The sequence below is a fragment of the Wolbachia endosymbiont (group B) of Camptogramma bilineatum genome, from assembly GCF_947251825.1.
Lineage (GTDB): Bacteria > Pseudomonadota > Alphaproteobacteria > Rickettsiales > Anaplasmataceae > Wolbachia.
Genome location: NZ_OX366391.1, coordinates 230,023 through 345,365 on the forward strand (window position 1 = coordinate 230,023; position 115,343 = coordinate 345,365).

General features: G+C 34.3%; 102 protein-coding genes, 1 tRNA gene, 1 other RNA gene and 19 pseudogenes (2 of these 123 only partly in view). 67 read left to right on the top strand and 56 right to left on the bottom strand.

The window, feature by feature from the left end:
* Together OPR44_RS01200 and OPR44_RS01205 are read right to left on the bottom strand one after the other, a co-directional pair.
* Window positions 1–237 carry the start of an ATP-binding protein gene (locus tag OPR44_RS01200; RefSeq protein WP_265015086.1) on the bottom strand. 1,743 nt of this gene lie to the left of the window's left edge, so 237 of the gene's 1,980 nt are visible here — the first part of the coding sequence; the start codon lies at window positions 235–237; its stop codon lies beyond the left edge, outside the window.
* Window positions 238–298: 61 nt separating this feature from the next.
* Window positions 299–970, bottom strand: a complete 672-nt coding sequence (locus OPR44_RS01205; RefSeq protein ID WP_265015087.1) for an ankyrin repeat domain-containing protein — start codon at window positions 968–970, stop codon at window positions 299–301.
* Window positions 971–1,121: 151 nt separating this feature from the next.
* Here OPR44_RS01205 and gltX point away from each other — a divergent pair, with 151 nt between their 5' ends.
* Window positions 1,122–2,474 (top strand): glutamate--tRNA ligase, encoded by a 1,353-nt coding sequence (gene gltX, locus OPR44_RS01210; protein ID WP_265015088.1) that lies wholly within the window; start codon window positions 1,122–1,124, stop codon window positions 2,472–2,474.
* 859 nt (window positions 2,475–3,333) lie between these two features.
* Here the strand turns inward: gltX and OPR44_RS01215 are convergent.
* Window positions 3,334–3,789 (bottom strand): Hsp20/alpha crystallin family protein, encoded by a 456-nt coding sequence (locus tag OPR44_RS01215; protein ID WP_017532141.1) that lies wholly within the window; start codon window positions 3,787–3,789, stop codon window positions 3,334–3,336.
* Window positions 3,790–4,160: 371 nt separating this feature from the next.
* Here OPR44_RS01215 and OPR44_RS01220 point away from each other — a divergent pair, with 371 nt between their 5' ends.
* Window positions 4,161–4,868 carry a pyridoxine 5'-phosphate synthase gene (locus tag OPR44_RS01220; protein WP_264375024.1) on the top strand — a complete coding sequence of 236 codons (708 nt, stop codon included), beginning with the start codon at window positions 4,161–4,163 and terminating at the stop codon, window positions 4,866–4,868.
* A 1-nt stretch (window position 4,869) separates the two neighbouring features.
* Here OPR44_RS01220 and OPR44_RS01225 read toward each other — a convergent pair whose 3' ends face one another.
* The 3 genes from OPR44_RS01225 to rplM all read right to left on the bottom strand — a co-directional run bounded on the left by OPR44_RS01225 (window position 4,870) and on the right by rplM (window position 6,225).
* Window positions 4,870–5,172, bottom strand: a complete 303-nt coding sequence (locus OPR44_RS01225) for an HU family DNA-binding protein (protein ID WP_264375023.1) — start codon at window positions 5,170–5,172, stop codon at window positions 4,870–4,872.
* Window positions 5,173–5,317: 145 nt separating this feature from the next.
* Complete coding sequence (gene rpsI / locus OPR44_RS01230) at window positions 5,318–5,719, bottom strand: 30S ribosomal protein S9 (RefSeq protein ID WP_052264863.1); 402 nt, start codon at window positions 5,717–5,719, stop codon at window positions 5,318–5,320.
* 47 nt (window positions 5,720–5,766) lie between these two features.
* Window positions 5,767–6,225, bottom strand: coding sequence for a 50S ribosomal protein L13 (gene rplM, locus OPR44_RS01235; protein WP_265015089.1), 459 nt, complete (start codon window positions 6,223–6,225; stop codon window positions 5,767–5,769).
* Window positions 6,226–6,356: 131 nt separating this feature from the next.
* On the opposite strand from rplM, the gene OPR44_RS01240 reads away from it, so the two are divergent.
* The 5 genes from OPR44_RS01240 to OPR44_RS01260 all read left to right on the top strand — a co-directional run bounded on the left by OPR44_RS01240 (window position 6,357) and on the right by OPR44_RS01260 (window position 10,239).
* Complete coding sequence (locus OPR44_RS01240; RefSeq protein WP_264377423.1) at window positions 6,357–7,592, top strand: TolC family protein; 1,236 nt, start codon at window positions 6,357–6,359, stop codon at window positions 7,590–7,592.
* 10 nt (window positions 7,593–7,602) lie between these two features.
* Entirely contained in the window at window positions 7,603–8,124 is a 522-nt protein-coding gene (locus OPR44_RS01245; RefSeq protein ID WP_264377422.1) for a PopZ family protein, read from the top strand.
* 75 nt (window positions 8,125–8,199) lie between these two features.
* Window positions 8,200–8,778, top strand: coding sequence for an RlmE family RNA methyltransferase (locus OPR44_RS01250; RefSeq protein WP_064085440.1), 579 nt, complete (start codon window positions 8,200–8,202; stop codon window positions 8,776–8,778).
* Between the two features lie 169 nt (window positions 8,779–8,947).
* Window positions 8,948–9,250, top strand: a complete 303-nt coding sequence (locus OPR44_RS01255) for a hypothetical protein (protein WP_265015090.1) — start codon at window positions 8,948–8,950, stop codon at window positions 9,248–9,250.
* 41 nt (window positions 9,251–9,291) lie between these two features.
* Complete coding sequence (locus tag OPR44_RS01260; protein WP_265015091.1) at window positions 9,292–10,239, top strand: SLC41A family transporter; 948 nt, start codon at window positions 9,292–9,294, stop codon at window positions 10,237–10,239.
* Window positions 10,240–10,783: 544 nt separating this feature from the next.
* On the opposite strand, the gene OPR44_RS01265 is transcribed toward OPR44_RS01260, so the two are convergent.
* Window positions 10,784–12,361, bottom strand: a complete 1,578-nt coding sequence (locus tag OPR44_RS01265; protein WP_265015092.1) for a lysine--tRNA ligase — start codon at window positions 12,359–12,361, stop codon at window positions 10,784–10,786.
* 64 nt (window positions 12,362–12,425) lie between these two features.
* Here OPR44_RS01265 and OPR44_RS01270 point away from each other — a divergent pair, with 64 nt between their 5' ends.
* The 9 genes from OPR44_RS01270 to OPR44_RS01310 all read left to right on the top strand — a co-directional run bounded on the left by OPR44_RS01270 (window position 12,426) and on the right by OPR44_RS01310 (window position 28,170).
* A complete protein-coding gene (locus OPR44_RS01270; protein WP_265015093.1) occupies window positions 12,426–12,722 on the top strand; it encodes a type IV secretion system protein VirB3 in 297 nt (98 codons plus the stop codon).
* Between the two features lie 9 nt (window positions 12,723–12,731).
* The gene (locus tag OPR44_RS01275; RefSeq protein ID WP_265015094.1) at window positions 12,732–15,137 is read left to right on the top strand and encodes a VirB4 family type IV secretion/conjugal transfer ATPase; all 2,406 of its coding nucleotides are present in this window, start codon (window positions 12,732–12,734) and stop codon (window positions 15,135–15,137) included.
* A complete protein-coding gene (locus OPR44_RS01280; protein WP_265015095.1) occupies window positions 15,130–17,736 on the top strand; it encodes a TrbL/VirB6 family protein in 2,607 nt (868 codons plus the stop codon). Before OPR44_RS01275 ends, OPR44_RS01280 begins: the two co-directional genes overlap by 8 nt.
* Before the next feature lie 7 nt (window positions 17,737–17,743).
* Entirely contained in the window at window positions 17,744–20,269 is a 2,526-nt protein-coding gene (locus OPR44_RS01285; protein ID WP_265015096.1) for a TrbL/VirB6 family protein, read from the top strand.
* Window positions 20,266–23,190, top strand: coding sequence for a TrbL/VirB6 family protein (locus OPR44_RS01290; protein WP_265015097.1), 2,925 nt, complete (start codon window positions 20,266–20,268; stop codon window positions 23,188–23,190). Before OPR44_RS01285 ends, OPR44_RS01290 begins: the two co-directional genes overlap by 4 nt.
* Before the next feature lie 81 nt (window positions 23,191–23,271).
* Window positions 23,272–26,499 carry a TrbL/VirB6 family protein gene (locus OPR44_RS01295; protein WP_265015098.1) on the top strand — a complete coding sequence of 1,076 codons (3,228 nt, stop codon included), beginning with the start codon at window positions 23,272–23,274 and terminating at the stop codon, window positions 26,497–26,499.
* Window positions 26,483–27,112: a WD_0853 family protein gene (locus OPR44_RS01300; RefSeq protein ID WP_265015099.1), complete on the top strand. Its 630-nt coding sequence runs from the start codon at window positions 26,483–26,485 to the stop codon at window positions 27,110–27,112. The genes OPR44_RS01295 and OPR44_RS01300 overlap by 17 nt, the downstream gene beginning before the upstream one ends.
* Window positions 27,113–27,216: 104 nt before the next feature.
* A complete protein-coding gene (rsmD, locus tag OPR44_RS01305) occupies window positions 27,217–27,765 on the top strand; it encodes a 16S rRNA (guanine(966)-N(2))-methyltransferase RsmD (RefSeq protein ID WP_264375012.1) in 549 nt (182 codons plus the stop codon).
* An 87-nt stretch (window positions 27,766–27,852) separates the two neighbouring features.
* A complete protein-coding gene (locus OPR44_RS01310) occupies window positions 27,853–28,170 on the top strand; it encodes a hypothetical protein (RefSeq protein WP_264377416.1) in 318 nt (105 codons plus the stop codon).
* A 370-nt stretch (window positions 28,171–28,540) separates the two neighbouring features.
* On the opposite strand, the gene OPR44_RS01315 is transcribed toward OPR44_RS01310, so the two are convergent.
* Window positions 28,541–29,101, bottom strand: coding sequence for a hypothetical protein (locus OPR44_RS01315; RefSeq protein WP_265015100.1), 561 nt, complete (start codon window positions 29,099–29,101; stop codon window positions 28,541–28,543).
* Window positions 29,102–29,236: 135 nt separating this feature from the next.
* Here OPR44_RS01315 and OPR44_RS01320 point away from each other — a divergent pair, with 135 nt between their 5' ends.
* Both OPR44_RS01320 and OPR44_RS01325 read left to right on the top strand, forming a co-directional pair.
* Entirely contained in the window at window positions 29,237–29,845 is a 609-nt protein-coding gene (locus OPR44_RS01320; protein WP_264377414.1) for a superoxide dismutase, read from the top strand.
* 1 nt (window position 29,846) lies between these two features.
* Window positions 29,847–31,121: a M16 family metallopeptidase gene (locus OPR44_RS01325; protein ID WP_265015101.1), complete on the top strand. Its 1,275-nt coding sequence runs from the start codon at window positions 29,847–29,849 to the stop codon at window positions 31,119–31,121.
* On the opposite strand, the gene OPR44_RS01330 is transcribed toward OPR44_RS01325, so the two are convergent.
* The 7 genes from OPR44_RS01330 to OPR44_RS01360 form a co-directional block, all read right to left on the bottom strand.
* The gene (locus OPR44_RS01330; protein WP_264336854.1) at window positions 31,118–31,435 is read right to left on the bottom strand and encodes a WD_0736 family protein; all 318 of its coding nucleotides are present in this window, start codon (window positions 31,433–31,435) and stop codon (window positions 31,118–31,120) included. The two genes, OPR44_RS01325 and OPR44_RS01330, sit on opposite strands and share 4 nt — an antisense overlap.
* 104 nt (window positions 31,436–31,539) lie before the next feature.
* Window positions 31,540–32,751 carry a tRNA guanosine(34) transglycosylase Tgt gene (tgt, locus tag OPR44_RS01335; RefSeq protein WP_265015102.1) on the bottom strand — a complete coding sequence of 404 codons (1,212 nt, stop codon included), beginning with the start codon at window positions 32,749–32,751 and terminating at the stop codon, window positions 31,540–31,542.
* Window positions 32,752–33,252, bottom strand: coding sequence for an NADH-quinone oxidoreductase subunit NuoE (gene nuoE, locus OPR44_RS01340; RefSeq protein WP_010402402.1), 501 nt, complete (start codon window positions 33,250–33,252; stop codon window positions 32,752–32,754). It lies immediately after the preceding gene.
* 96 nt (window positions 33,253–33,348) lie between these two features.
* Window positions 33,349–33,660, bottom strand: a complete 312-nt coding sequence (locus OPR44_RS01345; RefSeq protein WP_265015103.1) for a hypothetical protein — start codon at window positions 33,658–33,660, stop codon at window positions 33,349–33,351.
* A 180-nt stretch (window positions 33,661–33,840) separates the two neighbouring features.
* Window positions 33,841–34,575, bottom strand: coding sequence for a hypothetical protein (locus OPR44_RS01350; RefSeq protein WP_265015104.1), 735 nt, complete (start codon window positions 34,573–34,575; stop codon window positions 33,841–33,843).
* A gap of 8 nt (window positions 34,576–34,583) precedes the next feature.
* Window positions 34,584–34,841, bottom strand: a complete 258-nt coding sequence (locus OPR44_RS01355) for an ankyrin repeat domain-containing protein (RefSeq protein WP_265015105.1) — start codon at window positions 34,839–34,841, stop codon at window positions 34,584–34,586.
* On the bottom strand, window positions 34,802–35,410 hold the full coding sequence (locus OPR44_RS01360) for an ankyrin repeat domain-containing protein (RefSeq protein ID WP_265015106.1): 609 nt from the start codon (window positions 35,408–35,410) through the stop codon (window positions 34,802–34,804). Before OPR44_RS01360 ends, OPR44_RS01355 begins: the two co-directional genes overlap by 40 nt.
* 577 nt (window positions 35,411–35,987) lie before the next feature.
* On the opposite strand from OPR44_RS01360, the pseudogene OPR44_RS01370 reads away from it, so the two are divergent.
* Window positions 35,988–38,217: pseudogene (locus tag OPR44_RS01370) on the top strand (hypothetical protein).
* Between the two features lie 157 nt (window positions 38,218–38,374).
* An RNA gene (gene rnpB, locus OPR44_RS01375) (RNase P RNA component class A) lies at window positions 38,375–38,724 on the top strand.
* 355 nt (window positions 38,725–39,079) lie between these two features.
* Here the strand turns inward: rnpB and OPR44_RS01380 are convergent.
* A complete protein-coding gene (locus OPR44_RS01380) occupies window positions 39,080–39,850 on the bottom strand; it encodes a response regulator transcription factor (RefSeq protein ID WP_010406882.1) in 771 nt (256 codons plus the stop codon).
* A 323-nt stretch (window positions 39,851–40,173) separates the two neighbouring features.
* Between OPR44_RS01380 and OPR44_RS01385 the strand changes: the two genes are divergently transcribed.
* The 4 genes from OPR44_RS01385 to OPR44_RS01400 all read left to right on the top strand — a co-directional run bounded on the left by OPR44_RS01385 (window position 40,174) and on the right by OPR44_RS01400 (window position 43,606).
* Window positions 40,174–41,151 carry an NAD(P)H-dependent glycerol-3-phosphate dehydrogenase gene (locus tag OPR44_RS01385; RefSeq protein WP_064085646.1) on the top strand — a complete coding sequence of 326 codons (978 nt, stop codon included), beginning with the start codon at window positions 40,174–40,176 and terminating at the stop codon, window positions 41,149–41,151.
* A gap of 76 nt (window positions 41,152–41,227) precedes the next feature.
* Window positions 41,228–41,653 (top strand): phosphatidylglycerophosphatase A family protein, encoded by a 426-nt coding sequence (locus OPR44_RS01390; protein ID WP_010406878.1) that lies wholly within the window; start codon window positions 41,228–41,230, stop codon window positions 41,651–41,653.
* Window positions 41,643–42,434 carry a GNAT family N-acetyltransferase gene (locus tag OPR44_RS01395; protein ID WP_064085647.1) on the top strand — a complete coding sequence of 264 codons (792 nt, stop codon included), beginning with the start codon at window positions 41,643–41,645 and terminating at the stop codon, window positions 42,432–42,434. Before OPR44_RS01390 ends, OPR44_RS01395 begins: the two co-directional genes overlap by 11 nt.
* Before the next feature lie 35 nt (window positions 42,435–42,469).
* The gene (locus OPR44_RS01400; RefSeq protein WP_007302010.1) at window positions 42,470–43,606 is read left to right on the top strand and encodes a hypothetical protein; all 1,137 of its coding nucleotides are present in this window, start codon (window positions 42,470–42,472) and stop codon (window positions 43,604–43,606) included.
* A 3-nt stretch (window positions 43,607–43,609) separates the two neighbouring features.
* Here OPR44_RS01400 and OPR44_RS01405 read toward each other — a convergent pair whose 3' ends face one another.
* From OPR44_RS01405 to OPR44_RS01445, 9 genes and pseudogenes are all read right to left on the bottom strand, one after another.
* Window positions 43,610–44,398 carry a succinate dehydrogenase iron-sulfur subunit gene (locus tag OPR44_RS01405; protein WP_265015110.1) on the bottom strand — a complete coding sequence of 263 codons (789 nt, stop codon included), beginning with the start codon at window positions 44,396–44,398 and terminating at the stop codon, window positions 43,610–43,612.
* Window positions 44,399–44,452: 54 nt separating this feature from the next.
* Window positions 44,453–44,911 (bottom strand): rRNA maturation RNase YbeY, encoded by a 459-nt coding sequence (gene ybeY, locus OPR44_RS01410; protein ID WP_265015111.1) that lies wholly within the window; start codon window positions 44,909–44,911, stop codon window positions 44,453–44,455.
* A 330-nt stretch (window positions 44,912–45,241) separates the two neighbouring features.
* The gene (locus OPR44_RS01415; RefSeq protein ID WP_265015112.1) at window positions 45,242–45,640 is read right to left on the bottom strand and encodes an EVE domain-containing protein; all 399 of its coding nucleotides are present in this window, start codon (window positions 45,638–45,640) and stop codon (window positions 45,242–45,244) included.
* A complete protein-coding gene (ftsZ, locus tag OPR44_RS01420) occupies window positions 45,640–46,824 on the bottom strand; it encodes a cell division protein FtsZ (RefSeq protein ID WP_012481860.1) in 1,185 nt (394 codons plus the stop codon). The genes OPR44_RS01415 and ftsZ overlap by 1 nt, the downstream gene beginning before the upstream one ends.
* Before the next feature lie 234 nt (window positions 46,825–47,058).
* Window positions 47,059–47,556, bottom strand: a complete 498-nt coding sequence (locus OPR44_RS01425; RefSeq protein ID WP_264378035.1) for a hypothetical protein — start codon at window positions 47,554–47,556, stop codon at window positions 47,059–47,061.
* A 77-nt stretch (window positions 47,557–47,633) separates the two neighbouring features.
* Entirely contained in the window at window positions 47,634–49,100 is a 1,467-nt protein-coding gene (locus tag OPR44_RS01430; RefSeq protein WP_265015113.1) for a YifB family Mg chelatase-like AAA ATPase, read from the bottom strand.
* The gene (locus OPR44_RS01435; RefSeq protein ID WP_265015114.1) at window positions 49,030–49,788 is read right to left on the bottom strand and encodes a recombinase zinc ribbon domain-containing protein; all 759 of its coding nucleotides are present in this window, start codon (window positions 49,786–49,788) and stop codon (window positions 49,030–49,032) included. The genes OPR44_RS01430 and OPR44_RS01435 overlap by 71 nt, the downstream gene beginning before the upstream one ends.
* Before the next feature lie 47 nt (window positions 49,789–49,835).
* Window positions 49,836–50,255: a recombinase family protein gene (locus OPR44_RS01440; RefSeq protein ID WP_320157108.1), complete on the bottom strand. Its 420-nt coding sequence runs from the start codon at window positions 50,253–50,255 to the stop codon at window positions 49,836–49,838.
* A gap of 15 nt (window positions 50,256–50,270) precedes the next feature.
* A pseudogene (locus OPR44_RS01445) lies at window positions 50,271–50,659 on the bottom strand (recombinase family protein); the annotation flags it as partial.
* 341 nt (window positions 50,660–51,000) lie between these two features.
* On the opposite strand from OPR44_RS01445, the gene OPR44_RS01450 reads away from it, so the two are divergent.
* Genes OPR44_RS01450 through OPR44_RS01460 form a run of 3 tightly spaced genes read left to right on the top strand, consistent with a single transcriptional unit; the run spans window position 51,001 to window position 53,271 of the window.
* Window positions 51,001–52,197, top strand: a complete 1,197-nt coding sequence (locus tag OPR44_RS01450) for a hypothetical protein (protein ID WP_264377181.1) — start codon at window positions 51,001–51,003, stop codon at window positions 52,195–52,197.
* Window positions 52,163–53,065 (top strand): hypothetical protein, encoded by a 903-nt coding sequence (locus OPR44_RS01455; protein ID WP_265015115.1) that lies wholly within the window; start codon window positions 52,163–52,165, stop codon window positions 53,063–53,065. Before OPR44_RS01450 ends, OPR44_RS01455 begins: the two co-directional genes overlap by 35 nt.
* Window positions 53,066–53,073: 8 nt before the next feature.
* On the top strand, window positions 53,074–53,271 hold the full coding sequence (locus OPR44_RS01460) for a hypothetical protein (RefSeq protein ID WP_265015116.1): 198 nt from the start codon (window positions 53,074–53,076) through the stop codon (window positions 53,269–53,271).
* Between the two features lie 12 nt (window positions 53,272–53,283).
* Here OPR44_RS01460 and OPR44_RS01465 read toward each other — a convergent pair.
* From OPR44_RS01465 to OPR44_RS01495, 7 genes and pseudogenes are all read right to left on the bottom strand, one after another.
* Window positions 53,284–55,298, bottom strand: a pseudogene (locus tag OPR44_RS01465) (AAA family ATPase).
* 22 nt (window positions 55,299–55,320) lie between these two features.
* Window positions 55,321–55,674 (bottom strand): hypothetical protein, encoded by a 354-nt coding sequence (locus OPR44_RS01470; protein WP_265015117.1) that lies wholly within the window; start codon window positions 55,672–55,674, stop codon window positions 55,321–55,323.
* A gap of 41 nt (window positions 55,675–55,715) precedes the next feature.
* Window positions 55,716–56,105: an AAA family ATPase gene (locus tag OPR44_RS01475; protein ID WP_320157109.1), complete on the bottom strand. Its 390-nt coding sequence runs from the start codon at window positions 56,103–56,105 to the stop codon at window positions 55,716–55,718.
* Entirely contained in the window at window positions 56,051–56,551 is a 501-nt protein-coding gene (locus tag OPR44_RS01480) for a hypothetical protein (protein ID WP_265015118.1), read from the bottom strand. Before OPR44_RS01480 ends, OPR44_RS01475 begins: the two co-directional genes overlap by 55 nt.
* Window positions 56,548–57,036 (bottom strand): hypothetical protein, encoded by a 489-nt coding sequence (locus tag OPR44_RS01485; protein ID WP_265015119.1) that lies wholly within the window; start codon window positions 57,034–57,036, stop codon window positions 56,548–56,550. The genes OPR44_RS01480 and OPR44_RS01485 overlap by 4 nt, the downstream gene beginning before the upstream one ends.
* Window positions 57,037–57,059: 23 nt before the next feature.
* Entirely contained in the window at window positions 57,060–57,857 is a 798-nt protein-coding gene (locus OPR44_RS01490; RefSeq protein ID WP_265015120.1) for an ATP-binding protein, read from the bottom strand.
* Between the two features lie 49 nt (window positions 57,858–57,906).
* The gene (locus tag OPR44_RS01495) at window positions 57,907–58,398 is read right to left on the bottom strand and encodes an RNA polymerase sigma factor (RefSeq protein WP_265015121.1); all 492 of its coding nucleotides are present in this window, start codon (window positions 58,396–58,398) and stop codon (window positions 57,907–57,909) included.
* Window positions 58,399–59,169: 771 nt separating this feature from the next.
* On the opposite strand from OPR44_RS01495, the gene OPR44_RS01500 reads away from it, so the two are divergent.
* The 14 genes and pseudogenes from OPR44_RS01500 to OPR44_RS08830 all read left to right on the top strand — a co-directional run.
* Complete coding sequence (locus OPR44_RS01500; RefSeq protein ID WP_265015122.1) at window positions 59,170–59,640, top strand: RuvC family protein; 471 nt, start codon at window positions 59,170–59,172, stop codon at window positions 59,638–59,640.
* A 131-nt stretch (window positions 59,641–59,771) separates the two neighbouring features.
* Complete coding sequence (locus OPR44_RS01505) at window positions 59,772–60,242, top strand: hypothetical protein (RefSeq protein WP_264376886.1); 471 nt, start codon at window positions 59,772–59,774, stop codon at window positions 60,240–60,242.
* 18 nt (window positions 60,243–60,260) lie between these two features.
* Window positions 60,261–61,658 carry an ankyrin repeat domain-containing protein gene (locus OPR44_RS01510; protein WP_265015123.1) on the top strand — a complete coding sequence of 466 codons (1,398 nt, stop codon included), beginning with the start codon at window positions 60,261–60,263 and terminating at the stop codon, window positions 61,656–61,658.
* A 110-nt stretch (window positions 61,659–61,768) separates the two neighbouring features.
* Window positions 61,769–63,154 (top strand): annotated as a pseudogene (locus tag OPR44_RS01515) (phage terminase large subunit family protein); the annotation flags it as partial.
* A 295-nt stretch (window positions 63,155–63,449) separates the two neighbouring features.
* The gene (locus OPR44_RS01520; RefSeq protein WP_265015124.1) at window positions 63,450–63,884 is read left to right on the top strand and encodes a recombinase family protein; all 435 of its coding nucleotides are present in this window, start codon (window positions 63,450–63,452) and stop codon (window positions 63,882–63,884) included.
* Window positions 63,885–63,974: 90 nt separating this feature from the next.
* On the top strand, window positions 63,975–65,117 hold the full coding sequence (locus tag OPR44_RS01525; RefSeq protein WP_265015432.1) for a recombinase family protein: 1,143 nt from the start codon (window positions 63,975–63,977) through the stop codon (window positions 65,115–65,117).
* Window positions 65,101–65,559, top strand: a pseudogene (locus OPR44_RS01530) (terminase gpA endonuclease subunit); the annotation flags it as partial. The gene OPR44_RS01525 and the pseudogene OPR44_RS01530, both read left to right, overlap by 17 nt.
* A 1-nt stretch (window position 65,560) precedes the next feature.
* Window positions 65,561–65,785, top strand: coding sequence for a hypothetical protein (locus tag OPR44_RS01535; protein ID WP_211908700.1), 225 nt, complete (start codon window positions 65,561–65,563; stop codon window positions 65,783–65,785).
* Window positions 65,785–65,988, top strand: coding sequence for a DUF1016 N-terminal domain-containing protein (locus tag OPR44_RS01540; protein ID WP_265015125.1), 204 nt, complete (start codon window positions 65,785–65,787; stop codon window positions 65,986–65,988). The genes OPR44_RS01535 and OPR44_RS01540 overlap by 1 nt, the downstream gene beginning before the upstream one ends.
* 535 nt (window positions 65,989–66,523) lie before the next feature.
* Complete coding sequence (gene ltrA, locus OPR44_RS01545; RefSeq protein WP_265015126.1) at window positions 66,524–67,768, top strand: group II intron reverse transcriptase/maturase; 1,245 nt, start codon at window positions 66,524–66,526, stop codon at window positions 67,766–67,768.
* A gap of 80 nt (window positions 67,769–67,848) precedes the next feature.
* A pseudogene (locus tag OPR44_RS01550) lies at window positions 67,849–68,511 on the top strand (PDDEXK nuclease domain-containing protein); the annotation flags it as partial.
* 136 nt (window positions 68,512–68,647) lie between these two features.
* Window positions 68,648–68,836 (top strand): hypothetical protein, encoded by a 189-nt coding sequence (locus OPR44_RS01555; RefSeq protein ID WP_038249248.1) that lies wholly within the window; start codon window positions 68,648–68,650, stop codon window positions 68,834–68,836.
* Window positions 68,830–69,684 (top strand): recombinase family protein, encoded by an 855-nt coding sequence (locus tag OPR44_RS01560; protein WP_265015128.1) that lies wholly within the window; start codon window positions 68,830–68,832, stop codon window positions 69,682–69,684. The genes OPR44_RS01555 and OPR44_RS01560 overlap by 7 nt, the downstream gene beginning before the upstream one ends.
* 89 nt (window positions 69,685–69,773) lie before the next feature.
* A pseudogene (locus OPR44_RS08830) lies at window positions 69,774–69,920 on the top strand (hypothetical protein); the annotation flags it as partial.
* Between the two features lie 429 nt (window positions 69,921–70,349).
* Here the strand turns inward: OPR44_RS08830 and OPR44_RS01570 are convergent.
* The 3 genes and pseudogenes from OPR44_RS01570 to OPR44_RS08635 form a co-directional block, all read right to left on the bottom strand.
* On the bottom strand, window positions 70,350–71,177 hold the full coding sequence (locus OPR44_RS01570) for a reverse transcriptase N-terminal domain-containing protein (RefSeq protein ID WP_265015129.1): 828 nt from the start codon (window positions 71,175–71,177) through the stop codon (window positions 70,350–70,352).
* A gap of 8 nt (window positions 71,178–71,185) precedes the next feature.
* Window positions 71,186–71,464 carry a hypothetical protein gene (locus OPR44_RS01575; RefSeq protein WP_265014542.1) on the bottom strand — a complete coding sequence of 93 codons (279 nt, stop codon included), beginning with the start codon at window positions 71,462–71,464 and terminating at the stop codon, window positions 71,186–71,188.
* 330 nt (window positions 71,465–71,794) lie between these two features.
* A pseudogene (locus OPR44_RS08635) lies at window positions 71,795–72,040 on the bottom strand (PD-(D/E)XK nuclease family transposase); the annotation flags it as partial.
* A 362-nt stretch (window positions 72,041–72,402) separates the two neighbouring features.
* On the opposite strand from OPR44_RS08635, the pseudogene wmk (OPR44_RS01585) reads away from it, so the two are divergent.
* From wmk (OPR44_RS01585) to wmk (OPR44_RS01610), 5 genes and pseudogenes are all read left to right on the top strand, one after another.
* Window positions 72,403–73,306 (top strand): annotated as a pseudogene (gene wmk, locus OPR44_RS01585) (WO male-killing family protein Wmk).
* Window positions 73,307–73,478: 172 nt separating this feature from the next.
* Window positions 73,479–74,146: pseudogene (locus tag OPR44_RS01590) on the top strand (JAB domain-containing protein).
* A 170-nt stretch (window positions 74,147–74,316) separates the two neighbouring features.
* Window positions 74,317–75,503: pseudogene (locus OPR44_RS01600) on the top strand (hypothetical protein).
* Window positions 75,504–75,589: 86 nt separating this feature from the next.
* A complete protein-coding gene (gene wmk, locus OPR44_RS01605) occupies window positions 75,590–76,498 on the top strand; it encodes a WO male-killing family protein Wmk (protein ID WP_265015133.1) in 909 nt (302 codons plus the stop codon).
* An 89-nt stretch (window positions 76,499–76,587) separates the two neighbouring features.
* Window positions 76,588–77,523: a WO male-killing family protein Wmk gene (gene wmk / locus OPR44_RS01610; protein ID WP_265015134.1), complete on the top strand. Its 936-nt coding sequence runs from the start codon at window positions 76,588–76,590 to the stop codon at window positions 77,521–77,523.
* Between the two features lie 95 nt (window positions 77,524–77,618).
* Here wmk (OPR44_RS01610) and OPR44_RS01615 read toward each other — a convergent pair.
* The 17 genes and pseudogenes from OPR44_RS01615 to OPR44_RS01695 form a co-directional block, all read right to left on the bottom strand.
* Window positions 77,619–78,532 (bottom strand): annotated as a pseudogene (locus OPR44_RS01615) (patatin-like phospholipase family protein).
* Between the two features lie 8 nt (window positions 78,533–78,540).
* Window positions 78,541–78,762 carry a hypothetical protein gene (locus OPR44_RS01620; RefSeq protein ID WP_265015135.1) on the bottom strand — a complete coding sequence of 74 codons (222 nt, stop codon included), beginning with the start codon at window positions 78,760–78,762 and terminating at the stop codon, window positions 78,541–78,543.
* A 66-nt stretch (window positions 78,763–78,828) separates the two neighbouring features.
* Window positions 78,829–79,359 carry an ankyrin repeat domain-containing protein gene (locus tag OPR44_RS01625; protein WP_265015136.1) on the bottom strand — a complete coding sequence of 177 codons (531 nt, stop codon included), beginning with the start codon at window positions 79,357–79,359 and terminating at the stop codon, window positions 78,829–78,831.
* A gap of 33 nt (window positions 79,360–79,392) precedes the next feature.
* Complete coding sequence (locus OPR44_RS01630) at window positions 79,393–80,343, bottom strand: contractile injection system protein, VgrG/Pvc8 family (protein WP_265015137.1); 951 nt, start codon at window positions 80,341–80,343, stop codon at window positions 79,393–79,395.
* On the bottom strand, window positions 80,344–80,553 hold the full coding sequence (locus OPR44_RS01635; RefSeq protein WP_064085527.1) for a tail protein X: 210 nt from the start codon (window positions 80,551–80,553) through the stop codon (window positions 80,344–80,346).
* Window positions 80,550–80,897, bottom strand: coding sequence for a phage tail protein (locus OPR44_RS01640; protein ID WP_230609191.1), 348 nt, complete (start codon window positions 80,895–80,897; stop codon window positions 80,550–80,552). The genes OPR44_RS01635 and OPR44_RS01640 overlap by 4 nt, the downstream gene beginning before the upstream one ends.
* Window positions 80,898–80,926: 29 nt before the next feature.
* Window positions 80,927–82,527 (bottom strand): annotated as a pseudogene (locus OPR44_RS01645) (phage tail tape measure protein); the annotation flags it as partial.
* Window positions 82,478–82,915, bottom strand: a complete 438-nt coding sequence (locus OPR44_RS01650; protein WP_265015138.1) for a hypothetical protein — start codon at window positions 82,913–82,915, stop codon at window positions 82,478–82,480. The gene OPR44_RS01650 and the pseudogene OPR44_RS01645, both read right to left, overlap by 50 nt.
* Window positions 82,888–83,211, bottom strand: a complete 324-nt coding sequence (locus OPR44_RS01655) for a recombinase zinc ribbon domain-containing protein (RefSeq protein WP_265015139.1) — start codon at window positions 83,209–83,211, stop codon at window positions 82,888–82,890. Before OPR44_RS01655 ends, OPR44_RS01650 begins: the two co-directional genes overlap by 28 nt.
* 148 nt (window positions 83,212–83,359) lie before the next feature.
* The gene (locus OPR44_RS01660; protein WP_265015140.1) at window positions 83,360–84,154 is read right to left on the bottom strand and encodes a recombinase family protein; all 795 of its coding nucleotides are present in this window, start codon (window positions 84,152–84,154) and stop codon (window positions 83,360–83,362) included.
* Window positions 84,148–84,336 (bottom strand): hypothetical protein, encoded by a 189-nt coding sequence (locus OPR44_RS01665; RefSeq protein WP_038249248.1) that lies wholly within the window; start codon window positions 84,334–84,336, stop codon window positions 84,148–84,150. The genes OPR44_RS01660 and OPR44_RS01665 overlap by 7 nt, the downstream gene beginning before the upstream one ends.
* Window positions 84,337–84,433: 97 nt before the next feature.
* The gene (locus OPR44_RS01670) at window positions 84,434–85,303 is read right to left on the bottom strand and encodes a PDDEXK nuclease domain-containing protein (RefSeq protein ID WP_265015433.1); all 870 of its coding nucleotides are present in this window, start codon (window positions 85,301–85,303) and stop codon (window positions 84,434–84,436) included.
* A 26-nt stretch (window positions 85,304–85,329) separates the two neighbouring features.
* The gene (locus OPR44_RS01675; RefSeq protein WP_211908700.1) at window positions 85,330–85,554 is read right to left on the bottom strand and encodes a hypothetical protein; all 225 of its coding nucleotides are present in this window, start codon (window positions 85,552–85,554) and stop codon (window positions 85,330–85,332) included.
* 1 nt (window position 85,555) lies between these two features.
* Window positions 85,556–87,387 (bottom strand): annotated as a pseudogene (locus OPR44_RS01680) (phage terminase large subunit family protein).
* Window positions 87,387–88,892: pseudogene (locus tag OPR44_RS01685) on the bottom strand (ankyrin repeat domain-containing protein). Before OPR44_RS01685 ends, OPR44_RS01680 begins: the two co-directional pseudogenes overlap by 1 nt.
* Window positions 88,893–88,910: 18 nt before the next feature.
* Window positions 88,911–89,381 carry a hypothetical protein gene (locus OPR44_RS01690; RefSeq protein WP_264376886.1) on the bottom strand — a complete coding sequence of 157 codons (471 nt, stop codon included), beginning with the start codon at window positions 89,379–89,381 and terminating at the stop codon, window positions 88,911–88,913.
* Window positions 89,382–89,512: 131 nt separating this feature from the next.
* Entirely contained in the window at window positions 89,513–89,983 is a 471-nt protein-coding gene (locus OPR44_RS01695; protein ID WP_265015122.1) for a RuvC family protein, read from the bottom strand.
* Window positions 89,984–90,754: 771 nt separating this feature from the next.
* On the opposite strand from OPR44_RS01695, the gene OPR44_RS01700 reads away from it, so the two are divergent.
* The 6 genes and pseudogenes from OPR44_RS01700 (at window position 90,755) to OPR44_RS01725 (ending at window position 95,871) form a co-directional block, all read left to right on the top strand.
* Window positions 90,755–91,246 (top strand): RNA polymerase sigma factor, encoded by a 492-nt coding sequence (locus OPR44_RS01700; protein ID WP_265015141.1) that lies wholly within the window; start codon window positions 90,755–90,757, stop codon window positions 91,244–91,246.
* A gap of 49 nt (window positions 91,247–91,295) precedes the next feature.
* Window positions 91,296–92,092 (top strand): annotated as a pseudogene (locus OPR44_RS01705) (ATP-binding protein).
* A gap of 23 nt (window positions 92,093–92,115) precedes the next feature.
* On the top strand, window positions 92,116–92,604 hold the full coding sequence (locus OPR44_RS01710) for a hypothetical protein (protein ID WP_265015142.1): 489 nt from the start codon (window positions 92,116–92,118) through the stop codon (window positions 92,602–92,604).
* Entirely contained in the window at window positions 92,601–93,119 is a 519-nt protein-coding gene (locus tag OPR44_RS01715; protein WP_265015143.1) for a hypothetical protein, read from the top strand. The genes OPR44_RS01710 and OPR44_RS01715 overlap by 4 nt, the downstream gene beginning before the upstream one ends.
* Window positions 93,055–93,834 carry a helicase RepA family protein gene (locus tag OPR44_RS01720; protein WP_265015144.1) on the top strand — a complete coding sequence of 260 codons (780 nt, stop codon included), beginning with the start codon at window positions 93,055–93,057 and terminating at the stop codon, window positions 93,832–93,834. Before OPR44_RS01715 ends, OPR44_RS01720 begins: the two co-directional genes overlap by 65 nt.
* Window positions 93,835–93,856: 22 nt before the next feature.
* Window positions 93,857–95,871 (top strand): annotated as a pseudogene (locus tag OPR44_RS01725) (AAA family ATPase).
* A gap of 12 nt (window positions 95,872–95,883) precedes the next feature.
* Here OPR44_RS01725 and OPR44_RS01730 read toward each other — a convergent pair.
* Together OPR44_RS01730 and OPR44_RS01735 are read right to left on the bottom strand one after the other, a co-directional pair.
* Window positions 95,884–96,993: a hypothetical protein gene (locus OPR44_RS01730; RefSeq protein ID WP_265015145.1), complete on the bottom strand. Its 1,110-nt coding sequence runs from the start codon at window positions 96,991–96,993 to the stop codon at window positions 95,884–95,886.
* Window positions 96,959–98,155, bottom strand: a complete 1,197-nt coding sequence (locus OPR44_RS01735) for a hypothetical protein (RefSeq protein ID WP_264377181.1) — start codon at window positions 98,153–98,155, stop codon at window positions 96,959–96,961. The genes OPR44_RS01730 and OPR44_RS01735 overlap by 35 nt, the downstream gene beginning before the upstream one ends.
* Window positions 98,156–98,496: 341 nt before the next feature.
* Between OPR44_RS01735 and OPR44_RS01740 the strand changes: the two genes are divergently transcribed.
* The 5 genes from OPR44_RS01740 to OPR44_RS01760 all read left to right on the top strand — a co-directional run bounded on the left by OPR44_RS01740 (window position 98,497) and on the right by OPR44_RS01760 (window position 103,230).
* On the top strand, window positions 98,497–100,176 hold the full coding sequence (locus OPR44_RS01740; protein WP_265015146.1) for a recombinase family protein: 1,680 nt from the start codon (window positions 98,497–98,499) through the stop codon (window positions 100,174–100,176).
* Between the two features lie 62 nt (window positions 100,177–100,238).
* Window positions 100,239–100,826: an L-threonylcarbamoyladenylate synthase gene (locus OPR44_RS01745; RefSeq protein WP_265015147.1), complete on the top strand. Its 588-nt coding sequence runs from the start codon at window positions 100,239–100,241 to the stop codon at window positions 100,824–100,826.
* 17 nt (window positions 100,827–100,843) lie between these two features.
* Window positions 100,844–101,695: a DNA polymerase III subunit delta' gene (locus OPR44_RS01750; RefSeq protein WP_265015148.1), complete on the top strand. Its 852-nt coding sequence runs from the start codon at window positions 100,844–100,846 to the stop codon at window positions 101,693–101,695.
* Window positions 101,696–101,731: 36 nt separating this feature from the next.
* Window positions 101,732–102,526, top strand: a complete 795-nt coding sequence (locus OPR44_RS01755) for a hypothetical protein (protein ID WP_264377915.1) — start codon at window positions 101,732–101,734, stop codon at window positions 102,524–102,526.
* A 44-nt stretch (window positions 102,527–102,570) separates the two neighbouring features.
* On the top strand, window positions 102,571–103,230 hold the full coding sequence (locus OPR44_RS01760) for a VirB8/TrbF family protein (protein ID WP_139686506.1): 660 nt from the start codon (window positions 102,571–102,573) through the stop codon (window positions 103,228–103,230).
* 6 nt (window positions 103,231–103,236) lie between these two features.
* On the opposite strand, the gene OPR44_RS01765 is transcribed toward OPR44_RS01760, so the two are convergent.
* Both OPR44_RS01765 and OPR44_RS01770 read right to left on the bottom strand, forming a co-directional pair.
* On the bottom strand, window positions 103,237–104,733 hold the full coding sequence (locus OPR44_RS01765; protein WP_010407433.1) for a proton-conducting transporter transmembrane domain-containing protein: 1,497 nt from the start codon (window positions 104,731–104,733) through the stop codon (window positions 103,237–103,239).
* Between the two features lie 347 nt (window positions 104,734–105,080).
* Window positions 105,081–106,523, bottom strand: a complete 1,443-nt coding sequence (locus OPR44_RS01770) for a replicative DNA helicase (RefSeq protein ID WP_139686507.1) — start codon at window positions 106,521–106,523, stop codon at window positions 105,081–105,083.
* 102 nt (window positions 106,524–106,625) lie between these two features.
* On the opposite strand from OPR44_RS01770, the gene OPR44_RS01775 reads away from it, so the two are divergent.
* The 10 genes and pseudogenes from OPR44_RS01775 to OPR44_RS01820 form a co-directional block, all read left to right on the top strand.
* A tRNA-Leu gene (locus tag OPR44_RS01775) sits at window positions 106,626–106,708 on the top strand.
* A 22-nt stretch (window positions 106,709–106,730) separates the two neighbouring features.
* Complete coding sequence (locus OPR44_RS01780; RefSeq protein WP_264374840.1) at window positions 106,731–107,348, top strand: RDD family protein; 618 nt, start codon at window positions 106,731–106,733, stop codon at window positions 107,346–107,348.
* Between the two features lie 67 nt (window positions 107,349–107,415).
* Window positions 107,416–108,037, top strand: a pseudogene (locus tag OPR44_RS01785) (IS6 family transposase).
* A gap of 183 nt (window positions 108,038–108,220) precedes the next feature.
* On the top strand, window positions 108,221–108,499 hold the full coding sequence (locus OPR44_RS01790; protein WP_265015149.1) for a YggT family protein: 279 nt from the start codon (window positions 108,221–108,223) through the stop codon (window positions 108,497–108,499).
* Window positions 108,500–110,608: an FtsK/SpoIIIE family DNA translocase gene (locus OPR44_RS01795; protein WP_265015150.1), complete on the top strand. Its 2,109-nt coding sequence runs from the start codon at window positions 108,500–108,502 to the stop codon at window positions 110,606–110,608.
* 182 nt (window positions 110,609–110,790) lie between these two features.
* Window positions 110,791–111,348 carry a hypothetical protein gene (locus tag OPR44_RS01800; protein ID WP_007302667.1) on the top strand — a complete coding sequence of 186 codons (558 nt, stop codon included), beginning with the start codon at window positions 110,791–110,793 and terminating at the stop codon, window positions 111,346–111,348.
* A 176-nt stretch (window positions 111,349–111,524) separates the two neighbouring features.
* Window positions 111,525–112,151 carry a TRP75-related protein gene (locus tag OPR44_RS01805; protein ID WP_264330408.1) on the top strand — a complete coding sequence of 209 codons (627 nt, stop codon included), beginning with the start codon at window positions 111,525–111,527 and terminating at the stop codon, window positions 112,149–112,151.
* Between the two features lie 16 nt (window positions 112,152–112,167).
* On the top strand, window positions 112,168–113,448 hold the full coding sequence (ispG, locus tag OPR44_RS01810) for a flavodoxin-dependent (E)-4-hydroxy-3-methylbut-2-enyl-diphosphate synthase (protein WP_265015151.1): 1,281 nt from the start codon (window positions 112,168–112,170) through the stop codon (window positions 113,446–113,448).
* 176 nt (window positions 113,449–113,624) lie between these two features.
* A complete protein-coding gene (locus OPR44_RS01815; protein WP_319606850.1) occupies window positions 113,625–114,899 on the top strand; it encodes an ankyrin repeat domain-containing protein in 1,275 nt (424 codons plus the stop codon).
* A gap of 111 nt (window positions 114,900–115,010) precedes the next feature.
* Window positions 115,011–115,343 (top strand): annotated as a pseudogene (locus tag OPR44_RS01820) (hypothetical protein) (its annotated part continues 15 nt past the right edge of the window); the annotation flags it as partial.

Sequence of the window (115,343 nt, forward strand, 5' to 3'; positions counted from 1 at the left end):
GGCACCTGTTTCAACTGCTACTTCGCATATTTTTTCGATATTTAAGTAACTAAGATAAGCAGGCGAAGGGCCAATGTGCCTTGACTCATCTGCTTGCTTTACATGCACAGAATTTGCATCTGCATCTGAGTACACAGACACACAAGATATGCCCATCTTGTGCGCAGTTTTGATTATCCTGCAGGTAATCTCCCCTCTGTTCGCTACTAAAATCTTACTATACTTCTTTCTTATCATCTTATCAGTATACTTTCTTAAGTTAAGAAAGTAAATTTCTATATTACTACCTGCAAATACTTCACACTGGGGCTAAACCACTATCTAAAAGTTGCATAACATCAGGATCTGTCACTATAGTACTTTCGTTATAGAGGCCATATACTTCATTACATGCCTTAAATAACAGATATGAAGATCCTCCAGAAGCTATTGTTGCTATTGAAGCCAATGCAAGAGATTGAGAAGCCGAAAATAGAAGATACAAAGATACACACATAGCGGTAGCACACACTATAGCTCCTACTGTATATAAGCATATATGAAACTTCTTATTACATATAAAGCCACATTTTATATCTGCAATTTGCTTAACTTCCTTCTGCTCTGAAGGATCCAAGAAGTAAAGAGGTGATACTGCCTTATTATCCTTAATATAGCTTTTATCGAGGAGTGCTTCCTTAATATATTTCTTATTATTCTTAAGTTCCTTTTCTAATCTTTTTACTTCTTCCCAGTCTTTGGCTTCTTTTGCTTTTTCAACCTCAACCCTGGTACTTTTTTCTAAATCCTTTATGATCTTCTGTAACGCAGATAATAGAAACCCTTTACTTGCTGCTATATGAAATGGGTTTCCATTTTCATCAATTCTATGCTTAGCTACACAAGCAACTCTTTTCTTGCAAGCTTCAATAAATTTATTTTCATCCTCTTTTGTTACAACTCGTCTTGCAATTTCAAATAAATTATCCATATATACACCTCACTGCATTCACTAATATTAAATTATACAATGCAGTTTGTTAAAAATAAATGTAAATTGATCTTTCAAATTTACTATAGTTCCACGTTGTTGCAAGTACAAATTTTAGTTATCATCGGTTACGTTATCACAATAGACAAATATGCCAGGTATAGTCACTAGATTCGCTCCATCACCAACAGGATTTTTACATATTGGAGGAGCTCGCACAGCTTTGTTTAATTGGCTCTATGCGCAGCGTCATGGTGGCCAGTTTTTACTAAGGATTGAGGATACCGACAGAAAACGTTCAACACAGGAAGCAATTGATGCAATAATAGATGGGTTAAAATGGCTTGGAATAAACTATGATGGAGAAATAATATACCAATCGAGAAGAATAGCTAGACATATTGAAGTTGCAAATCTTTTAGTTGAAAAGGGTAGGGCGTATCACTGTTACTGCCCTGAAGATGAAGTTGCAGAAAAGAAGGCAAGAGCAAGAGAAGAAGGAAAAATATATAAGCATAAGTGTACTCATTCGACATCAAGCGCAAACCCTGTTGTCCGTTTCAAAGTGCCAGACTCAGAAGATATTGTTGTTGACGATAAAATATACGGCCAAGTTACAATAAGTGGCGATCAGCTTGATGACATAGTAATCTTGCGCTCTGACAATACTCCAACATATATTTTTGCTGTAGTGGTTGATGACCATGATGCCGGAATAACCGATATTATACGTGGCTCTGATCATCTCACTAATACCTTCAAGCAATTACTAATATATCAGGCTCTTGATTTTGATGTCCCACGCTTTGCACATGTACCGCTAATTCATGGAGAAGACGGGAATAAGTTATCTAAAAGACATGGGGCTACAAGTGTTTGCGATTATGAAAAGATGGGAATATTGCCACAGGCAATGCGTAATTACTTGCTAAGACTTGGCTGGAGTCATGGCAACGATGAGATTATTAGCGATGAGCAAGCAATAGAGTGGTTTAATTTAGAAAGCATCGGTCGTTCACCTGCACGGCTCGATTTCAAAAAACTGGAGCATTTAAATAATCATTATATTAGTAATATGAGCAATGAAGATATTCTGACTCTAATGCTTAGAGAAAATACTCTAACTGACAAAAAAAAAGGCTATTTACTGCAGGGACTGACAGAGCTGAAAAAAAGAGCAAACTATCTGACCGAATTATTGGACTTAGCAAAATTTTATATTCAAGTTGATTTTAGTGAAGAAGCTCAGCAAATTGTCAAATCCAACCTCAATGTAATTAAGTTACTTGCATCATTTCTTTCGAGTGTAGGTAGTGAAGATTGGAATAAGAATTTTTTATCTTCTCAGATTAAGGAATTTTCAAAATTACATAATATAAAAATGAGCGATATATACCACTCATTACGCGCCCCAATAACTGGAATAATGGATGCGCCTGGAATCATCGATATCATGGTAATTCTTGGTAAAGATGAGTGTATAAAAAGATTGCGAGCAGTTTAAATAAAAAATTACTTGACAGACTCTGGTGGCTTCATTATAGTGGAGAATGAAGATTTTTTAGGATCCAAAATCTATCTTCACCTGCAGGTTTTTTCACCAAATAATCAAATTTCAGCAAAAAATATATAAGTTTATTTTTGCTAGCTCTTTATTCATATAGGAGGGTTTATGTCTAGAATTCCTGATACTTGACTTTTATTTTTAAGTTAAAAAAACAATTGGCGCCTATGGTTTTCACATTAAATCATTTTAAATTGTTAAAGTTAATACGGGCTTTTTTTGCCTTTTTTTATTGGTATTTTTTTCATATTTTATTATATCATTATACTGTGGTACCATATAGACTTCAGTTTCATGATAAGGGGAGCAGGCTCCGTCTCTCAGCTATGGCATTAAAAAATGACTATGCATAAGATCTAATGGTGTGTCTAATCTATAGATAATTTTTTGTATTGCTAAGTTAATATTTTGCATATCTGTTCAGCAAAGTGGCAAAAAAGACAACTAAATGAGTGTCATGAAAGTAGCTTACACGTAGCTGTAGGAATATTCCTTTTTTAAGGTAAATTACACAGCAAATATTGTCATTCAAGTAGCTGACACTGTAATTCCAGCTTCTATAATGTCATGCCAGTGCTCGACACTGGCATCGAGCAAAATTTATCACAAACAAGACAACATTTTCAATTAAAAAATCAGTGTCTGGGTGCTAAGATGACACCTTCATAAGGGAGCCAGCATCAGCTACTTTCATGACATTCATTTAGTTGTCTTTTCTCGTTTACCTTATTTTGCCACTCTGCTGAACAGATATTAAAATAGCAAGCCTCAAGGTCAGAAGCCTGCTATTACTTACTGGTTACTTTACATCAATTTTCTTGATGTGTTTCTCTGACTTAGGTATGGTTACATGCAATACCCCATCTAAAAAGTTGGCAGATACCTTATCTTGCTCTACATTTGTTGGAAGTTGAATAGATCTATAGAAAGAACCATAGTACCTTTCTTTATGGTAAAACTGCTTATCTTTTGATTCATTATTACATGTTTTTTCACCCTTCACTATTAAGTTATCGCCAGATATACTAATGTCTATGCTTTCTTTAGGAATACCTGGTAACTCTAATGATAGGCAATAGCTTTCCTTTGTTTCATAAAAATCACAAACTGGTAGTAGACTACTGCCTCTTTTGGAAAGCTCTGGGTTCCATCCTGTAAAAAAGCTATCAAATATGTCATCAACGGCTCTTTGTAACCCTCTTACACTAAAATTATCACGATTATTGTTTTTATTTAAATGAACTATATTACTCATGTTGTACCTCCTTTTACTAATACATGCATTACATAATCACTCCACTTATTAATTTCAATCCTAAATCTAAAATTTTTTAGATGCGAAAAATTTTCCCCGTTTACTATAACTTGATTATGAGAAAAAATCTTGTTTGGATTACCACGAGTAGTTCTATAAACTAGATTAACTGTAAAAAAGGGCAAGTGTATGCAAATTTATTACTTCTCTTTCCACTTCCACAATCAAATAATTTTGAATGTTTCTTATTTGACTTGCCAACAATGAGAATTGGTATAACTGCTAGCTCCGTCTTTCAGCTATGGCATTAAACAATGACATGCATAAGATCTAATAATATGTATAATTTAAAATAATTTTTGAGGTAAATTGTGAAATTGGGCGTTAATATTGATCACGTTGCAACCCTTCGCAACGCACGTGGAGCTTCTTATCCAGATCCATTAAAAGCAGCAAAAATAGCTATTGATGCTGGAGCAGATTTTATCACCGTACACTTACGAGAAGACAGAAGGCATATCAGAGATGAGGATGTATTCAATCTAAAACAAAACATTAGCACTGAGTTAAATCTTGAAATCGCAGCTACGGAAGAAATGCTCAAAATAGCAAAAGAAGTAAAACCCTATTCGATTTGTATAGTACCAGAAAAAAGAGAAGAATTAACAACCGAAGGTGGCCTGAATATCGTGAATATGCACAGTAAACTTTCTGGTATAATAGAGGAAATGCATAGCTTTGACATAAAAGTCTCACTATTTATCGATCCAAATATTAATCAACTAAAATATCTTGAGAAGCTAGAAAGAAAGCCTGACATAATAGAAATTCACACAGGGGATTACTGTGATAATCCATCAGAAGAAAAATTAAAACTTATTACTAACTCTGCAGAATACATTAATAAGCTAGGAATAGAATGCCACGGAGGGCATGGCATAAATTATAAACATGCTAAAAGAATAAAAGAGATACCTCACATCTCAGCTCTTAATATAGGCCATTCTTTAATCAGCGAGGCTATATTTCATGGCTTACATAGTGTAACTAAAAAGATGAAAATGACAATATCTAAGTAGCTTATACTTTCTCTTTGGTATTTAAAGTACTTGAAAGAGCTTGACTTGCTTTAAACCTTACTCTTTTCTTTTCAGGAACGGTCATAATCTCACCATTTTGAGGATTACGGCATTGTCTTTCCTTACTTATAGCAGTAGAGAATGTCCCTATTCCATGCAAACGTATTTCACCTTTACGATTTAGATCGTTCTTGATTGTTTCCATAAAAATATCATGAAGCTTACTCAAACTAGCTTTTGTTATATCTATACCTTGACTAGAGCACTCTTGACTCAGTTGGTTTACTATATCTTCTTTACTCATAAATTACCTTAATATTAAAAAATTACATAAACAGCATATTATGCTAATGCCAATAGTCAACTAAATTCGTCATAAAAAGAGAAAATGTCATAAAACCTTGTAAGAACTTGTATAATATTTACAAAAAAATACCATTATGAAACAATTATCTCTTAGAAAACTGACATTTTTTCCGAGCTTTATGTTGACCATATTTCTTACGCTCAACAACACGTGAATCTCTAGTTAGGAATCCACCCTTACGTAATATAGAGTGTAGATCTTGACTTATACTACTTAAAGCTCTGCTTATTCCATGAGCTAAGGCACCTGCTTGGCCAGATAGTCCTCCACCTTTTACAGTTGCAAACACATCATACCTATCTAACATAGAAGTTACTATGAATGGCGCTTTAATCATTTGACACACTGATTCTCTTTTAAAATAAGAAATTAAATCATCTTTTTTATTAACACTAAATTTTCCACTTCCTGGCTTTATCCATACTCTTGCTACAGATTCTTTCCTTCGACCTGTAGCATATGAACGACCAAGTGAGTCAATCATTGCCTTTTTTGGCTGATCATTATTATTTATTTTCACTTTTTACTCCATTATTTCTTATTTTTACGATTTAAAGAGGCAAAATCTATTTTTTCAGGTTGCTGTCCTTGATGCTTATGTTCTGAACCAGAATAAACATACAAATTTTTAAACCGTCTACGTGCCATAGGACCATCATCAAGCATTCTTTTTACTGCCATTTTTATCACACGCTCAGGGAATTTGCCATTTAAAATATTATCTGGAGTAGTTTTCTTTAAACCACCAGAATAACCTGTATGCCTATAGTAGATTTTATCTTTAAGTTTCTTTCCGGTAAAATGTACCTTTTCTGCATTAACAATAATTACATTATCTCCACAATCCATATGAGGTGTGTATTCAGGCTTATGCTTTCCACGCAATAGCGCTGCTACAAACGCTGCAAGCCTTCCTACTACTAATCCTTCTGCATCTATAACAAGCCATTTTTTATCGACTTGTTTCTCTTTTAAGAAAAAAGTTTTCATATATCAATACATAACAGTAGATTATGATACACTGAGTTGCTTGATAGTGTCAACAACATTAGTTACAACATTAGTTATTGATTATTAAAGTAATTTATGCTAATAACTTAAACAACATGCTAGAAAGCAAAATGTTTCGATTGATTATTATACTTATAATTGCTTTTGGTACTATAGGTTGCTATGCAATCGATTTGGAAGAAGCCATAAGCAAAGCTATCAAAAACAGCTCAAAAATAAAGTCTCAGTTTTACCAATATAAGAGTGCTGAAAAACAGCTGAAATCTTCTGGATTGGCTGGATTTTTACCTGACATTAATTTACAATATAATTTCGATAGTAATTTTAATATTATTAACGATCGACAAAACTCTGGAAAGCGTCTAACATTAAGCCAAAGAATAATAGACGGTGGGGGCACTTTTGCTACATTTAGCCGATCAAGTCATCTTCTTAAAGCAGCAAAAATTAGATTTCAGCAGTCAAAGCAAGAAGTTGCACTCAGCGCTGTGAAAGCATATGTTAATGTTTTACAAAAGGCAGAAATATTAAAACTGAGAGAACATAAAGAGCGTGTTTCTTTAGAGCATTTGTCAGCTATGAAAAAACGCTTTTCCCTTGGAGAAGTTACTAATGCTGAAGTTTTGCTAGCAAAAGCAAAATTTTCGTCTTCTATATCCGAAAGAGTTGATGCTGAAGGTAAATTAAAATTGGCAAATATTGCTTATTATCATTTGATTGGCGAAGATGCTGATGAACTTTCTGAAGCTAATGATAAATTACCTTCTGTTCCAGAGCTAAATGAATGTTTACAATTAGCAAAAACTAATAACTTGTCCCTAAAAGCAGCAGTTTATCAAAAAAGAGCAGCCGGAATGGAAGTGATCGCTGAAACTTCCAAGTGGCTTCCTTCTTTGAATCTAAGCGCAAGTAAAAATTTTGGAAAGGACAATATAAAATTGGACACGTTACTAGAAAATGTGAATGTTGTCTTTACTCTTGATATTCCGATCTTTAAAAGAGGAGTTAATGTTTTTGGTGTTAGTAGAGCTAAAATGGATGCAAAACAATACACTTACGATTATTACGAAGCAGTAAAAAATATAGAAGAAGCAGTTGTAAATGCTTGGAATAACGTGCTGACAGCAAAAGCTATTATTAAAGCAAGTCAAGAAGCAGAAAAAGCAGCAGCTTTAGCATTGGAAGGAGTTGAGCAAGAAGTAAACTTAAATTTAAAGAGCACATCTGATCTTTTGGATACTGAAGATGAATTATTTAAAGCACGTTCCGATCTAATTCAGGCAAAAAGCAATTATGTAATTAGTGTTTACAACTTGCTTTTTATGATAAATAGTATAAACCTTTAAATTTAATGGTATGAGCGATAATCAATCTGTAAAAGATATACTAGAAGATATAAAAAAAGCTATATCGGGTAAAAATCCAAGTGGCGATAGAGCAGAAATAATAGATGAAGATGATGACGTATTATGCCTTGAAGAGGAGTATCCAGAAGACATCGAAGAAAAAGAAAATAGTGAAGAAGAGAATAATTGCCAAAGTGAGAAAATGAATAACCAATTTAATAGCCATAGTTACAACTCAGAAGAGAAAAATTTGTATGATAATATCCAAATGAGTAATAACAAAGTGAGCTATCAAGAACAAAGTAACGAGCATTTAGTTTTAAAAGAAAATATGGAGGAAATTAAAACATTGCTTGAAAAGATGCAAAGCGAACTACGGCATAAACAACAAAAAAGAGCGGATCTTACTGTTGAAGAATTAGTTGTATCTCTTTTAAAACCTCAGCTTTCAGAGTGGCTGAATAAGTATCTACATGAATTGGTAAAAGAAGTAGTTGAAAAAGAGCTCAAAGATATAATCAATAATAAGTAGGTTATTAGTATAAAGACCAGAGTAAAAACAGCTAGAGGTAGAAAGTTATCTTCAACAAGATGGCTACATCGCCATTTGAATGATCAGTATGTGCAAAAAACCAATAAGGACGGTTATAGATCGCGCTCGGCATATAAGTTAATAGAAATAGACGATAAATTTAAACTACTCCAACAAGGGCAAAAAATTATTGATCTTGGCGCTTTTCCTGGTGGATGGTCACAAGTTGCATCTAAGAAAGGAGCGAGTGTGATTGCTGTTGACATAAAACCAATAAACGCAATTAGTGGAGTAGAGTGTATACAGTGTGATATTATCAGCGAACTTGAAATTTTAAGAGAAAAATTCAAGGATCACAAATTTGATGTAATTTTATCTGATATGGCACCAGAATCTTGCGGTTTAAAATCGTTAGATCATATCAGAATTATGCTTTTATGCGAAGCAGCGCTCAATTTTGCAAAGCATTTTTTGAATCATGATGGCAAATTTGTAGTAAAAATTTTTCAAGGAGAGTCTGATAAAGATTTCTGCAATGAGCTAAAAAAAATGTTTAAAACAGTAAGATACTTCAAACCAAAATCAAGTAGATCTGAATCTACAGAAATGTATTTGGTCAGCTTAGGCTTTATTGGTAGCAACTCTTCTATATAGAAGATACTTACAGAAACGTTGACGAATCTTATCCTATTAAACTGAAGATTAATAACGCTCGCACAAAAGCCCCTTTTTCTTGCTTGAGTGTTTATGATAGTTAATTAAATTCTTGACTTTATTGCTTAAGTATATAGTAATTAAAGTATATTATATAGGAGAGTTTGATATGACAAAGTATGAAGATTTAACAGCGGAACAAAAGAAATTATATGATCGGTTAAAGGATGCGATAAAAAGTAAACAGGATATTATTCTTACTCTTAAAGTAATTAAAGAAGCAGAGATATTAAAAGAAGTTCTTACTACTGCAAATATAAATGAAGAGTTATCAGATGGTACGAAGTATAATCTAACACCGCTTGCCTATGCTATGCATTTCAGTAATTTTGAGGAAATAATCAAAGTTATTTTAGAAGAAATTGAAGATAAAGAAAAAGTTCTTACTACTGCAAATATAACTAAAAAGTAAAAGGTGGTAAGGAGTATAATCTAACACTGCTTGGCTATGCTATGAATTTCAATAATTTTAAGGAAACAATCAAAGTTATTTTAGAAAAAATTGAAGATAAAGAAAAAGTTCTTACTACTGCAAATATAACTAAAAAGTTACCAAGTGGTACAAAGTATAATCTAACACCGCTTGCCTATGCTATGAATCTCATTAATTTCAAGGAAATAATCAAAGTTATTTTAGAAGAAATTGAAGATAAAGAAAAAGTTCTTACTACTGCAAATATAACTACAAATTTACCAGGTGGTACAAAGTATAATCTAACACTGCTTTGCTATGCTATGGCTTTCAATAATTTTGAGAAAATAATCAAAGTTATTTTAGAAGCAAGTGAAGATAAAGGAAAAGTTCTTACTACTGCAAATATAACTAAAAAGTTACCAGATGGTGCAGAGTATAATCTAACACTGCTTGGCTATGCTATGGCTTTCAGTAATTGTGAGAAAAAAATCAAAGTTATTTTAGAAGCAAGTGAAGATAATAATATGTTAGAAGAAGTTTTTGCTCGTGTAGAAGGAAATGATCGTCAAAGACTTCAGGAGATTTTAAAAACATTAAAAAGTCAAGAGCAAGATGAAGGGCAAGAAACTAAAATTGATAATTGGCTAGCAAGACTTGCAAATAGCATGTCTAATTGTGAAAGTAATGAAAAGCCTTTAGTGTCTGAAAGTAGCGTGCCTAGAACTGAAGAAAATATAGTAAAAACTACTAATAAATCAATAATGATTGGTAGTGTTTGTGGTGTTGTAGCTGCATTAGCAGTTGGTGGTGGATGTTTTGCTGCTGGTGTTGCATTACCAATATTGGCTTTAATTGGTATAGCTGTTGCTGCTTTCGTACTTACAGGACTTGTTACTGGTGGTATCACATATATTGCACTAAAACCTAGTGATAAACTAGATGCATCAAATACAGGAAAATTCGAGCATGCTACTCAGGCAATATAAAGTATTACAATCACGACAAGTAGGAGAAGAGAAGTTTCTTCCTTTTCTCCAAGTTTTCTTATTTAGCAAGGTATCTAGATACCTTGCTTAACACCAAAACAAAATTAAGGTTTAAACATCCTAGGTGTATGAACATTCATTTTGAAGACAGCAAATGGTGTCATCCCAGCGCCCTCTTTCTTGTTATTCCAGTACTGGGATTCAGAAAGCTGACCAGGTTGGTCACGCGCTGGCTCTCTAAAATTACTTTAGTTGTAAATATTAAGAAATTTGCTAAATAAAAAAAGACAAAAGAATCCCCATATAGCGAGTTTTAATAATTTAAATTGATAATGTGCTAACAAGCGCGATTTGGCTGAATGTAGAAAAAATAAAAAAAAGCCGCTATAATTTTATGTAATTTGCCAATAAATATCTGAGTTTTTTACTGAATTTTGTCGTTGAGCCCAAAAACAAGGATAAATACCTTTATCGGTATAATAAGGAAAGTGGGAAGGTTTGTCAAGTAATAAAACTAGAGGGCTCAAATGAAAGAAGGTAAACTCTAAAGTGTACGTTCAGTAGCACTTTCTATAAGAGAGATTGTATTATCTATCCCATAAAGCTTGATAAAAGATCCCATTCTTGGACCAGTTTTTTGGCCAAGCAGCGTTTCATATAGCAACTGAAACCAATCGCGTAAGTTATTGTAATTATGTTTTTTTCCGATGGAGAAAACCTGAGATTGAATCTCTTCAGCAGTGGCTGTAATAGGCAGGGAATGTAGGTTGTTCTTTAAATCTAGTAACGCTTCTTTCTCTTTTTCGTTTGAAGCTTTATACGCTTTTGTTGGCTTGATAAAGTCGTGATAATACCTAACTGCAAAATCCGAAAGCCTATCTAGCATTTTGTTGCTTTCTGGTGTAACGTTTGGTGCATAAGTTGATATAAAACCCCAAAGAATCTCTTTATTTTCAGCATTACAAGCTGCTGCCAGGTTTGAAAGTAACGAAAAATTTATGCCTGAAGTTTCTACGTTTGGAACTTTACCCTGGTGGATGTGCCATACAGGGCTATTTACATCCTTTTCTTTACTTTCATTATAACGCTTAACAAACTCCAAATACTCATCAGTTGATTTTGGTATCACATCAAAATATAAACGTTTAGCCTTTTTAGGGCTCTGAAAGATGTATAACGCTAAACTCTCTGTGGGTGCATAAGTTAGCCACTCCTCAATTGAAATACCATTTCCTTTTGATTTTGATATCTTCTTTCCTTCTTTATCAAGAAATAACTCATAGCAAAACAAAAGCGGTGGCTTTTCTCCAAGTATTTTACATATTTGACTTGAAAGCACAGCAGATGGAGTCAAATCCTTTCCATGAGCTTCGTAATTAACTCCGAATGCAGCCCACCTCATCCCCCAATCAGGTTTCCATTGCAGTTTACATTTTCCTTTTGTCACTGGAACTTCTATTTTTTCCCCGTTTGAGTCTTCATACGTGATTGTTCCTTTATCTGTATTTGTTTCAATTACTGGAACTTGTAAAACTTGGGAAGTTTTTGGACATATCGGAAAGAATGGACTGTAAGTCTGCTGCCTTTCTTCCCGAAATGATGGAAGCATTACGTCCATCACTTTATCATAATTTTTCAGCAGGAGTAAAAGTTTTTCATCGTAAACGCCAGATTTATAACACTCTGTTGCACTCCTAAATTCGTATTCAAATCCAAACAAATCAAGAAATTTACACAACAACGAATTCATGTGATGACCATAACTCTCATGAGTGCCAAATGGGTCAGGTATCATGGTTAATGGCTTGTTCAGATTCTCTCTTAGCATTTCCTGATTTGGTACATTATCTGGTATTTTTCGCAAACCATCCATATCGTCGGAAACTGCAATGATTTTGGTTTTTATACTAGGAGCTATTTTTTTTAGAGCGTTTGCAATAACTGTGGTACGAAAAACTTCCCCAAAAGTACCAATATGTGGTAAACCCGAAGGACCATAACCAGTCTCAAATATTATCTCTTTTTTATTAGGGAATTCTTGTAGTATTTTTTCTGCTTCTTGAAATGGCCAGCTTATAATCATTGAATTTAAATTAATTATCTTACCTAAAGTGCTATTCATTTCAATAGATTTTTAATTAATGATGTAGTATTAGTGTTAGAGCTCTTATTAGAAGGTTAAAGATATGTCTACTGGCAGCATACAAACGAATCAATTATTTAAAGGTCTTACAAGACCTGCAATGCTCTTTGGTGTGAGTTATATGTTTGCAATATTAAACGTTCTAATTTGCATGCTAATTTTCATTAATACAAATGATCTTAGAGTAATTCTCCTGATGTTACCAGGTATACATGGACTTGGCTATATAGCTTCTGCAAAGGAACCGTTGTTTGTTGAGTTATTTATGGTAAAGTTGGGAAAATGTTCCAAATGTTTAAATCGGTTTTATCATGGAGCCAATTCTTATGACATTACTTGATGTTATGCAATGTTGAGATTTAGAGCTATTCAATCAAAGAATAAATCTATTCTAAGTAGAGAGGTTCACGCTGCTGAATTTATACCTTATTCTTGCTATTGGAATAGTACAACCTTGATAACAAAGCAGAATTGGTTAGTTAAATTTATAAAATTAAATGGCTTTGCGTTTGAAACGGCCGATGATGAAGACTTGGTGATACAAAATAATATCAGAAATCAGATGCTAAGAAGCATTTCATCTCCAGCATTTAGTTTGTACTTTCATACCATCAGGCGTAAGAAGAATATCTTTTCTGATGAATTTGCAAACCAGAGTTTACCAAATTTTTTTGCTAACCATGTAAATCTAAAATGGAGAGAAAAACACGCAACTAGGCAATCTTTTATTAATGATTTATACATTACGATTATTCGTAGGGCAGATACAAAGGGAGTAGAATTTTTATCACATCTACTGAAAAAATTTGGTCATGTAACTTCAAAACATGCTTGGGAAAGTGATATGCGTGATACCTATGAAGATTTAGAGGAAACGACAAATCGTATAGTAACAAGCCTTAGGAATTATTCGCCTAAAGTCCTTGGAGTAAAAGAAACTCCAAACGGACTGTTTTGTGAAATAATGGAGTTTCTGTCTAGAATTGTAAATTGTGGCTTTGTTACAAATACGCTTTTTCCACTAAAAACTGAAATATCAAGATACTTACCGGTTCATAGGTTATTTTTTGGCCATAAGATGATACAGGTTGTGACTCATAATGAAAGTAAATATGCTGGAATAGTTAGTATCAAAGAATATGGAAATAATACTTCCGCAGGAATGCTTGATTCTTTTTTACAACTTCCTTATGAATTTATTATCACGCAGTCTTTTCAATTTACAAATAGGCAAATGGCAATTGCGAAAATGCAGATACAGCAAAATCGTATGATACAATCTGCAGATAAAGCTATTTCTCAAATAGCAGAAATTTCTCATGCGCTTGATGATGCAATGAGTGGTAAAATTGCGTTTGGTGAACACCATTTAACTATCTTATGTATAGAAAAAAGCCCTAAATCATTGGACAATGCTTTATCATTGGTTGAATCGGAGCTTTCTAATTGTGGTGTTTATCCTGTTCGTGAGAGGGTTAATCTAGAACCAGCATTTTGGGCGCAAATTCCTGGTAATTTTGATTATATAGTAAGAAAAGGTACAATAAGTAGTCTTAATTTGGCCGGTTTTGCATCTCAACATAATTATCCTACTGGTAAAAAATTCAATAACCACTGGGGAGATGCTGTTACAGTTTTTGATACAACATCCGGCACTCCATTTTTCTTCAACTTTCATATAAGGGATGTTGGACATACTATGATAATTGGGCCAACAGGTGCTGGCAAAACTGTTTTAATGAATTTTTTATGTGCTCAAGCAATGAAATTTTCTCCAAGAATATTCTTTTTTGATAAAGATCGCGGTGCAGAAATTTTTTTAAGAGCACTTGGTGGTATCTATACTATAATAGAACCAAGAACTAAGACAAATTTTAATCCTCTGCAACTTGACGATACTCCTGATAATAAAACATTTTTGATGGAATGGATAAAATCTTTAATTTTAGTGTACAACGATAAATTCACTTCAGAAGATATTGCTAGAATTAATGATGCAATTGAGGGAAATTTTAAATTAAAAAAAGAAGACAGATTTTTGAGAAATCTTGTACCATTTTTAGGACTTGCGGGCCCTGATACTCTAGCTGGAGCAATATCTATGTGGCATGATGATGGCTCTCATGCTGCAATATTTGACAATAAAGAAGATTTGCTAGATTTTTCAAAAGCAAGAGTGTTTGGCTTTGAAATGTCTAGCTTGCTAAAAGATCCTGTTGCTCTTGGGCCGGTCTTGATTTATTTGTTTCATAGGATTAGTATATCGCTTGATGGCACTCCATCTATTATTGTTCTTGATGAAGCATGGGCGTTAATAGATAATCCAGTTTTTGCACCTAAGATAAAAGACTGGTTGAAAGTGCTGAGAAAGTTAAATGCTTTTGTAGTTTTTGCTACTCAGAGTGTTGAAGATGCAAGTAAAAGTGCTATTAGTGATACGCTTGTACAGCAGACAGCAACACAAATTTTTTTGCCAAATCTGAAAGCTACTAGTGTCTATCGAGATGTTTTTATGTTAACTGAACGTGAGTACATACTGATCAAACACACAGATCCAAGTACTAGATTCTTTTTAGTAAAGCAAGGAGTTAATGCTGTAGTAGCTAGAATAGATCTGAAAGATTTGGATGATGTGGTCAACGTGTTATCTGGACGTGCAGAAAGTGTCCTATTGTTACATGATATATTGAAAGAAGTCGGAGATGATCCAAAGATGTGGTTGCCTGTGTTTTATCAAAAGGTGAAAAATGTTTAAAACTAAACTGTCATTACTGTTAGTTGCGATATTTTTGTTAAATATAGATTTTTTGCTCTCATATCCAGTGTTTGCAGATACAGTAAGTGGTACTGACAAAACGGAATTTGTTAGCAGATTTAATTCTACTGGCAGCTTTGGTCGTGCTTCTAATCCTGACTGTAAGGCGTTTAAAACAGCTGCAGCAGTTGCTGGGATAGCAATTGCTATTGGTGCAATATTTACTGGTATTGTTTTGATTGTTTCTTCCGCTGGTGTATTTACTGCTATTGTTATTGTTGGAATGATAGCTGCAATTGTTGGAGTCTGGAAAGCAATAGGGGGGCTTGTTGTTTGTGAACATAGTTTTGTTAAACACCCAGTTGCACGTGGTCATGATGGAACATACAAAAATTTTAAAGAAGACACAGGTTATAGTGGCTGCACCAATAAAAATTACCAAACAGAAGATGAATATTTTTCTTGTTTACAAGATAAAGCTCGGGAAAACGTGAACAAAAAAGACTATGACGGGAAAAGAGCAGAAAAAGAAGCCTTAAATTCTAACGTTCAGGAGAGTACAGAAAGTTATTACTGGCCAAAAAACGGTGTGCAATACAGTGAATATATAGAAATATGTCATCGAAATCCTTTAACTTTTGGTAATCTTTTTAACAAGAAAGACTTTGATTCCAGAGAAAAACCTGGATACATAGACTTTGATGTAAGGGAAAAAGATACTGGATATGTAGATGGGTCATGGTCCCCGACGGTCGATGGTGAGCTGAAATGTAAAGTTCTCAAAGCAGGACAGAGCGAACCCATACATGGATCAACATTTAAAGCAGTGAAAAAAATGGGCAGATTATGTGTGGAGTTAGCAAGTGTGAGAATGCTTGGTATCGAAATGACTCCTTGGCCGCAAGGGGTTGATATGGGGTGCACGGAATTGCCACCTGACCCACTTGCTCCTATGTGTGAAAAATCTGTGATGAAATTCAAAAATAAAGATGGTACGGGTGAATATAATGTTGATCTTAGCGACCCTATAAATAAAGATAAAGATTACAAAACTATTATAAGGGAAAAGGAAAAAGAAGGAAAAATTTTTGTAGATTATGACAATAAAAGCTGTTTTAGCTCGTATGTCTCTGAAGCTTGCTACAATCAAGCGGGAAGTAAGTCATTATCTCCTATTCCCATAACTTCTATGATAGTGCAATGTATTAAGGAGTCGTTAGATAATTTAGTGGCAGGTATTGATTCAAGTGGTAACTTACTTACAGACAAAAATGGACATGCTAAGGGTAGTTTTTTGTCTGTAGCACAAAAAAGACTGAAGAACACTGTTACTGCTATCTTAATTTTAGCTTTGATATTGTTCTCTATAAAAGCCATGTCTGGTGGAATGCGTAGTCCACAAGAAATGTATATATTGATCATTAAGTTTGCTTTGGTGATTTACTTCACAACAGGTAGTACCATGTCTCATTATTACGGGGAATTAACAAAACTTTCGAACGGCTTATCAGAAATAGTGCTTAAAGCTTCATCTGAGAGTAAAAATATATGTAATTATGAGGCAGGTAAAGATTATGAATACAATCGTGAAGGGCAGAAGGTATCCTACAGTTATCTTGCACCTTGGGATAGGCTTGATTGCAGAATTTTATTTTATTTAGGTGCACCTTTAGATGGAATTGGTGGCAAAATTGGTACTGGAGGTGTTGCAACTTTAGCGGTTTTGCTTGGCGCTGCTCCTGTCTTGTTAGTTGCAGGTTCGGTGATTGGTATTATTTTCGCTGGTGGACAAATTTTAGTAGCTCTTGTCTGTATATTTATGGCCATTTTGCTGATGATGGTTATTTTGTGGATGTGCTATGTATTTATTTTATCTATAGTTGCTTTAAGTGTAATTGTTATTCTATCACCTTTGTTTATTCCTATGGTTTTATTCCAACACACTAAAGGATATTTTGATGGTTGGCTAAAAGAGTTAATTACCTACAGTTTATACCCAGTTATCCTTTTTGCATTTCTATCTTTTATGTTCATAGCATGTGATAAAATCTATTTTAAAAATTTAAATTTTAAACTGGACGAGTCATATAAAAATGAACAACCAGACAAGTCATATCAAAAGAAACAAGCAGAAATCTCATATAGTAAGAAAAAACAGTGGTTTAAATTGAAAGATGGGGAATGTGATAAAAATGAAACTACTCTCGCATGTATGATGCAAAATTATAGCTTTAAAAAGAGCAGCATACTTGGTCTATTCGACTTTACATACATGGAGTTTGGCAGCTCTCTAATCGGAGAATTATTAAAATTGTGTTTAGTATTATTCCTCTTTTACCACTTTTTAAACGTTCTTCCCGGCATGGCTGCTGAGCTTGCTGGTAATCACAGAGCAGCACTTGGTTCGGGTAGCACTCCTGCACAAATGGTGAATAAAGCTTTATCTGCTGCCAAAGCTGCTGCTGGAGGTGCTGGTCAAGTTGCTGCTGCGGCTGTAAATAAGGCAAGAGGGGCTATTGGAGGAGGTGGAGATGATAATAAGGGATCGGGATCTTCCTCTAGTGAATCTATAAAACCAGTGGAGAGTGAGCGCAGGTGAGTAACAGATGTTTGAACATTTGAGCAACCAAAACTTGGTTAAGCTATGCATAAGTTTTGTGATACTCTTTTTATTATCTGGGTGCGGGTGTATTAAGCCAGAAGATTCATCAGGCTTGCGTGAGAAATTGGATATAGTATCAACAGAGCAGAAATGGGTTGATTCTGGAGTCTATATTTCGGATAAAATAAAAGTAACAGAGATTAATATAGTGCCTAATAAGGTTAATTTTTGTTCGCAATATAAAGATTTTGCAATTGAACCTGGAGTAAGAAACGTTACATTACCGTTTGCGCTTAAAGCTGGCGATGCGATAAGCTTTAGTGTTGTTGGAAGTAAAATGTGTAAAAACAATAATGGCATGGTTACCTATAAAAAAATTGACGAGAGTTGCGGTGAAGGGGAAAAGGAGTATTTTTCACATGTTTTAAATCAAGAGAAGTGTCAAGGTGAAATATGTCCTAATAAATATGAAATAGGCAATGCACAATGGTTAAATGGAAAAGAGTACTGGTCTTCAGAATTAGATCAAAGTGAAAGAGAGGAAATTAGAAATGTCATCGACTCTATAAAACAACAAGGGAAAAATGTAGACTGTAGCAAGCTTTCAGAGAGCAGTGCAAGTAAGATAGATACGTACGTTCTAAATCTTGCGTGCCAAAATATATGTTATTACTTTGGTCAAAATTGTGTTGAAATTGAATCTAATACTATAGATGGCAATAAACGTAATGTAGCTAAAAATCTTGCCAACGAACTAGCTGTTGGAAAAGTAAGTAAGGAAGAAGCTATCAAGAAGGCTGTAGATGGTATAATGGGAGTGTTAGATGATAGCAACATAGCTAAAGGACACAGCGATAGTTCAGATGGTGAAAAGGATAAAGTAAATACAGAAAAAAATACCAAGGGAGCTGTGGATGATATAAGAAAAAAGAAAATGAAGAGGATAAAGACTTACATTCCATCATTAAAGGTGTCGATAGGAGGAAAGGAAAGTTTTGAATATGTAAGGAGTGATGGTATACGAACTAACTTTGATCATAAGATCAAAGAAAACTATGATAAGGGTACAGAGTTAGTATTTACACTTAAAAATGCTAAAGAAAAGAGTGCTGGTAAAGGGGGATATAATATAAGGGTCACAAAGAGCCATAGTCTAGCAAAAAACTTATATATACATGTTTCTGATAAGTTTCCTGAGCACAATCCTGGTGAAACTCAGGGAGATATACCTATAGACATTAGCAAAGTTTATAATACTCAATATATGGAAGGCTTAAAAGAAAAGCTAAAAGACAAGAGTGGCACTATATATTACGGAATAAGAGATCATGGCTGTGATTATAAGAAAAATGAGGGTCAGTTTAGCATTAACCTTACAACTAAAGAGCCACCTGTAAGAACTTTTAGTGCGATATATAATTTTTTTGATGAAAAAGTAAAAACTGCATTTTTCGGTTCTAGCTACAAAGACACTAACGCGATTCACTCTGATACTAGCCCTGTGAAGTCTCTTTATCAAAGTTTTGTAGCATCAAATAGAACAAATACTATCAGATCTACAATAGTGTCGTTATTAGTATTATATATAGTTTTATACACCCTTTATTACTTTTTTGGATTGTCTCATGCTTCTACATATGAATTTTTAATTATATGTGTAAAGATAGGAGTTATTACCCAATTGCTGAACGATAACAGTTGGAGTTTTTTTTATAACAATGCATTTTCTATTTTTGTTAATGCTCCAAAACAGTTAATAGAAATAGCAGATTTCAGAGGTACAACATCAAATGTTTTTGAATTTCTTGATTTACCGCTCAATAGGTTTTTATCAGCACACTCAGTGTTACTAATAGTATCTCTTATATTCTCTGGTCCTTTGGGTATTGTATCGTTTTGCTTGGTGATTTGGGGTTTGATAACAGTGAGCTTATCGATGTTTAACGCCTTATTTTCTTTTATCACATCTATAGCAATAGTTGCATTATTGCTTTCCTTGGCGCCTCTTTTTATTATTTGCCTTCTATTTGGATATACTAGACAGATGTTTCACAATTGGGTCAAAAATTTAGCAAGATTTGCAATTCATCCGGTGGTGCTTTTAATTTTTATATCATTAATAAGCCAGGTTATGGATTATATTGTGTATTCGGTCTTTAATTTTGAGGTCTGCCCTACATGTATACTTAATCTTAACTTAAGGATTTTTAATCCTTGTATTTTTTACGGTTATGCTTCCAAACATGTACCTAATATCACCGCTATGATGGCTTTTGTGATTTTGGGACATGCCATGAAAGCTTTAGTTGAAGCATCTTCAACAATATCTGATTCGTTGTTTGGTGTTTATGTAGCAAGCGAACCAGGAAGGCAATATCAGCAAAGCTTAATGGGAACAGTAGGTTTAGATGAACAAAGTATCCAAAGAAGAGCAGGTCAGCAATCTGGTACACCAAGTCGAAGACCTCAAATACCACAATCAGCTCAAAGATCAGCACCTAAAATACCGACAAACACAGGAAATCAATGATGAGCAGAAAATCATTATTATTGATACTATGTCTTGTAATTACTGGCTGCACAATGGATTGTGTTGAACCTGGGTTGCAGAGCAGAAATACTAGTGTCAGTATAGATGTTCCAGTGCGTGAAGCTGGCGAAGGAGTTAAAATTCATTGGGTTGATTCTGGTCAAGTAATTAGCAAGGATGAGAAAATCAAATTTACTCTTGGTGGGTCAGTAAATTTTTGTCCTCTTAAAGAAGGGAAAAATCCAAAGAGAGTACTTGTGCCTGCTGTATTTTGTGCTAATGATTTAATACCAAATTACAGTAATAAGTTAATTGATAATGCTAGCCTTGATGAACGAGAAATATGTGGGGATATAGGCTTTGGAAATAATGAATTCTATAGCAATAGACGTTATGTAGATACTGGAATTAAAGCAAATCCTGGTGATACATTAAGGTTTAGCTTAGTTCCTAGAAAAATGACAATTAATTGTGATAAATTAGAAGACCTTAAAGGAAAGGTTATTTTTGATGACGATTATTACAAAAATAAGGATAGTAAGGCTAGCGCAGGAGAGGTATGTAAAGGAGGTAAGTTTTTTTATAAAGATGAGCAAGATAGCAAAAAGGAATTTGAACTTGATCGACTAGATAAAAGGAAAGATAAAGATGGGAAAGAAGAGGATCAACAGTATAGATACTTGGTTGGTAATGGCTACACTCCATATGATAATAAGGTACATTTTAATAAGGATTATATTCAAAATTCATGGATAAATGGCGCATTGTTAGATTTACGACGAACTAAAATAGGACTGAATGAATTATGTAATGGGAAAAGGTGTGATTTTAATGAGCTGAACAAATACAGTTCTTATGAACTTAATTGTTACTATCATAATATATGTTACAACGCAAAAGGTATAGGGGAGAATTGCGTCTCTTCTATAAGGCATGAGAAGTATGATAAAAGAAATACATGTGACATGTATTCTCACCTTAAACGTATTGAGGATGAACTAAAAGAGATTAAAAAAAATAAGAGGGATTCTAAGCAGATTGACATTAATTTAATATCAAATTCTAAATTAAACTTCAAAGAGGACAGAGAAGATATTTCTTGGGCTGAGGCTCTTGTTGCAAAAGTTGGCGATCTTAATAATCAGAATACTGCTAAAGGTATTCAATGTTTTCCAGAGAGAAAGGGTGCAAAAGGGGATAATGTGTGTTCGCAAATTGGTGATAATTTTGAACATTTTTCTTTGAAATTAAATCATGATTATAAAATAGATGAAAAAGATATAATACCTGGTAGTAGTGTGATGCTTGCTATAGCAAGTAATGGCAACTACCAACTTCATAGAGGTGGATATCATGTTGCAGTGACTAGATCATGTAACTTCGATAGTGGTGAAAAACTGTATATGTACTTGGGTGATAGCCCGCCAGGAGATCCATCTGTTCGAAAGACTAATAATTTCAAAAAAGTAAAGAAATTAGATAAAATAACAGAGGATAATGTAGACTATTACATAATAGATGGAAGTCATTTGGTAAATGAAGAGTCTAAGAAAATATATTTTGGTATTAATGTAGAAAACGTAGAGAAAGATGATATTACGGATAAAGATAGCAAATATTATGAAGATAACAAATACACAGTAAATTTATTTTTAAAAAGAAAAATAAACGATTTTATTTCATCAACTGTAAACAAGATTTTTGATTTCATAACAGACGGGAGTGAAGACGGAATTAAAATTCCATATGAAGGATATAGAAAGGGGCTTCTACAAGGAATAAGAGCTTTGCTTATTCTATACGTTATATTTACTGTTGTTGGCTATATGCTTGGAACAATACAATTAAGTAAATTCGATTTTATTATAAGAATATTCAAAATAGCATTTATAGCTTTTGCTTTTAGTGATAGAAGTTGGGAATTCTTTGGTACAACTTTGTCTGGGCTTTTTGTTGATGGTAGCATTTATTTAGTTGATAGTTTTTCTGGCTATATAGGAGAAGGAGGTAAAAATTTTGCATTCTTAGATTTAACAGCGGGAGTATTATTTACAGGAGAAACATGGCTGAAATTTTTGTCTTTAATGCTATCAGGACCTTTTGGCTTTATTGCATTTTTGGCAATACTTTATGCTACTTTTGTGTTTTTAAGATGCATTATTAGTGCTACGTTTAAGTATGTAATATCTACTGTTTTAGTGGCATTTTTATTGTCATTGGCACCTTTATTTATCGTATTTATTCTATTTCAACAAACTAAAACATTATTTGATAATTGGATAAAAACGCTGGCTCATGTTTCATTGCAACCAGTCATTTTATTTTCATCCTTGTCTCTTTTAAACCAGTTAATGTATTCAGTTCTATACAACCTCACAAATTTTTCTGCATGCTATCAATGCTTAATTAGTGTAAATTTTTTATCGTATGATCTGTGTCTTATGAAATCAATATTACCTCTTGGGTATAGTCCTGGTACTAGTGTTGATGTTGCGCTCAGTACTGGAGAAAGGGCTGTTGGGCACTTTGCAGCATTACCTATAGATCTAATCCAGGCATTTATATATCTCATCATTGCTAGTTCAATGGAAGCTTTTGTTTCTATATCAGAAACTATGGCGCAGGCGTTGTTCAGCTCTGGTTATGGAGTTGCTCAAAGTGTTAGTCATATTTCTAGGAGCGCATCACAAGCTATGCTGTCAACTGTTGGCCTTGATGATAGAACCCAAAATATGATACATAACATCAAGCAGGGAATGAGTAAAGATCGTAGCAAAATTGAAGCTAAATTGCCTGATACACCAAAGCAAGCAGATGGGAAAGGGAGTGCTGGCAGAGAAATGAGCAAATCTGAAACACTAAGCCAGCCAGATAAGCAAAAGGATTCTGATAAAACAAAAGGACAAGTCAAGGAAGATTGATGAGATATATGGAGTAACTAATTAAAAAGATATTTGAAGTAAGGTTTTAGAAATTTATTCTGTATTGGAAAAAGTTTAGGTATGCAATCACGCTTAGGCAAATGTTGGTTTAGGTTATTAATTTTGGTAATCTGTGTTCTGGTTACAGGTTGTAGTAAGAATGATATGCCTTTTCCAAGATGTATATCTGCTGATTATTTTGGTCCTGAACCCATTGCAATTGGTGCTCATTTTTCAAGAGATCATGATGCTTTTGTTCCAGAAGATGGAGAAATTATTGATCCTAATACTGGCGAAATTAATTATGGTTTTCACTCTAATCAAGTGGTGAAGTGGAAAGATACTGGATTTGAAACCAATGGAGATAGTTTAGTAGTACGAGTAAATGGTGCATGGACATCTTGGAGTAATAATAATAAGAAAGAATCTAAAGGTAGTTATAATTTGCAAAGCTTGGAACAGCTAAAATATGCGACTAAGTTTGAAGGTAAACAAGGCGATAATAGTCTGCCTGACTTTCACTTAGTTTGTAATAATTATAAACCTAGCATACAAAAATTTTCAAGTAAGCCTAAAGCAAGTTGCACTGTAAATTGCAAGTGCATTAATGAAGATGATAGCGCAAATACAGTATCACGTGGTGCTCCATGTTGGTTTACCAACGGTCATGGTGCTTATCTTTTGTTTAAAACGGGGAAAGATGATCCTAACGAAAATCTAAAGTTAATGCGCGATCCTCAATATCCTACTGTACATCTAGGTTACAATTCCGTAGCGGAAGATGGAAGTGGACTTTTTACTTTAGACAGAGATAACACCACATTACAGGACAGGAATTGTAATACGGTGAGGTTAGAAAAAGGATGGAAAATATATGTAAAGATATTAGATAGATATTATCTAGATAATGCAGGTGGCTACTCTTTTGAATTTTTGAGCGGAGTGCAGAAACCAAGTAACTTTGGATTTTTTGATTACGTTTATAACTATCTAAAATGTGTATTATTGATTAACGAAAATTGTAAAAAGCATTTTGATAGCAATGATCCTGCAGCTGCACAAGCGATGTTTCAAAATATAGCTGAAAAAAGTACGAGCTTTCACAATTTTGTTCTTTCCTTGCTTGTTCTATTTATAGTGATTTCATCGCTTCTTTATCTTTTTGGAATGATAAGAGAAACTAAGCATGATATGCTCATCAGAATGATGAAAATCACTCTAGTAATAGTGCTTATATCTCCTGGAAGTTTTAGATTTTTCTATGATCATTTTCTTGTTTTATTTGTTAAAGGTCTTGAACAATTGATAAGCATAATTACTAATTTTGCTCCCAACATGAACACCGGAGGTAATTCAAACGTTGCTCAAGGAAATGAAGCTAAATTGTTTAGCTTCATGGAGGATATGTTTGATAAGTTTTTTGCTTACTCTGTTTGGAAAAAGTTTGCAGCATTTTTACATTATCAAATGTGGGCAAGTCTCCTTATGATACCGGCAATTTTTATAGGGATTGTCTTATATTTCCTGCTGTGTATGTATGCTTACATAATATTCCTTTCTGGTTTTATGGGTATAGCTTTTCTTGTAGCTATAATGCCGCTATTCCTAATCTCTATTTTATTTTCACCACTGAAAAGTCTATTTGAGGGTTGGATAAAATTCTGTATTAGTTTCTGTTTGCAATCAATTATGATATTTACCCTGCTGTCATTACTTGCTGCGATGACAATGAATACCTTTTATAAACAGTTAGGCTTTACTGTGTGCTATAATAAATGGCTTGAAATAAAGTTATGTGCTCCAAAATGGGTATTTGGTGGTTTTTGTATAATTGATAAAGAATACTTTAGCTGGACTCCAGGGCAAATTTTTGTACCTTATGCTATTGGAGAGGCTTCTCCATTGAACGTAGATAAGAATATAGAAGGTATAGAAAAACTAAGCAGAATAGGTGGTACAGTAAAGTTTACTGGTGGCGCTGGATATATCCCTCTTCCACCAGATTACATTAATAAAGGTTTTCGTTATATAGATTACCCTTTCTTGAACCCAGTGCCTGGTACTGAGAAAAATCCAGCAGACCATTATATAGCAGAAAGTGATATAGTAGTTGATGCTAATTGTAGTGAAAAAGATCTAGTGCGTCTAACGAATAGTTTATTACATGCATCAGAAAAGGCTGATATCTTATTGTTAATAGATAATATAGATAGTAAGATAAAAAAGCGTTATTGTCAATCTCAACAGCATGAAGAAGAGTGCAGAAATTATGAGAAAATAATAGGCGATTACAAAAAGGGTATCATTCGACCAAATTCAAAAAGTGAAATAAAGTCTTTAGTGCAAGGTGTAATTACGCAAAGTGTAAGCTGCCAATCAGAGAATTTTTATGATATAAATCAAAACTATCAAGAAAATAGTGATTACCAAAGGGTGCAAGACATACAGAGAGGTTATTTAATCAACGCAGGAGAGATCTTTGTATTGTTCTTGCTTTCGTTTTTGATGTTTTCTTTGAAGGAGTTTGTACAACAGATGGGCTCAAGCATTGCCGGTGGTGGGTTTGGTGTTTACAATATATCTAGTATGTATCAAGCATCACCTGTGACTGGTTTAATGCAGGGATTAAAACAACAGATGCAAGATAAAATTGGTGGAGGGCTAGAGTCTTTAGGTAATTGGGCTACTCATGTGCCGGACAGATTAGCTGGAGGTACAGCTAATTTGCTAGGTAGGATACCAGGAGTTGGGGGTGTGCTGAAATATTCTATTAATGTGCCACGTAAGCTTGTAGGTGCTACTATTGAAGCAACAAAATTTGCAACATCACCTAAAAATGATGTTGATAAGCTTGAGGAAAAAATCTACAGGGCGTTTGGAATTGATAAAGAAGATATTGCACATAGAAGAATTGATAAATATTTAGAATATTATAAAGGATATGTAGGATCACATTTGGGCTATACAATAGAAGATGCTATGAAGTTTACTTGGGAACATGGTCTCGACTCTATAGGAATTAACCCTGCTACAGGAGAAAAGGATGGTTACCAGCATAATCTACTCTATAGAGCAAAAACATATAGACGGGAATTTCTTGAGAAGCTTCATGACTACACTATTGGCCGCAAGAGAGAACCAGAAGAAGATGAATCATCAAAAGAAAATAAGCCTAATCAATCAAATCGAAAATTAGGTACGGAACCAGAAACCCTAAAAAACACTACAGAAGCTATACGTGCCGGAGAAGATAGAGAGCGTCAAGATAATGAAAGGAATGAGAACATAGAGAATGATGAAGAATCGTAATTTCAAAGGGCTAAGTTATTATGGTCTTCAGCAAGACGAAGATGGTAATATCAAGTTAAACGATTACAATGATGTTTTAAATGCGCGCAGAGCGAGGGTAGATTTGTTACTAGATAGCACTAAGCAAGGTGATGTTAGTCTTTCAAAGCTAAATAAAGCTCTGAATGAGAGACTTATAGATGATAAAGGGCTATCGTCAGAATTTGACAAAGAAGACAAAGAAATTGCACAGAAGGAGCTTAAGATGTTATCTATTTTAGACGATCTTGATAATCTTGCAAACATTGAAAGTGAAGATCTATTAGAGGTTAGTTTGTTACTATCAGATCTTAGTTTTATAGAGAGAAATATTGTGTTGAATGCCGATCAGAGTTCTGATCTAATAGGGTTCAAAAGTCTATTTATAGAAAAAAAAGCATCTGGTGAGGAATATAGTGATGAAGAGTGTCACAATTTCCTCGATAGTATAGAGAAAATCAATACTTTAATTAAGTTAGAGTTAGAAAGTAGAATTGAAGGGATGGGTCATGATGAAAAAAACAACCATGATGATTTACAAGACGAGATTGGTCGTGCAATCAGTATAGAAAATAAATCAAAGAAAAGCGATTGATCTTGCGTTCCTCCACAAGCAACCTTCTTTCTATTAGACTGCTGAAGCTATGTTGAAATTAAATGTGTATTATAAATAATTAGTTAACTTCGAACTTGTTTTATATGTTACGTGTTATTGCGGGTAAATATCGTGGAAGAAAAATAACTACAGGCAAGAATTTAGCTGCACGGCCCACTATGAGTAGTGTCCGAGAAGCAATATTTAGTATACTTTCTTCAAGAAAACCTATTTATAACCTAAATGTACTTGATTTATTCTGCGGAAGTGGCTCTTTTTCATTTGAAGCACTTTCTCGAGGTGCTAAACATGCATTCATGGTAGATGCAGATTATTACAATTTGCAACTGCCTAAAAAAACAGCAGAAGATTTTGGAATTACGAACGATATCACGTTAATTTGTTGCAATGCTAACGGATTACCAAGACCTATTTCAAAGTGCGATATAGTTTTTATGGACCCACCTTATAATATCAATCTGGTTAACTCAACTTTAGACGAGTTAGCTCACTCAGGCTGGTTAAATGATAATGCGTTAATAATTCTAGAAATGAGGAAAAATGAAGGTTTTGAGTGCAATAAAAACTTCAATATAGTTGTGGAGCGTACCTACGGTATTGCAAAAATAATTTTTCTTTCTTCACTCACTTGAATTTCTTTTGTAAACATCTATAGCTAAGCTAAGTAAGATTTTTCCGAGGACTGAAAGAAAAAATCAATTCGTTTTGGTGGGAATAGGGTGTGTAACAGCAAATCAATACGAGTTGATATACTAGAAGAAGCAGTATGGAAAGAAGTGAAAATGGTACTCAAAGAACCAGAGGCAATGACAAAGGTTAGACTTTTAAAATATGAAAATAAGCAGGCAAAGGATGAGATTGAAAAGCGTGCAAGTAAAATAGAACAAGGTATAGAAAGATTAGCTTATGTATATGCAAGGGGTCATATAACGAAGGAAAAGTATGACTTAGAAGTTGAGAGCATGGAAAAGGAGTTAAAGGAATCAGAGATCAAAGGGAAGAAGCTATCGATGAAAAGAGGCTACAGAAAGAATTAGATTTTATCACAAACAGTGTAGAAAGTTTTTCCTCTGAGAGAGCTTAATCAAGCAGACTATGAAACTAAACTTGATATAATAAGAAAATTAGTTCAACGCATTGAAATTGATGATGATAACGTGCATGTAGTGTTTCGGTTGAAAGAACTCGCTCGAAAGGGAGTGTTAAATAAACTGTGTCAAACCGAGAAGTAAAGTAATAAATTGATAAAATGGAGGTTTGACACAGTTTATTTAACACTCCCCAACATTCTATCGGGATGCCAGTGTCAGCTACTTGCATGACATCCTCCTTCTATAGGTGTCTTTATCTCGTCTACTTTATTTTGCCACACAGATACAATGGTTTCACATGCACTTGGTAGGCTATCTATTTTGAAAAAGAAGGACCACCAACACCTTCAGCGTTTGCATCACTAAACTTGCTTGCCACTTTATCAATAGCCCAAACGAGTGGTGTAACAACAAGCGCAGCAGCCCAGATGACAGCACTAACAGCATAACTCAAAACTGTGTTAACAAACTGAGCTAATGCATTACTATGGTCCCATGCCTTACCTGACAACATGGATGAATAATCTATCAACGATTTTGTACTGTACTTAAGATCAAAACTATCTACTACTTTCGCTAACCCTTTTGCCGGCCAATATGACAAATACGCCAATGCTAGATATAAAGTTTGTAGAACTACATGAGTTAATGCCCAAACAGCAGTACAAATTATACCTAAACTTCCATTTTTCCTACCACCTAAACAAACTTGACTAGATTTAACACCAGAAACTGCATCCTTCACTGGCCCAATAACACTATTAATATAATGAACGGATTTATAGAAACTATTTTGTGGAACTTCACTGTTATTTTTTGCAGCAGGAACAGTTCCATATTTAGCATACCCATTAAAATTCTTAAATAAACTTGACATATTACCCCTCTAAAATAAAAACATAATTATCTTATCAGTATAGATAATTTTAGAATAAATGCAATCACTACCTAACTAAATTATCTGTTGCGCAAAAGCACATATTACCATACCATCGAAAATAAAGAGGTCAGCATGAGTTTTACTTTACCTGAGTTGCCGTATGATAAAACAGCTTTAGAGCCTTATATATCTGTAAAGACACTAGATTTTCATTATGATAAGCACCATAAGGGATATTTAAATAAACTCAACGAACTGGTTGAAAACACAGATTATCAACATATGGAAATTGAGGAATTAGTGACGAAAGTTCATGGAAATAATAATACAGTTCCTATTTTTAACAATGCAGCACAAGTTTGGAATCACACTTTTTATTGGAATTCAATGAAAAAAAATGGTGGTGGTAAGCCTCAAGATGGTGGTCTTCTAGCAAAAAAAATTCAAGATGATATTGGTGACTTTGACAAATTTTGTGAAGAATTTTCAAATTATGGAGTAAGCCAATTTGGTAGTGGATGGGTGTGGTTAGTGCTTGAAAAAGGAAAACTCAAAATCACTAAAACTCCAAATGCGGATCTACCGCTAATTTATGGCCAAGTGCCACTACTTACTATGGATGTATGGGAGCATGCATACTATTTGGATTGCCAAAATCGCAGAATTGACTACATAAAAGTTTTTCTTGATCATTTGATCAATTGGGATTTTGTAGAAGAGAATTTAAAGAAGAATATATAAGATGAATATACCACAAGTAACAAAACTAGATAATGGTCTGCGCATAATAACTGAGCGAGTGCATGAAGTTGATTCCGTAGCTTTAAATATACGAGTTGGTGTTGGCAGTAGAGCTGAAAGTGCAAGTCAAAATGGAATATCTCATTTCCTAGAGCACATGGCTTTCAAAGGAACAAAGACAAGAACTGCTTTTGAAATTGCAAAAGCTTTTGACGACATAGGTGGAGCCTTCAATGCTTGCACCGGTAGAGAAAGTACAAGTTATTACGCAAAGGTTCTTAAAAAAGATATAAAGACTGGCATTGATATATTAATAGATATATTAATGAATTCTACATTTCCAGAGGATGAATTGGAACGCGAAAAGGGTGTTGTAATACAAGAGATTTTTCAAACTAATGATTCACCGAGCGATATCATTTTTGATAAGTATTTTGAAGCAGCTTATAAAGATCAACCATTTGGTAGGTCAATCTTGGGTACGCAAGATACTGTCAAATCTTTTACTCGAGCTAATCTAGATAACTACATAAATGAGCATTACTTTGGCGAGAACATTATATTTGCTGTTGCAGGAAATGTTGAACATGAGGAAGTTGTTCAATTAATCAAAGACTTTCTCTCAAAGATTCATTCAAGAGAGCTGAAAAAAAGCGAGAATGCAAGTTATACCGGTGGTGAGTATTTAGAACATCGTAAATTAGATCAAGTACATTTATTAATTGGTCTACCTAGTGTTTCTCGTGATGATAATAGATATCACACATTCAAAGTTCTTGATGCCATACTGGGAAGCGGAATGTCATCACGCCTATTTCAGGAAGTAAGAGAAAAGCAGGGTCTTGCTTACTCCATTTACTCATTCAACTCTAGTTATGCTGATACAGGAATGCTCTCCATTTTTGCCGGTACAGATAGCAGTAATCTAGATAAGCTTTTAAAATCCATAACGACAGAGCTAAAGAAATTGTCCACAGACAATCTGAAGGAAGAAGAAGTAAATAGAGTAAAAGAGCGAGTAAAATCTCAAATTTTAATGTCACGCGAAAGTGTTAGCTCGCGTGCTGAAACGTTAGGACACTACTACGGCAACTATAATAAATACATCAGTAAAAACGAATTAATAGAAAAAATTAGTGCTGTTACTATTTACGATATAAAAAAAGCAGCAGAAGAATTGCTATCTCAGCATGAAAAAATTACTTTAGCTGCGATTGGAGAAATTAATTCACTGCCAAGTTACGATAAAGTGGTTTCTATGCTTAGTGTACTTTAGTTATGTTGCTTATGCTCACTAAAAAGTTCAATGAATGGTTGCAAAATCCTTTCTATAAAAAGTTTGCTTTCTGGTTCATCGCGTATACCACTAATCATTTTATTGAAAGTTTTTTCGCTGTTTTGTAAAAATAAATAGCTTTCTACTGATTGCACAATAGACAAGGCAGTTAAAATTCCTCCTATCACTAAACAAGAAGCTATAGCAGGTACGGTACCCACTGCAATTCCAGTTGCGATTAATGATAAACCAGCTAAGAGTGTAAAGGCTGAAACGCAAAACGCTATTTGATGTTTTTCTTTATTTTTAACCATAAATGCCTCACAAAAATTATATTTCTAGTATATCCGTATATATAATGTACTGTCAAGTTTTTAAAGAAGATTAAAAAATGCAACGCACATGTGCAAAATATGAACTAGGTATATAATTCACAATGCAGCGGTATTTCACTAATCCAATTATTTTTTTCCTGATCTAACCTATCATTCAATATTGCTTGTCTTATTGATTCCATCAACTTATTCATGAAGAAAACATTGTGAATGGTAACGAGTGTATAAGCCAGCAACTCTTTAGCTTTCAGTAGATGGTGTATATAGGCTCTTGAATGTTTTCTGCAAGTAAAGCACAAACAGTCATTTTCAATTGGGTTATCATCTAGTTCGAATCGTTGATTTCGCAAATTAATATGCTCTTTGCACTTTGAAGAAATAGAATCTCTATTTTTTACTTTAACAAGCGCGCCACCATGTCTTGCGAGGCGAGTTGGATGCACGCAATCAAATGTATCAACTCCAAGCTCTACTCCACGAAAAATGTCTACAATTCCACCAATACCAAGCAAATGAGTAGGCCTATCTTTTTTTAAATGTTCCATAATAAAGGAAACTACATCATACATCTGCTCTTTACTTTGACCAAGCGATCCACCTATTGCTTGACCAAAAAATGGCAAATCGTTGATAAAATCACAACTTTCTCTACGCAAATCTTGATACACTCCGCCTTGACTAATTCCATAAAGCACCTGTTTGCCATTATTATTTTTTTTAAATTCATTTAAAGAACGTTCAGCCCATCTATGGCTCATGAGCATCGATTTCCTTGTGTACTCCTTGCTGACGTGAAATGGAGTACATTCATCTAAAACTAAGATTAAATCTGCACCTAATTTTTGTTGAATTTGTATCGACTTTTCAGGAGTTAGACAATAAGTTTTACCATTTATGTAAGAACGAAAAATTGCCCCATCCTCGTTAATTTTGATCAGAGTTTTTTGTTTCTGTCTTACTCCCTTTATCTCTTCTGAAACTGATCCGTGTCCTAAACTAAATATCTGGTATCCACCAGAATCAGTGAGCATTGGCCCACTCCATCCCATCATCTTGTGCAAGCCACCAAGCTTTGCCACAGTATCCTCTCCCGGTTGGAGCATTAGGTGATAGGTGTTGGAAAGTATTATCTGAGTACCTGCTTCTCTGATTCTCTCGATATCTGCAGCTTTAATAGCAGCTTTGGTTGCACAAAATATAAATGCTGGTGTTTCTATACTTCCATTTGGAGTTTTGATCGTTCCAACTCTTGCAGAACCTGATTGCTTGGTTATCCTAAACGAGAACTTTTCCATCTATTTACTTGAAAGTTCTGCTATGATATTTTCCACTTTTTCAGGAGTGAGGTTTTCATAAAAATCGTTATTGATCTGTACAACAGGGGCATTAACACATGCACCAAGACATTCAACTTCCTTTAAAGTAAATAGATTATCTTTAGTGGTTTCACCGATATTGATTCCAAGCTTCTTTTTAAAGGTACTTAAAACTTCCTCGCTATTGCATAACCAGCAAGGAGTTGTTCTACAAACTTGTATTAGATATTTACCTACTGGCTTTAAATTATACATGGTATAAAAATTTGCCACTTCATACACGCGAATATGTGGAATATGAAGCATGTCAGCAACGTAGCGCATGGCAGATTCAGGAACCCATCCGCATTGTTCTTGTACTAGATACAGTAAAGGCATAACAGCGCTTCCTTCTCTACCTTTAGGATACATCTCTATAGACTTTTTTGCTTTGCTAAGATTGTCTGGTGTAAAACTAAACTGCTCTTCTTTCTCTTTCATCTAATAAGGTTCATGTAAATCTCAACAAATTATACTTGAAGAGTTAACAATTGCAATTAGACTTCTTGCATAATCTAAGACCTCTGTAAACCAAGCTTAGTATAATCCAATTTGACGTACCTTATTATTTTTTTTACTTTGTAATTGATCTACATGAGAAACTTTTTCACCACTTTGTAATCTTTTTCCCTGTAAAATTCCTGCAGGCCTTTCAAAGTACCCACGTTCAATAGCATTGTAAACTGAGTAACCACCAAATAAGCAATTTTTTCCTATTTCTTCTCCACAATCTTTTAATTCTTTCAACCTCTCTTGATCTCTTACTTCTACCTTTATCCAGTCTTTATTTTGCTTATCAGGATATAACCTAACGTCTAACTCTCCCTTAGTGGTAGGGAAAGTCAACACTATATCACTATCGTCCGCAAGATTGGTGTAATTCCTTATACCATTCTTTGTTATAATTGCTACCTCACTTTTACCAATCTTTATTATATCTCTTTCATAGTCTATGTTGCCCTGAGCTCGCCTTAACTCACTAGCTTTTTCTGTGAGCCTTGCAACATTTATTATACTATCTTCGGAATATTACGAGTATAAAGTAGTGTTATCTATTTTTGCATTCTTTACCATACCATTAATAACTGCTCCTTTTATAACTTCCATAAAATCTAGGGTACTCTCTAGATAATCTAGATAAGCTTCTATCATATTTTCTTTGTGCTCTTTAAATTCAGATTCTAGTGTATCAATTACTTTCATATTATCTTTATTATATAACACTGCCCCTATTGATACCAACTTGCATACTATCTTGCTTGCAACTTCAGGATTCTTTCCTAACTTACCAATCCTTTCCATAACACAATCTGTAAAATTACGCTTCTTATCTTGAGAAAATCGTCTATTAATCCTTCCTCCTGAGAGAATAGCCTCATTTACAACTCCTTCTAGTTCATCCATATTTTGAGCTTTAGAAACTTTATCTAAAAATTCTTTTAGCTTTATCTGTCGATTCGGCGGTAAATTACTCCATAAATCCCTAGAATAATACTCCTTCTCATCATAACTTGACCATTGTAAATTGATTGCATCTGCTTTCAAAAGTAATCTTTTTACTTCAAATTTATTTGCTCTTTCATCAGTACCTGAACGAGCAAAAGAATCAAGATTTTTAGCATTTTGATGCACCTGCAACTCTCCTTCATTACTTCGAAGATTCAAAACCATTCTTAGATCTTGATCATTCCCAAAATCATCTAAGAATTCTTGTAGATCTTCAACAACTGAATCACCTTCTGAGTTATTTACTATATCCAACAACTTTCTTCTCAAGCCCCCTGTCTCTTAGTTAAAACGTAACCTGAACCATCTTCGAACCAGTCTTTTGTTTCCATTATAGAGCGTAACTTATCACTCAACTTCTCTCGCTTATAAGTCACAAAGTACTTTTCAATATGTTCATGATGATTATCACGTGCAACTTGCAGAGGAGTTTTTCCTTGTTTATCACTTTGATCAGAAATAGCTCCTTTCTCTAAGAGTAAAACTACGCCTTCAGAACAACCAACACTAGCAACATGATGCAAAGGCGTTTTTTTTCATTATCTTCTGCATTAAGGTCAGCTCCCTTTTCTAAGAGAGCAGCTATACTATAAGGTCCAGTAGCATAGTGTAATGGTGTCCTTCCTTTATCATTCTTGATATTAGGGTCAGCTCCTGCTTCTAAAAGCAAACTTACGGCACAATCATATTGTTTTCTTGCCCAAGCCATACTTGATATTATGTGCAATATCGTCAAACTAGACTCTCCCCTTTCACAATCAAGAACGGTTTTTAGATCTTGATTATCTTTATTATTTAATAAAAACTTTTGAAGTTGTCGGTAACTATCTCCTGCACTCAAAGATCTCATTGCACTAAAAATAGATAGCAATTCCTCATCTAACTCTTCTTGACTGTCTGTCAACTCAGTTGTAACAAGCCACGCACACATTAAATTATCAAACGAGCCTTTTGTAGCTTCAGCAATATCTACCAAATGACGCCTATCAGGAAACATGAATAAACTTTTAATCAGTTCATATTCATAATCCTGTTGTAGCTCGTTTTCTATTCTACTTTCCTTATTAGAATCTTGCCCAGTAACTTCTGGCATATTTACTCCTCACTTTATAAAACCGAATGTAATTATAACAAATAAAGCTAATGCAAGCTAGCTTTCTACTACTTCTTGTATAGTTATATCACTAACACGTAGCGGGATTATAAACATTAAGAAATTAACTAGATGGAAAAAAGGCAAAAGAATCCCCTAGTAGTGAGTTTTAATAATGGAAATTGGCGTTGTAATAATGTGCTAACAAGCGCGATTTGGCTGAATGTAGAAAAAATAAAAAAAGTCGCTATAATTTTATGTAATTTGCCAATAAATATCTGAGTTTTTTTACTGAATTTTCTTGTTAAATCTGCAGAGATTAAAAACAAGGATAAATACTCTTACTGTCATGATAAGGAAGTTGGGACAATTTGTAAAGGAATTTCTGTTGTCAACAAGCTGCTAAATTTATTATATGGTTTCAAAGGAAACATATTGTCTATGGGAAATCTGCGTTTATTAGCGTATTATCTTAGAGTACTTAAAAATTAATTTCTTAATTTTGGTTAAAATTTTCATTGACATTAACATGCAGGAACAATCATAATAGCATTTTATTAAGATTTTAAATATAATCATGTCTATATTAAGTAGATTATTTGGAGTTAATACAACTATACTGAAAGTTAAAGAAGCGATAGGTTTTAACCCAGCAAATGTAGGGTTGATTGAAGGAAATGGAGTTGCTTATGGACTCAGCTATCAAGATAACGGCAATGGAAGCAGTAGAGTAAAGTTACTTATTAGTCCATTATATCAATCGAAAACATACGAGTGTGATACATGTGTCAACGTAGCAAATGAATTCAAGGGCCAATTATCTCCCACACTAATAGAAAATTCAGCTGAAATAGATAAAGTTGGAGTTATCTTTCCTACAGAAGAAACTAACAAAGAAAGAAAGTGCATCAAAGGCTTAACATTCAACACTTACGAAATTAAGCATTCAACTAATGCTCCCTTAGTTGAATACGTAGGAAAAGTAAAATTATACAAGAACATTGATATAAATAATCATTGCAAATGAAGACAATAGTTACTTTTTACCAAAAGCAGTAAAAGTTGATCATGGTAATATTGTTGTAATTGCTCATAACTTAAAGGATCAAGCTTTAGTTTCTTGGTACTTAGAATTAAAAGTAGATGGAAAGTTCAGAGTTTTACCTGGAGCAAACGGCATCATAGAAAGAAAATTATTCAAATTTGATAATCCAGGGCAATTGGCATTAGATGAAAATACGATGCTTTATGCACAGATGAGCAAAGAGATTATTGGGAAGCCAGAAGCAAGAACAAATATTTTTAAGTTCGATATGGCTAAAGTGGTTAAGGATCTAAAAAGTGGAAAGAAAGATGAATGTTTGCTTAAGAAAAATTGTCAAATAGATAGAGCATCATTTATTATCTCTAGTCCAGAAAAAATAAATTTTCTACAGTATGTGAAACGAACTGAAGGAGATGACCAGATTGCTTTTCTTGCAAAAAAACAATCTTCTAATACGCAAGAATTGCATTTAGCAAGTCTTGTTAAGAGTAGATCAAAATTGAACTTTCCTATTTGTGAATGTGAGGATCCTATAGAACAATTGTATATTAAAGACAATGGCCAAGGAGGTTTTATCGTCACTGCGGTAAGTGGAGAGAGTATTATAACTTTTAATAGAGAGAGCTCTGGAAAATCTTCTGAAGCAACGATAATACCGACAAGCAGTATCAAAGCTCTCAGTGATTTTGTTAATATCATTAACGGCCAATTGATGCCTAGTATTATTTCCAGCAGTACTGTAGCTCCTATAACTGTTACAGAGACGGTTGTGACTTCTAAGAAAACGACGACTGCTGCAATTACTAGCACAACAGAAACCGACACTGTAAAGACTACCAAATTAACAACAGAAGCATCAACTATCATTGTACCAACTTCCACAATGAGTAAATCTTCAACAGAGTCAACAACTCAGGCAAGTACAGTAACAGTGGAGTCAACAACAGTAGCATCAACTACCACTGCACCTACTTCTACAACGAGTAGGCCTTCAACAGAGTCAACAATTCAAACAAGTACAGTAACAGTGGGGCCAACAACAGTAGCAAAAACAACTTCTACTTCACAAACGACCACGGTTGCTAAAACGTCAACTAGTGTGCCTTCGGAAACTGAGACAAGTACTGTAAAATCTACAGCAGCGACTGTTGAGTCAACTTTTACAGCAAGCAGTACTACGATGAGTAAGCCTTTAACAGAATTAACAACTAAGATGAGTACGTCATCAGAACCAACAACAGTAGCTGAAACTATTGCGACTTCACAAGCAACTATGATTACTACAATGCCAACTAATGCGCCAACAACAAACTCAGAGAAAACTATACAAACAGTGTCCACTATATCAAATACTGGAACAAAGGTAACAATTCCTCTGTTCACTACAACTTTACTTCCTAAAACTACTCCTTCACCACAGCCCACTCAGCTTGCTATAGAGTCTAATAGGGCAGGAATGATAGGTGGGTCTTTGGTTGGAGCGATAATAAGTATTGCTGGAATTATAGGATTCATAGCATACAAATATGTTAAGGGTCGTAATGCTGCTCCTGTGTTAGAACTAACTAATTTCAATGATAGAAGGCGATCATCTTCAAGTGGCAATAGCGATGAAGAAATTTTTATCGCTAATAACAGAATGAGACATATATCTATGCGAACTATGGATCAATCTGAAACAGTGCTAAACAGTATATCGGTGGAGAGTAGTAGTCGGTCAAGAAGTAGCTCATCGTCTTCAAGCGGTGGACCAGGATCTTGACTGACTGAGCTAGAGTCTAAAAGTGAAAAAAGCTTATCTTGGGATAGCGATGATGTACCGGAATATCACCTTTAGCTATTTGTCTGAATGTTTTTAGTATGTAGACTGTTAGGAAATTTTCTTTTGCTTTTGTGATTTTAATGTTAAAGTATAATTTCTAGGTGAAATAAGTAGCTGCTGTTGTGTGATAAACACAGCAGAGGAAAGTCCGAGCTCCAAGAAAAGTTAGTGACGGGTAACGCCCGCCGGAGGTAACTCCAGTTATAGGGCTACAGAAAATTACCGCCTAAAATATTATTAGGCAAGGGTGAAAAGGTGTGGTAAGAGCGCACCATAACAATGGCAACATTGGTAGTCAAGTAACCAACACTAGGAGCAAGATTAAATAGAAGTAGATTTTATGTTTTTCTCATATCTACTCGGGTAAATCGCATGAAGTAAATGGTAACATTTACTCCAGATAAATAGCTACATAAACAGAACTCGGCTTATATTTCACCTAGGCAATGCATGAATGTCAGCCATACTATGTAAATGTATCAAACATTTCACATATCCTGTACGCTCAATTTGACTACCTATATTCCTTTTACTTCTTGGCTTATCTCTTTTTTTATTTCCTTTTGAACTTAACAAAGCTTGAATTTTAACCGAGCTTTTCCTTTAACTCGTCATTCTCTATCTCTAAAGCCTTACTTTCTTACCTATAACTTTTTAGCTCCGCTTCCAACTTTTCTATTTTTTGCTGCAAGTCTTTGTAAAGTTCTAAAAGACTAACCATGTTACCTCACTTTTACGATTGGTTTTTATCTTATTTCATCTACCTATTTTGTTGCTTCAATGAATGGGTGAATAAAGCATTTTATGCGTTGTCCTTCACTTGTTCTGCTTGATAGTCACTACTGCTTTCGCTTATATTAACACTAGAGTATTCTTCATCGTCAACATACTCTTTTAGAACATATCCTCTACCCCAAACGGTTTCTATGTGGCTTATTCCATCATTTGCACTTTCAAGTTTTTTACGTAATTTACACATAAAAACATCAACTATTTTGTTGTCTGAAGGTTCGTCCAAGCCATTGTAAAGATGGTTTAAAAACATTTCTTTTGTCAACACTGCTCCTTTACGCAATGCCAGCAATTCTATCATGGAATACTCTTTGTTAGTAAGGTGAACTGTTTTGCCTTTTACCTCAACAATCCTGTGATCAAAATTGATATTCATATTACCAATCTTTATCACTGATTCGGGATGGCCTTTAGTACGTCGGACTATGGCCTTAATTCGAGCTAATAATTCGCTCTTGTGAAATGGCTTGGTTAAGTAATCGTCGGCACCATACCCAAGTCCTTTAGCTTTATGGTTGGCAGCGGAGATACACGAAAGTATTAAAACAGGAACTTTGATTTTTGCACTTCTTAATCTTAACAGTATATCATATCCATCAATATCACCAGGCAGGTGTATATCTAGAATAACTAGATCGTAACAGTCTCCACCCGAGGAAACCATATTATTGTTATAATCTTGTGCAGAAGTAACAACGTCGCAAAAATGTCCATCAGAAGTTAAGGCATTAACTACAGTCCTTGCACTTACTTGATCATCTTCAATTAATAATATACGCATATTTTACACCCCATAAATAATTTATAATTTTAGTAATATATATAACCAAGGAAAGTAACAAATCAAATTTTTATTAATGAATAATAGAAATTACACTTATTAATTAATAGTTAATGTGTCGTTCCAAAATTATACAAATAGATCTAAAATACAATAGATATACTATAATAATACTATTTTTAGTAAATATTGAATAGAAGCTATTTTTATTAAAAGAATACTTAGGTTAATAGATATTTAAACTATTTTATACTTTTATGTTATATTTTTAATTTACTTATTCTACAGTTTTAAATTATAAGTAATCCTTTCAGGAATATTGAGTGGTAATATCAGTTTTAGGTGCTGGCGCATGGGGTACAGCAATTGCGATTTCATTAAGTAGTAAGAAAAATGTAATTTTGTGGACTCGCAATAAGGCCATATTTGAATCAATTAAAGAGAAAAGAGAAAGTGACAAGCTACCTGATTGTCCAATTTCTGATAATGTATCAGTAAAATTAGCTATTGAAGATGCAGTTAATGCTTCAGTAATAATTCTAGCTGTTCCCACTCAGTCTCTAAGGGAGATATGTCATCAATTGAATGATTGTAACCTAAAAAAAAATGTAGCAATAATTTTGGCTTGTAAGGGAATAGAAAAATCTACATTAAAATTACCTAGTGAAGTAGTCAATGAAGTTTTACCTAATAATCCTCTTGCTGTTTTTTCTGGTCCTAGCTTTGCTATAGAAGTTGCAAGAAAATTACCATATTCGATGGTTCTTGCATGTCAAAATGAAGTATTAGGTTTAAAATTAGTATCAGAGCTACAGCAAGAAAATATTAAATTGTACCTTAGTAGCGATGTTATAGGAATACAGGTTTGTGCAGCGTTAAAGAATGTTTTTGCTATAGCATGTGGGGTTGTTCTAGGTAGGTTTGGGTTTAATGCTCATGCAGCATTAATTACGAAAAGTATGAGTGAAATTAAGGCTTTATACTCAGCAAAAGTTGGTGACGGCAATGTAGATATAAATACACTACTTGGACCAGCATGCTTAGGCGATTTGGTTGTGACATGCACATCATTAAATTCAAGAAATCTATCTTTTGGATCTAAAGTAGCTAATAGTAATGGTTCTAGTGCTCAGCAGATTTTATCAGAAGGTAAGTCGGTAATTGAAGGTTTTAACACTGCTAAGTCTGCATTTGATTTAGCAGAAAAGCTAAAGATAAAAATGCCCATATGTGAAGCGATCTATAGATTGCTATATGAAAATACTTCTATAGAAGATACTATTTCTGTTCTTGTAAATTAGTTTTATATTTCGGTATATTGTGAAATTTTTATATAAATTAATATCAACATGGTGGCTATCTGGCACGGTAAAACACATGCCAGGTACTATAGGCAGCTTGGCTGCTTACCCAATTGTTCCTATATTACTCAATGACAGAATTTTAGGTACAGCAATTATTTTTTTTTTATTCTTAGTTGGATTATGGTCTACAGGCAATTATATACAACATTACAAAGCTCCGCATGATCCAAAAGAGGTAGTAATTGATGAAGTAGTTGGTCAATTGCTGACAGTACTTCTAGTTTCAATATTATTAGAACAAGAAATGAATAGCTCTGTATTGTTGGTGTGCTTTTTCTCCTTTAGGTTTTTTGATATAATAAAAGTGTGGCCTATAAATTTGATTGATAAAAATACAAAAGGTCCTTTGGGTATTATGCTAGATGATGTTGTAGCTGCAATTTTAGCCTTTGTTTTTATAGGAGCCTTTTATTGTTTATTGTTGGTTTATGCAGAATAAAAAAATTTGTTATTCAAGCTTAATTATTCAGAACCTAAAGGATTATATACTTTATGCAACGAATTTGTCCAAGTGGGAAATACATGACGAATTTGATAATGTTATATTTACAGTAAATGGTACCAGAGAATCGTTATTTAATTTTGTGTTTTGTGAAGATCAATGTACTGAGCTTTCCATATGCAGAACTCTAGATTATCTCAAAGCACGAAATATAGAAGCAACATGGATAATAAGTCCACGTATAAAAATAGGGGGTATTTTAGAAAAATGCGAAATAAAACACGTTAGCACACCAAAAAAAGTTTTACTCAATATAAAAGATTATTTTTTGCCTGATGATGCTGTTCCAAATTTGAAGTTCAATGTTGTAAATAGTAGTGAGCTCTTAGAGCAATTAGATTTACACACTTCTAAAATTTTTTATCATAGAATTAGTATTGTTAGCACATTTTTTCGCCAATTATCGAATTATGATGATAAGAGCTCAAGGTTAAGATTTTTTCTTGTAATGCTAAATAACGAAATTGTTGGAACATGCGGTCTTTATATTCAAGACAGCATAGCTGGTTTTTATAGCGATGGAGTTTTACCAATTTACAGGGGTCGTGGAATAGGAACTCAAATGGTTCTAGAAAGAATAAAGATAGCTAGGCAATTTGAGTGCAAATACATAGTAGCACATTGCATGAAACCTTCTGTAAACCTTTATAAGAGATTAGGCTTTAGGGTATTGGGCAATCTTCACTTATATACCTCTTCAGTACAATCTCTTTGCTGAGAGGTTACAAATTTTTATATTTGTTTTGGAATACTATGTTTTTTTTGTATGAAATAGTTTTACTACTAATTCTAGTATTCTTCTTTTTCTCATATTCTAAATTAAAAATTAGTAATAAAATTAAGGACTTACAACATCAAAATGTTATCATAAATAATTTAATAGATACTGTGAATGATGGATTTTATATTTGGGACGCAAAAAAACGTATAGAAAAATTTTCTCCCAATTTACTAATTTTGCTTAATACTGTTTTTTATTCATTTAATGAGTTTGTAAATTTTTTTGAGCAATCAGAAAGCTTAATTAAAAGTTTTGCTGAGGCAAAGGAAATAAATAAATCTTTTACTCTAGATTTAAAGTCAAAAGACAGTGAGGTTTATTGCACATGTTATGGTAAAAGCATAATAGATTATTCTAATAATGTGATTGGTGTGTTGTTATGGATAAGGAATATCTCCGATTATAAGATAAAAGCTAATGAACTTGAGTTAGAAAATAGTAAGCTTATGCGAGAATTGGAGAGCTATAAAAAAATTTTTGACTCTTTACCATTTCCAATACTGAAGCACAATAAGAATAAAAAAGTAAGGTTTTATAACTTATTTTATGATAAATATATAGGCAGCTCTAAAAAATTTACTGTTGCGAGTGGCTCCTATAACGTAAAACCAGGAGAGTGTGTAATAACTTACAAGAACGAACCTAAGGTTTTTAATTTTGTTGAAGTTCCAGTGCAAAATTCTAATAGCATAGTAATGTATGGAAAAGATATTAGTGATGAAAAAAAATTACATACTGAGCTAAGCAATTGTTTAGCTGCACAAGAAAGTTTGCTTGAGAAGCTATCGATTGCTGTAGCGATATATAGTAAGAATCAAAAGCTAAAATTTTATAATAATGCTTTTATAAAAACTTTTCAGTTTGATCCAAAATTTTTGGAGTCTTATCCAACTTATCACGAGATTATGCTTCACCTATTTGAATCTAAAAAGCTTTTAGGAAAAAAGGATTTTCAAACTATTAATAATCAAAGACATGAGTTGTTCAAAAGATTACTGGAATCATATGGTGAAACAATACATTTCATGAATGGAAGAACGTTTAGAGTATTAACAATACCCTATGCTTCAGAGGGTCTACTATTTTCTTACGAAGAGTGCCAGAAATAACACTCAAATTCCTTCTCTCTCTACCATAAGCTGTTTTACTTTCGCTATCGCTTTTGATGGGTTAAGCCCTTTCGGGCAGGTTTTTGTACAATTCATTATTGTATGACAACGATACAACTTAAATGGGTCGTTTAAAGAAGCAAGTCTTTCTTCTTTCTTATTATCACGACTGTCAGCAATCCATCTATAAGCTTGCAGTAATATCGCTGGCCCTAAAAATTTATCACCATTCCACCAATAGCTTGGGCAACCAGTCGAACAGCAAGCACATAGTATACAATCAGACAGACCATCCAATTTTTTTCTATCTTCAGGAGATTGAAAGTATTCTTTATTTTGTAAGGCAGATTTATCTGTTTGTAACCAAGGTTTAATCGATTTGTATTGCTCATAAAATTGGCTTAGATCTGGAACTAGATCCTTTACTATATACATATGAGGTAGTGGATATATTTTTACTTCACCTTTTATATCATGTATAGATTTAGTGCATGCAAGAGTGTTGGTACCATCAATATTCATTGCACAAGATCCGCATATTCCTTCTCTACAAGAGCGTCTAAAAGTTAAGGTTGAATCTATTTCATCCTTTATTTTTATTAATACATCAAGTACCATAGGGCCACAATTATCCATATCGATAAAAAATGTGTCTATTCTTGGATTTTTATCATCATCAGCAGACCAACGATAAATTTGAAATCTTCTAATATTTTTTGCTCCAGTAGGAGTAGGATAAATCTTGCCCTTTTTATTAACTTTAGAATTTTTTGGTAAAGAAAACTGAACCATATTGCTTACCTTTTACAGCTAAAACCCCTTTTTTGTAAATAACATATTTTGGTATTATCTACCATACTTTTCCTTTTTAAATTCAAGCAAAGCTAAAATCTTGCTCTCTAAACTTTTCATTATAATTTCTTCATCTTCTTTTTGATGATCATAGCCAAGTAAATGCAGCAATCCATGAACTAACATGTGTGCAGTGTGAGTGAGGATAGATATACAGTACTCATGAGACTCTCTTTCTATTGTATCTACTGCAATTGCTATGTCTCCTAGATCACATTCACTAGATAACTGTTCGCATGGAAATGATAGTACATTAGTTGGCTTATCTATTTCTCTAAACTTAAGATTAAGTTGATGTAGCAAGTTATCATCAGCGAGAGCTATTGATATATTTGGTTTATAATGATCTATTTTTAATTCTTTTAGAGAAGCATTAATAATATTTAATACAAAACTCTGTGGGTCCTTCGTAATACTATGCCACCTCTTATCAAGAATATTTACTTCTAACATGAATAAAGCACCAGAAAGGACATTATCCCATCACTTGACATTGGAACCAAAAAAAGAAGAATTATAGACCATCGTATCATACACACAACTATACGAATATTGTACACTAGAAGTATGTCATCCCAGTCTGGGATCCAGGAATTCTGATTAGACATTAGGTGAGTGAATATAAAAGCTATATTAAAACACAACATTTTTAATGTGGTTGCATTACAGCTGGATTCCAGTGTCAAGCACTGCTTTGTGTTTGATGAAAAATCGGCTACTTCGAAACAAACACTCATACAGCTGTATGTTGTGTGCTGAGGTAATATTGTTTGGCAACAGGTATTACACATCACTCATCCTTATTATTTCATTCCACTCAGTCTCTAAAACTGGAGAAACTGATAAACGTGATTGTTTTAATATAACCATATTTTTCAAAAGTGGGTTTTGTTTTATACTGTTTAACGTCACTTGGTTACTTAAAGGTTTCAAAAATTTTACATTCACTAGTCCAAATTTGGAATTATAAACATGATAATACTCCTTTAATACTTCAACTATTCCAAGTATAACTCTCTCTTTACCTGTATGATAAAAAAATGCAAGATCGCCTAATTTCATAGCTCTCATGTAATTTTGAGCTTGATAATTGCATACACCATTCCACTGCGTCACCTGCTCCTTTCCCATTTTTTCCCACGAGTATTCGCTTGGCTCTGACTTGAGTAGCCAAAATTGCATTATTTTTTTCTTCTTAAATAAGCTGGTATATCATAAACATTGCTACCCCACTTAACTCTTTCGTTTGTTTGCTCAGTTGAAGCATATTCTTTTGTTTCTAATATTGGAATTTGATTATAAGGCCATTTAAAATTTTTTTCCTCTGCTGGGATCTTGTTTTGATTAACAGATGAATTGTCGTTACAGCTATCAATGCCAGTTGCAAGAACAGAAACTCTAACTCTTCCCTCCATCGCCTGATCAAAAGTGGCACCAAATATTATATTTGCATTTTCATCCACTTCTTCACGTACTCTATTTGCTGCAGAATCAACCTCAAATAGAGTCATATCTCCACCACCAGTAATATTAATCAATATTCCTTGTGCACCTTTCATTGATACATTATCAAGTAATGGATTAGATATCGCAGCCTCTGCAGCACTAATTGCCCTATCTTCTCCTTCTGCCTCTCCAGTACCAATCATTGCTTTACCCATCTCACTCATTACTGTTTCTATATCAGCAAAATCAAGATTAATCAGTCCTGGCATGATCATCAAATCAGTTACTCCTCTTATGCCAATATGCAGAACATTATCGGCGAGTTGAAATGCGTCAGCAAATGTAGTTTTCTCGTTAGCAATTCTAAATAAATTTTGATTGGGAATGACAATAAGTGTATCTACGTATTTTTGCAACTCTTCAAGTCCAAGCTCTGCAATGCGCATACGTCGCACACCTTCAAAACCGAACGGCTTAGTTACAACTCCAACAGTCAGTATCTTTTTTTCTTTTGCTCCTTTATCTTTAACTACCGCTCTTGCTTCTCTGGCTGCTTTTGCAATTACCGGTGCAGCACCTGTTCCAGTACCACCACCCATCCCTGCTGTGATAAAGAGCATATGGCTATCTTTTATATGCTCCATAATTTCATCAATTGATTCTTCTGCTGCACCTTTACCAACATCAGGCAAAGCACCAGCACCAAGGCCCTTAGTTAAGTTAATACCAAGCTGAATTTTTTTATCACATAATGACTTCTCTAACGCTTGAGCATCGGTATTTGCTACAACAAAATTTACTCCTTGTAAATTGGATTGAATCATGTTGTTCACAGCATTTCCACCAGCACCACCCACTCCCACAACGGTAATCCTTGGGTGTAATACAGGTAGCTCTGGTAAACTAAGGTCGATTGACATTTAAATTTTACTCAAATATTAGTGAATTCACTTGATAACAAGTTACTGCTTTTTTAACAATATGCAAACATTTTTCATTTTGACATACGCAAACAGTAAACAAGATTTACTTATTCTTAACATTGTTAATCAGTAGGTATAATAATTGCAGGCTTTCAAACAGCACTACTTAGAATGCAAAAAAAAATTGTGAAAAAGGGATAGAAGCCTATCCCTTTTTATTGAAAACTGCTACTAGCTTTTCGCAGTTCCTTTTTGTACCCCAAGTACTTGTTTGATCTCCTCTAATTGGGTTTCTGGTTGTTCACCATTAAGCAATTTACCTGCTTTCTCAATTTGATTTGCCTTACTACTGTTCATATATGCATACACAGGTGCAGTTATTAAAGCTGCTACTGCAGCAAGAACTACCAAACTAGCAACAAGTGGATGAGCAACTGCAAATGCAGACATTGCAGTAATCGCAGGACTAACGAGTGTTGCAGCTTTTGTTCCAACTGTACCAACAAAAGTTGCATAAGCTGGACTTAAGAAATAAGCAGCCGTAAGCGCCACCACTGAAAGTGTAACAAGAGCAATTGCACCTGTTCTCCCTTTATTATTCATAGCATATTGACCAGCTCCACTAGCAGCACCTAGAATTCCCCAGTATGCTTCAGCTTCTTTGTATCCTTGTGTAATAGCATAAGGAAGGCCATTCCCATTCTGATATTTATATTCTGTCCATTTCATAACTCTACTCCTAAAATATTAAAATTTCACTAATGGTAGTATATGGCAAAAAAAAGCTGCCCGTCAAGTAAATTAATTTATTTATACATTCTTATTCTGTAATTCAGCGCTTCTGAGATGTGTGCTCTTTTTATTTCCTCACTTTTCGCAAGATCTGCAATGGTTCTTGCGACTCTTAATACACGTGTATAGCCTCGATTGGAAATGTAATTTTCTTTCAGTACGTATTTTAGCAATTCTAACCCTTCCTGATCTGGTTCAGTGAATTTATTTAATGCTTCACCACTGACTTCTGCATTGCAACGAATATTAAATTTACTATAACGCTCAGTTTGAATTTTTCTCGCTGCTATCACCCTTCCTCTTATAACCTCGGTACTTTCTCCCTCCACAGAGATTTCAGGAGAAAGTATGCTAACGTTTGGCATTTCAATGCATATGTCTATTCTATCAAGCAATGGTCCTGATATTTTGTTTTTGTAATCTGTGCCGCATTTTGGAGCTTTGTTGCACGATCTACTTGCATCACCTAAGTAACCGCACCTGCAGGGATTCATTGCAGCTATAAGTTGAAAATTAGCTGGATAAGTAATGTGAGCATTTGCACGTGCAATAGTAACTTTTCTATCTTCAAGTGGTTGACGTAGAGAATCAAGCACAAGCCTTGGAAATTCAGGTAGCTCATCAAGAAATAACACACCATTGTGAGCCATGGTGATTTCCCCAGGCTTTGCATTTTTCCCTCCTCCTATCATCGCTGACATCGAGCATGAGTGATGAGGTTCACGAAAGGGACGAGTTACTTTAAATGTTTCGTTACCGGCTTTTGTTATGCTAGAGATAATATTAACATCAATCATCTCCTGCTCAGTCAAATCAGGTAATAGCCCTATAAATCGCTTAGCAAGCATTGATTTTCCAGTACCAGGAGGTCCAACAAGGAGCATATTGTGTCCACCTGCTGCTGCAATTTTAGCTGCTCTTTTTGCAACAACTTGACCTTTAATATCCTTTATATCTGGAACTGAATTTTTTTCTTTGGGTGCAGCGCTATAGTTAAAAGTTACCGGCTGAATTAACTGCTCACCCTTAAAATGTCTGATAATATCGGTTAATTTCTCTATAGCCAGAATAGAAACATTCTTTACCCATAAAGCTTCTACTCCATTTCCCCTTGGGCAAATTACTCCTTTATTTGCCTGTTTTGCATTGATTGCTGTTGGAAGTACTCCTGAGATTGGTATGACTCTGCTGTCTAGTACAAGCTCGCCCATAATTATATAAGACTGAACTTTTTCAACTGGTATCACATTCATTACAACAAGTAATCCAACAGCAATAGCTAAATCATAATGACTACCTTCTTTAAGCAAATCCGCAGGGGAAAGATTAACCGTAATCCTTTTTGGAGGTAACAGAAGATTGATTGAATTTAACGCTGCTCTGATGCGCTCTCTGGATTCTGCAACAGTTTTATCCGGCAGTCCAACAATATTGACTGCTAGTACAACATTGCATAATTCTATTATGGCTACTTTGATCAAAATTTGCAAGATTTTTTATGCGAAATACTATGTATAAGTGGTTGTGGTTGATTTCAATTTGATGAATCAACATTCTAATAATATTTTGTTTAGTCTGCCAATCCACTTGATCAAGCTTTGACTCAACGCTTGAGGAAAAGTTTTTCAAGCTATCTGTAACAAGGCTCAATTCTTGTTGTAGTTTTTTTTGATCAATCGTTCTTTCTTTCTCTTCTTCAATTTCTTTCAAATGCTGTTTCATTGTTGTGATTCTTGGTTCAAATTCTTCTTGGCTTATAAACCCTTTGGCATAGCTATCAATAAATTTTTTGATACTTAATCTTAGCTTACTTTCTTGCTTTTCACGTGTTTGATTATGTAAAGGTTTTTTGTTCTCTGATAATCTACGTTGATATTCATTTGCAATCCTATCTGGCTCTTTCAAGATACTCTTGACTTCTTCCCATATAACTCCATCTAATATATCAGTGCGTATTGATTTATTATCGCAGATTTTATTGCCATTGAATTTGCTAGAGTTTGTACCAGAGCAACGATAGTAATAATATGTCGACTTTTTATGAACGTGGTTTGTACCACAATAAGTATATTGACAACGTTGGCATACCATTAAACCTTGTAATAAATATGTTTCTCTTCTTTGCCTTACTCTTGCTCTTTGTCTATTTTTAGCTAATTGTGTTTGCACTGAATCAAATAAATTTTCATTGATTATTTTTGGTACTGGAATATAAGTCAGTTCTCTTTATCACTGTTAAAGCGACCACTTTTAAGTTTACCACAAGTTCCTTTTTTTGACTTTTTTACTTGTGGTTTTGAGCATGTCCTAGTTTTACCATAAGCTGCTTGTCCTATATAAGCAGGATTTTTTAACATGTTCCAAATAGTGCTCCTTTTCCAATACCTTTTTCCTGTTCGTGTTATTACCGGTATCTTATTCAGTTCATGTACAACTTCTCCTATACTTGCTCTTTCTTGGCCAACCCAACTAAATATTTTACGCACTATATTTGCCTCTTCTTCATCAACCTCAAATTGAGCACTTCCTTCACCTACATGTTTTGCTATGTAGCGATAACCGTAAGGCGCCCTACCCATCACACTTATACACCCAGCTTTGGCCGCATGAAGTTTACCTCTACGGTTTCGTTCCATAATCTTTGCACGTTCATACTCTGCTATTGCTCCCTGAATCTGTAGAAATAAATGGGAATCAGGATTGTCATCAAACTTATGATTCAAAAATACTATTTCAGATCCAGCCTTTTTAAACTCTTCGAGTAAGATCATTTGATATGAAAATTTCCGTGATAGCCGATCAGGTGAATGAATGTATATCTTATCAATCTTACCTTCTGCTACTCTATCACGTAAACTCTCTAAGCCAGGACGTTCTAAGTTGATCCACTGTAGCCATTATCGATGAACCTATGCTCATCTAATAACTCATGTCCATCGCTACTAATGCGACGCTCCAATTCTACAATCTGACTCTCTATCGTATTCTCTTGTGCTTGTTGTCTTGATGAAACTCTTGCATACAAGCTTACCGTTGTCATTTTCTTTCACCTCCTTAGTTCTATATTTCAATAATTGTTCATAAGCATCTGCCAAATATGTACCCGCTAACCTATGAGGTTCATAACGGCAATAAATAGTTAAATCCCCTTTTTGCATGTTTTTCTTCCTGTGAATTTTCTAATAGGTTGGGAGAATTCTTATCAACAGCTAAAAGAAAACTTTTACCATTTTAGACTAAACCAATGGATACCTTATTCAAGGTAGCTGTCTAGTTCACACAAATTCTCCCTAATAAATATACAAGATTTGAAAAAATTATGTCCAAAAAATCTTTGCTTAAATTATCATATTATATATGATATAGCTTATTTAAAGTATCATGAATGTTTATCCAAGTAATGAATTCTGGGAGAGTGATTTAGAAGTTCCTGTTAACCTCTTACTAGAACGTTTTCAGGATTCTAATGTACGTCAATCTTGGTTAGATTCCCTTTCTGGTAAACAACTTAGCATCATTTTTCAGCATTGCTTTAAAAATCATTTAAATGGGCAACTTTTTCAGGACGGAAATTATGACGATAGATCCACTCAACAAAAACGTAAGATACTTACCAGTTACTCTGACTCTCTTTTTGACTATTATCTCATTAGCTACTTTGATCGTACAAAACTTGAGGCTACAGTTAGTGAAGTAGCAAGATTTGCTCTGACTGAGAAGTTAATGAGATCGTACCTGGTAAAAAACAATACCAAGTATGATAAAAGATCCTTATTGTTTTTACTATTTCACATAAATTGTGAACTTCTAAAATCTGTCTATCACTTTGATAAAGTACAAAAGAAAGGTTTCGTATCATTTGCTTTACAGAAATCACCAAGACAAATACATACTTCATTTAAGGAATTTATGTCACGAGAAGCCGTAGAGCAGATACTTAAGGATGATGACCAGTTGCAGGGTTTTTTCCATCATCAAGATCGAATATATATGTTTGTACGTCGAGGAAGTGACATGGATTTACTGCTTAATTCAAACAAAGTTGTTCATGGTCATAAACCTGAGTGGATGATTTTAGACTTTTCTCTTGATGGCACTCAGGTTAATCTCTGTGCTAAAAATACTAACAAGGCTGTGGAAATAGCAAATAGCATTGTAAGTGGGTATTTTGACTGCGAATGTACTTTTGTAAGTATACAAGATAAGAACTTTCCATTACAAGTGAACAAATTTCTTCAAGCATGTATAGATGGTTCTGACTCTGACATTTGTATATTTGAGTTAAATTTTAAGTCAGATTATTTTAAAAATAGTAATACATATCTTACTTTGAGTGTAAAGCCATATGATCCTATTGCACCAGAGTTACATATTTTAAAGCCAGCTATTGGCAACATACTACAATCTATTCAATCAGCTAAAGTAATGTTCCAAAACAAAAAGGTAACATTTTCTTTCAAAATAAGTGGGGAAGTTTATTATTCAGAGCATCCACTCAATAAAAAAGAAAGAGAGGACCTGAAGAAACATATGGAACAATCTTATGGTCTTAAAATTCTTTCACGAGCAAATTGCTGATCTTTTAAGTTCAAATAGTTCTTGGGTGAATCCAAGCCAAAATCATATTAAAGCAGCAAGATACTTATTTGATCTTGGATGGATAAAAATGCAAGAAAGGTATTATATTGTTTGTTCTCGTGAGGAAGATCGTCTTGATTGGCCAAATGTAGTTGATCCAAGTTGTAGTAATGAGATTTTTATTGATTCAGACTTTGATGAAGCATGTGATGACGCTATTTGTGAAAACTGTTCTCGTCATATTTTACCTAACACTTATCAAAAACAGAGATTTCATCTCTTATCCATATACTTAAATACAGAAAAGGTCATAGACTGGTTTGAAACAAAGTTGAATGATTCAAGACTTATGTGGGAAAAAGTGGAACAAGGAGTTTATTATATTTGTAATCAAGGTCGTATTGTAAATCTAATAATCCTTGATTTTTGTACTGATGCGATATTTTTAACTATAGATAAACTTAGAGTCCACCCTACAGTTCTCATCACTCTAAAAAAAGATATACCAAATCTATTACTGAATCTATATGTAGTGCCAATGGTGAAACTGTTTTGTCAGCTTAAGACTGTAACTGAGATATTCCGAGAGGCAGCTAAAAGAGGAGTACCAAAGGTAGTAGAAAATACTTCTTTGCAAGTTTTACCAGCTTCATATATTTCGCTTAAACGTGTTGAGCCAATTATACCAACAAAGCTTTTGGAGTTACAGGTAGTTAAAGGTATGGTATATGTTAATAGTATTGAAGTTATAAATAAAAAAGCTGCATCATGTCTTATATTTTTCGAATATTATTTAGGCAATTTTTACATGACTGTGAGAAAGAATTACCACCTAAAAAACATACACTTCTCAATATTAATCAGTTAGAAAAACTCTTGGGACTTAGTTTAGAAGCAGATTTAGAACAACAAATCAGAAAGCCATTAAATAAGATGCAAAGAACAATCAAATCTACACTTGCTGAGAAATTAGGATTAAGTATTGAACGTGATGATGTAATACAAACCCTTGGTTGGCAAAGATCGTCATATGGTTATCGTATTAACCCTTTTACTTTGACTATAAAAAAATAGAATTTCCTGATTTTAAAAATTTTCAGCTCCATGAGTAAATTTTCCAACTCCACGTGCAAATGGTCCTGTTTTTACATCAAGCCATTTATCTTCTTTTGAACCATTAGCCATTCCTTTAACTATTTGCTTTGCTTGTAAAAGCTCTTGCACTATACGCTCTAGTCTATCCCTTCCCATACTATGAAAAACTTCAGGCAATCTATGTCGTTGTTTATGTATTCCTGCATTTCCTGTATGAGTAAATGGATGTCCTGAACTAGCAGCTCGCGCAATTGAGTCAATAAGATATATTTTTAGATCTTTATCGCTAATATTTTGAGCTTTTAATTGTTCAGTAATGTCTTCCAATAGTCCTGTTTCTTCATTTCTTAGGTAAGTGCGTATGGTACGATCAGCAAGGCCATTTGCTTTAACAACTGCTCCATAAAATAGTGCATTTTGTCTTGGGATTTTTCCAATTGACCTAAAAATCATCGGTTTAGTTATATCCTCAACAGGCCAAAAAGCAAAAGAACACCTGACTCCATTTACGAGAGCAGAAGTACCTCGAATAGCATCTCGTGCTTGCTCTACTGTTGATATAGGCTTTTCTCCCTTCAGCTTTCTCATATGATGTGCAGTAATTATTGAAGCTCCAGTGCTACATGCTAAATCAGATAATAAACACATGAGATAATCCCCTACTGCTGGGTCAGCATTTAAATCTGCATGAATGAAAGAAGCAAGGGGATCAAATATAATGAGCTTTAAATCCTTTATCCTGCTCAGCTGCTTCATTACAGACTCAAATTCTGGAGATATTTCTACAACTTTACCGCGAACATTCTTAAGTATGGCAAAAGATCCTCCTATATTTGGCAGTGGTACAATAAATAGCCTATCTTTATATTTTAATCTTTCACATTTGGATCAAGTCGTTCTAAGCGACGATGTATTTCATTTGTATCATCTTCTGCAGAAAATACCACCACAGATCCATGTTCAGTAACAAGTGGACCAAATCCGCATACCTGATCTATGCTACCCGCAACCTTGAGGGCTAGGTCAAGAAGTAGCATACCTTTACCAGTATCACCCATTGCAGCCAAAATAGATGTTACACCCAAAGGAAATAACCCTTCAACAAGAAATCTTTGCTTTGGTACTGGACCTACAAAACGCTCTACACTCCAGCTGAAAATATCGAGCGGTGGTTTAATAATTATTTTTCTTGAGTTTTTTTCTATGAAGTCAAAAATATCTATATTCTCTTGTACAGCATCAGCAGCATCCCAACTCCTTGGCTTATCCGGTGGAATCTTAAGCGTAGCAAGTGATGCAACACCAAGTTCTAAAAGTCTCTTTTTAGCGTTTTTGGTATATTTATTACCTGCTTCATCGTTGTCTGGCCAAATGATAACATGTTTACCTCTAAGCGGAGTCCAATCTGTTCTATCAATAGGCGCATTTGCTCCAAACATTGCTGTTGTTGCAGTTATTCCTTTCTCTATAAGTGCTTCTGCGCATTTTTCTCCTTCAACCAGAACAACTTTATCGGACCTTAAAATACCTGGAATGTTGTATAGTGGCCTTATTTCTGGCTCTTTGAACCTTTGTTTTTTAACATCAAATGGTTTAAATTGTTTTTTCTCTAAAGGAGGATCATAACGATAGACTATTACAATCAATTGGTTATTTTCATCGTAGTAGTTCCAACTACAAGTTAAGTACTGTTCTAAATTTCTCTGTTCTTTGAAGTTGGTTTTTCCAAGCCATTCACTTATTGAGAGCATTACTTCAGGAAACTCTATTCTCGCATTCTTCCCGTGTACCGTTGCCCAAAGATCAATAATGTCACCACCTTCTCCCGTTGCAAAATCTTTCCATAATCCGGCTCTTTCGCCTGTTAACTCTATTACAGTACTTTTGCCCTTGTTACCCTGTACATCACCTACATAAAACTTATCACCACGAAATGTCCCTCTTGGTAAAAGATGAAAAAGACAAGATCTGATGTTTTGCAAAAGCTGAGTTTTTAGCTCTAGCATAGTGTCGGTTTTTGTGGATAAATTAAGCCGTAGCTATAATTTTAGAGTTCTGCCAACGCCCATTTACTCTGCTAATGAATTTTGCTGGTATTGATTTACCGTTTCTTAGCTCATATACTACTTGCAAGATATTTGCACGTTTATTTGGTTGAAACATTACCATACCAGATGTATAAAAACTTCTTAAAGCATTAGCACCAATTAAAGCTTGAAAAGGACTTTTTGCGAGTGTAGCTGTGGATACTTTTCTGGTATGACGTGTAATAATTATTCCAGCCATAGGATTAATTATAGAACGTAATTTTTCTATTCTGCTTTGCAGGCCAGAAAATATATTTTCATAGTCAAGAGAATCCAAAACGATAAGGTCTATCATTTTGATATCAAACTTTTCTTTTATAATATCTTTTATTTTCTCTATACCTTATCATTTAAAATTAATCTCATCTTTGTAGTAATAATCAAGTTTTCTTCTGCTAGATTTGGCAGTCTTTGATTAGTTATGATTTGTTGTATGCGTTCCCTGATATAATTGTACTCCATCTCATTTTGCAGATAGACTATTTTTAGTGGCCTTGCTGACTTCATCTTAAGAAACGACACTCCTGCTGCAAGATGTGCAAGCAAAGAGAGAAGAAAATAACTTTTGCCAACCTTTGGAGTACCACCAATGACTAAAAGACCACCTGGAGTGAGAATTCGTGGAGCTATTATATCTTCTGGTATTGGTGATTGATCATTTAAGTACTGCTTTACAGAAAATATTTTTTCTTCTCTTTTTCCCCTTTTTTTTCTCCACTCTTTGATTTTTTATTGAGCCACTTTCTAGCAGAATATATATCACCCTTAATTAAAATCCAAAGATCAATAATATCACCACCAGTTCCTTCAGTAAAATTACGCCAATCACCAGCTTCCTTACCTACTATTTTAACTGTAATTGTATTTCCATTCAAGTCTCCAATATAAGTTTTTTCTCGGTAAAACTCACCATTTGGAAGTAGGTAAGAAAGGCACTCCTTGATATTATCAATTAATAATGCTTTTATCTTTTCTTGCTTTTTAGACATAAAACTCCCATACATATTTTCCATACGTGTAAAGTTGAGATTAGCTAGCTCACAAACAGTTTCAAAAGATTTTGAATTCAGCCAATTAATTGCTTCTTCTCTTAGCTTTGGGTTTTTTCCTACTGCGTCCTGAATACCTCTAGTAACGACAGCAGACCAAAGCTTTTCCTCGTCGTACTTCAAAATGGTATTCTGTCAATTTCATAATTTTTACGGTATTCCGGAGTAACTATTGAAGCAATTTTGTTCTTTTCTCCATATTCATCAGTTATAACACCTACTTTTACTGTAAACTCTAACCCATTTAATTCTGCAACTGAATTTAGCTTACGAGCAAGGATTGCACCTTCTGAGTTATCATGTGGATGAATGTCACGTGCTGATTCCAAGATACTGCGAAGCATAGAGCGACCCATTTCTCCCCAAGTATCTTCTGCTTTATTACTTTTAATACCAATTATTTGGTAAATCTTGTGCTTTTCATATAGACCTTCAATAACGGTAAATTCTGTATTTAAATAAATGCTACCGGTAGTAGGGCTTTTAGTAAACCAATGCTCATAACCTCCAGGCTTGATTGTCATTTTTACCTTTACTATTGTACCTTTAGGTATTAGTCTACTTTGCGGTTTTACAGTGTTAAAATCAGTTAATAGGTTTTGTAACATATATCACTCTCCATGTTTAAATTTTAAAACTTGCTTTTAATCTTTGTAAGCAGCTTGCCTAAATGCGGTTCTTCAACCATACTCAGGCGTCCACTACGGTCTTTAGCTGGGTATCCCCAAGGGTTTAAAGTGTGGCAAACAAAAGAGCGTTTCTCCGTTCCATCATCTTTCTTGATTCCAACCATACTGATTACTTCGTCAACTATTCCAGGAATTTCACTAGCAGTTTTAGCCCCTTCGCATTGAGGTAGCCAAGTTGGACGATTGCAGTCATCGAGATATTGACCTAAAGTGCCAACTATGATGATGTCTTTGTCTCTGATGTGTTGAAATTGATTGAGCCAAGCCATCATCTCCTGAGCAAGTAATCCATAGGCAGCTCTCATGTCCTGTTTTCCTGATCTCTCAGAAAAAGCTTCAGGTTGCATTTTTGCCCATAAAAGACATAAACGTGAAGCAACGGTTATACTATCTACAAAAATGCATCGGTATTTAGAAAACTCAGAAAAAAGATCTTTGTACTTACGAGATACATGTTCATGGTGTCTTTGGCTATATGCTTGATCAGACTTCAGCGCAGGATTAGATCCCCCTATAAGACAAGCAATATCTCTAGCTTCATTCCAAGTGCGAAGACTAATTGAATCTCCCTGCCAATCTTGAACAGCAAGAAGCCCTGCTTCAAAATCAAGGCAAAGTGTTGGTTCATCTATAGTCTTTAGTAGACTTGTTTTACCAATACCATAAGGACCAAAGATGACCATCTTTACACTTGATATTGTTTGCAATCTTTCATTATTATTCAAAATTTTAAGAATCATTATTTATCCATGCTACGATGTATATATACAAGAAAGGCAAAAATTTTGTTCAATTTTTCTTTTTGCCTTCGTAGTAAATAGAAGAAAGTTTGGCACGTATCTTCTTGATAATATTGTTTAAAGTGGTTCTTGAAACGTTGTTCATTTTGGCAACTTCATGTAAGTTGAAAAATTTAAGTTGCTCACATATATTTTGCCATTCCTTTGGTAAAACCGAGATCATATAGTCTACATCAATGCGTTTTGTTATTTCACTCTCAAGTAGCTCTGTTACATCGATACTAATATAGTTATTGATATCGCGTTTTGCACATCGCTGTTTCTTTAGCAAGTTAATAGCTTTGTTTTTAGTTAATCTTGCTACGAAAGTGTTAAAGCTACTTTTATCTTCATCATATTGATCAAGACATGGCCAAATTTCACAGAAGAGTTCTTGCTCAAGATCTTCGTGAGCTTCATTAATAAAGCTCTTAGCAAGTTTCAGTCTATAAGCTTGATATTTTACATTTTTAATAACTATATGGTAGTTTTGTAATTTCATAACTTTCCTTAAAAACAAATTGATGCTTTTAAGGATGAGAGTTATTAATGCCGTTATGTAGGACAGGAGCAAAAATAAATAATACTGATGCGATTTTTAATCTATTGATATTCTGTTATTTTTTTTTGAGAATAATACCGGTGCAATTTAAAATAATACAGTTCGGGTTTTTGGAACCTATTTTGAATGGATTTCAAAGAATGGGTAGCTCAGACTTCCTAAAATTATATTAAAAATATATAAGAATTTCATATTTTGAAATTCAATATCACCTAAAGAGCTAAAAATGTGGATTTCGCTATTAAAAGAATAGCTTAAATTTTTAAGAGGAAAATAGTTGAAAAGTATGCTCTCTATAACCTTAAGTTCCGTTCCTAATTACTGGCTTCCTAAATCAGGAATTAGGAATCAGGAATCTAGAATTAGCCTGTATGGCGGGTTTTCACCATGCGTTCCTAAAACCGTTCCTAGGAACGGCATATCTGAAGTCCGCCAATATGGAGGGTTCCAGCTTCCTAAAACCCTTATATATAATATATATATATAATACATATATAAAAATATACACATATATAAAAACATATAAAATATAAGATTTAGAATAATAAAAAAAACTCTAAAAGTAGAAAAATCATATTTAGGGTAAGTAAGGTTTTTAAATAAACATCTTCAAGAAAGAGTTAATTATAAAAAATTTTTCAAAAATTGAAGATTTTTTGGACGAAAATTTTCCAAATCTTGTATATATATGTACTCAGCAATTGAAAGGAAATGCTCACCCTAGATCTTGGCAAACAAACTGGTTGGACTATTTTACATGATGGAATAGTACAAAGTGGAAGTAAGAGTTTTCATGTTAGCAGGTTTAGTGGTGGTGGAATGCAGTTTTTAAATTTTCGTAATTGGCTTAATGCACTTAAGTATAAATTTCCAGGTATTGAAGTTGTGTACTTTGAAGAAGTGAGAAGACACTTGGGAACTGATGCTTCACATATCTATGGAGGGTTTTTAGCACATCTTTCTGCTTGGTGTGAAGAACATCATATGCCATACAAAGGTGTATCTGTGAAAACTATCAAACGCTTTATAACAGGCAAAGGCAATGCAAGTAAAGCTGATGTAATTGAAGCAGTACAGGAAAAGGGTTTCTGTCCAACAGATGATAATGAAGCAGATTCTTTAGCTTTAATGTTCTATGTTATGAATTTTAGTAAAGATTTTAATACATTAAAAGTATCATAAAAAGTGGGTCCTTTCGGCCAGGCTGAAGGATTTGGTGGTCCCGACCTCGGGCCTTCTTTAGCGTTAGACATATTTCAAATGTTAACTACTTACGAAATTATAGCTGAGCAGTGCTAAAAAGGAGAAAAAAAGTGAGAATTACGCAAGCAGAATGGGCAAGGGAAAAAGGGTTTTCGAGGCAATATGTCTGTTCTTTAGTAAAAAAAGGAATAGTTGAGCTGGAAGATGGACTTATTGACCGAGAACAAGCAAATGAAGCGGTAGCAGCAATAAGAGATCCAAGTCAACCACTGAGGAGAAAAGAGCGCGGAGAAACACTTTCAACGATATTGCTAAAAACGCGAATAAAAAATGAAACCGAGCGTGGTAAACTTTTGGAAGCTAAAGTGAAAGCTGAAGTAGGCAAATTTGTGTCAATTGAAGAGGTAAAAACTGAAGCATTTAACGTCGCTAGAGTTGTTCGTAATAATTTGCTTAATATTCCAAATAGAGTTTCAGCGCTGCTTGCATCACTGAGTGACACTGAAAAGATTCATATGGCGCTAACTGAAGAGATTACAAACTCACTCGAAGAATTATCTAACACTAAATTTCAAATATAAAAAGATTTTGAATATAAAATGACTGATAACTTAAGTTTAGAGTTAATAAAGTGTCTCATCAATCAACCTGGATTAGATGTTAATGTTAGAGGATTAAATGGAAAGACACCACTACATTGCGCTATAGAGTTTGACGAATTAAGCATGGTAGATCTGCTACTCACAAAAAAGAATATCAATCCTTTTGTAGAAGATAATGATGGTAAAACATCTCTTGATTACGCCAAAGAAGGGAAAAAAGCAGAGATATTACAAGCGCTAATTAATAACAAATACGGGTCAGAACAAGATAGTTTACTTCATTTAGCTGCAATGATAGGTGAAATTAATGCAGTGAGATATTTGATCAGAAAAGGTATTGACGTTAATGTACGAAATGCTTTGCATCATACTCCATTACATCTAGCGGCAGGGATAGGACATGCAGAAGTTGTAAAGATTTTGATAAGAGAAGGAAAAGCTGAAATAGATGTCTTTGATGCACGAAATCAGACACCAATGCACTATGCAGTTAATAATAAAAAGTTGGAGATAGTAAAGTTACTGCTGAAGCTTGGAGCAGATGTGAATAGTGTACGCATGGGACAAAACTCAATGAAATTGTCACCTGTGCATATAGCTGTAAGTAATACTAATTACGATGAAAGAGACTTATGTCTTGATATCCTCAAATCCTTAATAAAGGAGCCTAATGCTCAAGTCAATTTGCAAGACTATGAAAATAAAACACCACTACATTATGCTGAAAGACTGAAAACAATAGAAGTTTTACTAACGCGAGAAGATATAGACCCTCTGGTAAAAGACGATAGCGGCAAGACACCATTTGATTACGCTAAACCTGAGATAAAGAAGGCTTTGATGAGTAATAAATACGGTTCTGAAAAGAATAGTCTACTCCATTTAGCTGCACAAACGGGAGAAATTGAGCTTGTAGATGCAATTTTAAAGGAAGAAATCGATATTGATATTGTAAATAATAAAGGTTTATCACCGATTTACCTTGCTGCGGAAAAAGGGCATTTACATGTAGTAAAGTTATTGCTGAAAAAAGGAGCAAATTATACACCTGTTTTGCACTTAGCAATCAAATCAAATAATTTGGAGTTACTTAAAGTTTTATTTACTGAAAAAAATGGGGCATTGCTCTGCAGAGATACCGTTGTTAATTTTCCAATCCTTCATAATAAATATATAGCACAAAGAGAAATAGCAGATAAAAGGACGAAAAAACATAATAATATTATCTGCATCTATACTACAGTCAGCGCAATAGCAGTAGCAGTATATATAGGGTTGATAACAACAACAATAAGCAGTGCGATCATTTTTGCAACAATAACAGGGATATTTGCGCTTGTTGTAGCAATAATTATAAGTGAGATGAGCAAAAGATATATAGAAAAGGAATTTTAGAAAAAGATGTTTATGGAATTAGAAGGGCAAAGAGGCACAGAAAGTGTCAGATCAGAAATTGATAGTGTTGAAGTAGAAAGTTTACACAACAGTTGTTTGAGTGGAGCATAATGATCTACAGTGCCAGTTTTTGTTCAGGATTAAAGCCAGATCCCCAGCTTAAAGTATCAGAGTGGGCGAATGAGTATCGAGTTCTAGCACCAACTGCAGCATCAGAGCCAGGAAAGTGGAGAACGGAAAGAACTCCTTATTTAAAAGAAATCATGGATTCACTTTCTCCGTCCTCACCAGCAGAAAAAGTAGTATTTATGAAGGGAGCGCAGATTGGAGGAACAGAAGCTGGCAACAATTGGATTGGCTATATCATCGATCAAACACCAGGACCAATGCTAGTAGTACAGCCAACAGTTAAAATGGGAAAGCGTTGGTCAAAAGGAAGATTTGCGCCACTGATTGAAAGTACACCATGTTTAAAAAGTAAAGTAAAAGACCCAAGATCAAGAGATTCAGGCAATACTGTACAAAGTAAGGAATTTCCAGGTGGAATAGTAGTAATAACCGGAGCAAACAGCAGTGTAGGACTTAGATCCATGCCAGTAAAATATCTCTTTCTTGATGAAATAGATGCCTATCCAGGAGATTCAGGAGGAGAAGGTGATCCAGTACTGCTCAGTATTGCTCGAACTAATACATTTGCACGTCGAAAGATTTTTTTAGTATCAACACCAACGATTCATGGAATAAGCAGAATTGAGAAGGAGTTTGAAGCAACAGATAAGAGATATTTTTTTGTACCATGTCCGCATTGTAATTACTATCAAGTTCTAAAATGGTCACAAATAAAATGGGAAAATAACGACTCAAGAACAGCACATTATGTCTGCACTGAATGTAGCGGCAAAATAGAAAATCATCAAAAGACAGAGATGCTAGAACGTGGAGAATGGAGAGCTACAGAGGCAAAAGAAGGTGAGAAAAAAGGATTTCATCTTTCAAGTCTTTATAGTCCAGTTGGCTGGTATAGTTGGCAACAAGCAGTAGAGGACTTTCTCCATGCAAAGGAAAGTGAACAATTACTGAAAGTTTGGATAAATACCACGCTTGGAGAAACCTGGGTAGATAAAGGAGAAGTACCGGACTGGAAGCAATTATTTAACAGGAGAGAATTTTTTCAGATTGGCACAGTACCAAAAGGCGAAGTAGTTCTCACAGCAGGAGTAGATGTTCAAAAAGATCGCTTGGAAGTAGAAGTTGTAGCCTGGGGAAAAGGCAGAGAAAATTGGTCAATAGACTACCGAGTATTTGAAGGAGATACAGGAAGTGGAGAAGTATGGAAAAAGCTTTCAGAGCTGTTAAATCATCATTTTATCGGTGAAAATGGGCTTGAATATATGATAAGTATGATGGCAGTAGATGCTGGATATGCAACGCAAGAAGTATACAATTGGATAAGAGGTCATCAAGGCTGTGGAAGAGTAATGGCAGTCAAAGGTGTAATTACCCCGCCAACAATGTTGCAAAAAACGTAAAATTAGAGAAAAGCATTTCTCGAAAACTTCTATGTCCAAAAACAAGAGTGCCATTTATTTATAGTGCCAACAATCAATTAACCATCAGTTTCAATGAATGATATGAACATATTATTTCAAGGAAAGTTCATGGGAAATAAGAGATTAGCTATACGGATTAGCTGTAGCTATGAAACTAACCGGTTGGCAGAAAAGTATTTGTTAGATGCTTATGAAAAAGCCGTGTCAAAGCAAGTAAGCCAAAAAAATTTAAAACATAAAAATGGGATTCAAGGAGGATCAAATGGTAACAGTGAGTTTATATGCAAGAGTTTCTTCGGGGAAACAAGCACAAGAAAATACAATAGCAAGTCAAGTTGCAGCTTTAGAGAAGCAAATTAGTACGGATGGATACAAATTATTAAGTGAGTATAAATTTATTGATAATGGCTACAGTGGATCTAATCTAGTCCGTCCTGATCTAGAAAAGTTACGTGATAAAGTAACAGAAGGTAAAATTGATAGAATTTACATTCATTCACCTGATCGCTTATCTAGAAAATATGCATATCAAATGGTATTACTTGAAGAATTTGAGAAAGCAGGAGCAGAAACGGTTTTCTTAAATTATGAGATTAACGATAATCCAGAATCTCAATTGCTGTTACAAATGCAAGGTATGATAGCAGAATATGAACGAGCGAAAATTATGGAATGAAGTCGTCGCGGAAAGATTTATGCAGCTAATAAAGGTTGTGTAAGCGTAATGGGAGGAGCTCCTTATGGTTGTCGTTATATAGATAAATATATGGGAGGAGGACAAGCTTTATTTGAAATAAACGAAGAAGAAGCTAATGTTGTTAGGAAAGTATTTTTGTGGATAGGAAGAGAAAGGACAAGTATTGGGGAAGTGTGTCGTCGGCTAAACACTATGTCTATTATAACACGAACAGGAAAAAAGTGCTGGGATAGAAGTGTGATTTGGGGTATGTTAAAAAATCCTGCTTACAAAGGACAAGCGGCTTTTGGTAAAACAAAAGTAGGTATAAAGTTACAACATATCAGACCACAGAAACATTCTTGTGAACAACCGAAAGATAATTACTCTACCTATTCTGTTGAAAAAGCAAATTGGATTTATGTTAAAGTGCCAAATATAGTGGACGAAGATGTATTTGATATAGTTCAAGAACAATTAGCTGAGAATAGAAAAATAGCAAGGACAAGAGAAAGAGGAGCAAAACATTTACTACAAGGTTTAATCGTATGTAAGCGTTGTCGTTATGCATATTACGGAAGTCCTGTAAGAAATAAGCGAGGAGAAAAAATTGATCATTATGCTTATTATCGTTGTATTGGTAGAGATTCTTACCGTTTTGGTGGTAATAAAATTTGTGATAATAAACACATTCGTACAGATGCATTAGAAACAGCCGTGTGGGAAGAGGTTAAGCATTTATTGAAAAATCCAAATAGGGTTTTAGAAGAATACAGGCGTAGACTTTCAGAGCTTAAAAAATCATCATGGGATCAAAAAAGCGATTTACTAGAGAAACAAGAAAATAAATTAAAACGTGGTATTGCTAGACTTATTGATAGTTATGCTCAAGAATATATTAATCAAGAAGAATTTGAACCACGAATTAAAGCAATGAAACAAAGTTTAAAAACAATTGAAGAGGAGAAGAAAAGGATATTCGATCAAAAGAAATTAAAACAGGAATTAACTTTGGTTGTAACCAATTTAGAAGACTTTTCTTCCAATATTACATCAAACCTTGATAACGCAGACTGGCTAACTAAACGTGATATTATTAGAACGTTAGTCAAGAGAATTGAAATTAACCTTGAGGACGTAAATGTGGTATTTCGTGTAAAAGAGCTACCAAACTCTCCTGGAAATAATCGAGAAGAAAAGAAAAATTTGCAACATTGTTGGCGGGGTAAATAAAGCTCTAGTACCACTTAGCAGTCCAAGCAGAGTAGATATAACAGTTGGTGGTCAAAAGCTGAAAAGAGGAATAAAGCTCTGGCCAGTGGGAGTATCGATATTAAAATCAGAGCTTTTTCAGCTACTTAATGTTTTAAAAAACGGGGAAAAAGAAGAAGTGCCAGCAGGGTATTGTCATTTTCCCGAGTATGCACCTGAGTATTTTAAGCAGCTAACAGCAGAGCAATTAGTCAGCAAAGTAGTAAAAGGATACACCAAACAAGAGTGGCAAAAGGTAAGAGAAAGAAATGAAGTACTAGATTGCCGAATTTATGCGAGAGCAGCATCTATTGCGCTTGGAATCGATCGTTGGCCAGAGAGTAAATGGAATAGTTTGAGTGGAAAAATGGAAAGCAAAAAGCCTAAAAAAGTAAGGCAAAGCCAATGGTTGAATGAGAAGTGAAATGTATAACGAAGAATATTTAATTCAAGTCGAAGAAGCGATAAAGAAACTACAAAATGGAGAGAGAGTAGTATCAATTGCATATGGTGACCATATTGTACGGTACGGGGAAGTTCAAATAAAGGATTTATTGGAGCTCAGGCAACGAATAAAAGCGGGGTTAAAAGTTGCGGGCATGAAGCCAAAGAGGAAAATTGTTTTTTCAACGAGTAAGGGGATCATATAATGATGAAAATCGTTGAAAGGAACCGTATGACAAAAATTATAGCAAAAGAATATACAGAATTTTTAGAGCAGCTGAAAGAACAGATTGCTATTAGTCGTTATAAAGCAGCAAGAACAGTAAATAAAGAGCTACTACTACTTTATCATTATATTGGAACACAGATTCTAGAAAAACAAAAGAGCCAAGGTTGGGGTGTGCCGTAGAGACACAAAGAATGATCAGAAATGAGCAAACTAAGTGCTTAAGCTGCACAATAGATGAGGGAAGGTCCCTCAAAGTCGGCTTGCAAGAGCAGGCTTTAAACAACCATAAGCTGCTTTGATAAAGAGTCAAGGTAGTGAGCGTTATGGAAAAGGCATAAATACGTGTCATGTACGAAATAGAGAGGCGAATGAAAATGAACCACTGATGAAGTGTCGAAAGGGCTGAGACGACGTCAAAACCAGGAGCTCCCATCTCTCCTGGGATAGATCTACAAGGAACTTGCTTACTGGGTAGGTGGCGTCCGGCATATAGGTGGCGTGAAAACTATTATAGGCTATTGTGTAGAACTGCGGGAACCTGTCGTTTCGATGACAAGGGAGAAATCCAAGAAGCTAAACTTCAAGGATGAGAGTACCGATGCGAAGAACAGGGGCGGATCAGCTTGTAGTAGTGAAGAAGTTTCTGTAATGGAAAGGGAGCGAAGGAGCTGAGTTATTCAGTTTTAATTATGTATCAACCGAAAGGGAGGAGTTAATGAATAAAACAAAGTCTTTTTATATACCAAAGCAACTTATTTGGAGGGCTTATAAACAAGTATCGAAAAATAAAGGTGCGGCTGGTGTGGATGAGGTATCGATAACAAAGTTTGAAGAGAACCTGAAGGATAATCTGTACAAACTATGGAATCGGATGTCATCAGGAAGTTATTTTCCAGAGCCTGTAAAAGCTGTAGCAATACCGAAAGATACGGGAGGGGGACAAAGAATTTTAGGTGTTCCTTCAGTATTCGACAGGATAGGGCAAACGGCTGCTTCTATGTATCTTGAGCTGCTAGTAGAGCCAAAATTCCATGAAGATTCATATGGTTATAGACCAAATAAATCAGCACTGGATGCGGTAGATACTGCAAGGAAAAGATGCTGGAGGTATGATTGGACGATAGATCTAGATATATCCGGGTTTTTCGACAATTTGGATCACGAGTTGGCATTGCAAGCTATCAAGAAGCATACAAACTGCAAATGGATCATACTGTATGTTGAAAGGTGGATGAAAGCCGCTATTCAGCTAGAAGATGGCAGTAAGGTAGTTAGGGAAAAGGGAGTTCCGCAAGGAGGTTCAGTTAGCCCAATCATTTCGAATATATTCATGCATCACGTATTTGATATATGGATGAAACAGAACTACCCTACAGTACCATTTGAGAGGTATGTAGATGATGCAATAGTGCACTGCAAGACGCAAAAACAGGCAGAATTTATGAGAGTAATGATCGAAGAAAGATTAGCCAAATATAAGCTAAAGTTACATCCTGATAAAACACAAATTGTGTATTGTAAGGATGGCAACAGGAAGAATATGTTTCCTACACAAAGCTTTGATTACCTAGGATATACTTTTAGACCTAGAAAAGCAAAGAGCAAGATAGGGAAATATTTCGTTGCATTTCTTCCAGCAATTAGCAATAAGGTTAAGAAAAAGATTACTACAACCATAAGGTCATGGAAAATACTACGAAAAACACACATAACATTAGAGGAGATATCAAAGAAAGTAAATCCAATAGTCAGAGGCTGGTATCAGTACTATGGCAGGTTTTACCAATCGGAGGTGTATAAACCTCTTAACAATGTAGAGCAACATCTAGAAAAGTGGACAAGAAAGAAATATCCGAAACTTGGAAAAAGACTAGCAAGGCAACTTCTAGGAAAAATAAAAGAAGAGAATCCAAAGACTTTCTACCACTGGACAGTAGGGTTAGGTCAAAAGGCTGAATAATGGAAGCTGTATAAATCGAGAGATTTACGTACAGTTTTGCGAGAGATTGGCTGGGGAAGTTCCGCCGGTCTACTCTCCGATCCAAAGTAATTGAGCAGTTAAGTAGAGACTTAAAGGCTGAGTTTCCAGAAATGAAAGGTTTTAGCACAAGAAATCTAAAATATATGAGGCAGTTTGCAGGGGAATATCAAGATATTGAATTTGTGCAACAACTTGTTGCCCAATTGCCATGGGGACATAATGTATTTCTGATGGACTTAGTTCGGGACAAAGAAGCGAGGCTATTCTACATAAAAGAAGCTATAGAACATGGCTGGTCAAGAAACATCATGGTAATGCAGATTGAACTTGGGTTACATAAACGTCAAGGAAAGGCTATCACTAATTTTAAAGAGAAGTTACCTTCACCTCAATCAGATCTAGCGCATTACACGTTAAAAGATCCATATATTTTTGATTTTTTAAGTATAGGAAAGGATGCTCATGAAAGAGAAGTAGAAAAAGGTCTTGTAGGACATATGGAGAAGTTTTTGTTAGAACTTGGTGAAGGCTTTGCATTTGTAGGTAGACAATTTCATTTAGATGTTGGTGATGAAGACTTCTTTGTCGATCTATTATTCTACCATCTAAAATTACGTTGTTTTATAGTAATTGAATTGAAAGATAATAAGTTTAAACCAGAATACGCCGGTAAAATGAATTTCTACCTTTCAGCAGTAGATGACTTGCTAAAACACGAGACGGGACTCCGCCAACAATATTGCAATAAACCTGAAACTTGAGAAGACTATTTCTCGAAAGCTTCTACAAAAAGAACGGAGAGTTGAATTTATTTATAGAGCTAATGATCAAATAACCATATGTCTCGATGGATAATATATGGTAGAGCTCATGGGCAACAAGAAATTAATAGTGCGGATTAGTTGTAGTTATGAAGTAAATCGATTAGCAGAGTTGTATCTATTAGATGCATATGAAAAATTAGTGTTAAGTAAACCAATAAAAGCGAGCAAAAAGGAAGAAAACTCTGAATATAAGAAAGTAGATTTGAGGACGGTAAAATGGTAACAGTTAGTTTATATGCAAGAGTTTCTTCAGGGAGGCAAGCACAAGAAGATACAATAGCAAGCCAAATTGCTGCTATAGAGAATCAAATTAGTATGGATGGACATAAATTATTAAATGAATATAAATTTATTGATAATGGTTATAGTGGTTCTAACATAATCCGTCCTGGTTTGGAAAAATTACGTGATAAAATAGCAGAAGGTAACATTGATAAGGTTTATATTCATTCTCCTGATCGTTTATCTCGTAAGTATGCATATCAGATGATATTACTTGAAGAGTTTAAGAAGTTAGGAGTGGAAGTCATTTTTTTAAATTATCAAATTAGCGATAATCCAGAATCTCAATTACTATTACAAATGCAAGGTATGATAGCAGAATACGAACGTGCAAAAATCATGGAACGAAGTCGTCGAGGAAAGATTTATGCAGCAAATAAGGGTTGTATAAGTGTAATGAGTGCTGCTCCTTATGGCTATCGTTATATAAACAAAAATACAGAAACAGGACAGGCCTTATTTGAGATTTATGAAGAAGAAGCTGAAGTTGTTCGTAAAGTATTTTCTTGGGTAGGAAGAGAAAGAGCCAGTATAGGAGAAGTATGTCGTAGGCTAAGTGCTATTTCCATTATGACGAGAACTGGAAAAGAGTATTGGGATAGGGCTGTAGTTTTGAGTATGTTAAAAAACACTGCTTATAAAGGACAAGCAGCTTTTGGTAAAACAAGGTTTGGCGTAAAACTAAAACATATAAGACCGAAAAAAACTCCTGCGAGCATCCAAAAGATAATTATTCTACTTATCCTGTTCCAAAAGAGGATTGGATTTATATTAAAGTACCTAGTATAGTAAGCGAAGATTTATTTGAAATCGTTCAAGAACAATTAGCTGAGAATAGAAAAATAGCAAGAACAAGACAAAGAGGAGCAAAACATTTATTGCAAGGTTTAGTAGTATGTAAGCTTTGCAATTATGCATATTATGGTACTAGCACTGCAAGGAATAAGGAGGGGAAAAAAACTAATAATCAGGTATATTATCGTTGTATTGGTACGGATTCATACCGTTTTGGCGGTAATAAAATGTGTAACAACAAATTAATTCGTACAGATACATTGGACATGGCTGTGTGGGAAGAGGTAAAACACCTATTAAAAAATCCAAATAGAATATTAGAGGAGTATAAACGTAGACTTTCAGAACTTAAAAAATCACCACTAGATCAAAAAAGCGCTTTGCTTAAAACACAAGAAGATAAGTTAAAACGAGGTATTGCAAGGTTAATTGATAGTTATGCTCAAGAATATATTGATCAAGAAGAATTTGAGCCAAGAGTTAAAGCAATGAAACAAAACTTAAAAATGGTTGAAGAACAAAAGAAAAAGATATTTGATCAGAAAAAACTCACACAAGAGTTAACTCTAGTAGTAACAAATTTAGAGGGGTTTTCCTCTAGTATTAACTCAAGTCTTAATAATGCAGACTGGCTAACTAAACGTGATATTATTAGAACGTTAGTTAAGCGAATTGAGATTAATTTTGAGGATGTAAACATCGTGTTTAGAGTAAAAGAGCTTCCAGACTCTTTTCATATGGAAAAAAATCAATGCTTGCAATGTTGTTGTAGGGGTAATTATACTTCCTTGCGGAGTGCCAGCAGTTGTGGGATACAGAGTTTTCGATTCTAGGAAACCATCTTTTAACCATCTATGAAGAATTTTCTTTTCCATAGGAATATGCTTCATAAGCCATTCATGGTTAATGTTGTCAAAGCACCCTTTGATATCACCTTCTAGTATCCATTGTGGTCGATTGCGTCTTGCCAGTAATAAGTGACAAGCAGCAATAGCATCCGCGCAGGATCTTTTAGGTCTAAAGCCATAGGAGTGACGATCACTGATCGTTTCAGCTATCGGTTCCAGAGCAAACAGATATAATGCTTGCATCGCTCTATCTTTTATCGTGGGTATACCAAGAGGCCTTCTTTTGCCATTAGATTTACTGATATAAATTCGTTTGAGCGGAGAAGGTTTATATCCTCTTTGTTTTAACAGCTTTATTCCTTGAAATTTAGCATTGCAAGTTGACCATAGTTGACGATCTACACCTGCTGTGGTTTTTCCTTGGTTTTCAGTTACTCTCTTAACAGCCAAAGCTTTTCCGCTAAAAGAGCGTGTGAGAAGATGTTGTAAAGCTTTTACCTTACCCCATCTTCCTTCTTGGACAGCCTTAACAATACGTCTTTGTAGCCTCACAATAACTTTCTGGCATTTCTTCCATGGCAATTGCTTCCATGCTTCAAAGCTTTCGGTAGATGCACTTACAGGTTTACTTGTAATCATCTGCTTTTCTACCTTAAGTGGTTAACAAAGTTTCTTGTCACGAGGGACCAAATGGAAGTCTGCTCGTTTTCACGCGAATTAATGTTACAAATTCTATCCATTTCGTTACAAAATGGCATTCGCTTTCTCCATTCTCCTTTACCTGCACTTCCATCAGCATTCCTTGCGGTTTGCTTGCCATGTAGGCGAAAATACAGGCTTACCCTGTTTCTCCAGTCATACAACAGTGGGTTAGGTGGCTTCTCTATACCGGTGATTTGCGTACATCCAGAAATGAAAAATGTCACATTACCTTTTGGTCAGAGCTTATCAGCATCTTTAGCTCTTTCATCGTATCGGTACTTATAAAGCTTCACTTACGTTCACCATACCACTAGCCTAGCCCTCCAACCACATGATGCTTGCAGTTTATGCCCCTCTCACGATTGAGCATCTTCTTTTTTAAGAGGAGGTTCATTGTCCGCATCGCTTGGCACCAACCGGTTGCCCGATTCGCACTGATGCGTAGACTCAGACGGCAAAACATCTGGTTTAATAAGTTTTAGAATCCTTTCAGTTTCTTTCTGAATGAATTCCTCTCCTTTTAAACAATATGACCGAAGACTTTCAGGTCGCACCATCTCGCAAACGTACTGAACACCTGAAGAATCTCTACAGAGGACATCAACAATACTTTGTTTTTTAGAGGCAATATCAGGGTCTTGAATAGTACTTAAGAACTCTATATCCTGTATTGCGTTTTTGCCAGTAAAGCCCAGAATATCGTTGAGAAAGTGAATGAGGATGTCTTTATTCTTTTTAGTACCAAAGATACGGCGAAATGCGACATCATTCTTCGGGTCGAGAAACTTTGAAAGAGCCATAGCAAGAGTACGTAAAAAGCATTGATAATTATACACAATTGTGAAGAAATATACAACGTTTTTATACTAAAGCCTATTAAAGTTAGCAAAATTTCAAGAGTTGGGAAAAATTATCTTCATAGATAACCCTAGTATGCACCTTAGACGCCCTTTTGTAGATCTTTTTATCAACTCTTCTATAAGATATATTAAAATGCCAAAAATGGATTTATGATTTGGCAGCCTCCAAAGATACCTATTTAAAGTGTGAACTTCTTAGCTTGTCACATTATAGGCATTTAATATACTAGTTCTCAACAAAGGTAACATATGCTAGCAAAATTTCTATCTAAAACTTTTAAAATGGCAGGTTATGAAAAAGAATGACCGTTAGCTATACTAATTCTTTAGATCACGAAGTGGGAGAGAAGGTAAGAAGTTTTAGGTTAGCAAAGGGATATACTCAAAAAGATTTAGCGGGAAAAATCGGTGTAACATATCAAATAGTACTACAGTATGAAAAAGGAATACGTAAAATTTCGATTGAGAAATTGTATGCTATAGCAGAAGTGTTATCGGTTGGCATCATAGATCTTATTCAATTTGCCTTAAAAACGAAGAAGAGGAAATATTCAATCTAGTAAGAAAATATAAAACGATTAATGATCAAGAGTTGCGCAAGGTGTTTTACTTGCTAACAAAATTTACCCGAGTTGGTGAGAAAAGTAGTAAAAAAGCAGAGAAAGTAAAAATTGCAAAGGGCCTGGTTAAAGCAGGGATTTCTGTTGATATTGTTTCACAGGCAATTGGCCTCTCTGCTGATGAATGTGTTGAAGAAAAAACAGGTTATATATACTACAAAATAGGAAAAAAGATAAAGGAGTGTAGGGCAGTACGGGAGTATACTCAAAAGGATTTAGCAGAGAAAATGAGTACAACACGTGACGAAATAAGCAATTATGAACAAGGAAGGGTTGCTGTTCCACTTGATAAATTATATGAGATAGCAAAGGCATTATCGATTAATATTATCGACCTACTTGAGCTAACAGAAGATGCAGATGATAAAGTGGTACCTGATTTAATAAAAGAATACAAAAAGATTGAAAGCCAAGAACTACGTAATGCACTAATGAAATCTCTGTTTAAAAGCATACAAATTTGCGAAGAGAAAGTGAAAAGAGCAGAAAAGATGAAAATTGCAAAGGATTTAGTAAAAGGAGGAATTTCTATCAATATTATTTTAAAAACAGTGGCATCTCTTTAGACGAAATTCAACAAATTTAAAATAAAAAAATCAGTATCTATTAATATCTTTACTTTTGATAAAAAAATAAGTAAAAAAGATTGAAAAATTGATTTGACTTCACTCGAAAGCTATGGCTCTATGCCAATGCTGACAAAAAAAAACAGCAGTAAATATATAAAAACATTTTGTTATTAGTGAAGGGTAATTTTTATGAATAATAAGAAAGATCGTAGAGAAGAAATAGAATTCAGAGCATTAGAAAGCAACGGTAAAGCACTACTTGATCGTGAAGTAATAGAAACGTTTCTAAGTGCAGTGCATGACAGGGAAGAAGCTCGAATTATTGCTAGAAAGCTAATAGATAGTTTTGGAATAGGAGGAGTTTTAGGCCAGGAAATAGATGACTTAAAAACTATAGAAGGGATAACTGACTCTACAGTAGCAGTAATTTTATGCCTAAAGGAAGCTTCAAAGAGAGTACCAAGAGAAGAGTTAAAGAAAGGACCTGTAATGGATAACTTGGAAACCATAGTAAAATATTTAAGGGTGAGTATTGGCTATTCAGAGGAGGAAAAGATGAAAATAATATATTTTGATCAAAAGTGCCGTTTAAAGGGGGGGGAGAAGTGTTTACTGGTACAGTAGATAAGGTACCTTTTTACATAAGAGAAGTAACAAGAAAGGCATTAATAAGAAAAGCGACGTCAATAATAATATCGCATAACCACCCAGAAGGAAGGTTAAAGCCATCTGATGAGGATGAAGCTGTAACTAAAGACTTGGCTAAAGCTTGTCAGACTATAGGGATTAGGTTACTGGATCATATTATCATCACAAGTGTTGGGTATTTTAGCTTTAAAGAGCAAGGACTGTTATAAAGGAGATGTTTGAAGATTTTCATGAGCTGTTTAACTACTTAAATGAAGAAAGTATTTGTAAATGCATTAATTATTGCTTATAATTAATAAAAAAGTATATATTAAGTTAATAATAAAGTAATAAAGTCGGTTGTAGACTTAGTAAAGTATATTTAATAGCGGAGGCTAATATGGTTAATAAAATAATTGTACCTTTTGATGATCAAGAAGGAGGTGTTTACGAATTAAATGTTGATCTTGATAGATTATCAAAGGGTGAAATATCAAATGCGATTATAGGAATTGGTCGTACTAAGGAGCAATCCACCTTTGTAGGCAAAATTAATAAGGCTAAAAAACCTGGAGAAGTGCCCTCCTCTAATAGAGACGTTCAAATCAACTATGGAAAAGGGCTTGATTATATATATGGTACAAAACCTTTAAACGATCAAGCAGAATATTTAAATCCATTTACTTCAGCTTTGAAAAAAATAAAGCCAAGTGCAAGCGAAAGTGAAAAGTTAAGCTGGTTTAAGAGTTCTGTAGTAGAGGCAAAAAGCGTAAATGAATTGCATAAAGCCATAGACCAAGTATTAGCATCTGGAGAAAGGCTAAATGCATGTAATGATGGGGAATGGAGCTTTGCTGAGTATGTAATATTGGGTACACATTTTCATAAATTTGATAAGGCTGATCGTAAAAAGCTAATACGTAAACTAATGCTAAACGGTGCAGAGTTTCATGATACTTTATTGGAGAATAAATTGATAGGTGAAATCTATAATGAGCTACAACCAGAAGTTCAGCCACAGATAGATGAGAGACTAGAAGAACTAGAGAAAGCTGGAGAAAGTGCTGTGCAAGAAGGAGAATTAATAGATGTTGAAATAGATAATACAACATCGTATATAGAATTTTCTGGGGATAGCAAGGTAGAGGTAGCCAAAATACTGAGAGAGTTAGGAAGTAATATTTTAAAAATTGGCAATGATGCAGTTGAGGTTAAAAGTGAGAAGTGAGGTATAAGAAACTATATCGATATGTCAGATGGAAGCTCTATTATATTAGAATTTCCTACAAGCATTGGTAAGCTAGATATTATATTGTACCACGATGTAAAAAAATATGATCAAGTACAAGTCAGAGTAGAAAATAAGGAAATGTGGTCTAAATTACAAGAAAGAGGCGAAGAAATAGGAAAAATTGTCTTTTTGCTGGAGTAAAACTTAAAGAAGCAGTAGAAAAGGGAAGTTTTATGAGATGTGGCATATGGAATAGCAAGCAGCTTATGAAGGAGTTTGATAGCCCAAGTGAAAAATTGTCTTCATGGGTAGATAAAGTACGTAAAAATAGTAAAGAAACTTTTAGGGGGCTTTAATTCATTTATTTTAAGGTTCCAGAGTCTACCATTATATCTGGAGCCTTTGAGCTATAGTAGAAAATATTATATGTATGGTTCTTTGTATGGAAAAAAGTCTAGACTGTGAGGTGGGGCAAAAAGTAAAAAATTGGAGGTTAGAGAGAGGGTATACTCAGAAGGATTTAGCGGAGAAGGTTGGTGTAAAGTACTGGGCAATACTGCAATATGAAAAAGTGAGTCGTAAAATTCCAATTAAGAAATTATATGCTATAGCAGAAGCATTATCAGTAAATGTTAAAGGTCTAGTTTGTGGAGAGACGCTACCAAATGAAAAAAGATATTTTGAAGATGAAGAAATATTAAATTTAGTAAAGGGTTATAAAGATAAAGAATTAAGCGAGGTATTTTATTTATTAACCAAATTTATTCGTTTGAGTGAGGAAAGAAGCAGAAAAGCGGTAAAAATAGAAGTAGCAAGGGGTTTGATGAAAGTAGGAGTTTCTGCTCATGTTATCTCTCGAACAACTAACTTATCTATTGGTGAGTGTGAGGAGAACAAAATTCCCATTCCATACAAAGTAGGGCAAAGGATAAAAGAGTGGAGATTGATACGAGGATATACACAAAAAGATTTAGCGAATAAAGTTGGCATAACAAATCAAGGAATATACGAGTATGAACAAGGGAGAGCTGCTGTCTCACTTAAAATGTTAGATGAAATAGCAAAGGTATTATCAATCAGTATCATAGATCTACTTCCCGAATCAGATGAGGATAGTGAAGCGGAAGAAAAGCTATCAAAGTTGATAGAAGAATACAAAAAGATTGAGAGTCGGGAATTACGCGATATGCTAATCAAGTCTTTATTTGAAGGTATACATGTTTGTAGAGAAAAGGTCAGAGAGGAAAAGAAGATTGAAGTTGCAAGGAATTTAGTGAAAGAAGGAATTTCTGTTGATATTATCTTGCAAACGACAGGCTTATCAAATTATATGATTGAGGAATTTTTGTGATTTCATAAAAACTTAGCCAATAGTGGATTTTTTTGTGATAGAATATATGTTTGCTTCTGTAGGAAAAACAGCTTTTAGAGGATTTATCTATGATAATTCAGAGCATATTGAGCTACGAGCTGGGGAAAAAAATAGAAGGTTGTAGGATAGTACAAGGGTATACTCAGGCAAAATTAGCAAGCAAAATTGGTTTAACATATAAGGAAATACATAACTTTGAACTAGGGTGCAAGGCTATTACAATCAAAGAATCGTATATAATAGCAGGAGCATTATCAGTTAATGTTATAGATCTACTTCCAGTACCAACAGTACTAAGAGAAAACAGTTGGTATGAAGATGAGGATAAAGAAATAGTCTATCTAACAAAAATACATAGAGAAATTAAGGATCAGGAATTACGCAAGAAGCTGTATCCATTAGTAAGGTTTGTATATATTAGCGAGAAAATTAGCCAAGAAGAAGCGAAAATAGAAGTAGCAAAGAATCTAGTGAAAGAAGGAGTTTCAGTTGATATTATTTCCCAAGTGACTCGCTTATTTACTTATGAATATGATGATATAGAGAAAGAAATTTGTACTGATTCTATACTCTACAAAGTGGGGAAAAGGATAAAAGAGCAGAGATTAATACGGGAATACACTCAGGAGGACTTGGCAAATAAAATCGGTTCAACACCCAAAGAAATACACGACTATGAACGAGGATATACAGACATTCCAATTGAAATATTATATAAGATAGCAAAGACATTATCAGTTAACATTAAAGCTCTTGGACTAACAGAATATGAAAATGAGCCAGTTTTTGGGTTTATAGGTAAATGCGAAAAAATTGAGGATCAAGAATTACTGGATACGGTAGCCAGATCTTTATCTGAAGGAATGCAAACTGGTAAAGAAAAGGTTAAAAAAGCAGAGAAAATCAAGATTGCAAAAGATCTAGTTAAGGAAGGTGTTGCTATTGATATTATTGTGCGAGCAAGTGGCCTAACTGCTGATGAGTTGGGTGAGTGTGAAAATTGAATGTGTTTAAGATATAAGTAAAGTTAGTTAATGATTTAACCAGTAGAATTTGCTAACCAACTTTTTTGGCTCAGTTGAATTTTGCTTGGTATAAATTAAGATATGAAATCGCAAAGTTTATCTATTAATTTCTGGTTGTCCTTTATCATTGCATTTGCCTCTTGCTGAAGAGATTTGATATTTTTGAGTGTAATATTGTCCATCTCAGTCGATGCTACTTTCAATTGCGATTGTATTCTTATGTATTTATCATCTATTACTTGTTCTAGTTGATAATCAACGCAATCCAATCCAGAGGCAAACATCACATTCAGTAGTGGCTTGATCCACCCTATTTTGCCAAATTTCCTTGAGTTAGCATACTTTATACTTCTATCTGTTCCACCAGTGCCTATTGATAGCAGTATAATCTCATCATTTGGAAATAACCTCTTACCACTTGCATATGCACAAGCCGCTGGATTATTGGCAAACACTCCACCATCTATCAATACTCTCTCTGTTTGGCTAATTTTTAGACGTTTTGGTGTGAAGTACGTTGGAGCAGCTGTTGTAGCTCTGAGTGCATCTTTCAACTTAATGTTTTTTTCTTTCCAACTTTTGAAGAAAAATTCACAACTATTGTGAATGTCATAACTGGTGAGTAGTAGATTACTCGCAACATCGGCCATAGTACTTTCACCAAAGTATTTGTTGAGAATAAATTCCATATTTCTATATGAGTACTGAGAACCACTCAGCCAAGAAGCAATTGATTTTCTCCAAAATGATGATTGAAAGATATATGCTCCATACTCTTGGTAAAGTTCAACCAAATCATTGGCAGAGTATTGAAGTTTATTGCTTTTACAAAGTCCAGCAACAATAATCCCACCGGTTGAGGTTCCTGCCATTAAATCAAAAATCTGGGAAATTGGCTTTTTTGCCTAGATTCAATTTCTGCTAGAATAATGGCAGGTATTATCCCTCTAATGCCACCTCCATCTACAGATAAAATGTACTTTGTCACTGTAAAATTTATTTGTGTTTGTGAATAGCTTCAAGTTCGTTGACTTCTTCAGTGAGGTTTTTCACTCTCTCTTCAAGTCGATAGACTATTTCGATTAGTCCTTGTTTTTTTTCTATAAATTTATCATGGATGTGTACACGTAAGTCAAGTTTTGCCAACCACCATATGAATCCTACAGTCTGTAGAACTATTGTTATTATTACCGCTATTGGGATTTTTTGCTTTTTCATGCGAAAGTATTAATCTATTATGGATAGTTTGAGGATTTATATAGAGATCATAGAAAACTTACAGCTTTAGTGATTACTTTTTGTTGATTCGTATTGATCCTCTGCTTTAGCAAGTAGCTTTATGATTTTATCGTAATGTTTGTTATTTTTATTGTGTCGCGATTCCACTACAGCCATATTTCCAGGTCTTCTTCCGTCTTGAGCTGTAGCTGTAGGATTTGCTCCTTTGCTTAGTAAAAACTCAACGATTTCCAAATGTCCCTTATCTGCTGCATGGTGCAAAGCTGTCCATCCCATATACCCACCTGTAGCATTTATATTTGCTTTTTCTTTCACTAAAAACTCAACAATTCTTAGACACCCAGAATCAGATGCATGATGTAATGCTGTTAACTTATTAATCTGTACGCTAGTATCTAACAAATTTTCTACTGAGAATTTAACAATCTCTAAGTTACAAATTTCAGATGCAATTTGTAATATTGTTTTATAATTATCTGTAGCTTTTGCTTTCATATAGCAATAAGTAATAATAACACATACTACTGTTACTATAAACCACCAAAAATGTAGCTTATTTCTTGAGTCACTATTCATATTCAATACCTTTTTCAATATTAAACATTTGTTTTACTGATTTTTCTTTAACGTTGATGCTGATAACACAGTGCGATAACCTGAACTATCTAACACATGTTCTGCTCTGTCGATTACCCATTCACCATCTATGTCTTGATGAAATTCTAATAAGCTAAGTTTCGCCTCTGCAAATAGTTCTGGATTACCAGGCATAGTGATATCCAATACTGCATTATTTTGCTTTAGTTGTTTTAACTTAGCATTTGCTGCACTGATTGCTGATTCTACATTAGAGTAAAGCGTTTGTATAGTATAACTTGGACTACCAGTGCCAGCTGTTTCTGACATAGTTTCACCTTTTTCATAGCTATGCCATTTCGCAATTACCGAGGTGTACCTGCTCACTGTAAAGTGCACTTTCCAATTTATTGTGTCTTGAGGTCTAATAGCTGTTGTTCCTAAAGCTTTTCCAGTTGCCGACTTTGCTTTGCCTTTTGGAATAAAGAGTATATATCCGCCAGCTAGTTTTGCCATTGCTCCGTATTCTATTGCTATTTTTGTTAATAAACTTATATCACTTTCTTCTATTTTGTTAATATATGGAATCAACACATTTTCAAACTCTTCTGCAACTCTGTACCCATATCCATGCTTTTCTGCTATTTCCTTAACCAAGTTACCTAGAGTAATTTGATTCCATTCTTTGGATATTTTTTCCTTTAATGATAATTTCAAATTTGTTGCATGAGCTTTTATGAGTAAAGTCTTTGGTGGGTTCTGCACCGTAATCTCATTAACTGTATATATACCCATAGGCATCACTCCGGTTTCCCTGTACCCTAAAGAAATATTCAATTCATTCGGAATATTTAAGTTTTCATCTCTGTAATTAACACACACTTCAACTACATCGTCTATTGTCCCAGATTCATCTGTAAGGCGCAATGATATAACTCTATCTTTAATTGATTCACATTTATCTATTATAAAATCTGGCTGCATTTATTCCCATACTTTTAATTTTGACTTTTGTAGAGGTTTTTCTGTTACAGGCAATTTAATTTTTAGTCCTACCGGTAAAAAACTTCCATGTTCTGCAAGGCCTGGATTTTTAAGCAATACTTCCTCCACTATTCCATCGGTAAATCCATAATGTTTCCAGCAAATCAGATCTAGCATTTCTCCTTCTTTAGTTAAGTAATATATAGTCATCTATAGCTCTTCAAACTCAAACTAAATTCAACTTTTCTTGGTAGTCCATTAGGTAAAAAATACATCTGCTTTTCTTCTAACCTAGTAATTACGAATTGTCCTAAAATATTACCTAGACTATCTACTAAAACATGCGGTTTTTCAGCTTCTTTCATATTCTTTAATTGATTTACTCTGTTGAGAATATTAAGGTAAATAACTCCTTCTATATCTACATTTTCCACTCCTCGACCAATATTTTGTAGTGACGGCATTTTATCGATACATTCAATTACACTCCAACGATTTTCTTTACTATACTTCAAACTTATCGGAGTAAATTTATATGGACCAAGAGATAACACAAATAAAAAATTTTAAAAAACATAGTTGATCAATAAAACGTCTCTACTGTATCAAATAAAGCATCACGTGATTTTTCTCTTATCCTTTTTATTACTTCATCTGCAAGACTACGAACATCTTGATTTGGCCTGCTTTAATGCTGATAGTGTAATTATTAGTGATGTTCTGAGTTTTATTTTGTTCTTTATTTTCAAATTTACTCCTTCCAAAATCTGCAAATATCTTATCATTATCGCTCTCTGTAAACTTTTTCTCCTCAATAAGGCTTTTGATTCTGAAATTATTCTGATTTCTCTTGGAAAATTCTTTAATTATACTGTTACTTAGCAAAGGATTTCCACTGTTGAGAATATTACTCTTTAGGGGACTATGTACTGCTTTTACTTCAGTTTTTCTTTTTTCAAACTCTTTCAGTGGGCTATTCCCTAATACTTTTCCAAATACACTTTCCCCTATCCATGAAAAAGTTTCTTCTATGGGTTTTATTATCGATTTCCAAAAGCTAAAGAAAAAGTCTTTCACCTTTTGCCAGTTAGTGATAACAAGAGCTGCGCCAGTAACAAGTCCAGCAATTAAAAGCCCTATAGGATTACTCATTACAGCAAGCGTTATTGCTCTTAGTCCTGTTACTACTGCAGGAAAAACTGTAGCTGATAAAAATGAAAATACTCCAAGTAGGTTTGCTTTCAGAGCAAAAATCGTACTTCCTAGCAATGTAAATCCGTATCCTAGTCCTACTGCTGCAATTTTTAAACTTATCAAAGCTGCTACAGTACCCATGATCGTCGTGGTTAAAGTTGGATATTTTTCTGCAAAAGAAGCTATATGCTCTGTTATTGTTTTCAAACTTCCAGCTACATAATTCAAGGTAGGTAACATTACTGACCCTAGATTCATGCCAGCTTCAACTATTGCATTTTTAAGTAATTGTAATTTATTAGCTGTAGTGTCTGCACGATTTTTGAATTCTTCTTGCAGAGAGCTTCCGTACTTTTCTGTATTAGCCAGTAACTTTATTGCATCCTCATACTTATTAAAACTTCCAGCTAATAATGCAATATCATCTTGATATTCCTGACCGAAAAGTTTCATCAGGATTGTAGAACGCTCCTGATTATCCATTTTCTTTAGAGTTTGAAAAAAGTGAAGTAGTGCTTCTTCTCCGCTTTCACTGATCCTTTGTACCATTTCTTCCGCGGTTATGCCCATTTCTTCTAGTGCTGCTTTGAATTCTTTTCCTTGACCTTCAGCAGTTTGAAGTTTGCTAAGCAGTGCATTTATAGCAGTTGCAGCTTTTGCTGGTTGTTTACCTAAACTAATAAAAGCATTTACTAAGCTGCTTGTTTGTTCAAACTTTAATCCAAACTGCTTTGCAGTACCACCAACTGTTGCTAGAGCTTCAACCATATCTTTTGCTTTAGCAGCAGTGTTATCTGATAAGTGGTTGATTACATTACCAACATGCTCCATTTCACTAACATCAATTCCATAAACGTTAGAAAGTTTAGCTATGGAATCACCTGCTTGCTCTGCAGACATATCAAATGCTGTAGACATTTTTGCTACTGTTTCTGTAAACTTAAAAAGATCTTCTTTCTTGATACCAAGCTGTCCACCGCTTACCCCTACAACAACATTGCAAGCATTGATTTTTTTCCATATGAAAAGAGTCTGGAAGCTCTTTTACTCTAAACACGATGTTTACATCCTCAAAATTAATCTCAATTCGCTTAACTAACGTTCTAATAATATCACGTTTAGTTAGCCAGTCTGCATTATTAAGACTTGAGTTAATACTAGAGGAAAACCCCTCTAAATTTGTTACTACTAGAGTTAACTCTTGTGTGAGTTTTTTCTGATCAAATATCTTTTTCTTTTGTTCTTCAACCATTTTTAAGTTTTGTTTCATTGCTTTAACTCTTGGCTCAAATTCTTCTTGATCAATATATTCTTGAGCATAACTATCAATTAACCTTGCAATACCTCGTTTTAACTTATCTTCTTGTGTTTCAAGCAAAGCGCTTTTTGATCTAGTGGTGATTTTTTAAGTTCTGAAAGTCTACGTTTATACTCCTCTAATATTCTATTTGGATTTTTTAATAGGTGTTTTACCTCTTCCCACACAGCCATGTCCAATGTATCTGTACGAATTAATTTGTTGTTACACATTTTATTACCGCCAAAACGGTATGAATCCGTACCAATACAACGATAATATACCTGATTATTAGTTTTTTTCCCCTCCTTATTCCTTGCAGTGCTAGTACCATAATATGCATAATTGCAAAGCTTACATACTACTAAACCTTGCAATAAATGTTTTGCTCCTCTTTGTCTTGTTCTTGCTATTTTTCTATTCTCAGCTAATTGTTCTTGAACGATTTTAAATAAATCTTCGCTTACTATACTAGGTACTTTAATATAAATCCAATCCTCTTTTGGAACAGGATAAGTAGAATAATTATCTTTTGGATGCTCGCAGGAGTTTTTTCGGTCTTATATGTTTTAGTTTTACGCCAAACCTTGTTTTACCAAAAGCTGCTTGTCCTTTATAAGCAGTGTTTTTTAACATACTCAAAACTACAGCCCTATCCCAATACTCTTTTCCAGTTCTCGTCATAATGGAAATAGCACTTAGCCTACGACATACTTCTCCTATACTGGCTCTTTCTCTTCCTACCCAAGAAAATACTTTACGAACAACTTCAGCTTCTTCTTCATAAATCTCAAATAAGGCCTGTCCTGTTTCTGTATTTTTGTTTATATAACGATAGCCATAAGGAGCAGCACTCATTACACTTATACAACCCTTATTTGCTGCATAAATCTTTCCTCGACGACTTCGTTCCATGATTTTTGCACGTTCGTATTCTGCTATCATACCTTGCATTTGTAATAGTAATTGAGATTCTGGATTATCGCTAATTTGATAATTTAAAAAAATGACTTCCACTCCTAACTTCTTAAACTCTTCAAGTAATATCATCTGATATGCATACTTACGAGATAAACGATCAGGAGAATGAATATAAACCTTATCAATGTTACCTTCTGCTATTTTATCACGTAATTTTTCCAAACCAGGACGGATTATGTTAGAACCACTATAACCATTATCAATAAATTTATATTCATTTAATAATTTATGTCCATCCATACTAATTTGATTCTCTATAGCAGCAATTTGGCTTGCTATTGTATCTTCTTGTGCTTGCCTCCCTGAAGAAACTCTTGCATATAAACTAACTGTTACCATTTTACCGTCCTCAAATCTACTTTCTTATATTCAGAGTTTTCTTCCTTTTTGCTCGCTTTTATTGGTTTACTTAACACTAATTTTTCATATGCATCTAATAGATACAACTCTGCTAATCGATTTACTTCATAACTACAACTAATCCGCACTATTAATTTCTTGTTGCCCATGAGCTCTACCATATATTATCCATCGAGACATATGGTTATTTGATCATTAGCTCTATAAATAAATTCAACTCTCCGTTCTTTTTGTAGAAGCTTTCGAGAAATAGTCTTCTCAAGTTTCAGGTTTATTGCAATATTGTTGGCGGAGTCCTGTCTCGTGTTTTAGCAAGTCATCTACTGCTGAAAGGTAGAAATTCATTTTACCGGCGTATTCTGGTTTAAACTTATTATCTTTCAATTCAATTACTATAAAACAACGTAATTTTAGATGGTAGAATAATAGATCGACAAAGAAGTCTTCATCACCAACATCTAAATGAAATTGTCTACCTACAAATGCAAAGCCTTCACCAAGTTCTAACAAAAACTTCTCCATATGTCCTACAAGACCTTTTTCTACTTCTCTTTCATGAGCATCCTTTCCTATACTTAAAAAATCAAAAATATATGGATCTTTTAACGTGTAATGCGCTAGATCTGATTGAGGTGAAGGTAACTTCTCTTTAAAATTAGTGATAGCCTTTCCTTGACGTTTATGTAACCCAAGTTCAATCTGCATTACCATGATGTTTCTTGACCAGCCATGTTCTATAGCTTCTTTTATGTAGAATAGCCTCGCTTCTTTGTCCCGAACTAAGTCCATCAGAAATACATTATGTCCCCATGGCAATTGGGCAACAAGTTGTTGCACAAATTCAATATCTTGATATTCCCCTGCAAACTGCCTCATATATTTTAGATTTCTTGTGCTAAAACCTTTCATTTCTGGAAACTCAGCCTTTAAGTCTCTACTTAACTGCTCAATTACTTTGGATCCCCAACCTTGGCTCTTTTGTTTTTCTAGAATCTGTGTTCCAATATAATGATAAAGTAGTAGTAGCTCTTTATTTACTGTTCTTGCTGCTTTATAACGACTAATAGCAATCTGTTCTTTCAGCTGCTCTAAAAATTCTGTATATTCTTTTGCTATAATTTTTGTCATACGGTTCCTTTCAACGATTTTCATCATTATATGATCCCCTTACTCGTTGAAAAAACAATTTTCCTCTTTGGCTTCATGCCCGCAACTTTTAACCCCGCTTTTATTCGTTGCCTGAGCTCCAATAAATCCTTTATTTGAACTTCCCCGTACCGTACAATATGGTCACCATATGCAATTGATACTACTCTCTCTCCATTTTGTAGTTTCTTTATCGCTTCTTCGACTTGAATTAAATATTCTTCGTTATACATTTCACTTCTCATTCAACCATTGGCTTTGCCTTACTTTTTTAGGCTTTTTGCTTTCCATTTTTCCACTCAAACTATTCCATTTACTCTCTGGCCAACGATAGATTCCAAGCGCAATAGATGCTGCTCTCGCATAAATTCGGCAATCTAGTACTTCATTTCTTTCTCTTACCTTTTGCCACTCTTGTTTGGTGTATCCTTTTACTACTTTGCTGACTAATTGCTCTGCTGTTAGCTGCTTAAAATACTCAGGTGCATACTCGGGAAAATGACAATACCCTGCTGGCACTTCTTCTTTTTCCCCGTTTTTTAAAACATTAAGTAGCTGAAAAAGCTCTGATTTTAATATCGATACTCCCACTGGCAGAGCTTTATTCCTCTTTTTAGCTTTTGACCACCAACTGTTATATCTACTCTGCTTGGACTGCTAAGTGGTACTAGAGCTTTATTTACACCTTTGACTGCCATTACTCTTCCACAGCCTTGATGACCTCTTATCCAATTGTATACTTCTTGCGTTGCATATCCAGCATCTACTGCCATCATACTTATCATATATTCAAGCCCATTTTCACCGATAAAATGATGATTTAACAGCTCTGAAAGCTTTTTCCATACTTCTCCACTTCCTCTATCTCCTTCAAATACTCGGTAGTCTATTGACCAATTTTCTCTGCCTTTTCCCCAGGCTACAACTTCTACTTCCAAGCGATCTTTTTGAACATCTACTCCTGCTGTGAGAACTACTTCGCCTTTTGGTACTGTGCCAATCTGAAAAAATTCTCTCCTGTTAAATAATTGCTTCCAGTCCGGTACTTCTCCTTTATCTACCCAGGTTTCTCCAAGCGTGGTATTTATCCAAACTTTCAGTAATTGTTCACTTTCCTTTGCATGGAGAAAGTCCTCTACTGCTTGTTGCCAACTATACCAGCCAACTGGACTATAAAGACTTGAAAGATGAAATCCTTTTTTCTCACCTTCTTTTGCCTCTGTAGCTCTCCATTCTCCACGTTCTAGCATCTCTGTCTTTTGATGATTTTCTATTTTGCCGCTACATTCAGTGCAGACATAATGTGCTGTTCTTGAGTCGTTATTTTCCCATTTTATTTGTGACCATTTTAGAACTTGATAGTAATTACAATGCGGACATGGTACAAAAAAATATCTCTTATCTGTTGCTTCAAACTCCTTCTCAATTCTGCTTATTCCATGAATCGTTGGTGTTGATACTAAAAAAATCTTTCGACGTGCAAATGTATTAGTTCGAGCAATACTGAGCAGTACTGGATCACCTTCTCCTCCTGAATCTCCTGGATAGGCATCTATTTCATCAAGAAAGAGATATTTTACTGGCATGGATCTAAGTCCTACACTGCTGTTTGCTCCGGTTATTACTACTATTCCACCTGGAAATTCCTTACTTTGTACAGTATTGCCTGAATCTCTTGATCTTGGGTCTTTTACTTTACTTTTTAAACATGGTGTACTTTCAATCAGTGGCGCAAATCTTCCTTTTGACCAACGCTTTCCCATTTCAACTGTTGGCTGTACTACTAGCATTGGTCCTGGTGTTTGATCGATGATATAGCCAATCCAATTGTTGCCAGCTTCTGTTCCTCCAATCTGCGCTCCCTTCATAAATACTACTTTTTCTGCTGGTGAGGACGGAGAAAGTGAATCCATGATTTCTTTTAAATAAGGAGTTCTTTCCGTTCTCCACTTTCCTGGCTCTGATGCTGCAGTTGGTGCTAGAACTCGATACTCATTCGCCCACTCTGATACTTTAAGCTGGGGATCTGGCTTTAATCCTGAACAAAAACTGGCACTGTAGATCATTATGCTCCACTCAAACAACTGTTGTGTAAACTTTCTACTTCAACACTATCAATTTCTGATCTGACACTTTCTGTGCCTCTTTGCCCTTCTAATTCCATAAACATCTTTTTCTGAAATTCCTTTTCTATATATCTTTTGCTCATCTCACTTATAATTATTGCTACAACAAGCCAAATATCCCTGTTATTGTTGCAAAAATGATCGCACTGCTTATTGTTGTTGTTATCAACCCTATATATACTGCTACTGCTATTGCGCTGACTGTAGTATAGATGCAGATAATATTATTATGTTTTTTCGTCCTTTTATCTGCTATTTCTCTTTGTGCTATATATTTATTATGAAGGATTGGAAAATTAACAACGGTATCTCTGCAGAGCAATGCCCCATTTTTTCAGTAAATAAAACTTTAAGTAACTCCAAATTATTTGATTTGATTGCTAAGTGCAAAACAGGTGTATAATTTGCTCCTTTTTTCAGCAATAACTTTACTACATGTAAATGCCCTTTTTCCGCAGCAAGGTAAATCGGTGATAAACCTTTATTATTTACAATATCAATATCGATTTCTTCCTTTAAAATTGCATCTACAAGCTCAATTTCTCCCGTTTGTGCAGCTAAATGGAGTAGACTATTCTTTTCAGAACCGTATTTATTACTCATCAAAGCCTTCTTTATCTCAGGTTTAGCGTAATCAAATGGTGTCTTGCCGCTATCGTCTTTTACCAGAGGGTCTATATCTTCTCGCGTTAGTAAAACTTCTATTGTTTTCAGTCTTTCAGCATAATGTAGTGGTGTTTTATTTTCATAGTCTTGCAAATTGACTTGAGCATTAGGCTCCTTTATTAAGGATTTGAGGATATCAAGACATAAGTCTCTTTCATCGTAATTAGTATTACTTACAGCTATATGCACAGGTGACAATTTCATGAGTTTTGTCCCATGCGTGCACTATTCACATCTGCTCCAAGCTTCAGCAGTAACTTTACTATCTCCAACTTTTTATTATTAACTGCATAGTGCATTGGTGTCTGATTTCGTGCATCAAAGACATCTATTTCAGCTTTTCCTTCTCTTATCAAAATCTTTACAACTTCTGCATGTCCTATCCCTGCCGCTAGATGTAATGGAGTATGATGCAAAGCATTTCGTACATTAACGTCAATACCTTTTCTGATCAAATATCTCACTGCATTAATTTCACCTATCATTGCAGCTAAATGAAGTAAACTATCTTGTTCTGACCCGTATTTGTTATTAATTAGCGCTTGTAATATCTCTGCTTTTTTCCCTTCTTTGGCGTAATCAAGAGATGTTTTACCATCATTATCTTCTACAAAAGGATTGATATTCTTTTTTGTGAGTAGCAGATCTACCATGCTTAATTCGTCAAACTCTATAGCGCAATGTAGTGGTGTCTTTCCATTTAATCCTCTAACATTAACATCTAATCCAGGTTGATTGATGAGACACTTTATTAACTCTAAACTTAAGTTATCAGTCATTTTATATTCAAAATCTTTTTATATTTGAAATTTAGTGTTAGATAATTCTTCGAGTGAGTTTGTAATCTCTTCAGTTAGCGCCATATGAATCTTTTCAGTGTCACTCAGTGATGCAAGCAGCGCTGAAACTCTATTTGGAATATTAAGCAAATTATTACGAACAACTCTAGCGACGTTAAATGCTTCAGTTTTTACCTCTTCAATTGACACAAATTTGCCTACTTCAGCTTTCACTTTAGCTTCCAAAAGTTTACCACGCTCGGTTTCATTTTTTATTCGCGTTTTTAGCAATATCGTTGAAAGTGTTTCTCCGCGCTCTTTTCTCCTCAGTGGTTGACTTGGATCTCTTATTGCTGCTACCGCTTCATTTGCTTGTTCTCGGTCAATAAGTCCATCTTCCAGCTCAACTATTCCTTTTTTTACTAAAGAACAGACATATTGCCTCGAAAACCCTTTTTCCCTTGCCCATTCTGCTTGCGTAATTCTCACTTTTTTTCTCCTTTTTAGCACTGCTCAGCTATAATTTCGTAAGTAGTTAACATTTGAAATATGTCTAACGCTAAAGAAGGCCCGAGGTCGGGACCACCAAATCCTTCAGCCTGGCCGAAAGGACCCACTTTTTATGATACTTTTAATGTATTAAAATCTTTACTGAAATTCATAACATAGAACATTAAAGCTAAAGAATCTGCTTCATTATCATCTGTTGGACAGAAACCCTTTTCCTGTACTGCTTCAATTACATCAGCTTTACTTGCATTGCCTTTGCCTGTTATAAAGCGTTTGATAGTTTTCACAGATACACCTTTGTATGGCATATGATGTTCTTCACACCAAGCAGAAAGATGTGCTAAAAACCCTCCATAGATATGTGAAGCATCAGTTCCCAAGTGTCTTCTCACTTCTTCAAAGTACACAACTTCAATACCTGGAAATTTATACTTAAGTGCATTAAGCCAATTACGAAAATTTAAAAACTGCATTCCACCACCACTAAACCTGCTAACATGAAAACTCTTACTTCCACTTTGTACTATTCCATCATGTAAAATAGTCCAACCAGTTTGTTTGCCAAGATCTAGGGTGAGCATTTCCTTTCAATTGCTGAGTACATATATATACAAGATTTGGAAAATTTTCGTCCAAAAAATCTTCAATTTTTGAAAAATTTTTTATAATTAACTCTTTCTTGAAGATGTTTATTTAAAAACCTTACTTACCCTAAATATGATTTTTCTACTTTTAGAGTTTTTTTTATTATTCTAAATCTTATATTTTATATGTTTTTATATATGTGTATATTTTTATATATGTATTATATATATATATTATATATAAGGGTTTTAGGAAGCTGGAACCCTCCATATTGGCGGACTTCAGATATGCCGTTCCTAGGAACGGTTTTAGGAACGCATGGTGAAAACCCACCATACAGGCTAATTCTAGATTCCTGATTCCTAATTCCTGATTTAGGAAGCCAGTAATTAGGAACGGAACTTAAGGTTATAGAGAGCATACTTTTCAACTATTTTCCTCTTAAAAATTTAAGCTATTCTTTTAATAGCGAAATCCACATTTTTAGCTCTTTAGGTGATATTGAATTTTAAAATATGAAATTCTTATATATTTTTAATATAATTTTAGGAAGTCTGAGCTACCCATTCTTTGAAATCCATTCAAAATAGGTTCCAAAAACCTGAACTGTATTATTTTAAATTGCACCGGTATTATTCTCAAAAAAAAATAACAGAATATCAATAGATTAAAAATCGCATCAGTATTATTTATTTTTGCTCCTGTCCTACATAACGGCATTAATAACTCTCATCCTTAAAAGCATCAATTTGTTTTTAAGGAAAGTTATGAAATTACAAAACTACCATATAGTTATTAAAAATGTAAAATATCAAGCTTATAGACTGAAACTTGCTAAGAGCTTTATTAATGAAGCTCACGAAGATCTTGAGCAAGAACTCTTCTGTGAAATTTGGCCATGTCTTGATCAATATGATGAAGATAAAAGTAGCTTTAACACTTTCGTAGCAAGATTAACTGAAAACAAAGCTATTAACTTGCTAAAGAAACAGCGATGTGCAAAACGCGATATCAATAACTATATTAGTATCGATGTAACAGAGCTACTTGAGAGTGAAATAACAAAACGCATTGATGTAGACTATATGATCTCGGTTTTACCAAAGGAATGGCAAAATATATGTGAGCAACTTAAATTTTTCAACTTACATGAAGTTGCCAAAATGAACAACGTTTCAAGAACCACTTTAAACAATATTATCAAGAAGATACGTGCCAAACTTTCTTCTATTTACTACGAAGGCAAAAAGAAAAATTGAACAAAATTTTTGCCTTTCTTGTATATATACATCGTAGCATGGATAAATAATGATTCTTAAAATTTTGAATAATAATGAAAGATTGCAAACAATATCAAGTGTAAAGATGGTCATCTTTGGTCCTTATGGTATTGGTAAAACAAGTCTACTAAAGACTATAGATGAACCAACACTTTGCCTTGATTTTGAAGCAGGGCTTCTTGCTGTTCAAGATTGGCAGGGAGATTCAATTAGTCTTCGCACTTGGAATGAAGCTAGAGATATTGCTTGTCTTATAGGGGGATCTAATCCTGCGCTGAAGTCTGATCAAGCATATAGCCAAAGACACCATGAACATGTATCTCGTAAGTACAAAGATCTTTTTTCTGAGTTTTCTAAATACCGATGCATTTTTGTAGATAGTATAACCGTTGCTTCACGTTTATGTCTTTTATGGGCAAAAATGCAACCTGAAGCTTTTTCTGAGAGATCAGGAAAACAGGACATGAGAGCTGCCTATGGATTACTTGCTCAGGAGATGATGGCTTGGCTCAATCAATTTCAACACATCAGAGACAAAGACATCATCATAGTTGGCACTTTAGGTCAATATCTCGATGACTGCAATCGTCCAACTTGGCTACCTCAATGCGAAGGGGCTAAAACTGCTAGTGAAATTCCTGGAATAGTTGACGAAGTAATCAGTATGGTTGGAATCAAGAAAGATGATGGAACGGAGAAACGCTCTTTTGTTGCCACACTTTAAACCCTTGGGGATACCCAGCTAAAGACCGTAGTGGACGCCTGAGTATGGTTGAAGAACCGCATTTAGGCAAGCTGCTTACAAAGATTAAAAGCAAGTTTTAAAATTTAAACATGGAGAGTGATATATGTTACAAAACCTATTAACTGATTTTAACACTGTAAAACCGCAAAGTAGACTAATACCTAAAGGTACAATAGTAAAGGTAAAAATGACAATCAAGCCTGGAGGTTATGAGCATTGGTTTACTAAAAGCCCTACTACCGGTAGCATTTATTTAAATACAGAATTTACCGTTATTGAAGGTCTATATGAAAAGCACAAGATTTACCAAATAATTGGTATTAAAAGTAATAAAGCAGAAGATACTTGGGGAGAAATGGGTCGCTCTATGCTTCGCAGTATCTTGGAATCAGCACGTGACATTCATCCACATGATAACTCAGAAGGTGCAATCCTTGCTCGTAAGCTAAATTCAGTTGCAGAATTAAATGGGTTAGAGTTTACAGTAAAGGTAGGTGTTATAACTGATGAATATGGAGAAAAGAACAAAATTGCTTCAATAGTTACTCCGGAATACCGTAAAAATTATGAAATTGACAGAACACCATTTTGAAGTACGACGAGGAAAAGCTTTGGTCTGCTGTCGTTACTAGAGGTATTCAGGACGCAGTAGGAAAAAACCCAAAGCTAAGAGAAGAAGCAATTAATTGGCTGAATTCAAAATCTTTTGAAACTGTTTGTGAGCTAGCTAATCTCAACTTTACACGTATGGAAAATATGTATGGGAGTTTTATGTCTAAAAAGCAAGAAAAGATAAAAGCATTATTAATTGATAATATCAAGGAGTGCCTTTCTTACCTACTTCCAAATGGTGAGTTTTACCGAGAAAAAACTTATATTGGAGACTTAAATGGAAATACAATTACAGTTAAAATAGTAGGTAAGGAAGCTGGTGATTGGCGTAATTTTACTGAAGGAACTGGTGGTGATATTATTGATCTTTGGATTTTAATTAAGGGTGATATATATTCTGCTAGAAAGTGGCTCAATAAAAAATCAAAGAGTGGAGAAAAAAAAGGGGGGAAAAAGAGAAGAAAAAATATTTTCTGTAAAGCAGTACTTAAATGATCAATCACCAATACCAGAAGATATAATAGCTCCACGAATTCTCACTCCAGGTGGTCTTTTAGTCATTGGTGGTACTCCAAAGGTTGGCAAAAGTTATTTTCTTCTCTCTTTGCTTGCACATCTTGCAGCAGGAGTGTCGTTTCTTAAGATGAAGTCAGCAAGGCCACTAAAAATAGTCTATCTGCAAAATGAGATGGAGTACAATTATATCAGGGAACGCATACAACAAATCATAACTAATCAAAGACTGCCAAATCTAGCAGAAGAAAACTTGATTATTACTACAAAGATGAGATTAATTTTAAATGATGAAGGTATAGAAAAAATAAAAGATATTATAAAAGAAAAGTTTGATATCAAAATGATAGACCTTATCGTTTTGGATTCTCTTGACTATGAAAATATATTTTCTGGCCTGCAAAGCAGAATAGAAAAATTACGTTCTATAATTAATCCTATGGCTGGAATAATTATTACACGTCATACCAGAAAAGTATCCACAGCTACACTCGCAAAAAGTCCTTTTCAAGCTTTAATTGGTGCTAATGCTTTAAGAAGTTTTTATACATCTGGTATGGTAATGTTTCAACCAAATAAACGTGCAAATATCTTGCAAGTAGTATATGAGCTAAGAAACGGTAAATCAATACCAGCAAAATTCATTAGCAGAGTAAATGGGCGTTGGCAGAACTCTAAAATTATAGCTACGGCTTAATTTATCCACAAAAACCGACACTATGCTAGAGCTAAAAACTCAGCTTTTGCAAAACATCAGATCTTGTCTTTTTCATCTTTTACCAAGAGGGACATTTCGTGGTGATAAGTTTTATGTAGGTGATGTACAGGGTAACAAGGGCAAAAGTACTGTAATAGAGTTAACAGGCGAAAGAGCCGGATTATGGAAAGATTTTGCAACGGGAGAAGGTGGTGACATTATTGATCTTTGGGCAACGGTACACGGGAAGAATGCGAGAATAGAGTTTCCTGAAGTAATGCTCTCAATAAGTGAATGGCTTGGAAAAACCAACTTCAAAGAACAGAGAAATTTAGAACAGTACTTAACTTGTAGTTGGAACTACTACGATGAAAATAACCAATTGATTGTAATAGTCTATCGTTATGATCCTCCTTTAGAGAAAAAACAATTTAAACCATTTGATGTTAAAAAACAAAGGTTCAAAGAGCCAGAAATAAGGCCACTATACAACATTCCAGGTATTTTAAGGTCCGATAAAGTTGTTCTGGTTGAAGGAGAAAAATGCGCAGAAGCACTTATAGAGAAAGGAATAACTGCAACAACAGCAATGTTTGGAGCAAATGCGCCTATTGATAGAACAGATTGGACTCCGCTTAGAGGTAAACATGTTATCATTTGGCCAGACAACGATGAAGCAGGTAATAAATATACCAAAACGCTAAAAAGAGACTTTTAGAACTTGGTGTTGCATCACTTGCTACGCTTAAGATTCCACCGGATAAGCCAAGGAGTTGGGATGCTGCTGATGCTGTACAAGAGAATATAGATATTTTTGACTTCATAGAAAAAAACTCAAGAAAAATAATTATTAAACCACCGCTCGATATTTTCAGCTGGAGTGTAGAGCGTTTTGTAGGTCCAGTACCAAAGCAAAGATTTCTTGTTGAAGGGTTATTTCCTTTTGGTGTAACATCTATTTTGGCTGCAATGGGTGATACTGGTAAAGGTATGCTACTTCTTGACCTAGCCCTCAAGGTTGCGGGTAGCATAGATCAGGTATGCGGATTTGGTCCACTTGTTACTGAACATGGATCTGTGGTGGTATTTTCTGCAGAAGATGATACAAATGAAATACATCGTCGCTTAGAACGACTTGATCCCAAATGTGAAAGATTAAAATATAAAGATAGGCTATTTATTGTACCACTGCCAAATATAGGAGGATCTTTTGCCATACTTAAGAATGTTCGCGGTAAAGTTGTAGAAATATCTCCAGAATTTGAGTCTGTAATGAAGCAGCTGAGCAGGATAAAGGATTTAAAGCTCATTATATTTGATCCCCTTGCTTCTTTCATTCATGCAGATTTAAATGCTGACCCAGCAGTAGGGGATTATCTCATGTGTTTATTATCTGATTTAGCATGTAGCACTGGAGCTTCAATAATTACTGCACATCATATGAGAAAGCTGAGGGGAGAAAAGCCTATATCAACAGTAGAGCAAGCACGAGATGCTATTCGAGGTACTTCTGCTCTCGTAAATGGAGTCAGGTGTTCTTTTGCTTTTTGGCCTGTTGAGGATATAACTAAACCGATGATTTTTAGGTCAATTGGAAAAATCCCAAGACAAAATGCACTATTTTATGGAGCAGTTGTTAAAGCAAATGGCCTTGCTGATCGTACCATACGCACTTACCTAAGAAATGAAGAAACAGGACTATTGGAAGACATTACTGAACAATTAAAAGCTCAAAATATTAGCGATAAAGATCTAAAAATATATCTTATTGACTCAATTGCGCGAGCTGCTAGTTCAGGACATCCATTTACTCATACAGGAAATGCAGGAATACATAAACAACGACATAGATTGCCTGAAGTTTTTCATAGTATGGGAAGGGATAGACTAGAGCGTATAGTGCAAGAGCTTTTACAAGCAAAGCAAATAGTTAAAGGAATGGCTAATGGTTCAAAAGAAGATAAATGGCTTGATGTAAAAACAGGACCATTTGCACGTGGAGTTGGAAAATTTACTCATGGAGCTGAAAATTTTTAAAATCAGGAAATTCTATTTTTTTATAGTCAAAGTAAAAGGGTTAATACGATAACCATATGACGATCTTTGCCAACCAAGGGTTTGTATTACATCATCACGTTCAATACTTAATCCTAATTTCTCAGCAAGTGTAGATTTGATTGTTCTTTGCATCTTATTTAATGGCTTTCTGATTTGTTGTTCTAAATCTGCTTCTAAACTAAGTCCCAAGAGTTTTTCTAACTGATTAATATTGAGAAGTGTATGTTTTTTAGGTGGTAATTCTTTCTCACAGTCATGTAAAAATTGCCTAAATAATATTCGAAAAATATTAAGACATGATGCAGCTTTTTTATTTATAACTTCAATACTATTAACATATACCATACCTTTAACTACCTGTAACTCCAAAAGCTTTGTTGGTATAATTGGCTCAACACGTTTAAGCGAAATATATGAAGCTGGTAAAACTTGCAAAGAAGTATTTTCTACTACCTTTGGTACTCCTCTTTTAGCTGCCTCTCGGAATATCTCAGTTACAGTCTTAAGCTGACAAAACAGTTTCACCATTGGCACTACATATAGATTCAGTAATAGATTTGGTATATCTTTTTTTAGAGTGATGAGAACTGTAGGGTGGACTCTAAGTTTATCTATAGTTAAAAATATCGCATCAGTACAAAAATCAAGGATTATTAGATTTACAATACGACCTTGATTACAAATATAATAAACTCCTTGTTCCACTTTTTCCCACATAAGTCTTGAATCATTCAACTTTGTTTCAAACCAGTCTATGACCTTTTCTGTATTTAAGTATATGGATAAGAGATGAAATCTCTGTTTTTGATAAGTGTTAGGTAAAATATGACGAGAACAGTTTTCACAAATAGCGTCATCACATGCTTCATCAAAGTCTGAATCAATAAAAATCTCATTACTACAACTTGGATCAACTACATTTGGCCAATCAAGACGATCTTCCTCACGAGAACAAATAATATAATACCTTTCTTGCATTTTTATCCATCCAAGATCAAATAAGTATCTTGCTGCTTTAATATGATTTTGGCTTGGATTTACCCAAGAACTATTTGAACTTAAAAGATCAGCAATTTGCTCGTGAAAGAATTTTAAGACCATAAGATTGTTCCATATGTTTCTTCAGGTCCTCTCTTTCTTTTTTATTGAGTGGATGCTCTGAATAATAAACTTCCCCACTTATTTTGAAAGAAAATGTTACCTTTTTGTTTTGGAACATTACTTTAGCTGATTGAATAGATTGTAGTATGTTGCCAATAGCTGGCTTTAAAATATGTAACTCTGGTGCAATAGGATCATATGGCTTTACACTCAAAGTAAGATATGTATTACTATTTTTAAAATAATCTGACTTAAAATTTAACTCAAATATACAAATGTCAGAGTCAGAACCATCTATACATGCTTGAAGAAATTTGTTCACTTGTAATGGAAAGTTCTTATCTTGTATACTTACAAAAGTACATTCGCAGTCAAAATACCCACTTACAATGCTATTTGCTATTTCCACAGCCTTGTTAGTATTTTTAGCACAGAGATTAACCTGAGTGCCATCAAGAGAAAAGTCTAAAATCATCCACTCAGGTTTATGACCATGAACAACTTTGTTTGAATTAAGCAGTAAATCCATGTCACTTCCTCGACGTACAAACATATATATTCGATCTTGATGATGGAAAAAACCCTGCAACTGGTCATCATCCTTAAGTATCTGCTCTACGGCTTCTCGTGACATAAATTCCTTAAATGAAGTATGTATTTGTCTTGGTGATTTCTGTAAAGCAAATGATACGAAACCTTTCTTTTGTACTTTATCAAAGTGATAGACAGATTTTAGAAGTTCACAATTTATGTGAAATAGTAAAAACAATAAGGATCTTTTATCATACTTGGTATTGTTTTTTACCAGGTACGATCTCATTAACTTCTCAGTCAGAGCAAATCTTGCTACTTCACTAACTGTAGCCTCAAGTTTTGTACGATCAAAGTAGCTAATGAGATAATAGTCAAAAAGAGAGTCAGAGTAACTGGTAAGTATCTTACGTTTTTGTTGAGTGGATCTATCGTCATAATTTCCGTCCTGAAAAAGTTGCCCATTTAAATGATTTTTAAAGCAATGCTGAAAAATGATGCTAAGTTGTTTACCAGAAAGGGAATCTAACCAAGATTGACGTACATTAGAATCCTGAAAACGTTCTAGTAAGAGGTTAACAGGAACTTCTAAATCACTCTCCCAGAATTCATTACTTGGATAAACATTCATGATACTTTAAATAAGCTATATCATATATAATATGATAATTTAAGCAAAGATTTTTTGGACATAATTTTTTCAAATCTTGTATATTTATTAGGGAGAATTTGTGTGAACTAGACAGCTACCTTGAATAAGGTATCCATTGGTTTAGTCTAAAATGGTAAAAGTTTTCTTTTAGCTGTTGATAAGAATTCTCCCAACCTATTAGAAAATTCACAGGAAGAAAAACATGCAAAAAGGGGATTTAACTATTTATTGCCGTTATGAACCTCATAGGTTAGCGGGTACATATTTGGCAGATGCTTATGAACAATTATTGAAATATAGAACTAAGGAGGTGAAAGAAAATGACAACGGTAAGCTTGTATGCAAGAGTTTCATCAAGACAACAAGCACAAGAGAATACGATAGAGAGTCAGATTGTAGAATTGGAGCGTCGCATTAGTAGCGATGGACATGAGTTATTAGATGAGCATAGGTTCATCGATAATGGCTACAGTGGATCAAACTTAGAACGTCCTGGCTTAGAGAGTTTACGTGATAGAGTAGCAGAAGGTAAGATTGATAAGATATACATTCATTCACCTGATCGGCTATCACGGAAATTTTCATATCAAATGATCTTACTCGAAGAGTTTAAAAAGGCTGGATCTGAAATAGTATTTTTGAATCATAAGTTTGATGATAATCCTGATTCCCATTTATTTCTACAGATTCAGGGAGCAATAGCAGAGTATGAACGTGCAAAGATTATGGAACGAAACCGTAGAGGTAAACTTCATGCGGCCAAAGCTGGGTGTATAAGTGTGATGGGTAGGGCGCCTTACGGTTATCGCTACATAGCAAAACATGTAGGTGAAGGAAGTGCTCAATTTGAGGTTGATGAAGAAGAGGCAAATATAGTGCGTAAAATATTTAGTTGGGTTGGCCAAGAAAGAGCAAGTATAGGAGAAGTTGTACATGAACTGAATAAGATACCGGTAATAACACGAACAGGAAAAAGGTATTGGAAAAGGAGCACTATTTGGAACATGTTAAAAAATCCTGCTTATATAGGACAAGCAGCTTATGGTAAAACTAGGACATGCTCAAAACCACAAGTAAAAAAGTCAAAAAAAGGAACTTGTGGTAAACTTAAAAGTGGTCGCTTTAACAGTGATAAAGAGAACTGGACTTATATTCCAGTACCAAAAATAATCAATGAAAATTTATTTGATTCAGTGCAAACACAATTAGCTAAAAATAGACACAGAGCAAGAGTAAGGCAAAGAAGAGAAACATATTTATTACAAGGTTTAATGGTATGCCAACGTTGTCAATATACTTATTGTGGTACAAACCACGTTCATAAAAAGTCGACATATTATTACTATCGTTGCTCTGGTACAAACTCTAGCAAATTCAATGGCAATAAAATCTGCGATAATAAATCAATACGCACTGATATATTAGATGGAGTTATATGGGAAGAAGTCAAGAGTATCTTGAAAGAGCCAGATAGGATTGCAAATGAATATCAACGTAGATTATCAGAGAACAAAAAAACTTTACATAATCAAACACGTAAAAAGCAAGAAAGTAAGCTAAGATTAAGTATCAAAAAATTTATTGATAGCTATGCCAAAGGGTTTATAAGCCAAGAAGAATTTGAACCAAGAATCACAACAATGAAACAGCATTTGAAAGAAATTGAAGAAGAGAAAGAAAGAACGATTGATCAAAAAAAACTACAACAAGAATTGAGCCTTGTTACAGATAGCTTGAAAAACTTTTCCTCAAGCGTTGAGTCAAAGCTTGATCAAGTGGATTGGCAGACTAAACAAAATATTATTAGAATGTTGATTCATCAAATTGAAATCAACCACAACCACTTATACATAGTATTTCGCATAAAAAATCTTGCAAATTTTGATCAAAGTAGCCATAATAGAATTATGCAATGTTGTACTAGCAGTCAAAACGAGCAGTTGCTAATAAAATTTACTGTAGTATACAACAGATGCGTGCTAGCCATTTCGGTATCTTAATTGCTACCATATAGCGAGATAACGGTAAACCCAGAGCTATTGTAGACATAAGTTTTAGCTATATGGTATTTGAAGTAATAAACGCAATACAAAATAATTTGTTAGCATGCTTTCCAACAGAAACAGTATATGCTCTTGCTTGTAATGCGCTAGATAATGGATCTATAGAAAAAATATACCGGATAAAGAAGCGTTCTCAAAACAAGCCACTCTCTATATTTGTTAGTGATGTTGATAGTTTGACAAATATAGCAAAGGTAAAAGAAGAATATATCAATTTAATAAACTACTTTTCTCCTGGACCAATGACCTATATTTTACCACTTCAAGATAACAGTATATTACAAAATGAGTTCTTTAAAGATAGTATAGGCATAAGAATTCCTGATCATCCTATTGCGATTTCAATATTAAATGAACTGAAAACTCCAGTAGTTGCAACTAGTATTAACATTTCAGGAGAAAAAAGTATATGCAAAGCAAGAGATATACCTCAGTCTATTAAGCAACACTTATCTGCAGTAATTGAAGATGATGAATTAGTTTCTGGTATAGAATCTACTATTATTGACTTAACTAGAGATAAGATTAAGGTTTTAAGGAAAGGCAAAATTTCATTACAAACAATAAATAACGCATTTTCAAACTAAGATCTATAGGGGAAAGAATGAGAAAAGTGATAGGCCATACCCAAGCAAAAAAAAAGATAATGAACAATTTATCTATTCAATCTTGGCTGATCTGTGGTAAAAAAGGTATAGGGAAAGCAACACTTGCACAATCCTTTTCTAATTGGTTTCTTATCAAAAATTACGATGAAGTAGCATTAGACTTACACATTGTTGAAGGTGATACAATAGGAGTGGAAAAGGTGAGAGAAATGAAAAATTTTCTGCACTTAAGCCCCATTCAATCAGAATATAAGATAGCTATAATAGATAGCTTGGAGGCAATGACTAGCAATGCTAAAAATGCAGTATTAAAGATATTAGAGGAGCCGCCAAAAAATTCTAAAATATTTGTAATTAGCCATAAGCCATATGATGTACAAACCACCATCCGGTGTAGGTGTTTTCAGCTGAATTTACTTCCATTAACTTACGATGAAACAAAGCAGGTTGTTTCATCTCAGTGTAAATTCGACGATAAAATATTTAGTGAGATCATTACTTTGTTTCCTGGAACTCCGGGAGTAATAATAAATGCAATAAACAGTGGTGCTTATGAGTCACATAAGCATTTTTATACATTTTTCCGTAATCTAAATAATTCTGATATAGTTAATAAAATAATTAATAGTGAGATTGAGCTAGAACTAGCATCACATATAATTCAAACCTCTATTTTAGAAAGTATAAAGAAAGAAGTAAATAATGTTGAAATTCTACTAAGTCAATGGAAAGAAATAGATGAACTTTTCGTTGCTGCAAAGCAATTTCGCTTAGATAAAAAGCATGTTTTAGCTAATGTAGTTAACATCATGACACAAAAATATAATACTTTTAACATAAATTTATGATAAAATTCTGCTAATTTAATACTTAAATTATATAATTTGACTGATAATAAATTAACTGTATGGCAATCAATAGAAGTTTTAACAAAAACCATATTGAACATGCAGAAAGAATTGAGTTTAATCAAGAATACATCTTTAGATCAAGACGTCACTTTAGAAAAAGGGAAGGAGCTATCAAGTGGCATCTATGAGGCAAATTTTAAGCTAAACAAGGCAATCAATATAGCTACTTTGCCGAGAATTGGCTATCATATGATTAATGATGAACTTGTTGTACGTAATCATATTACGAAAGAGGAAGTAAAGATCCCTAGAGATTTTCATTACTTTAAAGTTGTTCAATCCAATCACGATGATTGTAAATTAACGTTTTGTAATTTTTTAGGTAATGAGTTTTTTGAATATAAAAAGTATGATCCACAATATTCTGGTCTTTCAGATGAATATAAACTCATGGATTTTGGTAGTATAAAAAAGACTAATAATCTAAAACTTAAGGAGTATGTTGGTCATGCACCTAAATTTTTTGCTGTAGAAGGATCTATTGAGCCTGGATCTGAAAACCATGTAATTGATCTATTTGAGCTAGTCAGAGACGGTAAAGGCAAAAAAGTGGGAACTCTTGCTGATGAATTTGGTTATTTTGATGATCAAAATAAATTACACTACTATAATTATCACAAAAGTGCAGAAAGTAATACTTATGATCCTGAAAGCTTCAGTGTAAAAATGATAAATTTAGATGTGAGCAAAATTGATAAATTTCACCTTATTGCAGAACAAGGTGATATAATAATTCATCCTATTTTGGAAAATTTAGACATATTTTAAAGTTTTTTAGAGTATCCAGTATATTATATAATTGGGTTTGTGTTATGGAAGATAAATTACTTGAATCAGTAAAAAACAAAAGTTACTTCAGGAAAGCAGTTGAATGGTATTGCCACAGATACCTGTTCTGCGTTGTAGAAAGATCTTGGATGGCGTTAATAGCGTTACTTCTCTTAGTATGTTTATTTTTATCACTACTAAACATATACCTATTACTTCCTGTTAAAAAAGATTTAAATTTTGTGAAGTATATGAACCACACAGAAGATGAGTTCTCTGCAATACATAAACTTAGTTTTAGTAAAAAAGAAGATGAGTACATTTCCATAGCAAGGTATTTAATAAGTAAATATATTGAAACATATGAGTCCTCTCGGACTGTTGAGCCAAAGTATCAAGAAAATTTTATAAAAAACAATTCTGTATACAAAATCTACCAAAACTTTCAGGAAAAAGTGAACAATGAAGCTGTTTCATCCACAAGAAAAATTACCAACATAAACGTAACAACATTATCTATTGACCGGTTGACCAAGAACTTAGTTACATTTGCTGGAAATGCTACTGTAGTTTTTACAGCTGAGCAAAATAAGAAGATGAAAGATTATGCTGTGGAGGTCAGCTTCACTTTGTCAAATATAAAAGCAACTCTAGCTGGAATAGTGCCATTTAAATTTATTGTTAATAGCTATAAATATAGATGATTATATTTATAACATTATTTGGTAGCTAAAAAAAATAACTAAAGTGCATATAGCAGTAATAACTGGGGGTAAAACTAGAAGCATTGGTGTCTTTTTAATAAAATAATTTCTAGAAGGTTTTGAGAAAAAGGCGTTGTAAATTATTGGTAAAAAGTATAGAGCATTGAGTATAGTACTAACAATTAACACTAGAGTTACAAACACAGAAAGTGTTACATTACTAGAGTTGAAAACAGCTTGAAAGATGAGAAATTTGCTCCAAAAAGTCGGAGCAGGAGGTACTCCTATCATGGACAATGCACCTATAGTGAATGCTATCATGCTAATTGGCATACTACGTCCTATACCGTGAATTCTATCTATATATTTTTCACCCGTTTTCGTTATTATGATACCTGCAAAAAAAAATAAAGTAATTTTTGCAAATGCATGGCAAACTAATTGAAAGATTGCAATCTTCATGCTGAATTCACTAAAAATTGAAGCGAACAATATAATATACGACAATTGGGAGATGGTAGAGTAAGCAAGCAATTTCTTTAATTCCTTTTGCTTTAATGCAATCAACGATGCAGTAATGATAGTAAATCCAGCAGCGTACGGAAGCCACCCTCCAGCAAACCAATTTTGCTGCACAAAACGTTGCATATTATCGACGCCAAAAGTGTATAATATAACTTTGATGATGATGAAAACTCCGGATTTCACAACAGCAACAGCATGTAATAGTGCACTCACAGGAGTTGGTGCAACCATTGCTTTTGGTAACCAAAAATGCATTGGCATTAATGCAGCTTTTCCTATTCCATAAATCAGCATAGCAAAACACACTGCAATAAAAGTGATGAGTGAAGTATCAAACTTGAATATTCCACCACTTACAAAATCTAAAGTATGGAATTCATTATATAATAGGCCTATTGCAGGAAAAAATAATACTAAAGAAGAGAAAAATAGTAAACCAAAGTAATAGCGTCCTGCAATTACTGATTCATTTGTTGAGTTGTAAGTAATCAGAGGGTATGTACTAATAGTTAGAAGCTCATAAAAGACAAATGTAGTGAGCAAATCTCCAGAAAAAGCAATAAACATTGCACAACTGATTGATGTTGAAAAAAAGCATAGAAAACTTGAGTGATTGCTATCAGCATAGTTATTTCTCATATAACATATTGCATATATACTGGTTAGTACCCACAAAAATGATATTAATAAACTGAATATTGCTCCACTAGACTCTAGCTTTAAACTAATATGCAAATTATTACCAAAATCCATGAGAATAAATTGAGAATGATCACCATACACCAAATATAAAGTGCATAGAGATGTATACGCAAACAGAAGCATAGAAGAAGCAACAGTAACGCTACTGTTCACTCTGGGCCATTTACTAGTAAAAGAAATAGCTAATGCACTTAAAAGTGGGATCAACGCAGTAATTAACAAATAATTCTCAGTAATAAAAAGTGGCAAGGAAAGAGATATTAAAACAAAATCCATTAAGTAATTCATCTTTCTGTTTAGGTAAAGCTAAAATTATATTCAAGTTATAGAGAATTTGCTATTTTTTAGTTGTATATCGGAAGTGTTAAATAAACCATACGCATCAAGTTAAGAAAAAGTGGCGTAAGGAAGAAAGGAAATAAGAAAAAACTATTTTATATATTAAGTAATAAAGTTAGTAATTTATAGATTTTTCTAAAAAAATATCTTATCCTAGGTAGGAATTTCCTAAAAAAATAAATGTAACAAATAAAATGCCAATCTTAAATATTGCTATATTTCACGATAGCTACTTAATTTGGCACGTATGGTTTGTTAAACACTTCCAGAATTACTCAAAACCGCTACAGACTATATCTTTCTGTATAATCTTTAAATGCACCTCTATTGGAGTCAAAATGTAGTTTCACACTACCAATTGGCCCGTTTCTTTGTTTTGCAATGATCAGTTCTGCAATATTTCTAATTTTCTCCATTTTCTCTTGCCACTCTCGATGTTTATTACTTCCTTCATTTGGTTGCTTTCTTAATTCATAATATTCTTCTCTATAAAGGAACATTACTATATCCGCATCCTGCTCTATGCTTCCTGAATCACGTAAATCAGAAAGTTGTGGTTTTTTATCATCCCTTTGCTCAACAGAACGAGAGAGCTGTGATAGTGCAACAATGGGAATATTTAGTTCCTTTGCAATTGCTTTTAAACCCTGCGTCACTTCTGAGATTTCTTGCACTCTATTTTCACTACTCCTTTTTGTTGTTCCTCGAATTAACTGCAGATAATCGATAAAGACCAACTCTACATTATATAGTTGATAGAGAAGACGTATTCTGGTACGAAGAGCACTAATTGATAACGCAGGAGTGTCATCTATGATGAAAGGTAATTCGGATAGATCTGTACTAGCATTAATGAATTCGTGTAATTCAAAATCACTAATTCTCCCAGTCAGTGCCTTATAATAACCAATGCCTGAATCTATAGTAATCAATCTTGCGGTCAATTGCTCTGCTGACATTTCAAGTGAAAAGAATGCTACATAATGTTGTTTATCTGTTCTTTTTTGCAAAATCTTACAAGCATTAAGTGCGATGTTCAGCGCCAATGCTGTCTTTCCCATTGAGGGCCTTGCAGCTATAATTAACAGATCAGATTTCTGCAAACCACCAAGAAGCTGGTTTAGGTCTTGAAGTCCGGTTGTAATACCCAGAGCCTCTGGGTTATTCTTCAGCTTGCTGATCTTCTCAACCACATCTTTAATTGAACTTGCAAGCTTTATATATGTCTTATCACCTTGCTTTTTTACTGCTAAGTTGAACAACTTTGTCATTGCCTGCTCAATTTGTACCTGTGCAGGATTTTCAATGTCGTAGTTGTAACTATCGTCAACTATCTCCTGCCCGAGCTTGATTAAGCATCTCCTTAAATAAGTATCACGGATTATTCTGGTCAAGCTATAGATGTCAAGCGCAATGCTTGCCTTTGCTGCAAGTTTTGCTAGGTACTCAACTCCACCACATTCGGCAAATGCTTTATCATTCTCGAAAAACATCTTGAGGCTCAGTTCATTAGCAACTATACCGTGTTTTCTGGTTTTAGATATCTGGGTAAAAATGCTTTGATGTAGTGGATCATAGAAATTATCTGCTGCAATTATATCTTCGACTGCATCACAAATTCTATTATCACGAACCATTGCACCAATGAGCATTTGCTCTGCTTCTAAATTGTGTGGCAATTTACATATTTCTTCTCTTGAATCAATAAGATTGGCTAATTCATTCATTTTAAGTTTTCAGAGTAATGATTGATTATTGTAGAATATTCAGTCCTTACTTGAAAGAGAAAAAATTTGACTAATCCTGTGTTGTTTATAGCATTAAAGTAGGCCCCTGTGGTGGAATGGTAGACACGGCAGACTCAAAATCTGTTGCTTGCAAAAGCATGCTGGTTCAAGTCCGGCCAGGGGCACTCAAATATTGGAAAATGCTTTATGTTACACAAATTTTTTAATCGTTTATTTTCCATTCTTTCTTCGATAAATGCTATTCAAAGGGTAAAGAAAGATGAAAATGGAATATGTTACGTAACAGGACTTAGACGCTATTTGTCAGTGCTGCTTGATTTAATTATCATCGTTTTGTTCTTGCAGCTTTGCGGCCAAGCCTTAAGCCAACTCTTCATGAACTCAGAGAGCAGTAAAATATTAGGCCAAATTGCTGCGAAATATCAGATGCAAACACCATTATCTGCAGAGGAAACAGCAATGCAGAGTAAACTAATCAAGTTACTAGTTCTAAATCAGATAGTTCAATTTATTATGCTTTTTAGTTATGTAGCATATATGTGGATAAGATTTGGCGCTACACCTGGAAAGTTATTACTTGGACTCAGAGTTGTAAATGCACAAACTTTTGAAAAATTGACTCTAAAACAAGCAATAAAGAGGTTTTTTTCCTTTATATTGTCAACTTCACCACTATTCTTAGGTTTCATATGGGCAAGCTTCGACAAACGTTGCCAAACTTGGCACGATAAGATTGCAGGCACAGTAGTTGTAACAAGTAAAAGTCTTAGATGTATGGTCTCAGAACATAATAGAGTGGATTAAGGGTTCTGTCGCATTTGTAGGGAAGTAGAAAGAAGAATGATATAATTGTCTAAAAAAAAAAGCAAAGATGTTTCGTATCAATCAAAAATTGTTGCCATATTTCAAAGGATTTAGCTTTTTAGAGGATGTTATCTGTATACATGAAATGTCGATTCTCTTTGAGCTATCGAGATTTGGAAGAAATGATGAGTATAAGGGGAGCAAAATGCTACGTTACAAAGGTGGGTTATCACCACTGATAGATGAGGCAGTAAGGAAAAGAAAGAAGCAGGTTGGTAGTAGTTGGAGAGACTTACATTAAATTAAACGGTAAATGGGTTTATTTATATACTGTAGACTTGTGTGTTAGTAGAGACAAGTCTGCAGCACTTGCATTCTTTCGTAAAGCCTTCAGGAGTAACTATCTTCCTGAGAAAATTGTAATTGATAAAAGCGGCAGTAATACTGCTGCTCTTGATGATTTGAATGCAGAAATTTCTGAAGATTACAGTTCTTCAAATAAAATATCTAAATAATATTGTTGATAGATTTATCAAAAAACTAATAAAGCCAATGCTTGGGTTTAAAAGCTTCCATTCCGCAAAGATTACCATCACAGGCATAGAAAATATTCGTATGATTCAAGAAAGACAAATTATTAAAATAATGTTTCTACTTTTGAGAATTTTGCTATGTTAATGGCTTCATAACTCCTATAATCCCACCTTTAATGATCTTCTTTCCTATGGTTTATAGATGCAACAGAACCGACATATCAGTTGATAAACAGACTAATCAGTTATTGTTTATACCTATTTCAGCATGAAAATTATTGTGAGGCTTGATTTTATATATATCACTACACATAATAGACTTTAGTATAAATTAGTAATATGCATCCAATCATATACTTACTTAACTTGTTACTTGATCTTTACAGCTTAGTTCTAATATGCTCAGTTGCTCTCGATTTGTTGATTAAATTGAATGTAGTTAACATGTATAATGAGATTGTAAGCAGCATAATGCAAACTTTAAACAGACTCACTTATCCTCCACTAAAGGTTATCAGAAGGTATATACAACCATTCAATGGATTAGATTTATCCGTGATGATATTGATAATAGCAATTCACTTTGTAAAATATACAATTACTTATTACTTTAAGTAGATGTTAAAAAAACAGCTAAAATCAGCGATATACCTGTTACTCTTAATGTATATATATATATCGGTTTTTAGCTATAATTATCAAGATCCATCCTTAAATACAGCTACAAATCAGGAAGTAACAAATTTGGGCGGAGTGGTAGGTTCATATTTAGCTGATATATTGGTTCAATTTCTTGGACTCGCTAGTATTACAATAGCTACAACCATAATTTACTTTTTGATATCAAAAAGGCTGCTGAAAATTCTCTATTTAATATTAATCAATTTAGGAATATGTGCTACATTAGCGCAACTTTCGCTCGGTATCACTACTAGGTACATGCATGGTGGAATAGTCGGCAATACTCTAATTGTCCACTGCCCGTTTTACATATTCACAGTAGTAGCATCAATAGGTGTTGTAGGGTTGGTTGGTTGGAAGAGAACGGTTTATTCTTTACTTTTCCTATGTAAAAAAATATTTTCCCTTTTTACAAAGGTTCTGTTTTTCAGGTTACGTAAAACTACTGATTATTCAATAGCACCGTTAGTAGTAGAAGAAAAATATAGAACCACTAGACAACAACCAAAAGAAAGACAGAAAAAAGCTACCGAAGAGATTTTTAAACCACCTTCTAGCGAGTTTGAGTTTCCAAGCATTCACTTACTTTCTAAAGTAGAAGAATCCATGCAGAGAAAACAGTTGAATGCATTAGAGAGCAATAAGAATTTATCTCTGCTCGAGCAGGTTCTAAGTGATTTTGGCGTGCAAGGAAAAATTATAAGTGTATGTTATGGACCGGTTGTGACTTTATACAAACTTGAACCACAAGCAGGCACAAAATCTGCAAGAGTGATTGGTCTTGCAGATGATATTGCACGTTCAATGAGTGCACTTTCTGCACGTATTTCAATAATTCGTGGACAAAATGCAATGGGAATAGAATTGCCAAATAAAGAACGAGAAATTGTTATGCTGCGTGATTTACTTGAATCGCCAGAATACCAAAATGCAAACTTAAATCTTCCGATTGCACTAGGCAAGGAAATAAGCGGAAAACCAATTATTGCAGATCTGACTAAAATGCCCCACTTGCTTGTTGCCGGAACTACAGGATCAGGTAAATCAGTTGCGATTAACACGATGATTCTGTCGCTTGTTTATCGATTAAGTCCTGATGAATGCAAGATGATAATGATCGACCCAAAGATGCTTGAGCTTTCAATATATGATGCAATACCGCATCTAATAACGCCAGTGGTAACAGAGCCAAAAAAAGCTGTTATTGCTCTTAAGTGGATCGTGAAAGAGATGGAAAATCGCTATCGTATGATGTCATATTTAAATGTGCGGAATGTAATAAACTATAATCAAAAAATTACAGAAGCGATGAATAGCGGAATAGAATTGGAACGCGTTGTACAGATTGGCTTTAACTCAACAACGGGTAAACCTTTGTTTGAAAAAATACCGATTAAAATGGAGACATTTCCGTATATTGTGGTGATTGTAGATGAAATGGCAGATTTAATGCTTGTTGCTGGCAAAGATATAGAATGCTCTATTCAACGTTTAGCTCAGATGGCTCGTGCTGCAGGAATACACATCATAATGGCAACGCAACGTCCGTCTGTAGATGTGATAACAGGTGTGATAAAAGCAAACTTTCCAACAAGAATTAGTTTTGCTGTTACTTCTAAGATAGATAGCCGTACAATACTTGGTGAACAAGGGGCTGAACAATTGCTCGGTATGGGTGATATGCTTTATATGGCCTCTGGTGGTAAGATTATTCGAGTTCACGGTCCATTTGTAAGTGATGATGAGGTGCAAAATATAGTTGATCATCTAAAAACGCAAGGTGAGCCAAACTACATGGAGGAAATCACTCAAGAAGATGAAAATTCTTTCGCGGAATCAGAAGGTGAAACAGAAGATGAAGAGAACGATCTATACAAGCAAGCAGTGGCCATCATTCAGAGAGATCAAAAGGTTTCAACTAGTTACATTCAAAGGCAACTTAGAATAGGCTATAACAGAGCTGCAAATATTGTTGAAAGAATGGAGAAAGAAGGTATTGTCAGTGCTCCGAGTTACTCAGGAAAGAGAGAGATATTGGTAGAATAACCCTTAACTTAAACCAAGGAAAGTTATTTCTAAGATCAATAGATCTCTTGCATAACTGGAATTCAAAAGTTCCAGCGCATGACCAGATATTTCTTATTGGATCCCAGTTGTATAGTGTTTAATACTAAATTAACTACTAAAAACGTACAATAGTAATATATTAATTAGCTAGGTGGTTAAAAATGGGTATAACCAAATTTGTATTCGGTTTTGATAAATCGGATGTAACAGCATTGCAGGAAAGTCAAAATATTGATGCTAAAAAGTTTCAAGAAGTATTTAGCGCATTAAAAGAATGGCAAGAAGCTCAAAAGATAGATGCTAAACAGTTTGAAGAGGTATTTAGTGCATTAAAAGAGTGGCAAGAAGCTCAAAAGATAGATGTTGAGCAGTTTGAAAAAGTTTTTGGTGCATTAGAAGACAAGATTGGTACTGAGCAGTTTCAAGCTATGCAAGAGCACTTAAGCGGCTTGCAAGAAAAATTTACAGGCTTAGAAGAAAAAGTAGAAACATTTGCAGACATGGTAGGGGGACAAGAACAAGCAATACTAACTTGTGCCATAGTCAGTGCTGTTGCTGCAATAGCTGTAACTAGTTTTGTTGCATTCTGTATCTATCAGGGAGTTAAGCTTGATAAAGAGAAGAAAAACGACTTGTCTCAGGATATGCCAAGCGGAAAGTTTAATAATGTGAATGATACCGAAAAATTGAAGAATAACTTACAGCAAGGAAGAGTGTAATGCTCTTCTTGAAAGGGTGTTACGTAAAATTTGTAACACCTTAAATTTCCTTTAGATTATGTAGGTTTTGGTAGTAAATTTTTTAGAAAGATGTTTGTATTATAAAGTTGGTAGAGATTCTGATTTACTTGAAGTTTGTTAATTGGTATCTTTTAAAGCACAATATTCACTATAGTATGCTTAAGATCTTTTCTAAAGTTTTATTTATATTAATACTTTTGGTTTCTAGTTTCTTTACTGTACATAATGTTGAAGCGAAGTCTAAGGTAAAGTTCAGTAAGAGGTACATACCTCCTGGTAACCCTGGTGGTGCAAACTTTCATGCAGACGAGGATTTTGCTGAGTCATATAAACTGTATGAGAAGCGTAGGGAGCTCCTCAAGAAAAAAAAGTTACAAGATCTAGCTATAAATAAAGAAGATCTAATCAAAAAATTAAAAGAAAAAAAAATTGCTAGCCTTGATAACGAGCCAAACAACGTGGGAGCTTGCATAGTTGAAGATGGGGAGGATGCTATGATCAATCAGCATGGTATTAATCTTGCACGTTTAAAGGGTGCTGTATTTATAGATCAAGAGCCAGTTTCTCAGTATGAAAGTAAGCAGCATAAAAGTGAACAACAAAAAGGGAAAAAAGTTACTTCAACACGAGAAAAAAAAGTTTCCCCTATAAATGTTACTATAAAAGAAAGTCCATCAAGAAGAACGTGCTCTCATGATTCTATTACTGATCTAAATAGAACACCACAGCATAGTTTAAATGGTTCAAGTTCATTTGGCAGTGTAGTTGACACAGTAAAATAGTGTCACGATTAATAATATGCTAGATAGAGACCTGACATTGAGTGATGATGCATATGAGTCATTGCCGGTTTCCAGGCATAAAACTCATACTGTAAAAGTTGGACAAGTGAAGATAGGTGGAAATAATCCTATAGTTGTTCAATCCATGGCACTTGGTGCACATATAGATTCTGACAACATAAAAAGCAGTGCTCAGAAATATGCAAAAGAAGTAATAGAACTAGCGCATGCAGGTTCAGAATTGGTGCGAATTGCTTTGAACTCAGAGGAAGTAGCAAAAGCAATACCTTATATAGTAGAGGAAATAAATAAAGAAGGCTTTGATGGTAAGATATTAGTAGGCTGTGGACAATATGAGCTCTACAGGCTGATTCAGGATTATCCAGACAACATTAAAATTCTGGGTAAAATTAGGATAAATCCAGGTAATATAGGCTTTGGTGATAAACGTGATGAAAAATTCGAAAAAATTATAGAGTATGCAATAACGCATGATCTTCCTGTCAGAATTGGAGTAAATTGGGGTAGTCTTGATAAGTACCTTTCACAAAAATTAATGGATGAAAACTCCTTATCTAGTAATCCAAAAACTTCTGATGTTATATTACGTAAGACGCTTGTAATGTCTGCTCTTGGTAGTGCAAAAAAAGCTAAAAAGATTGGCCTTAATGCAGAGAAAATAATCATTTCATGTAAAGTCAGTAGAGTGCAGGATTTAATTTTAGTTTATACGGCACTTGCAAAATCTTCCAATTATGCGCTGCATTTGGGTTTAACCGAAGCTGGTATGGGTAACAAAGGCGTAGTAAATACCACAGCAGGGCTTACTTATTTATTGCAAAATGGTATTGGAGACACTATCCGGGCTTCTTTAACTCAGCGCCCTGGTGAATCACGCACTAATGAGGTGGTAGTATGTCAGGAAATACTGCAGTCTATAGGTTTGCGCTACTTTAACCCTCAGGTGAGTTCATGTCCTGGTTGTGGACGCACAAGTAGCGATCGTTTTCGTATATTAACTAAGGAAGTAAATGGCTACATAAAAACTCATATGCCGGTATGGAAGAAAAAGAATCCTGGTGTAGAGTATATGAAAGTTGCTGTTATGGGATGCATAGTAAATGGTCCTGGAGAGAGCAAACATGCAAATCTGGGGATCAGCCTGCCTGGGTATGGAGAAAAACCTGTTTCAGCAGTCTACAAAGACGGCAAATATTTCAAAACTTTACAAGGTGATAATATTTTTGAAGAATTTAAGGCAATTATTAGTGATTATGTGGAGAAGAATTACACGTAACAGGTTCATGATTAATGTAAATCTAATGTTAAAAATGAGTTTTATAAGAGGGAGTTAAATTTTTCTAAAACCAGCTAATGGAAAAATTTGCTTTTCTAGATTATCGGGAATTACTTGATTTTATATCATAGATATTATATAATAAACTATATATATAAATTTATTAAAGAAACATTATGGCCATACAAAGAGACGAAGCTTTAAAAATATTAGGTTTTGAATCAAGCGATGCGCCCAGTGAACAAAAAATTAAATCAGCGTACAGAAAATTAGCTTTGAAATATCATCCTGATAAACATTCAGGTGAAAGTGAGATTGTGAAGAAACAAAATGAGGAGAAATTCAAAAAGCTAGGTACTGCATATGAATTTCTCACTGAGAAAAATATAGAAGAGGTTACAAATCTAACTGACAAAAATTTAAATCAAATTAATTCGCCTGAAGATTTGAGGTTTTACTTATATAGAGCTCTATATAATCGGGATATAGCGTTTCTTAAAAAGCTTTTTTCCAAATTCAAAAGCGGTAAAGATGGAAGATTTGGTGATTACATCAATGAAATGCATTCAGGATCTTTATTACCACTAGAAGTTGCTTTCTATAAAGCCGAAAGCTGTGGAGATTTAAGTCTCCTTGATCTGCTTTTAATAAATGGTGCTAATCCTAACATAGAAGTGCTTTGTGGCATAGTACCATTACATTGTGCTTTAGTTCTCAGAAATAGTAAGGTTGTGGAACTGTTGTTAAAGCACGATGCTAATCCTAATGTAAAGGATGAGTCATCCACAACGCCATTAATGGAAGCCTGTGGCAAGGGATATTATGAAACTGTAGAAGTACTTTTACAGTATAATGCTGATTTTGACATACAAGATAAATATGGTAATACTGCATTACATAAAGCATCTTCTAGAGGGCATTATGAAATTGTAGAACTGCTTTTAAAACATGGTGCTTATAAAGAAAGTGAAAGCCTCAATAAGGCATTACATAAAGCGGTGGAATGTCGTGAAAATTGGCATGAGAGAGAGAAGGTTGTAAAACTGCTTCTGCAATATGGTGCAGATCCTAATGCAAATAAAAAATATTACTTACCAAGAGCAATAGAGTGTGATTCATATCTTGCTACTAATAGTGTAACAGCTTTTATTAAGATATTTTGTTTACCATACGGCAGCAATAACAAAGTTAGAAAATTAATGGCCGAGTATGGTGGTGTTGATAGACAGTATATTATGCTTCAAGCAATATTTACTTGTTGTTGCTTAACAGTAGCTTCTGCTACTTTTTTTAGTATAGCTTCTCCTTGGTGTTATATACCAACAGCAATATTTGCACTTGCCGCGTGTTTTTTCATTAAAAATGCTGTACATGCTGCATTTTTTGCAAAAGAACCTTCTCCTGAGTTTACCGAAGCTATAGCTTGTCCAGAGATTAGTAAAAGGCTATAATATCTAAAGTTTTAGTGCTGGGTAAAGATGAGAAAAAAGCATCCAGCAGACCTAAGTCAAAGGGAATGGACAAGAATAGAAAGCTACCCCAGAGTATCATACAGGAAAGTAAGAAAAAAATATACTATAGTTAAAAAAATGTGATGGGGTACCAAGGAGAAAATTTAAAAAATCATATAAAGGAAGAATATGGTATGGATATTGAGATTGTCAAAAGGCCTTCATGTAGGTTCTAAGTAAACAAAGACACACCGCTTTAGCTACTACCAATGAGGGGTTTAAAGTACAGCCAAGAAGGTGTGTTGTAGAAAGGACTTTTGCTTTAGGAATAGAAGACTATCGAAAGAATAAGATTTACTCACTGAAAATTTCATATATCTGGCTATGAGTAGAGTTATGTTAAGGAGAGAAATATGCTTGAGTTTATCAATTCCCGGACAAGTT

What these genes read in the sequence shown, in the direction of transcription:
- OPR44_RS01415 (WP_265015112.1), bottom strand. Translation starts at nt 45,640, where the DNA reads ATGCAATTTTGGCTACTCAAGTCAGAGCCAAGCGAATACTCGTGGGAA.
- OPR44_RS01620 (WP_265015135.1), bottom strand. Translation starts at nt 78,762, where the DNA reads ATGAAAAAGCAAAAAATCCCAATAGCGGTAATAATAACAATAGTTCTA.
- OPR44_RS01330 (WP_264336854.1), bottom strand. Translation starts at nt 31,435, where the DNA reads ATGGTTAAAAATAAAGAAAAACATCAAATAGCGTTTTGCGTTTCAGCC.
- OPR44_RS01710 (WP_265015142.1), top strand. Translation starts at nt 92,116, where the DNA reads ATGTTACAAAACCTATTAACTGATTTTAACACTGTAAAACCGCAAAGT.
- OPR44_RS01275 (WP_265015094.1), top strand. Translation starts at nt 12,732, where the DNA reads ATGTTGAGATTTAGAGCTATTCAATCAAAGAATAAATCTATTCTAAGT.
- OPR44_RS01510 (WP_265015123.1), top strand. Translation starts at nt 60,261, where the DNA reads ATGACTGATAACTTAAGTTTAGAGTTAATAAAGTGTCTCATCAATCAA.
- OPR44_RS01625 (WP_265015136.1), bottom strand. Translation starts at nt 79,359, where the DNA reads ATGAATAGTGACTCAAGAAATAAGCTACATTTTTGGTGGTTTATAGTA.
- OPR44_RS01675 (WP_211908700.1), bottom strand. Translation starts at nt 85,554, where the DNA reads ATGTATAACGAAGAATATTTAATTCAAGTCGAAGAAGCGATAAAGAAA.
- OPR44_RS01695 (WP_265015122.1), bottom strand. Translation starts at nt 89,983, where the DNA reads ATGCTCACCCTAGATCTTGGCAAACAAACTGGTTGGACTATTTTACAT.
- OPR44_RS01670 (WP_265015433.1), bottom strand. Translation starts at nt 85,303, where the DNA reads ATGACAAAAATTATAGCAAAAGAATATACAGAATTTTTAGAGCAGCTG.
- OPR44_RS01390 (WP_010406878.1), top strand. Translation starts at nt 41,228, where the DNA reads ATGCCAGGTACTATAGGCAGCTTGGCTGCTTACCCAATTGTTCCTATA.
- OPR44_RS01555 (WP_038249248.1), top strand. Translation starts at nt 68,648, where the DNA reads ATGGTAGAGCTCATGGGCAACAAGAAATTAATAGTGCGGATTAGTTGT.
- OPR44_RS01455 (WP_265015115.1), top strand. Translation starts at nt 52,163, where the DNA reads ATGGTCTTAAAATTCTTTCACGAGCAAATTGCTGATCTTTTAAGTTCA.
- OPR44_RS01240 (WP_264377423.1), top strand. Translation starts at nt 6,357, where the DNA reads ATGTTTCGATTGATTATTATACTTATAATTGCTTTTGGTACTATAGGT.
- OPR44_RS01805 (WP_264330408.1), top strand. Translation starts at nt 111,525, where the DNA reads ATGCTTAAGATCTTTTCTAAAGTTTTATTTATATTAATACTTTTGGTT.
- OPR44_RS01470 (WP_265015117.1), bottom strand. Translation starts at nt 55,674, where the DNA reads ATGATAGACCTTATCGTTTTGGATTCTCTTGACTATGAAAATATATTT.
- OPR44_RS01700 (WP_265015141.1), top strand. Translation starts at nt 90,755, where the DNA reads ATGAAATTACAAAACTACCATATAGTTATTAAAAATGTAAAATATCAA.
- tgt (WP_265015102.1), bottom strand. Translation starts at nt 32,751, where the DNA reads ATGGAAAAGTTCTCGTTTAGGATAACCAAGCAATCAGGTTCTGCAAGA.
- nuoE (WP_010402402.1), bottom strand. Translation starts at nt 33,252, where the DNA reads ATGAAAGAGAAAGAAGAGCAGTTTAGTTTTACACCAGACAATCTTAGC.
- OPR44_RS01325 (WP_265015101.1), top strand. Translation starts at nt 29,847, where the DNA reads ATGAATATACCACAAGTAACAAAACTAGATAATGGTCTGCGCATAATA.
- OPR44_RS01735 (WP_264377181.1), bottom strand. Translation starts at nt 98,155, where the DNA reads ATGAATGTTTATCCAAGTAATGAATTCTGGGAGAGTGATTTAGAAGTT.
- OPR44_RS01295 (WP_265015098.1), top strand. Translation starts at nt 23,272, where the DNA reads ATGCAATCACGCTTAGGCAAATGTTGGTTTAGGTTATTAATTTTGGTA.
- OPR44_RS01265 (WP_265015092.1), bottom strand. Translation starts at nt 12,361, where the DNA reads ATGAATAGCACTTTAGGTAAGATAATTAATTTAAATTCAATGATTATA.
- OPR44_RS01570 (WP_265015129.1), bottom strand. Translation starts at nt 71,177, where the DNA reads ATGATTACAAGTAAACCTGTAAGTGCATCTACCGAAAGCTTTGAAGCA.
- OPR44_RS01400 (WP_007302010.1), top strand. Translation starts at nt 42,470, where the DNA reads ATGTTTTTTTTGTATGAAATAGTTTTACTACTAATTCTAGTATTCTTC.
- ispG (WP_265015151.1), top strand. Translation starts at nt 112,168, where the DNA reads ATGCTAGATAGAGACCTGACATTGAGTGATGATGCATATGAGTCATTG.
- wmk (WP_265015133.1), top strand. Translation starts at nt 75,590, where the DNA reads ATGGAAAAAAGTCTAGACTGTGAGGTGGGGCAAAAAGTAAAAAATTGG.
- OPR44_RS01215 (WP_017532141.1), bottom strand. Translation starts at nt 3,789, where the DNA reads ATGAGTAATATAGTTCATTTAAATAAAAACAATAATCGTGATAATTTT.
- OPR44_RS01520 (WP_265015124.1), top strand. Translation starts at nt 63,450, where the DNA reads ATGGGATTCAAGGAGGATCAAATGGTAACAGTGAGTTTATATGCAAGA.
- OPR44_RS01745 (WP_265015147.1), top strand. Translation starts at nt 100,239, where the DNA reads ATGGTATTTGAAGTAATAAACGCAATACAAAATAATTTGTTAGCATGC.
- OPR44_RS01450 (WP_264377181.1), top strand. Translation starts at nt 51,001, where the DNA reads ATGAATGTTTATCCAAGTAATGAATTCTGGGAGAGTGATTTAGAAGTT.
- OPR44_RS01795 (WP_265015150.1), top strand. Translation starts at nt 108,500, where the DNA reads ATGTTAAAAAAACAGCTAAAATCAGCGATATACCTGTTACTCTTAATG.
- OPR44_RS01740 (WP_265015146.1), top strand. Translation starts at nt 98,497, where the DNA reads ATGACAACGGTAAGCTTGTATGCAAGAGTTTCATCAAGACAACAAGCA.
- OPR44_RS01540 (WP_265015125.1), top strand. Translation starts at nt 65,785, where the DNA reads ATGATGAAAATCGTTGAAAGGAACCGTATGACAAAAATTATAGCAAAA.
- OPR44_RS01405 (WP_265015110.1), bottom strand. Translation starts at nt 44,398, where the DNA reads ATGGTTCAGTTTTCTTTACCAAAAAATTCTAAAGTTAATAAAAAGGGC.
- OPR44_RS01205 (WP_265015087.1), bottom strand. Translation starts at nt 970, where the DNA reads ATGGATAATTTATTTGAAATTGCAAGACGAGTTGTAACAAAAGAGGAT.
- OPR44_RS01770 (WP_139686507.1), bottom strand. Translation starts at nt 106,523, where the DNA reads ATGAATGAATTAGCCAATCTTATTGATTCAAGAGAAGAAATATGTAAA.
- OPR44_RS01280 (WP_265015095.1), top strand. Translation starts at nt 15,130, where the DNA reads ATGTTTAAAACTAAACTGTCATTACTGTTAGTTGCGATATTTTTGTTA.
- OPR44_RS01780 (WP_264374840.1), top strand. Translation starts at nt 106,731, where the DNA reads ATGTTACACAAATTTTTTAATCGTTTATTTTCCATTCTTTCTTCGATA.
- rpsI (WP_052264863.1), bottom strand. Translation starts at nt 5,719, where the DNA reads ATGATTGACTCACTTGGTCGTTCATATGCTACAGGTCGAAGGAAAGAA.
- OPR44_RS01315 (WP_265015100.1), bottom strand. Translation starts at nt 29,101, where the DNA reads ATGTCAAGTTTATTTAAGAATTTTAATGGGTATGCTAAATATGGAACT.
- OPR44_RS01225 (WP_264375023.1), bottom strand. Translation starts at nt 5,172, where the DNA reads ATGAGTAAAGAAGATATAGTAAACCAACTGAGTCAAGAGTGCTCTAGT.
- OPR44_RS01395 (WP_064085647.1), top strand. Translation starts at nt 41,643, where the DNA reads ATGCAGAATAAAAAAATTTGTTATTCAAGCTTAATTATTCAGAACCTA.
- OPR44_RS01260 (WP_265015091.1), top strand. Translation starts at nt 9,292, where the DNA reads ATGAATTTCAATAATTTTAAGGAAACAATCAAAGTTATTTTAGAAAAA.
- OPR44_RS01245 (WP_264377422.1), top strand. Translation starts at nt 7,603, where the DNA reads ATGAGCGATAATCAATCTGTAAAAGATATACTAGAAGATATAAAAAAA.
- OPR44_RS01255 (WP_265015090.1), top strand. Translation starts at nt 8,948, where the DNA reads ATGACAAAGTATGAAGATTTAACAGCGGAACAAAAGAAATTATATGAT.
- ybeY (WP_265015111.1), bottom strand. Translation starts at nt 44,911, where the DNA reads ATGTTAGAAGTAAATATTCTTGATAAGAGGTGGCATAGTATTACGAAG.
- OPR44_RS01765 (WP_010407433.1), bottom strand. Translation starts at nt 104,733, where the DNA reads ATGGATTTTGTTTTAATATCTCTTTCCTTGCCACTTTTTATTACTGAG.
- OPR44_RS01760 (WP_139686506.1), top strand. Translation starts at nt 102,571, where the DNA reads ATGGAAGATAAATTACTTGAATCAGTAAAAAACAAAAGTTACTTCAGG.
- OPR44_RS01800 (WP_007302667.1), top strand. Translation starts at nt 110,791, where the DNA reads ATGGGTATAACCAAATTTGTATTCGGTTTTGATAAATCGGATGTAACA.
- OPR44_RS01660 (WP_265015140.1), bottom strand. Translation starts at nt 84,154, where the DNA reads ATGGTAACAGTTAGTTTATATGCAAGAGTTTCTTCAGGGAGGCAAGCA.
- OPR44_RS01815 (WP_319606850.1), top strand. Translation starts at nt 113,625, where the DNA reads ATGGCCATACAAAGAGACGAAGCTTTAAAAATATTAGGTTTTGAATCA.
- OPR44_RS01560 (WP_265015128.1), top strand. Translation starts at nt 68,830, where the DNA reads ATGGTAACAGTTAGTTTATATGCAAGAGTTTCTTCAGGGAGGCAAGCA.
- OPR44_RS01500 (WP_265015122.1), top strand. Translation starts at nt 59,170, where the DNA reads ATGCTCACCCTAGATCTTGGCAAACAAACTGGTTGGACTATTTTACAT.
- ltrA (WP_265015126.1), top strand. Translation starts at nt 66,524, where the DNA reads ATGAATAAAACAAAGTCTTTTTATATACCAAAGCAACTTATTTGGAGG.
- OPR44_RS01290 (WP_265015097.1), top strand. Translation starts at nt 20,266, where the DNA reads ATGATGAGCAGAAAATCATTATTATTGATACTATGTCTTGTAATTACT.
- OPR44_RS01320 (WP_264377414.1), top strand. Translation starts at nt 29,237, where the DNA reads ATGAGTTTTACTTTACCTGAGTTGCCGTATGATAAAACAGCTTTAGAG.
- OPR44_RS01495 (WP_265015121.1), bottom strand. Translation starts at nt 58,398, where the DNA reads ATGAAATTACAAAACTACCATATAGTTATTAAAAATGTAAAATATCAA.
- gltX (WP_265015088.1), top strand. Translation starts at nt 1,122, where the DNA reads ATGCCAGGTATAGTCACTAGATTCGCTCCATCACCAACAGGATTTTTA.
- OPR44_RS01730 (WP_265015145.1), bottom strand. Translation starts at nt 96,993, where the DNA reads ATGGTCTTAAAATTCTTTCACGAGCAAATTGCTGATCTTTTAAGTTCA.
- OPR44_RS01440 (WP_320157108.1), bottom strand. Translation starts at nt 50,255, where the DNA reads ATGGAACGAAACCGTAGAGGTAAACTTCATGCGGCCAAAGCTGGGTGT.
- ftsZ (WP_012481860.1), bottom strand. Translation starts at nt 46,824, where the DNA reads ATGTCAATCGACCTTAGTTTACCAGAGCTACCTGTATTACACCCAAGG.
- OPR44_RS01630 (WP_265015137.1), bottom strand. Translation starts at nt 80,343, where the DNA reads ATGCAGCCAGATTTTATAATAGATAAATGTGAATCAATTAAAGATAGA.
- OPR44_RS01285 (WP_265015096.1), top strand. Translation starts at nt 17,744, where the DNA reads ATGTTTGAACATTTGAGCAACCAAAACTTGGTTAAGCTATGCATAAGT.
- OPR44_RS01485 (WP_265015119.1), bottom strand. Translation starts at nt 57,036, where the DNA reads ATGTTACAAAACCTATTAACTGATTTTAACACTGTAAAACCGCAAAGT.
- OPR44_RS01380 (WP_010406882.1), bottom strand. Translation starts at nt 39,850, where the DNA reads ATGCGTATATTATTAATTGAAGATGATCAAGTAAGTGCAAGGACTGTA.
- OPR44_RS01790 (WP_265015149.1), top strand. Translation starts at nt 108,221, where the DNA reads ATGCATCCAATCATATACTTACTTAACTTGTTACTTGATCTTTACAGC.
- OPR44_RS01665 (WP_038249248.1), bottom strand. Translation starts at nt 84,336, where the DNA reads ATGGTAGAGCTCATGGGCAACAAGAAATTAATAGTGCGGATTAGTTGT.
- OPR44_RS01270 (WP_265015093.1), top strand. Translation starts at nt 12,426, where the DNA reads ATGTCTACTGGCAGCATACAAACGAATCAATTATTTAAAGGTCTTACA.
- wmk (WP_265015134.1), top strand. Translation starts at nt 76,588, where the DNA reads ATGATAATTCAGAGCATATTGAGCTACGAGCTGGGGAAAAAAATAGAA.
- rplM (WP_265015089.1), bottom strand. Translation starts at nt 6,225, where the DNA reads ATGAAAACTTTTTTCTTAAAAGAGAAACAAGTCGATAAAAAATGGCTT.
- OPR44_RS01490 (WP_265015120.1), bottom strand. Translation starts at nt 57,857, where the DNA reads ATGATTCTTAAAATTTTGAATAATAATGAAAGATTGCAAACAATATCA.
- OPR44_RS01750 (WP_265015148.1), top strand. Translation starts at nt 100,844, where the DNA reads ATGAGAAAAGTGATAGGCCATACCCAAGCAAAAAAAAAGATAATGAAC.
- OPR44_RS01300 (WP_265015099.1), top strand. Translation starts at nt 26,483, where the DNA reads ATGATGAAGAATCGTAATTTCAAAGGGCTAAGTTATTATGGTCTTCAG.
- OPR44_RS01360 (WP_265015106.1), bottom strand. Translation starts at nt 35,410, where the DNA reads ATGCCAGAAGTTACTGGGCAAGATTCTAATAAGGAAAGTAGAATAGAA.
- OPR44_RS01425 (WP_264378035.1), bottom strand. Translation starts at nt 47,556, where the DNA reads ATGAAATGGACAGAATATAAATATCAGAATGGGAATGGCCTTCCTTAT.
- rsmD (WP_264375012.1), top strand. Translation starts at nt 27,217, where the DNA reads ATGTTACGTGTTATTGCGGGTAAATATCGTGGAAGAAAAATAACTACA.
- OPR44_RS01635 (WP_064085527.1), bottom strand. Translation starts at nt 80,553, where the DNA reads ATGACTATATATTACTTAACTAAAGAAGGAGAAATGCTAGATCTGATT.
- OPR44_RS01535 (WP_211908700.1), top strand. Translation starts at nt 65,561, where the DNA reads ATGTATAACGAAGAATATTTAATTCAAGTCGAAGAAGCGATAAAGAAA.
- OPR44_RS01525 (WP_265015432.1), top strand. Translation starts at nt 63,975, where the DNA reads ATGGGAGGAGGACAAGCTTTATTTGAAATAAACGAAGAAGAAGCTAAT.